The sequence below is a fragment of the Aureibaculum flavum genome (assembly GCF_016406085.1).
Lineage (GTDB): Bacteria > Bacteroidota > Bacteroidia > Flavobacteriales > Flavobacteriaceae > Aureibaculum > Aureibaculum flavum.
The window spans coordinates 57672-173014 of the sequence record NZ_JAEHFJ010000002.1; the positions used below are offsets into that span (position 1 = coordinate 57672).

Here is a 115343-nt window from a genome sequence, read left to right on the forward strand (position 1 = left end):
CTCTTAACGTACCTTCATCATTTAAAGGGAGTTCTACTTCAACTTCTCCTACAATATTGTTCTGTTGTGTGTTTGTACTCACTGGCACCCCAACTTTACCATTAACAATAAGTCTATCTGCAATTGTACTTGAAAAAGAAACTCCTAATTCATCGCTCAAATCATAGGTATTAACATCTTCTTTACTTGCAATATCATAAGTAACACCTAATTCAAATTTATCTCCTTTTGATTTTAAAATACCTGAAAGAACTTTAGCTATTTTTTCTGATAAATTTCCGGTTAACGCAGCATTAGTATCAAAATTAAAACTTCCGTCATCTATAGGCATAAAGGAATTGGCCATTAATAATGAAAAAAACTGAGTCATTTTAGCATCTTCATTACTCAATTTAAATTCCAATTCTGAATTTATCGATGAATTTTGATTGACAAGCTCAACATCAAAATCAATTTCAGAATTCAATAATTGACCCGTAATTTTAGCAATTAGATTTACATCTATTTTACGATTAGAACTTTGATCTATATTATCTAACAAAACAGAAGGATTTGCTTTAGTTTTATATATTGCGTTTATATTTAAAAATGCATCAAATGGATTACCATTCCAAATTACTTGTCCACCCGGTTGTACTATAAAATCTTTATTTACAATATTTCTAAATTCATAAATACCATTAGAAATTACATAAACTCCATTGATAACAAATTTACCATTTGTATTTATTTCAATACCCATATACCCATTACCACTACCCCTTAGAATACTCCCTGTATTTTTATCAATAACAATTTCAGCAATAGCATTATCTCTAACTTCTAAATCAAAATTCAGATTTAATCCTTTTAGTTTGTCAAAAATTACCTCGTCGCGTTTGTTTTTATCAACACCATTTTCGGCTAAGGTTACAAAATTAATTAAACCCGAGTCTCCAATAGTAGAAACATCACTTAGCGGAACAATAAACTCTGTACCCGGCATTGTTGCTCCTTCAACATTAATAGTTAATTGATCTGTATATCCTTTAATACTGGCTGTTCCATCCATAAAGGCCGTTCCATAATATTGTACATCTTCGTCTTCAACAGTATTTAAAACCAATAAATTATCAGTATCAATATTTAAATTTAAATACCATTTTTTAAACTTATAATGAATAATACTTCCAAACAAACTACCTGTAGTATTCTTATCTATATCAGTAATTGTTGTCGGTAAAAATTTAAATGTTCTGTTACTTAATTCTACTTTAGAATTATTAGCAATATCAAAATCAACATTTAAGTATGGAATTTTAAGTCCTGCGTTATCTAAGGTTAACGTACCATTAAAATCGGGATTTTCAAGTAAACCAGACACAGTCCCATTTCCTTTTATCTTACCTCTTATATTGGTAAGTACATCTTTCCCTAAATCGCTAAAAGAATTTATGTTAAACTCGTAAAAATTATAATTGGCAAGAATTGTAGGCTGCTCTACTGAAAAGTCAATTTCACCATCAGCAACAAATGTATCAAATCGCTCATTCGTTAATCTTGCGGCTATTTGATATTGATCAATTGAATTGTCTCCTTGTGCTGTTACAAAAAGATTACCTTGTTTTATATCATTTATATAAAAATCATTAATGGAAACATTTGCTAACGGAAAAGACTCTCCATTCATTTGTTTGTAATTAACTTTTCCATTTACTAAACCCTTCATAACAAAACCATCGATATATGGGGTTATGCCATTTAGATCTACATTTTTTAAATTTAATGTAAGATCTTTATTGCTTTTACCATTAATAATACCGGCCATATCAATTACCTGATCTTCATGAGAAACCGTAAATTTATCAAAAGCAAAAGTGTTAAATCCTTTGTCAAATACAATTTTATTCTGATTGTTATTGGTCGGATTTATAGACCAATTGTTCTCTTTAAAAACAATATTGGATTTTTTTAAACCTACAACTGATTTATTATTCTCGTTAATTGTATGATAAAAACTTAAATCATATTTTTCTTTTAAACCTTTGCCTCCAATAAAATCAGTTCTGAAAAACAGCGTGTCATTCAGAGTTACATTTACTAAGTTAAGGTCAGCAACATTATAATACTTGGTATTTATTTCATCTACACTTAAAAGGGTATTATAAATTGGATTTTTATTATCAATCTGTAATCTAATATTCTCAATTAGGTTGTCATAGGCATCAATGTGTGGCGATTTCACCGTCAGTTCAAATTGGTCTGAATCAGAACTAATTACTCCTTTAATAGTAGAATTAGCACCAATTTTTACATCTGGAAAAAATACATCAACAATCTTATTATAAATTTTAAAATTGAAATCGACAAATTGCCCTTTCGTTACAACAGCAGGTGTATAATTAGCATAAATACCAGCAAAGGAATTTGTGGCTAGTTTTCCTATTTCATTATACTTAAAGATCCCTTTTATTTTACCTTCTATTATATCCGTTGAGTTAATAGTTACAACCCTTATACTATCTTGAAATTCTGACGCGACTTTAAAATCAGTAAAAAAGTAATTATCATTTTGATTGGTATACGAAGCATTAGAAAAGTTTATTTCACCTGCAATATTATCTAAAGAATTTCCGCGTAACTTTATATCTATTTTTCCTTTTAGAATTGCCATTGAATCTCTTTTAAAGAGATTGAGCTTATTAAAATCAGAATATTCAACGTCTGCAACAAAATCAAAATCATATACTTCTTGAGACAAATCAGCCAAGCCTGTAAAGCTCATTTGCAAGTTTTCATCTTTTGAGACTACACTTCCATTAAAATGTTTGTTTTTAAATACACCATTAATGTCTATATCGTTATACGTATAACCTTTATATTGATGTTTAAATATATTACCATTTATGGAAGTATTAATATGATCTAATGTAAATCCTTTACCTTTTATATCAGCAATTAATGATAATTTACCAACAAGACTGTCTTGTATAATTTTCCCAAACTCTAAATCTACAAATTCAATTTCTCCGACATATTTGGCATTATTGATATCATTGATATCTGTCATTTTTAAATTGGTAATAATTTTACCCAAATCTGTTTTAACAATAACATCCGCATTCATTAAACGCGTCGTTATGAATGATTGTCCAGTTACACTAAACCGACCCAATTTACCCACTGCTGGAGGCAAATTTTCACCTAACAGATTAGGCAATATTATCTTTAAATTTTCGTAATTAGATGTTAGTTCATTAATATTTGCTGTTAATGAAAATCCATTTTCTTTATTTATCGCATTTTTAAAATGAAAATGCCCATTAATTATAGACTTTCTATTTGATTCTAATTCAAAGTTAGTTAGCTTAAAGTCATTTAACGTTCCGTTTAAATTTGTAGTAAAATTAACTTTATCATTTAATCCAAGTTCATTATAAAACTTATTCAAATCAATTAGTGATACTTCCGCTTTAGTAACAGCTGCATCGATTTGTACCTTATTATTAAAATCTGCTAAATCTTCCCGTTTATAATTAAAAGTAAAATCAGCATTAACGCTAGAGTTCTTTGTTTCCAAATAGGTGGCGTCAAACGTCATTTTTGTTTTAGTATAAATAAAATTTGAAGTCAATTGTGTTACTTCAATACCATGATTTTCTATCAGAGAAACCCTTCTCACGTTTGCATAAACTTTGGGTCCTTCAATTTTAAAATCATCTACAATGCCAATAATATTCTTATAATACACAATTGCATCTTCTTGCTTATTTTTATCAAATAAATAAAAATTAGCATTGTCAATATTTAACTTGGAAGAAGTTAATAAAAAGGGGGTTGTTGATGGTTTTGAATCCTTACTATCAAACTTATCAATAAAAACAGATAAGTTATCTTGTTCTTCACCATTATAGGTCTTCATATGCATATAAAGGCCTGAAACATCAACTTCACCAAATTCAAGTTTATTATCTAAAATATTTTTATAACTAAAAACTGATGTAGAAATTTCATTTACGTAAATTAAAGTATCATTATGATGATCGTCAATTTGAACTCCTTTTAATTTAACATTGCCCAAATATGATAAATCCACTTTTTGAACAACAATATTGGTGTTATAGGTTTTATTTAAACTGTTTGTAACAATTTTGGCAAGTTTCGTTTGTACTATGGGTAGTGAAAGAAGAACAACAGATACGACCACTAATAATAATAAAATTAATAGTGTTCTTACAATTATTTTTTTTGCTCTTTTGATAGTTTTAAATGTTATAAATTTGCCGTGCTAAAATTACACAATTTACAGGTACAAATTTTATGCCTTAAATACATAAATTTACCTTAATTATTCATATTATGTATTTAGTTACAAAACCCATTAGGTTCAGAGGTAAAATAGCATGCTCTCTTACTATAATTAAGGAGTATAAATAAAATAATAAGGTTAAACTTGAAAACAAATAATTCAACATATATTTTAGCTATAGAATCATCTTGCGATGACACAGGGGTAGCTATCTTACACAACGACAAAGTATTGTGTAATGTTGTGGCTAATCAAGAAATTCATTCACAATATGGTGGTGTGGTTCCTGAATTGGCCTCAAGAGCACATCAGCAAAATATTGTTCCTGTTGTTGCTCAAGCACTTAAGCAAGCTGGAATTGATAAAAAACAATTGAATGCTATCGCATTTACAAAAGGCCCAGGTTTAATGGGGTCTTTATTAGTGGGTAGTTCTTTTGCTAAATCCATGGCATTAGCTTTAGACATACCACTTATAGGAGTCAACCATATGCAAGCTCATATCTTGGCTCATTTTATAAATGATGATAGTCAACAAAAACCATCTTTCCCATTTTTATGCTTAACGATTAGTGGTGGACACACACAGATTGTAAAAATAACAGATCATTTTACGATGGAAGTTATTGGAGAAACCATTGATGATGCCGTTGGTGAAGCTTTCGATAAATCTGCCAAAATTTTAGGCCTGCCTTATCCTGGCGGTCCATTGGTAGATAAACATGCTCAATTAGGAAATCCGAATGCTTATATTTTCACAAAACCAAAAACTAAAAATCCACTCGATTTTAGTTTTAGTGGATTAAAAACTGCTATTCTTTATTTTATTCAAAAACAAGTTAAAGAAAACCCTAATTTCATTGAAGAAAACCTAAATGATATCTGTGCTTCTATACAATTTACGATTTCGACTATACTAATGGATAAATTGAAAAAAGCCGTAAAACAGACGGGCATTAAACATATCGCCATTGCTGGAGGAGTTTCTGCAAATTCTGAAATACGAAAAGTCTTAAAGGAAGCTGAAAACAAATTCGATTGGACAACGTATATACCTAAATTTGAATACACGATGGATAACGCCGCAATGATTGGAATTGTAGGGTATTATAAATATTTAGATGAACAGTTTGATGATTTGGGAATTACCGCAAGTGCCAGAATGAAATTTTAGATCTTAAGGTAAAGAAATCCTACATACTATTTCTTCATTTTATTAATCTCCAATGCTTTATCAATCCAATATTCTAAATCAACATCCAGATCAAAACCATTTGGAGTTATAAAAATATACCCTTTCATTGGTCTTCCCGTAAAGTCCATTGGTAGACAGACCTCTTTTTTAATTTCTTCTTCATAAGCTTCCATACCAATTTTAGCCATCAACAAACTATCTCCATATTTCTTATCTATATGGATACCGCATGTCATTTTTTCGTTGACCATAAAAATTAAGCCACCCATCATTTTTTTACTATTAATTGAAACGTTTTTAGTTTTCAATATTTCATTGATTCGTTCACCTAAATGTTCATCGTAGGCCATAGTTAAATCTCTTTGAATTTTAAAGGTTCAATTTATAAAGAAAATACTCATAAACAAAAATCCCAAACTCTAAGAATTAGAATTTGGGATTTTATATTTTATAAAAAGTTTATTATTATCCGAGCATTGCTTCGGCAATTTTCTTGTAAACACCTTGTTTTAGTTTATCTCTAATCTCAGAAAATGCAATTATTGTCGCTTTTACATCGTCTAACGTATGAGCTGCAGTTGGAATCATTCTTAATAAAATCATTCCTTTAGGAATTACAGGGTATACTACAATTGAACAGAAAATACCATGATTTTCTCTCAAATCATTTACCATAGCCATTGCTTCTGGTATATCACCTTCTAAAAATACGGGTGTTACACACGTATTTGTATTCCCAATATCAAATCCATTTTCTTTTAAACCTGATTGTAATGCATTTACATTTTCCCACAGTTTTTCTTTCAACTCAGGCATGGTACGTAACATATCCAAACGTTTTAATGCTCCTTTAACCATAACCATAGGTAATGATTTTGCAAACATTTGCGAACGCATATTGTATTTTAAGTACTGAATAATATCTTTATCAGCAGCGAAAAATGCTCCAATACCAGCCATAGATTTTGCGAAAGTGGCAAAATAGACATCAATACCATCTTGAACACCTTGCTCTACACCCGCTCCTCTTCCACCTTCACCTAAGGTTCCGAATCCGTGAGCATCATCTACTAAAAATCTAAAATTATATTTTTCCTTAAGAGCAACAATTTCTTTTAATTTACCTTGTTCGCCCCGCATACCAAAAACACCTTCTGATATTACTAAAATTCCACCACCGTTTTCAGTAGCCATTTTAGTTGCTCTTTTTAAGTTTTTTTCTAAACTCTCTACATCATTATGTTTGTAAACAAAACGCTTACCTGCATGTAAACGCACACCATCAATAATACAGGCATGTGTATCCATGTCATAAACAATAACATCATGTTTTGTAACTAAAGCATCTATCGCAGATACCATTCCTTGATACCCAAAATTAACTAAATATGCAGCTTCCTTATGAACAAACTTCGCACACTCTTGTTCTAATTGCTCATGAAATTGTGTATGCCCAGACATCATTCTGGCACCCATTGGGTATGCCATACCATGTTCTGCAGCAGCTGCAGCATCGGCTTTTATAACTTCTGGATGATTAGCTAAACCTAAGTAATCGTTTATACTCCAAGTGATCACTTTTTTACCGTTAAAACCCATTCTATTTGAAATAGGTCCTTCTAACTTTGGAAACACATAATATCCTTCCGCTTGCTCGGCCCATTTACCTAAAGGCCCTTTATCGTTAATTATTCTTTCAAATAAATCTTTCATCTCGAATCTCTAATTTAATTTTGCAAAGTAACGTATTTTTTAACGTATTTTGAACTACCTCACCACTCTTTTTTAACAAGTTACTAATTTTAAATGAATTATATAAAAAAAAGGCTTCACGAACGAAGCCTTTTGAAACTTTAAATCATTTATTTTATAAATTCAATTTCTGAATGTGCAAATTTTTCTGTATCGAAAAAACCTTGTTCTTGCATCCAATCATCACTATAAATTTTACTCATATATCTTGAACCGTGATCGGGAAAGATCACAACTACCTTACTATTTTCATCAAATTCACCTTTTTTCGCTAATTGAAATACAGCTTGCATAGCGGCTCCACTTGTATAACCAGCAAAAACACCTTCTGATAATGCAATTTCTCTAGCTCTATGGGCACTATCTTCATCACTTACTTTTTCAAATTTATCAATAACATCAAAATCTGTTGCAGTTGGTATCAAATTTTTACCTAAGCCTTCAATACGATATGGATAACTCTCTTTAGTGTCTAATTCTCCCGTTTCATGGAATTTTTTCAATACTGAACCATATGCATCTACACCAATAATTTTTATATTAGGGTTTTGCTCTTTTAAATATCTTGAAGTTCCAGAAATTGTACCACCAGTACCACTAGCAGCAACTAAATGAGTTATTTCACCATCCGTTTGTTCCCATATTTCAGGTCCAGTAGAGTTATAATGTGCCTCAGTATTTAACTGATTAAAATATTGGTTGATATAAACTGAATCTGCTATTTCTGAATGTAACTTTTTTGCAACATTATAATAAGAACGAGGATCGTCAGCACTTACATGAGCTGGGCAAACATATACCTTTGCTCCCATGGCCTTTAACATGTCAATTTTATCACTTGACGACTTTGACGTTACTGCTAAAATACAATCGTAGCCTTTTATTCTACTAACCATTGCAATACTAAAACCAGTATTACCTGATGTAGTCTCAATTATTGTTGTGCCTTTTTTAATTAAACCTTCTTTTTCAGCTTGTTCAATAATATGATGGGCAATTCTATCTTTTGTTGAATGACCTGGGTTATAACCTTCAAACTTTGTATAGAACTCACCTTCTAATTCGTCGGTAATTTTATTTAATTTAATCATTGGTGTATTACCAATAAGCTCTAAAATGTTCTGGTTAATACCTAATTTATGACTCATAAAAAATCAATTCTAATTACTATTAACTAACGGGCAAATTTAGTCCTTTTTTTTAAATCACTTTTAAAATATGGTTAAAAAACGCCATTTTAACATATAAAAAGCTGATAATTAATTTTTTACATTCTCATTTTCACTATTAAAATATACAATTAGAACGGATTTATTTCATTAGTAAACTCTAAATTTAACATCAACCTAATTGGATATGTTACCTAAAACACCCTCTGTTTAATATAACAAATATGAATACAATGTTACTTTGGACGTTGATAATCCAATCTTTTTTTTAATTGAGGTATTGCATAGCCGTCTAAACCGTTTATGGCTGCCACTTTACCTAAGGTTAGGTTAATAAAACCATCCTTATCCAACATATCATCTTTTATATGTAAATCAATGATTTCACCAATCACTAAAATAACACCATTGCTCTTTATTTCATATTCTTCAACAAACTTCATGGCCAATTTTACAGGAGCACCTTTAACAAAGGGAGCTGTAAAAGCATTTAGGTACTCTGGTTTTAAATCTGTCTTTTCAAACTCTGAGATGAGCTTGTCATATTTTGCAGAAGTATGGTGAGCATCTTCTATAATCTCTTCATTAATGTGATTGATGGTATACACTCCGGTCTCCTTAATATTTTCATATGTATTTCTAGCAACTGTTGTTGGTCTAAAAAACACACCTAACAATGGCGGATGAGACCCCATGTGGGTTACCGAACTAAACACAGCTAGGTTTTCAAAATTATCTGCCGATTTAGTACCTATTAAATTAGCCGATTTATAACCCGTACAACTATTTATTAGATTAATTCTATACAGATGATGCAAATTATCAAGATCGGCTTTACTAAAATAGGCCATTACAACTTCTTAAAATTATTTATTTTCACTCCTTGCGATTTTAAATCAAACATTAAATTATACAAACCAAAAAAAGTTCTGTTTATATAAATAAAATGCTTAGACCCTCTATTTCCATTCATTTTTCTCAATTCGGTACTCTTAGAATAGCGTTCGCCCAATTGTCCTATTTTTTCGAAAAATTCAGGATTTGAAAAATCAAAAACTTCTTGATGTAGTGGCTGCGTAAATAAGCTCAACATTTCATGAAACATTTTGGTAAAAAATTCAACCTCCTCTTTAGAATCATCTTCTCTTAAGATTTCTAGTTCATATAGCTTCTCCTTAAAAACGGCGGGATTATTAATATTATCTTCTTCAGCCAGTTCGAAATAAGGAATATAAAATTCTTCTGGAATTTCTTTTATACATCCAAAATCAATGACAATTAGCTTACCTTCTTTATTAATTAAAAAGTTACCAGGATGTGGATCTGCATGTACTTTTTTCAATTTATGAATTTGGAACATGTAAAAATCCCAAAGAGCTTGGCCTAACTGATTTGCCATTTCTTGATTGTCATTATGAGCTACAAATTCAGATAAATGCTCTCCGTGCATCCAATCCATGGTAATAATTCTCTCCGAAGAAAGTTCTTTATAATATCTAGGGAAAAGCAAATTAGGAATGTGCTTAGCGGCATTTACCATAGCTATACTTTGTTTCACCTCTAAAATATAATCGGTTTCTTCAATCAACTTATCTTCTACTTCCTTAAAATATTTACCAGAATCTTTACCTTTTATATTAAACATGCTCATAGCTATCGGTTTAACCATAGCTAAATCTGAACTAATACTCTGAGCAACTCCGGGATATTGTATTTTTACCGCCAACTCTTTATTGTCTTTTTCTGCTTTATGCACTTGACCAATACTTGCCGCATTGACTGAAGTTGAATTAAAAACATCAAAGATTTCATTAGGATGTTTACCAAAATACTGCTTAAATGTTTTGATGACTAATGGAGGTGATAAGGGCGGTACAGAAAATTGAGCCAACGAAAATTTTTCCACATAGGCATTGGGCAAAATATTCTTTTCCATACTCAACATTTGAGCCACCTTTAAGGCACTACCTTTTAACTGTTTTAGGCCATCATATATATCGTTGGCATTATTTTCATTTAATCTTTCTTTCGCTTTTTCTTCTGTATTAATAATTTTATCTCCATAATACTTCAGGTAGTTAACACCAACCTTAGCTCCAGTCTTTACTAGTTTTGAGGCACGTTGTATTTTTGAAGTTGGAATACTGTCGATCGTTTTCATATGTTAACTTTAAGTTTTATTAAATCACTGAGAGCATTATTTACCATAATTGATTTTAAACAATTACAGTTTCATCTTTTCTTTGTATAAAAATTTACCTAAATCAATAATACTTTTGATTGGTTGTGTATCTATTAAATCAAAACTTGTATTAACTGCTTTTTCAATAAACACATCTGTTTTTTCGAAGTTTTTCGAAGTGTCATCCATCCAAAATTTTAGGGTAACTATTAATTGTAACCAAGCCGATTCTTTTAACGTCTTTTGTTGAAATTTCACCAACCTAGCTTCTTTCATATCGACCATTTCGATATCCAAACTATCAATGTAATCTGTAAATGCTTTTTTTAATTCTGAAAGTTTAGTTATACTTTTCAATTTATTTCCATCAACTTTCAAAGCTTGTAAAACATAACTTCTATTTGCCGTAAGGTTTTCGAAAAATGTGAAATAAAAACTCAATAATTTGTCTCTCGATTCATATGAGGCATACTCTTCGCTTTTATGCAATGTAATAAGCGTATTCTCAAAAAACGTTTTAAAAACACTTTTTTCTAAGGCTTCAAAAGTACCGTAGAAATTGTAAAAAAGAGCTTCATCAAAATTGTTATGTTTTGCAAAAGCATAAACGGTCTTTGGTTGTTCGTTGTGTTCTAATACATAGTCCATATAAAAAGACATCAGATCATTTTCGGTAATATTTTTCTTTTTTGCCATGACGTTTAATTTAGAATGTAAAGATACTAATTGTTTAACTTTAATAACAATTAATTAAACAAAATATTTTGTTAAATAAAAAAAGTGCTCAATTAAGGCACTTTTTTTTATATATACTTTCAAAGTGATTATTCGCTAATCCCTTCCATTTCAAGAATAAATCCATAATCTCTTGCAGTGTCTTTTAATGCATTAAATCGGCCTGAAGCTCCTCCGTGACCAGACTCCATATCGGTATGCATAACTAGTAAATTATCATCTGTTTTATTGGCTCTTAATTTAGCCAACCATTTTGCAGGTTCATAATACTGAACTTGACTATCATGTAAACCGGTAGTGATTAACATATTTGGATATGCTTTTTTCTCAACATTATCATAAGGCGAATAAGACAACATATAATCGTAATATTCTTTTTCATTCGGGTTTCCCCATTCGTCATACTCAAATGTTGTTAGTGGAATAGTTTCATCTAACATGGTAGTAACAACATCCACAAAAGGTACTGCTGCAACTATTCCATTGTACAATTCTGGATTCATATTAATAATACCACCCATTAATAATCCTCCCGCTGATCCACCCATTGCATATAAATGATCTGCTGACGTATACTTCTCTTCAATCAAATATTTTGAGCAATCTATAAAATCAGTAAACGTATTCATTTTATTAAATAGTTTACCATCTTCATACCATTGCCTTCCTAAATATTGGCTTCCACGAATGTGAGCCAATGCAAAAACAAATCCTCTATCTAGTAAACTTAAACGTGTCGTGCTAAAGCCATCTGGAATCGTTGCTCCATAAGAACCGTAAGCATATAAAAGTAACGGTGAATCTTTATTAAGCTCGGTATCTTTTCTATACACCATGGAAACGGCCACTTTCTTGCCATCTCTAGCAGTAACCCAAACTCTTTTACTTGTGTAATTATTCTTATCAAACTTACCACCCAATACCTCTTGTTCTTTCTTAATCTCTTTAGACTTATCTTTCATGTTATAATCTATAACAGAAGCCGGAGTTGTAAAAGAATTATAACTATAACGAAGTGTATCCGTATCAAATTCTGGATTACTACTAACATTTACTGAATACGTTTCTTCGTTAAAAGGTAAATATTCATCAGCTGTTCCATCCCATCGTTTGATACGAATCTTATTCAATCCATTAGAACGCTCTTCCAAAACTAGATAATCTTTAAAAATTGAAATGTCTTCTAACAAAACATCGTCTCTATGTGGAATAACATCTACCCAATTATCAGAACTTGTCTTGTCAATTGGCGTTTTCATCAGTTTAAAATTAGTTGCCTTGTCCTTATTCGTATAGATATAAAAATAATTTTGATAATGAGAAATATGATATTCCAACCCTTTTACTCTTGGCTGCACCATTTTGAATTTATCATTAGGAGTATCTGCAGACAAAACCTGATATTCAGTGGTTAATGTACTACTTGACCCAATGGCTATAAATTGATTTGATTTACTTTTAAAAACATAAGTACTGTACGTATCATCAGCCTCAAAAAATATTTCAATATCTGTTGATGCATCTGTACCTAAAACGTGCTTAAAAATTCGTTCTGCTCTTAAAGTAGTTGGGTTTTTCTTCGTATAAAAAACAGTTTTATTATCATTGGCCCAAACTGAAGACCCTGATGTACTTTCTATCTTTTCAGGATAAATTTCACCAGTTTCTAAATTTTTAAACTGTAAAACATATTGGCGACGACTAATGGTGTCAACAGCAAAAGCTGCTAATTTATTATTTGGACTCACATTTAATCCGCCTAAACTATAATATTCATGACCTTCTGCAAGTTTATTAACATCAAACAACAACTCTTCTTCAGCATCTAACGTTGCTTTTTTACGAGCATATATTGGGTATTGACCATCTTTAATATAACGTGTAATGTAGAAATAACCATTATCTTTATAAGGTACAGACTCATCATCCTCTTTAATTCTAGATTTCATTTCTTGAAATAAATCTTCTGTAAATTTCTCAGTATGACCCATTTTTTTATCAAAATAGTCATTTTCCGCATTTAAATAATCTAAAACCTTCTGCGTATGCTCATCAGGTGTTTTTGAATTTTTCTGCTCATCAGATAATCGCATCCAATAATAATTATCTATTCTAGTATCACCATGAGTCTCCATTTCTTTCGGAACAACATCTGCAATAGGTGGTTTTATATCTTCTGTTTGCATCTTATCTTTTTTGCATGAAGTGGCAAAAGTAAGTGAAAGTATCGTTAAAAGAAAGGCTATTTTTTTCATTTTATGTCTTTTATTATTTTGGTCTAAATTAGTAAATTTGCAATTAACAAGTTAAATAAAGAATATGTTTGGAGATTTACAAGGAATGATGGGAAAACTTAAAGAAACCCAACAAAAAATTGAGGAAACTAAAAAGCGATTAGACACTGTTTTTGTTGAGGGCTCAGCGAATCAAGGAAAAATTAAAATAACAGTGTCTGCCAATAGAGTGGTAAAAAATATTGTTATTGACAGTGTTGTGTTAGAGGATAAAGAAGAATTAGAAGATTATTTGATCATTGCCATGAATGATGCTCTTAAAAAAGCGAATGCAATTAATGATGCGGAATTGGCTGCCGCTGCAAAAGACGGGATGCCTAATATTCCTGGATTAGACATGTTTAAATAAACAAGAATTAGGAAATTAAGCATCGTCAATACTATTTTAGTTTCATTTTGAGTATATTATTTTTTTGTAAACGAAGCGGTAAATGCTACTTTTTAAATTGGAATCTACTCAATTATTTAAATTTAATTGTTAAGCATAGACACTCTATGTTATATTGTTTGTCATTTTTAATTCGGATAAGTTTGTCCGAATTAAAAATCTACCGTACATTTGTATCAAATACATAACGATATGTTTTCTAAAGCCTGTGAATACGGTATTAAAGCCTCGACATACATTGCCTTACAATCGTTGCAAGACAAACGTGTGAGCCTTAAAGAAATTGCAGAAGAAATTAATTCTCCTGTTGCCTTTACGGCGAAAATACTGCACCAATTGGCGAAAAACAATATTTTAGATTCCGTTAAAGGTCCCGCTGGTGGATTTCAAATTGAAAAAGAAAATGTTGAGAAATTGAAATTAAGTCATGTAGTTTTTGCAATTGACGGAGATTCTATCTATTCGGGTTGTGGTTTAGGTTTAGAAAAATGTAATGAACAGCAGCCCTGCCCTTTACACGACAAGTTTGTAATCATACGCAACGAACTTAAACAAATGCTAGAAGAAACGAGTCTGCTTGACTTAACTTCAGGTTTAGATTTAGGGATCACATTTTTAAAACGATAAAAAAAATTACAATTAATTAAGATAAAAAGGTAATAATATCATATTAAATAATAATTATGGATAAAACAATAGAAAAAACAATTGGTCAAATAGTAGCAGAAGATTATAGAATTGCACAAGTATTCAAAAATCATGGTATTGACTTTTGTTGTAAAGGAGATAGAAGTGTTGAAGAAGTTGCACAAAAAAATAATGTAGATGCTTCCCTACTTTATAAAGAAATAGAAACCATACAAAATCAAAATACAAATGAAAGTATCGATTTTAAATCATGGTCTTTAGACTTATTGGCTGATTATATTGAGAAAAAACATCACCGTTATGTAGAAGCAAAAATACCTGTTTTAAAACAGTACTTAAACAAATTATGTAAAGTACATGGCAGCCGCCATCCTGAGTTGTTTGAAATTACTGAACATTTTAATGCATCAGCTGGTGAGCTGACTGCACATATGAAAAAGGAGGAGTTGATTCTTTTCCCTATCATCCGGAAAATGATAGACGCAAAACTTAAAGGTTTAGAAATGTCTAAACCTCATTTCGGAACCGTCGAAAACCCAATAGAAATGATGATGAATGAACATGAAAATGAAGGAGACCGATTTAGAGAAATTGATCGTTTAAGCAACAGCTATACCCCACCTGCCGATGCATGTAATACCTATCAGGTGACATTTTCCTTATTAAAAGAATTTGAAGATGATTTACATCAACATATCCATCTTGAAAATAACATACTTTTCCCAAAAGCTATTATTTTAGAAAAAGAAATAGCCTTTCAAAACTAGCTAAAATCTAGTTTTATAAGAAAGTGTACTAACACTATTAAAATAGAAGAATCGAGATGAATAAACTCATACATCTCGATTCTTTATCTTAAAATAATAAAAATGGAATCGAAAAAACCATTACGAAGAGTAAAAGAACTACAATTTTTAAGTAGAGAGCATCATCATACGCTTTTATTATCATGGAAAATTAGAACAGGTTTCCAAAAAGGTGTTGATATTTCAGTAATTAAAGAATATGTAGATTGGTTTTACAATCATCATATCAAACAACATTTCGACATGGAAGAACTCCATATTTTTCCAATTCTTGGTAATCAACATGAATTAATTAAGAAAGCAAATTCCGAACATAAAAGATTAATTAAATTGTTTACCACACAAGTAGATATTGAAAAATCACTTAGCTTACTTGAAGAAGAGCTTGAGCAACACGTTCGATTTGAAGAACGCATTTTATTCAAAGAAATACAAGAAATTGCAACAGACCAACAATTAAAAATGATTGAGGCAATACATACCGAAGAAGATTTTATAGATAATACTTCAAACGAATTTTGGAAATAAGTCGATTGCCATCGCGTTATTCTGCCCTATTTTTTATAACCTCAACAATATCTATATTTTTATATTTAGGTACGAGTGCAAGATAGTCAATAGCCAATCGAGCCTTCTGCCTATCTAACCTACCTTTTAAAAAAGAACGTTGTAAAATATCTTCAATTAAAAAATCTATTGCTTTACTTTCCGGATGATATTCGTTTTTTAATGATAATTTAAATAAGCTCGCCGTTGTATTATACCAAAAAGCTTTCCAACCACTTCTATATTCTTTTATCAATTCGAAAGTAGTTAAACCTGTTTGCCTATGAATTAATTTTATAAGAATTCGGCCCTCTGTACGGGTCATTTTTTTTAGTTTATCCGTAAACTCTTCTTCCATAAACTTCTGCATCTTTTTAATATGCTTTCTACGTTTTGAGTTCGATTTTATTTTTTTCAATTGTTCATTGAGCTGGAGTAATCTTTCCGCTGCTAATTTTGCAAAGGGATACGCATTATTTACTTTTTTCCAATACCAATAATAATAGCGTTGTTCTTTTGTTGAATTAAATTTTAATTTACTTAACACCATCACATCATCTAAAGTAAACATGATAGAGTCTCCTTCAATCAATATTTTATCATCAATTATAGTATCTCTACTTACATTTTGAGCCGATGCTAAAAAAGTGGAACTTAAAAACAATAGGATACAAATATGTTTCATCTCAATAAAGTTTAACTAACCAATTTTAAACTAGTTAGTATCAGTCTGTTTTAAATAAATACCCATCAAAGGCATTCATTGTGAAAATAGCAATAAAATCCTTACAAAATTACTAGTTTCAAACGATAGGATTTAAAATATAAACGTTAATTTTGAGATAAATTATTTAAAAAGTATAAACAAAATAAAGATTATGGCGAAAAAGAGTATCCTCACAAAAAACTCAATGACTTTCTTAGAAAAGTATTTAAATAATGCAGCTCCAACAGGTTATGAATGGGATGGGCAAAAAATATGGATGGAATATTTAAAGCCTTATGTTGATGAATTTATTACTGATACTTATGGTACGGCCGTTGGTGTTATCAATCCAAAAGCAAAATATAAAGTAGTTATTGAAGGACATGCCGATGAAATTTCATGGTATGTAAATTACATCTCAGACAATGGTTTAATATATGTTGTAAGAAATGGCGGATCTGACCATCAGATTGCACCGAGTAAAATTGTAAACATTCATACGAAAAAAGGTATTGTAAAAGGTGTTTTTGGATGGCCTGCAATTCATACACGTAGCAAGGCTAAAGAAGAAGCTCCTAAACCTAGTAATATTTTTATTGATTGTGGTTGTAAAACCAAAGAAGAAGTTGAAAAGCTAGGTGTACATATTGGTTGTGTAATAACGTATCCTGACCAGTTTCACATTCTAAATAAAGATAATTTTGTTTGTAGAGCTTTAGACAACAGAATGGGTGGTTTTATGATTGCAGAAGTTGCAAGATTATTAAAAGAAAATAAAAAGGAATTACCTTTTGGTTTGTACATTGTAAACTCTGTTCAAGAAGAGATTGGCTTACGTGGTGCTCAAATGATTGCAGAAAGAATTCAACCGAATGCCGCAATTGTAACTGACGTTACGCATGATACTACAACGCCAATGATTGAGCAAAAAGTACAAGGTCATTGCGAAACGGGTAAAGGACCTGTTATTGCTTACGCACCTGCGGTACAGCAAAAATTACGCGATTTAATTACAGAAACGGCTGAAAATAATAAGATACCTTTTCAACGTGCTGCCCTTTCTCGTGCTACAGGAACAGATACCGATGCTTTTGCATATAGCAATAGTGGCGTAGCCAGTGCTCTTATTTCACTACCTTTACGTTACATGCATACCACTGTTGAAATGGTTCATAGAGATGATGTTGAAAATGTAATCAAATTAATATACGAATCGTTATTGCAAATAAAAGATGGAGAAACCTTCAGTTATTTTGACTAGATAAATCGAGTATTTAATTAACATATAACAAAGGCTACATCTTACTATTTTGATGTAGCCTTTATAGATAACACAAATAAGTAAATGAAAAATTCCATTGCAGAAAGAGTTTTCGATTTTATAAAAGTATTTCCACCGTTTAGTTTACTGAGTAATGAAAAGTTAAAATTTATTTCGGAAGAAGTTAAAATCATTTACCTCGAAAAAGGGAAAACTGTTTTTAAGGAAAATGATAAGTATCACGATTGTTTTTATATTGTGAGAAATGGTGCTGTTGGTTTATTTAGAACCAAACAAAACCAAAAAGAAATGATTGACATTTGCGATGGTGGAGATATCTTTGGGCTAAGAGCTCTTTTAGCTCAAGAAAATTACACCCTTGAAGCTTCTGCCAATGAAGAAGCAATTATTTATGGAATTCCAATTGATGTATTTCAAAGTGCGTCTGAAAACAGTAAAAAAATAAATAAGTATTTAATTACAACATTTGCTTCAAATGCCTTTGCCCCTTATACAAGAGAACAAAGTGATGAGATTTTCGATGATTATATACCTAAAGATAATTATGATATCGAAAACTTACAAGCGGCTAAATACACAAAAAAAACGATTTCGTGCTCTCCAGAAACCTCAGTAAAAAATGCTGCACTCAAAATGAGCAAACATGGAATTGGATGTATTGTCATCGTAAATAAAGAAAATTTTCCTATAGGTATAATTACAAATAGTGATTTAAAAAATAACATCGCAACGGGAAAATTTCCCATTGACATCCCAGTTAAAGAGATTATGTCTAGTCCCGTAAAATCATGTAAAAAAAATATTACGGTTACCGAGGCCCAACTTCAATTTATAAAGTTTAATATAGAACACTTGTGTGTTACCAAAGACGGTACCAATCATTCTCCATTAATAGGTATTTTAACACATCATGATATCGTCTTATCTATAGGGAATAATCCATCCGTGTTATTAAAAGAAATAAAAAGAGCTAAAAGAACTAAAAATTTAAGAAGTGTTAGGGCAAAAGCTCATAAGTTATTGCAGTCTTATTTAGATCAAAACATCCCGCTAAGACATATCGTAAAAATAATATCAGAAATAAATGATGCTATTACTTATCGCGTCATAGAAAACGCTATCAATAAAATGCACAGTGCTCCACCTGTTGCATTTGCATGGATGGCATTGGGTAGTCAAGGAAGAAAGGAACAATTGTTATATTCAGATCAGGATAGTGCTTTAATTTTTGATGATGTGCCAGAAAACCTTTCTGAAGAAACAAAAGCTTATTTTTTAAAATTATCGGGACATATAACCAAAGCATTGCATAAGATTGGTTACGAATATTGCCCTGCAGAAATGATGGCTAGCAATCCGGAATGGTGCTTATCTCGTTCGGAATGGAAAGAACAATTTAAAAGTTGGATATTACATCCTGATGAAAAAGCCATTCTATTGTCTTCCATATTTTTCGATTACAATAGAATTTATGGTGATCAATCTATGATTGATGATTTATCTAATAGCATATTCGAATCTTTAGACCAATCTTCAATGTTATTATCATTATTGGCCAAAGACATATTACTAAGCCCACCTCCTCTTGGTTTTTTCAAACAATTAGTTTTAGAAAAAAACGGAGAATATGAAGATTTTTTCAATGTAAAAAGAAGGGCATTAATGCCGCTTATAGATGCAGCCCGTTTATTAATTTTAACCCATAATGTGAAAGACATCAACAATACCGCGTTGCGTTATGAAAAGCTCAGTGAATTAGAACCCGAAAACAAAGAACTTTATGATTCATGCTCATATGCTTTTAAAGCGTTATTAAAATTTAAAACTAAACAAGGATTGATTAATAATGATTCTGGAAAATTTATTAATTTAGAAACGTTGAGTAAAGATGAAAAGTTAAAACTAAAACGATGTTTTAAACCTATTAGAGAAATTCAAGAGTTGTTAAAGTTTCGTTTTAAAGTTATCAGTTAATTTGATCCAATGTTTAATAATATATTTAAAAGTAAAAAGAATTATCCTGAGTTTTTTAGAACCTATTTAGATAGTTTTAAGAAAAGTAAAAATCTACCCTTATCGGAAACTAGATTTATTGTTTTTGACACGGAAACGACAGGGTTTGATAAACATGAAGATAGAATTCTATCGATTGGAGCTGTTTCAGTGGTAAACAATATGATAAATGTTGTTGATAATTTTGAATTGTATATCCATCAAGAAATTTTTAAATCAGAATCTGTAAAAATCCATGGTTTACTAAAAGAAGGACATATAGAAAAAGTAACCGAAGTTGAAGCCATAGAACTTTTTATAAAATTTATAAAAAATGATGTTTTAGTAGGGCATCATGTTGGTTTTGACATAAACATGGTTGACCAAATGCTTCTAAGAAATAACTTAGGAAAACTAAAAAATGAATGTTTAGACACAGGGCTACTTTTTAAACAATCAAAACATATTGTCTATCAACAAAATTTAAAAAATTACACGTTAGATGATTTGTGTGATGAATTAAAAATTGAAAAGGTTGATCGGCATACAGCCACTGGAGATGCCCTAATTACTGCTATCGCTTTCCAAAAAATAGTAGCGAGACTTGATAAAAAAAACAATTTAAAATTAAAAGATTTACTTTAGTTGTATTATTTATCTCAAAAAAACACTAATTATCTTCATTTATATGAACACAATCTATAATACTAAAGTCAACGAATCAATCGAAATTGATATTAACGCCAATGAAATTGCTTCTCTAGATGTTATTGAAATTGACAAGGATAAATATCATGTACTTCAATCTAATAAATCATATGAAATAGAAGTTATAACTTCTGATTTTGTAAAAAAACAATATGTTATTAAGGTAAATAACAACAAATTTATTGTCGATATTAACGACCATTTAAATCAATTAATAGACAACATGGGACTTGCCTTAAGCTCTTCTAAAAATGTTGATTCCATTAAAGCACCGATGCCCGGTTTAATTTTAGATGTTCACGTAAAAGAAGGACAAGAAGTAAAAGAAGATGAAGCTTTACTTGTACTAGAAGCCATGAAAATGGAAAATGTAATCACCTCACCACATAATGGTATTATTAAATCAGTTAATGCAATTAAAGGGAATACGGTTGAAAAAGGCTTTCTATTAATTGAATTTGACTCATAATGGGCATTTATTGCAAAAGCCATATTTTTTATATACATAACAATTAAACACCTAATGGTAAGCGAAAACTTTTATAAATGAACAAAATACTGATAGCAAATAGAGGTGAAATTGCATTAAGGGTAATGAAAACCGCAAAAAAGATGGGTATCAAAACCGTTGCCGTATTTTCTACTGCCGACAGAAACGCACCACACGTTCAATTTGCAGATGAGGCAATTTGTGTAGGTGAACCTCCATCAAATAAATCGTATTTAAGAGCTGATAATATTATTGAGGTAGCGAAATCTCTAAATGTAGATGCCATACATCCTGGTTACGGTTTTTTAAGTGAGAATGCGGACTTTGCAGAAATGTGCGAAGCAAATAACATCATTTTTATCGGTCCAAAATCTAATTCAATTAAAATGATGGGCGATAAATTGGCTGCAAAAGATGCCGTTAAAAATTATGACATTCCAATGGTACCTGGCGTAGACCATGCCATAACAGATCCAGAAGAAGCTATAAAAATTTCCAAAGAAATTGGATTTCCTATACTTATAAAAGCGGCCGCTGGCGGTGGTGGCAAAGGAATGCGTGTTGTTGAAAAGGAAAAGGATTTAAAAGAACAAATGATAAGAGCAATTAGCGAAGCCACTTCCGCTTTTGGTAATGGATCCGTTTTTATTGAAAAATATATTAGCTCACCTAGACATATAGAAATACAAATCATGTCTGACAGTCATGGAAATAACATTCATCTTTTTGAGCGTGAATGTAGTATTCAACGTCGTCACCAAAAAGTAATTGAAGAGGCTCCATCTACCGTTTTATCCAGTGAACTTAGAGGCATTATGGGGCAAGCAGCAATTAATGTAGCTAAAGCTTGCGATTATTTAGGTGCTGGTACGGTTGAGTTTTTATTAGATGACAATCATAATTTCTACTTTCTGGAAATGAATACCAGATTGCAAGTAGAACATCCGGTTACTGAATTAATTACAGGCTTAGATTTGGTTGAATTACAAATACGTATTGCTCGCGGTGAAGAATTACCCGTTAAACAATTTGACCTAAACATTAAAGGGCATGCCTTAGAACTGAGAGTATACGCCGAAGATCCTTTAAATAATTTTTTACCTAGTGTAGGTAAGTTAGAAACTTATAAAATACCTGTAGGTAAAAATATTAGAGTGGATAATGGCTTTGTAGAAGGTATGGAAATACCTATTTATTACGACCCCATGTTGGCCAAATTAATCACTTATGGCAACACTCGTGAAGAAGCCATTGCATTGATGATTGAAGCTATCGACAACTACCATGTTGAAGGTGTTGATACTACGCTATCATTTGGAAAATTTGTTTTTGAACATGAAACCTTCCAATCCGGAAAGTTTGACACACATTTTGTTAAAAAATATTATTCGCCTGAGGCGATAAAAGATGAAATTGAACAAGAAGCTAAAATCGCTTCATTGTTAGCTTTAAAAATTTATTTAGAAGATAAAAAAACGTTAAGATTACCAAATAAATAACTATGGATCCGAAAGCAAAAAAATTAGAAGAAAAAATTGCCCAAGCTCATTTAGGTGGTGGTCAAAAACGCATTGACAAACAACATAACAAGAAAAAATTAACTGCCAGAGAGCGTATCAATTATTTGTTAGACGAAAGTTCTTTTGAAGAAATGGGCATGCTTGTAACTCACAGAACCACTGATTTCGACATGGAAAAACAGCAGTTTTTAGGTGATGGTGTAATAACTGGCTATGGCACCATTGACGGAAGGTTAGTTTATCTTTTCGCTCAAGATTTTACGGTTTTTGGAGGTTCTTTATCAGAAACTCATGCTGAAAAAATTTGTAAAGTAATGGAAGCCGCCTTAAAAGTTGGAGTTCCATGTATTGGATTAAATGATTCTGGTGGTGCCAGAATTCAAGAAGGTGTACGTTCATTAGGTGGTTATGCCGATATTTTCTATAGAAATGTACAAGCATCTGGCGTAATTCCTCAAATCTCGGCAATTATGGGACCATGTGCAGGTGGAGCTGTTTATTCACCTGCTATGACCGATTTTACCTTGATGGTAGAAAACACGAGTTATATGTTTGTAACCGGACCTAATGTTGTAAAAACAGTGACCAATGAAGAAGTTACAGCCGAAGAATTGGGTGGAGCTAAGGCTCACGCTACAAAATCTGGTGTTACGCATATCACCTCTGCAAATGATGTATCTTGCTTAGAAGATGTTAAAAAATTATTGAGTTATATACCACAAAATAATAAAGAAAAGCCTAAAAAACTACCTTATACACTACAGGATGAAATTAGAGAAGAGTTAGAAAGTATTGTACCAAAAAATGCTAGTAAACCTTATGACATGCACCACGTTATTTCGGGTATAATTGATACCGATTCCTTTTTTGAAATTCATAAAGATTATGCTGAAAATATTATTGTTGGCTTTGCACGCTTGGGTGGAAAAAGTGTTGGTATTGTGGCCAATCAACCCCTGTTTTTAGCTGGTGTATTAGATGTAAATAGTTCTAAAAAAGCAGCACGGTTTACTCGTTTTTGCGATTGCTTTAACATTCCTTTATTAGTATTGGTCGATGTACCCGGATTTTTACCCGGTACAGATCAAGAATGGAATGGAATAATTACAAATGGTGCCAAACTATTATATGCATTAAGTGAAGCTACCGTACCAAGAGTTACGTTGATAACAAGAAAAGCATATGGAGGAGCTTACGATGTGATGAATTCGAAACACATAGGTGCAGATATGAATTTTGCCTGGCCAAGTGCTGAAATTGCGGTTATGGGAGCCAAAGGTGCCAGCGAAATAATATTTAAGAGAGAAATTCAAGCAGCTGAAAACCCAGCTGAAAAATTAGCTGAGAAAGAATCTGAATATGCAGAAAAATTTGCCAATCCGTACCGAGCCGCCGAACGCGGTTTTATAGATGAGGTGATACAACCCAAAACAACACGTAGAAAATTATTGAAAGCATTTAGTATGCTCGAAGATAAAGAAGTTATTAAACCATCTAGAAAGCATGGAAATATACCGTTGTAATTTTAGTTTTTCATCAATATTGATATAATGAATAATTCCTGTCACATCGTTCCAACTAATAAAAAAGAATATATAACTGAACTTGGTAAAGTCTTAGTACAAGATTATGGCAAAAAGAAATATTACAAACCAAAAGAAGTAGAAAAGGCGAATAGAAAATTAAAATGGTATGACTTTCTCGACTTTCATTGCTGGGGAATGAGTATTTTCTCAAGCCACAACGACTTTGACAGCTATCACCAAGAATCTGGTGAAATTTGTGATTATGTAGCTATGAAAACCGAAATGCTAAATGGTCTTTCTATCTCATCGGTCGCAAATTGGACAGAAATACCAAATATAGATATTGATGGGTCTTGGTTAGATTTTGAAGATATTTTCGATGGACTTTTAGAAGGTATAGGTGATTTTATTGGTGGAATATTTGATGGTATTTAAAAGGTGATTTTTTCACTTCAATGATATGATAAAACTATAGTCGGTTCATATGATGCTCCATAAACGTTATTTTATGAATTGAAACGTTGTGCATCGTATCGAGAACATTTTAAAAACGTAATGGTTCTCGATACACCACGCCCAAAAGCGTGGCACTCGAACTGACATAGATCTTCAAATCAAACACTACCCTTCCAATACTCCATGCAAATTTTCCCAATCTTGCATTAAGGTATTTATTTTATCTTTTTTAGCTTGATATTTTTTAAAAAAATCAGGTTGACCAGTAACTTTTTCATATTGAGCTTCGTCGGCTAATTTTTTATCTATTTGAGCCACTTCTCTTTCTAAATCTGCAATTTCAGTCTCAATTTTAGATAGTTTATTTAAAGTTTTTTTTACCTCTTTCTCTTTTTCATAATCATCTTTTGAGTCATTGGCTGAAGTTTTAGCAACTTTAGCAACCTTAGTTCTCTTTTCAACTTCACGTAAATTCTCTAGGTTGTGTTCCTCTAAATAATAATCAATATCACCTAAGTATTCTCTAATTTTACTGTCTTTAAACTCAAAAACTGTTTTGGTTAACCCTTGCAAGAAATCTCTATCGTGAGATACAATTATCAAGGTACCTTCAAAATTATGAAGTGCTTGTTTCAATACATTTTTTGAGGCAATATCTAAGTGATTGGTAGGTTCATCCATCACCAAAACATTAAATGGAGAAAGTAACATTTTACATAAAGCCAAACGGTTACGCTCACCACCAGAAAGCACTTTTACTTTCTTTTCTACATCATCACCTCCAAACAAAAAGCCTCCCAACATATCTCGCACTTTCACACGATTACCATCATTAGAAGCATCTTCCATGGTTTGCAATACTGTTTTTTCACCATCAAGATATTCTGCTTGGTTTTGAGCGAAATAACCTATCTGAACATTATGACCTAATTTTAAATCGCCTTCATAAGGTATTTCACCAACAATCATTTTTGCCAACGTAGATTTTCCTTGACCGTTTTGACCTACGTAAGCAATCTTACTATTCCGTTCTATTAACAGATTAACATTATTCAACACTTGGTTATCTCCGTAATTCTTAGCTACATTTTTAGCTTCGACTACTATTTTCCCTGGTTGAACAGACATCGGAAAACGTACTTTCATTACCGAATTATCATCCGCATCAACTTCAATTCGTTCAACTTTATTTAGTTTTTTAATTAAAGATTGAGCCATAGTCGCTTTACTGGCTTTTGCTCTAAATTTTTCAATCAGTTGTTCTGTACGTTGTATTTCTTTTTCTTGATTCTTTTGTGTCTGTAATTGCTTTTCTTTTAACTCTTTACGCTGAACCAAATATTTAGAATATGGATATTTATAATCGTAAATTTTACCCATTGAAATTTCAATGGTACGATTGGTTACATTGTCCAAAAACATCTTATCATGCGATACTAACATAATAGCACCTGCATAGCTGCTTAAAAACTCTTCTAACCAAATAATCGATTCAATATCTAAGTGGTTGGTAGGCTCATCCAGTAATAAGATATCATTATTTTGTAATAATAACTTCGCCAATTCAATACGCATACGCCATCCACCAGAAAAAGTATCGGTTAACTTATTAAAATCTTCACGTTTAAAACCTAAACCTTGTAAAATTTTCTCGGTTTCTCCTTGATAATTATATCCTCCAATCAATTCAAAACGATGCGTTAAATCACTTAAATCGACCATTATTTGATGATAACCCTCACTTTCATAATCGGTTCTTTCTACCAAAGCGACATTTACTTCTTCAAGCTTTTTTTCAACTTCTTTAATTTCGGTAAATGCCTGATATGCCTCTTCTAAGACTGATCTACCTTGTACAAAGTCAATATCCTGCTTTAGAAAACCAATCCGTAGATTCTTTTCCAACGCCAATGTGCCTTTATCAAATTCTTGTTCTTTCGAAATAATTTTCAACAATGTAGATTTTCCTGCTCCGTTTTTACCAACTAGTCCCACTCTATCTCCACCTACTAACTTAAAAGTTATACCTGAAAACAAATCTTCTCCTGCAAAGGAAACAGTAATATTATGTGCGTTAAGCATCTTTTTTTACAATTATGAATTTATATTATTTTACATTTGCAAAAGTATCATTTATTTTCACAATACATATGTTTAAAAAAGGAACAAAAATTTATAGCATTTTTAATAATAAATGTCCTAAATGTAATGAAGGTGCATTTTTTGAAGATAATAACCCTTTACATTTAAAAAAGGTACTAAAAATGAATGAGCATTGCCCAAATTGTAATTTTAAATACGAAATTGAGCCCTCTTTTTTCTTTGGTGCAATGTATGTCTCTTATGGACTTACCGTAGCGTGTGCCATCATTACTTTTATTATTCTACACCTTACTGGTCTTGATTTAATGACCATATTTATAACTATTTTTGTGTTACTCGTGCTGTTTACACCTTTTACTTTACGATTTGCAAGATTAATTTATGCAAATATTTTTATTCATTATGATAAGAATTATAAAACAATAAAAAAACCTAAGTAAAATTACTTAGGCTTTTTGCTCTTTTAATATATTTTTATAGCATTAAACTGCTGCTTATAGTTATCTAAATGTTCAAAAGAATCAAGAACATCAAGTGATTCATTGTTTACGACCCAATTTCTTAATTTATCAGATCCATTAATAATATCTATCGGCTTACGTGTATAGTCATACTCGTAAGGTGGTTGTTTCCATTCAAAATTATCCCCTAAATAATGATATAGTTCTCGCATTAAGAATTGCCCCACACGCCATGGTTGAAAGCTCTTTTTGTCTGTGATGTGAATTTGAAACCCACCACAAACTTTATCCGCTTGCTTTTGAAAAGTTGGTAAAAAAGTAATAGGTCTTAAAGCTACTCCTTTTAATTTTGATTCTTTTAAACTATTTGACAAGTGATTTTTATAAAAAGAATACGGTTCAATTTTCGGATGTCCAACAATCTCCAAAGACTGTGTCGTTCCGCGACCTTCACTAAGCATTGTTCCTTCAAAAAGAACTGTTGCTGGAAAAGTAAAAGCACTTGTTGCACGTGGCAAATTAGGAGATGGTAAAAGCCATGGCAATTGTGTATCTTCAAAAAACATTTCTCGCTCCCAATTATTCATTTTTATTACAGAAACATTGGCTTTCATTTTCACCCAAAATTCCTGATGCATTAGAGCTACTTCACCAATTGTCATTCCGTGTCTTACAGGAATTGGATGTCTACCAATAAAAGATTCATATTCCATATCTAGTATATTTCCTTCAATATCAACCCCGTTAATTGGATTGGGTCTATCTAGAATAATAATTTCGATATCTTTACCTGCACATTTTTCCAAAAGATAGGTTAATGTATAAATGTAGGTGTACATTCTACAACCAACATCTTGTAAATCAACAAACAAATGATCAACCCCTTCCAACATTTCATCAGAAGGTATTCTCGTTTCTGAATACAATGAGTATACAGGAATATTGAAATAGGAATGAATAAAGTGATCGGTTTCAATCATATTATCTTGAACATCTGTAGAAAAACCATGCTGTGGACCAAATAACTTTATAAACCTTGAATCAAAAATTTCTTTAAAAGCAACTGCGGCTGGTGTATATTCTGAATCTATTGAAGCATTATGGCATAATAGAGCCACATTACCTTTATATTTTTGCTGAAGGGTTTTATCCTTGATTAAAACATCAAGACCTGTTTGTACTTTCATTATAATTGGGGGTTAAGTTTTATTTTCTCTTAAAATAAGCGTATTTATAGTTATCTAAGATACTCTTTAAATACGCATGCATCTATTTAATTATTCATTTTAAATAGCCGGATCAGCTGGCGTATTTGGGTTATTTTCTCTTTCCGTAAAAGGATAAGGATAAAAATTCCTATTACGCTCGTTCGTTGTATTAGTCTCTGTTGGCACTACAAAATTTGGATGAAACCTTCTACTATCTTCAAATCGCATACCACTCAAAAATAGCTCAATACTTCTATTTTTATAAATTTCTTCTAATATATCCGATTGACTTGCTGAATTACCAGACCATGCTGCAAGATTTGCATTTACACCAATAGGATCATTGCTTTTTTGTCTAACCAAGTTTAACTGGGTAACTGCATCTGTTAAAAGGTTTTGACGTGCATAAGCTTCCGCTTTATTCAACATCATTTCTCCTGGAAGATAAACTGGGATAGGAGATGTGCTAGAGGCAAAAAAGCCTAACATTTCACTCAATGGTTGTCCGCCCGCATCAGCGTTTGCATTACCTGCATCAACCCCTAAATAAAAATTAGTACGATCATCACCAGCTTCTGGAGTATATGCTCCTAGTAATCCGAAATTTGATTGTGGATTTAAATCATTAGAATTCACTGTTCTATTCCAAATTGGATTTTGATTATTCGCATCATAAACCCACATAGAACTTATAGAACTACTTGAATTTATTACGGCGTCAGCTGCCGCTATTGCTTCTGTATAGTTTCCCGCAATTAATTGATATCTCGACAAAAATGCATTGACTGTTTTTTCTAAATCCATATCAGCCCAAAGCACACTCGATTTAAAATCATCTGACAACGGTGCCGCTGACATAACATCACGTGCTTCTTTTAATAAGGAAATACATTCTGCTAACACTGTAGCTCTATCACTAAACGGAGCAGCTCCATCAGCTTGATTATTTATTGGAACTTGTTCAAACATTTGAATCAAATTACCTAAACACATCGCCTTAAACAAATTACCATAGGCAATTAGCCCACTTCTTGTACCATTTGCCAACTCAACGTCATTAGCTCCTTCAATTAAAGATTCTGCCATACCTTTAGCTCTAAGTAAACTTACCCAAGGATTTGTAATACCTCCGCTTTCACTAGGTAATTCGGCACCACCTTTCGCTAATTCATTTATGTTTAAAAAAGTATTGGTCACACCAAGCTCTCTAGTCGTTATTCCAGGGGCTTCAATTACCTGTCTTAAAGCGGTTGTAGAATAATATTGTCTTATTCCAATACTCAAAGCAAAAAGCCCTTCTTTTGTACCCAAAACCACTTCTTCAGTCGGATTATTTGGATTTTCAAATTCAGTTTCACAACCAGTAAATAAACAACTGGAAATAAGCAAAACAATTATAAACTTATATATATTTAAATTTTTCATCTTTTTATTTTTTTAGCTTAAAATGTTGCAGTTAGACCCAATTTAATTACTCTAGGTATAGGTGTTAATCCCATAATTCCTCCTCTAGATCCATTACTTTGACCATCCATATTCACTTCAGGATCAAAACTTGAAAAATTATCAAATGATAATAAATTACGCCCTGTTAATGTAAATTTAATATTATCAACTCCTTTTAAGGGTTTCTTTAATGAATATCCTGCCGATAGTTCTCTTAATTTTATATAAGAACCGTCTTCTATATAAGATTCCGCGATACCAAACTTAGCAGCTCCTGTTCCTCTAACGCTCTCTCCATTTAACTCACTTGCCGCAGCGGGACCGCCGCCAAAACGATAGTACATTCTAGTATCCCAACTTAACACATCTACACCCTGAACTGCATCCAGTTGCATTCTAAAAGAAAAGTTTTTATAGGTAACTTCATTAATCAAAGAAGCTATAAAATCAGGATTCGGATCGCCGATTACCTTGCTTAAACTTGCTCCAGTAGGTTGCCCTGATGCATCTCGTTCTGCAATTGGGTTTCCGTTAGTGTCATAAGACCCTTTTTCTCTTTGAGGAAGACCTCCTGACGTTAACAACAAACTACCATCATCATTTCTCGCATAATACCCTTGATAAAAAACACCGAGAGGTTGTCCGTTTTTAGCTACAGAAAATCCAAAATTTCCAATAGAAAACTGTTCACCTTCAATATTATTTACTTCATTTTTATTGGTTGAAAAAGTACCCGTAACCGACCATGTAAAATCAGATGTTTGTACTGGAGTACCCGTGATTAAAGCTTCGAATCCTTTATTTTTCATTGTTCCAATATTTTCAATACGAGAACCTGCACCTGTAGAAGGTGACAATGTTCTAGCCAACAATAAATCTTCAATATCTTGAGAATAATAAGTTAGTTCAATACCCAATCTGTTTTTAAACAAACTCATATCCACTCCAAATTCCAATTCTGTTTGTCTTTCAGGACTCAAATCTGGGTTACCTAATTGACTCGGCGAAATTAAACCAGAACTTCCATCAATACTCACTGCTCCATAATTTGTAAGTCGATCAAAAGGACCAATTGCTGTTAAGTTTCCTGCTTGACCCCATGCGGCTCTAATTTTAAAACTATTAAAAGTACTTCCTAAACTCTCTTTCCAAAACTCTTCTTGTGATAAAAGATAAGACATACTTGCTTTTGGATAGAATTGATTTCTTTCATCAGCACCAAATACCGAAGATCCATCCAATCTAATTGCTCCTGTCACAAAAAGTTTATTGTCAAAACCAAAGGTTTGTTGTACAAAACCTCCCCAAAATGTTCTTTCACTTCTAAATTCATTTGTTGTAACTGAGGCAGCTCCATTGGTTGTTGTAACCCCTAAAGCAAGTCCAGTAGCAGAAATAGATCTTATATCAGTATCATCAGCCTGCCATGAAAATCCAGCTGTAGTTGTAGATTCGAACCTATCACTAATATCTGTCATAAATGTAGCGTTCAAATCACTATTGAGTTGCTTCGTACTTATGGTAGAGGTACTAGCACTACCCAAGGCTACCGTATTGGTTCCGATAGGTATATACGTTGACCCTACTGATTCTGCATTGTCATAACCTAACGTATAATTTATATTGAGCCCCTCAATAGGTTTTAAATTAAGTTGTAAATCACTAATTATCCTGTTGTTCTTTTGTCTAAAATCAAACGTATCTATATATTCAAATATATTTGGGTAAAAAGTCATGTTCGGATAGTTGCCATCTGCATCTTTAGAAGGATCAATTTTATTGTCAGAAAATAAAATGGTAGGCAATATTCCAGCCCCATAACCTCCACTTGGGGTATCATTACTATTACTTGTTGAAAAATAGGTTCCTATAGAAGCTGAAGCCCAATCGTTGAGTTCTTGATTGATTCTTATTCTTCCGCCTGTCCTCTCAAAGTCTGTACCTTTCATTATTCCTTCATTTTTCAAATAAGAAAGTGATGCAAAATAATTGGTTTTTTCCATTCCCCCTGCAACAGAAACGTAGTTGTCTGTTCCAACTGAATTTTGAAATACCATATCTTGATAATCATACCTTGTAACTGGAACCGTTGTTAAATCAGTAATATCACCAGAAGCCCAATCTAAAGGTGCTTCGTTAAAATCACGTTTTTTTCGCAAAGAATTGAAATTAACACTTGTTGATAAGGTAATAACAGGCTCACCAGTCTTTCCTCTTTTAGTAAAAATTTGCACAACACCATTACTAGCTCGTGACCCATATATTGCAGCCGCAGCGGCCCCTTTAATCACTTCAATTCTATCAATATCTTGTGGGTTAATATCTGATAATCGGTTTTGCACAACACCACTTACCCCCAAAACATTGGTTGAATTGTTGTTAACAATGACTCCATCTATAATATAAAGAGGATCAGAACTCCCGTTTACCGTACTTGCACTTCTTAATCTCACACTTATACCTCCGGCAGGGTCACCTGAATTTTGTGAAACCTGAATACCTGCTAATTTACCAGATAATGCACCTGTAATATCTAACGAAGCGGATTCAGCTATTTCTAAACCACTAACGCTAGAAATAACATTACCAATTTGTTTTTTAGCGGTTAATGCACCAACCCCGGTAATCACTACCTCATCCAAACCTAAAATATCTGCACTCATTGCTGCATCTATTGTAATTTCTGATTGCGATTCGTACGTAAATGGCACTTCTTTAGTTGAAAATCCGATAGACCTAAAAACAAGAATATTATTTCCTGATTTTACATTAGCCTCTAAGGTATAATTACCCGAAAAATCTGTAACAGCCCCTTTGCTTGTGTTTTTAATTTGAACTGTAACTCCTGGTATTGTTTCACCAAAATCATCTGTTACTGTTCCTGATATACTTACAGATTGTGCAACCATCATTTGCACAAAAAGCAGCATCAGAATTGTCGAAAATAAATAATTCTTTTTTTTCATTTTGAGTTAGTATTTTATATTAGTTAGACCAAATATATAAAACAATACGCGAACACCATTTATATTAACGCAAAAAAAACCTGAGTATATTTACTCAGGTTTTAAACGTATTAAACTCTAAATTAATTCTTTTATAAGCCAATAACTAACGTAGCTGTTAACTTTCCGTTATCGATGTCTAACTCAGCTGGATTTGAAAATTGTGTAAATCCATAGACACCTGTATTCGTAGATTTTTGATATGCTAAATCTAATTTAACATTCCCTCTAAATTTAAATCCTGTACCTAAAGAAAAACCTCTTACATTATCTGTATCAATAGCATCAGCATAAGGACTTTGTTTATAAAAATAACCACCTCTTAAACTCATTATTTTACCAACACGCCACTCACCACCTATTCTTAATTCTGAAGTATTTTGTAAATCATTTCTAAAACTTTCATTTACATCTATAAATTCATTGTTTGGTTTCAATTTCGTTTTTGAATAATTTTTAAACGTATAATCTAAACTTATCAATCCTTCTTTTCCGAAAAGGTAAGCAATACTTCCCGTAGCTTTCGCTGGAGTCACTAAATCATATTCAAAAACATTAACATCAGAATATTCCCTATATAACCTGGAATCATTACTTACCTGAATTTCCAAATCATCACTATATTCTTCAGTTAAATTATACCAAGTTGGAGTTTGAAAAGCAAAACCTAATCTTAACTCTTGAACAGGTTTTGCAATAAAACCAAAGTTTAAACCAATACCTTGTCCATACGTATACAACTCTTGTAACAGTGAAGCGTCCAATCTATTACCACTACCATCATTATTCGACTCCTCAAATAAACCATTTTGATAATGTTCCAATTTATGAGATACTATTGATAGACCTATACTAAATTTATCATTGAACTCAGCCGCCATAGAAAGGGTAAATTTTTCATTTTGCCCTGAATTACTATTTCCAAAAAATTGACCATCTACATTTTCATAATACATATCATTGGCGGGATTGGTGTCTTCATTTAAATAAGGATCTCCATTATATTCTGAAATATTACTAGCTCCATTTATGTTATACCCATTTTCAAAATCTTTGACTAAGGAATAATTAAATCCAAGAGCAAATTTTGTCCAATTGGAACGTCCTGATGTATCAAAAACCAATACGGCACCCGCTTGAGACATGTTAAAATAACTATCAGAATTATCAGTAGAAGTACCATAATAACTACTTAATACATCCGTATTTCTTAAACCTAACGTAATTGATCCTTGAGACCTAGTAAAAACAGTTAAACCTGCTGGGTTAATATCTCCAGCTGACATATCTCCACCTAAACTTCCAAATGCCCCACTCATCGCATTAAACCTCGCCGTACCATTAATATCTTCATCAGAAAACAGTACTGCTCCATCAAAATTACTTATTACTTGAGCGTTAATTACTAAGGAGGATAGCAATCCTCCTATTAAAAATAGAATTTTTTTCATAATAATTTTATTGATTTTTTATTGACGTCTTGAGCTACTTCTTGATGATGAACTTCTTGAAGAAGAAGATGAAGACCTAGAAGTTGAACTACTTCTTGATGCACTACTACTTCTTGAAGGTGAACTACTTCTTGAAACACTAGAACTTCTTGACGGACTACTACTTCTTGTTACGCTACTTGGAGAAGAAGTTCTCGACCTTGTAACTGTTCTAGGTGAACTTGAACTCCTATTCACTGTACTTCTATTTACAGTTCTAACTCGTCTCGGAGCTGTTACACTTCTATTTGTAGGACTAACTGTTCTTCTATTTACTTGAGATGAACTTCTTCTTATTGTTGAACTTTGACTTCTTACTGCCGAAGACCTTGGTGTATTACTACGTCTAACCGTACTAGAGCGATTAGTACTTCCTGAACTTCTTTGAACACCTGAATTGTTTCTAGGTGTAGTTGTTCTCCTAATTGTAGAACTATTGTTTCTTGGCGAAGTAGAAGTATTACGTCTAACACTAGAGTTTGTTCTAGGATTAGTCGATGTACTTCTTCTAACGGTTGAATTGCTTCTAGAATTTACGGAACTTCTTCGACTCACTCCCTCGGTACTTCTTGTTGCTACAGTTCTTCTTGTAGTTGCCCCATTAATACGTCTGGTTGCATCGCTAGCAACAGAAGATCTTCTACTATAAGCACTCCTATTACTTAGTCTGCTTGTATTATTAGCATATCTTCTTCCATAAGTGTAGTTATTTCCGTAGTTACCATTTCTATTTCCATAATATGAATTATAGTAGCCATTTCCGTAACCATATCCATAATAAGGTCTGTATCTGTAAGGATTATAAAAAGGAGAATAAAACCCACCATAACCATAATATTGATTATAATAACCTCCATAGCCCCCATTACCATAGTAAAAGTTGTTATAACCTCCGTAATAGCCTTCATTACCATAACCATAACCACCGTAATAGCCATATCTGTAAGGATTATAAAAACCATTCCATCCATAACCAGTATTGATAGTTACTGATACGTTATCTGAATATTCCCAAGGAGAACCTCCTTCATTATAATCACCGTCCTCATAATATTCAATATCATCTTCGTACCCATAATCATCAATATCTGTTATGATGTCATCTTGCGATATTTCATCATACCTTTCTGCTTCTCTTCTAAAGTAGTCTTGATATTTATTACTTTCTGGACGGGCCTCCTCAACTACAACACGAGTTTCAGTATTACCAGTCGCATATATTCCGTCATCGTCATAAGTAGTACCTTGATAAGTACCACACGATGTTAAGCCCATTAATATCAATCCTGTTAAAGAAAGATATGTAACTTTTCTGCTGATGTTATTATTTATTTTCATATTGAGTAAATTTAATGGTATTAAATTACAAAATATATTTAGTTTTGTACTAATTAATTTTGTGTTAACTATATCACAATATTTATGCCAAAACACAATACATGAGTAAAAACTTAACGAAACGTAGCGAAGATTATTCTAAATGGTACAATGAATTAGTTGTAAATGCTGATTTAGCGGAAATGTCTGGAGTTAGAGGTTGCATGGTTATAAAACCATATGGCTATGCTATTTGGGAAAAAATGCAAGCCGAATTAGATAGAATGTTTAAGGAAACAGGCCATGAAAATGCTTATTTTCCACTTTTTATACCCAAATCTTATTTTAGTAAAGAAGCCAGCCATGTTGATGGTTTTGCCAAAGAATGTGCCGTTGTAACACATTATAGATTAAAAAATGCAGAAGATGGCAGTGGTATTGTAGTTGACGAAGATGCTAAATTAGAAGAAGAATTAATAGTAAGACCTACTTCAGAAACTATTATTTGGGATACCTATAGAAAATGGGTGCAATCGTACAGAGATTTACCAATTTTAGTGAATCAATGGGCCAACGTTGTCCGTTGGGAAATGAGAACACGTCTATTTTTACGTACGGCTGAATTTTTATGGCAAGAAGGTCATACCGCACATGCTACAAAGCAAGAAGCTTTGGTTGAAGCGAAACTGATGCAAGGCGTTTATGCTGATTTTGCAGAAAATTTTATGGCAATGCCTGTTATAAAAGGCACAAAAACTGAAAGCGAACGGTTTGCTGGTGCCTTAGAAACCTATACTATAGAAGCTTTAATGCAGGATGGTAAAGCATTACAAGCCGGAACATCTCATTTTTTAGGTCAGAATTTTGCTAAAGCATTTGATGTGAAATTTACTTCAAAAGAAGGAAAGCTAGAATATGTTTGGGCAACTTCCTGGGGGGTATCTACTCGTTTGATGGGAGCTTTAGTAATGACACATTCTGACGATAAAGGATTGGTATTGCCACCTAACTTAGCTCCTATACAAGTTGTTATAGTACCTATATACAAAGGAGAAGAACAACTTGAGATGATTTCAGTTAAAGCTAAAGAAATTATGGCTGAACTCAAATCAAAGGGCATTTCTGTTAAATTTGATGATAGAGACACCTATAAGCCAGGATGGAAATTTGCACAATATGAACTGAAAGGAGTACCGCTTCGTATTGCAATGGGACCAAGAGATATGGAAAATGGCACTGTTGAATTGGCCAGAAGAGATACGCTGACCAAAGAAACTGTAAATCAAGATGTTTTGGTTGCTACTATTGAAGCTTTATTGGTTGAAATTCAAGAAAGTTTATTCGATAAAGCGAAAAACTACAGAAATAGTCATATCACTGAAGTTGACAATTTTGAAGATTTTAAAACAACATTAAATGGTAAAGGAGGTTTTATATCTGCTCATTGGGATGGGACTTCTGAGACTGAAAATAAGATAAAGGACTTAACAAAAGCTACAATTCGTTGTATTCCGAATGAAGCTATCGAAGAAGAAGGAGTTTGTGTGTTTAGTGGTAAGCCTTCAACAAAAAGAGTCCTTTTTGCGAAAGCCTATTAATTCAAGTCCTAATAAACAGAATTTATAATACAACACTGAATTTGTTCGCGTTTGTTATTTCAACCCAAATTCAGTGTGTTTTTATTTTTTTTTAAAAAAAATACTACTTTTTTTAAAAAAGACTTGCAGAGTTCAAAAATTGTATTATTTTTGCACTCGCTTTGCAAGATAACAAAGCACTATGGTCCGTTCGTCTAGGGGTTAGGACGCCAGGTTTTCATCCTGGTAACAGGGGTTCGATTCCCCTACGGACTACAAAATGTTTAATCATGAATATAATGATTGATTATACAACTTATCAAGTATTGATGAGATAACAATTAAAAAAAAGTCAAATGGCAAATCACAAGTCAGCGTTAAAGAGAATTAGAAATAGTGAGACTAAACGCTTAAGAAATAAGTTTCAGCATAAAACCACAAGAAATGCTATAAAAGCTTTACGTGAGATTGAAAAGAAAGCTGATGCTGAAAAGCAATTGAATTCAGTTCTTGCTATGGTAGATAAATTAGCTAAAAAAAGCATTATTCATAACAATAAAGCTGCTAATTTAAAATCTAAACTTACTAAGCACGTAGCTGCTTTATAATTTTCTTACAAATTAACACACATAAAGACTGTCTTACTAGACGGTCTTTTTTGTTTTAAAAGGTTTTATCTTTTAAAAATAAAGAAAATTGTCACACTCCTCAATTTAAATTACCTCCACCTATTATATTCATTAGATAGGTTCCTATATTATTTCAGAGGCAATATACCCTCCATTTATCAATATTTTTCATCTTCTAATAAATTAACTATTCAGTTCTTAACACATCGTAAAACATCCTAATTAATAACATTAAGTTCTAAAAACAGTACAGAGATGACTATTTTAGTAATAAATAGTACTTAAAAAATAGGAGTTTTTAATTCTTAGTTGTTCTATACTAAAAGGAACAAAAATGGAAAAGAACAACGAAGAAGAATTAACTTATGTCTTATTTGGTGCAGAAGCTATTCAAATCTATACTATTTCTTTAAGCATGTTATTATCATCAGTGCATTTGGTATACAAGGTAGCTGCTTATAATGATGTAAAGAGTTTTGTAGCTGAGAGTAAACGGTGGGATAACTTTATAGAAATAACTAAGGATGATTATATCACTCTAAAAAAAAAATTAGTTGAAAAACCTTCAACGGGTAACAAGCATAAAAAGACTAAAAATAAAGGTAAACCTTCTTTTTTTAACTTTTTCAAATAAACACTTACCATTCATAGGTTCTATCAGCATCTAGTCTAATAAAAATAAAGAGTAAAATAGTAAACCCCCATAAAGAGGAACCTCCATAACTAAAAAACGGCAACGGAATACCAATTGTAGGTACCAATCCTATAACCATTCCGACATTTATCATAAAGTGAAAAAAGAATATGGTTGCTATAGAATAACCAAATACCCTACTAAACTTTAGTTTTTGCCTTTCAGCAACTCGTATTATTCGTAATATAAAGGCTATAAATATAATTATTACCGCACTTGTACCAATAAAACCCCATTCCTCACCGACAGTACTGAAAATATAATCTGTATGTTGCTCAGGCACAAAATTACCTTGAGTTCTATCTCCTTCTAAAAAACCTTTACCTGTTAAGCCTCCAGAACCAATTGTAATCATTGATTGATTCGTATTATACCCAATACCTCTTGGATCAACTTCTTTACCTAAAACAATACTAAATCGATCTCTATGGCGTTGTCCAAATACATTATTAAAAATGTAATCAACACTAAACATAAATAGCCCTACAATTAGAAATAAAACAATAACCTTAGGCCACTCTCTATTTAACTGAAATTTATTTATGTTAATCAAGTATAATATCATCAACGTTAGCAATGCAATTATAATTATAAGAGCTGTTATAAATCCAAAATATAATGTAGATAAAAACAAAATCATTAACATAAAACCAATTCCTAAATAAATACCAGGAAGTCCTTCTCGATACATTACAAAAAACAATGTAAAATAAATTATCCCTGACCCTGGGTCTGGCTGTAACGCAATTAAGACCGCTGGTATGGATAGAATTAAAAAGGCTCTAATTTGAGTTTTAAAATTACTGAGATCCCTATTGGGCTCATTCAAAAAATTTGCTAACGCTAGTATCGTAGCAACCTTTGCAAACTCAGATGGCTGCAAACTAACCCCTCCAAAATTATACCAAGAAGTAGCACCGTTAATAGTATTTCCAAATAGGAATAACCCCGCTAAGCTCAGCATTGAAATAACATAAAAAACACCGGCAAAACGTTCATAAAATTTGGCATCAATGGATATTATTATCACAATTAGCACACCGCTTAAGCCAATCCACCGCAACTGTTTTCCATATAACGTAGTACTATCAAAAACACTTTGACTAGTATCTGTAACAGAGGCCGCATAAATATTTATCCAACCCAAAAACACGAGCACTATAAAAAATAATACCAATACCCAGTCTACACCAGCAAATATGTTATTCTGCCTTTTCCTCAAGTTCTTTTTTTAATTTTTCTTTAATTTCTTTTTCTAATTGTTCTGTTAAAAGCTGCTTATCATATTCTTCTCTAAGACTACCTTCAAACATACGTTTTTCCTCTCTTGGTCTAGACACATCTCCTCTAATATATTTTTCTATCATTAGAGACGCCATAGGTCCAGCCCACCTAGACCCCCAATAACCATTTTCAACAAAAACCGCAATGGCTATTTTAGGATTATCTTTAGGAGCAAAAGCAATAAAAATGGAATGATCTTGACCATGTGGGTTTTCCGCTGTACCTGTTTTTCCGCAAATCTCTATACCCTCAACCCGAGACCATCTTGCCGTACCTTTTTCAACAGTATTATACATACCTTCAATTACAGGAGTAAAATGTTCTTTATCTATTGAAGTTTTATTAGGTGTTATAAATTTATCGATTTGAATTGGTTTATTATCAATTTTTTTTATGATATGCGGTGTAAAATAATATCCTTTGTTTGCAATTGCAGCAGTCATATTTGCCAATTGAATGGGGGTTGTTAAAATTTCACCTTGCCCAATGGCGTTAGAAATAGTAGTTGAAGCTCCCCATTTAAATGTAGGATAATACCTATCATACAATTTCTCATCAGGTACAACACCCCGTCGCCCAGTTGAAAGGTCATTATGCAAAAAATCACCTAAACCGAAACTTTTAACGTGATTACTCCAAACTTTCATGCCTTCGGTTGCTGTAGGATATTTTTCAATTATCTTTTTATAGGTATTTGCAAAATAAGAATTACATGATCTATAAATCCCCATATCTAACTTTATCGGGGCACCATGTACACCGCAATGACAAGCCATAAATGCCTTTGAACTTCTTCCATATCTGAATCCTCCATAACAGTAAAAATGGGTCTCCGGCGTTATTACCCCTTCCTGTAGACCAATTAATGCATTTAACACTTTAAAGGGCGATCCTGGTGGATATTGAGCTAACAATGATCTATCGAACATTGGTTTTTCATGACTATCACTATCTAATTTATTATAATTCTTAGATCGTTCTCTACCTACCAATAGATTAGGATCATAGGTAGGTGCAGATACCAAAGCTAAAATTTCTCCTGTTGCAGGTTCTATCGCAACAATCCCACCTCTTTTATTTGCCATAAGGTCTTCGGCATATTTTTGGAGTTTGATATCAATGGTAATATTAACATCTTTACCTACTATCGATAATGTATCATACTCACCTCCTTTGTAAGGACCGATTACTTTATTAAAACGATCTTTTTGAATAAATTTCACCCCTTTAACACCTCTTAACGCTTCCTCGTATTCTTTTTCAACGCCATTTTTACCAATTAGCTCTCCTTGTTGATAGTTTATATTGTCTTTTAAATCAGCGGTTGTCACTTCAGAGATATAACCCAAAACATTAGCTGCTGACTTTATAGGATATTGTCTTAAGGATCGTTTTTGAATGTAAAAACCTTTGTATTTGTACATTTTTTCTTGGAGGTAAGCATAATCGCTTTTTGACAGTTGTGCCACAAACACTGATGGTATACGTGGGGAGTAATTTCTAGCTTTTTTATACTTCTTTAGAAAAGCTTTTTTATCAATTTTTAATAGATTACAAAACTCTAGGGTATCCAATGGTTTAACATCACGAGGAACAATCATAACATCATACGATGGTTGGTTGGCAACAATTAACACGCCGTTTCTATCATAAATAAAGCCTCTTTCGGGATAGTCGTATTTCGGCGTTACGGCAGAATTATTAAGTGGCGAGCCCGTATACTTAGAATCTAGTACCTGAATATAGAATAATCTGAGAATGAATAATAACCCCACCAATAATATAGAAAAATATGCAATATATTTTTTCTCCATTACTATTTGTTTTTATTTAATAATAATAAACTAAATATTATTAAGATAATTGTAAAAATACTTGTTAAAATTGTTCTGGAAAGAATGGTTAGTATTTCTGCAAATTTAAAATATTCTAAACTAAAGAGTACTAAATGATGTGTTAAAGTTATTATCGCAATAAAGCTTAACAATTTTAAAAATGGAAGTTTAATAATTTTAAATACAGGAAAATCTATTTCAGATTTCCGCGTTAACGCTTTTATTAATGGTAATCTTATATAAGCAATACAAACCGTTGCAGCAGCATTTACACCACCCGAATCTAGAAAAAAATCAATACTTAAGCCTAAGAGAAAGCTTAAAATGAGTAATAAACCTCTATCTTTTCTTAATGGGAAAACAATCACAAATAAGATATATAAAAATGGATTTATATACCCTAAAAAATTAATGTTGTTTAGTATGATAACTTGAACAAGTATCAAAACAATAAATAATAAACTATTTTTAACTATTTCGTTCATTAATTTAATCCTTGTTCTAAGTTTTCTATCTCCTCTTTGTCATAACTTGTTATAATATTTACGGGGCCAATAGCACTCATATCATTAAACAACTTGACATTAACTTCCTTATACGTATTGTTCTCTTTATTAAAGTTTAAAATTGTACCCACTGGAATTCCTTCAGGAAAAATAGTAGATTTACCTCCAGTAATAATAGTGTCTCCAACTTTAATATTTGCCTGAATGGCTATATCCTTTATTTGAAGTACATTATAATCTTTTCCATTCCAAGCTAAAGATCCATAATGAAAACTATTTAATAATTTTACATTGATATTAGAAGCTTCATTTAAAATAGACAATACAGTAGTATATTTTTTTGATGTAGAATTAGTTATTCCAATAACTCCTCTGCTGTTTACGACGCCCTGATCAGGTTTAATACCCTGATCCAAACCAGCATCAATCATAAGAAAATTAAATTTCCTGTTATACTGATTTCTGATTACTTTAGCTGAAGTATAGCTGTATTTTTGAAAATATTTAACTGAATCTACCACAGAAACTGCTTTTGAAGAAGAATCTCTCGGGATTTTTGACAATAGATTTTTCAATCTAACATTTTCTTCTTGAAGTTGCTCGTTATACTCCTTTAAGCTTGTATACTCTTTAAAAGCATTAACTTTCTTGTAAACACCTCCAGTAATAGCATTCGCTGAATTTACAAATTTACTATTATGATAAGAATGACTTTGCATTGTAAATGTAAAAGCTATAATTTCTAGCAACAAGAAGAGTAAAAAGTACTTGTTTTTTAGTATAAAACTAATTATTTGTTGCATATTATAACATAGTGTCAAGTAAAAGCCAAAACCTACGTACAATACAATACGTCTTTTGCACCATCCCTTTGTTAAAAAATAATTTCGTAGCTAAGGCTCTGCAATAAATTTTTGCCTGTGTGTAGCATAAAAACTGCGGTTCCATATGTGTCATTTCAGCTATAACTTGACACTAAACATTTCTATTTCATTAATACCATTTGGTATTTTTCTAAGTCCTTCAAAGCAATACCAGTACCTCTAACTACGGCTCTTAAGGGATCTTCTGCAACATACACAGGTAAATCTGTTTTACGTGAAAGCCTTTTATCTAAGCCTCTTAGCATCGATCCACCACCTGCTAAATAAATACCAGTATTATAAATATCAGCTGCCAATTCTGGTGGCGTCTGAGATAGCGTTTCCATTACAGCATCTTCAATTCTAAGAATTGATTTATCTAATGCTTTAGCAATTTCTCTATATGATATTTTTATTTGTTTTGGTTTTCCACTCAATAAATCTCTACCCTGAACTAAAATATCTTCTGGTGGATTATCTAATTCTTCTGTAGCAGCTCCAACAACAATTTTTATATTTTCAGCAGTAGCTTCACCGACATACAAATTATGTTGTGTACGCATATAATATGCTATATCATTGGTAAATACATCACCCGCAACTTTTATTGATTTATCACAAACAATACCTCCTAAAGCAATTACTGCAATTTCAGTAGTACCACCACCTATATCTATAATCATATTTCCTTTCGGCTGCATAATATCTATCCCAATACCAACAGCTGCTGCCATTGGTTCATGAATTAGATAAATATCTTTGGCGTTCATATGTTCGGCAGAATCTCTTACCGCCCTCTTTTCAACTTCTGTTATACCTGAAGGAATACAAATTACCATTCGTAAAGACGGAGGAAAGAAAAAACGTTTTTTAATTGAAGGAATTTGCTTTATAAATTCCTTTATCATTTGTTCTGAAGCCTCAAAATCGGCTATTACACCATCTTTTAAGGGGCGGATAGTTTTAATATTCTCATGCGTTTTACCTTGCATAAGATTGGCTCTTTTACCAATAGCAATAATTTTGCCAGTTGTTCTATCCTTTGCTACAATTGACGGACTATCAATAACTACTTTACCATTGTGAATGATCAGTGTATTGGCAGTTCCTAAATCAATCGCAACGTCTTCAGTCAGGAAGTCAAAAAATCCCATAGAGTTATTTAGTTTGGGTTATTTAATTTTTGCGAATTGCCAAAGTTAATAAAATTAAAGTAATGTTAACGAAAGTTCGTCCCAAATTTAAATAAAAACTTTTGTCGAAGCCTCAAAGCTTAAAATGAGGATACAATAGGAGTGCATTGCATTTAAATAAAAATTGGATCAAATCTTAATTATTTATTTTACACATAACTAAATTCACTTAATTTACAGAATTAAAAAACCTATTTTACTGATAATTAAAAGTTTAATTATCAGTAAAATAAGCAATTTATCAATCCAAAGAATTCAACTAACTAAATTTGCTCGCTTAATGCTTAAAATGTCTAGTTCCTGTAAATACCATAGGCATATTTTGACTATTACAATAATCGATAGATAATTTATCTTTTATTGATCCTCCTGGTTGAATAACAGCATTTATTCCAGCATTTTTGGCTATTTCTACACAATCAGGGAAAGGAAAAAAGGCATCACTTGCCATTACCGCGTTATTCAAATCAAATTCAAAATGTTTTGCTTTTACAATCGCTTGATTCAAAGCATCAACTCTAGAGGTTTGCCCTGTACCACTCGCAAAAAGCTGTTTATTTTTTACTAAAACTATCGTATTTGATTTGGTGTTTTTACAAATTTTAGAAGCGAAGATTAAATCATCAATTTCCTCATCAGATGGTTTAGCATTCGTTACAACTTCTAAATCTTTAACTGAATCCGTCTTGTTATCTCTATCTTGAACTAAAACTCCATTTAAGCAAGTTCTTACCGAAGTTTTAGAAAGTTCAACTTCTTTTAAAATAAGAAGAATTCTATTTTTTTTACCTTTTAAAATTTCCAAAGCCTCATCACTAAAAGAAGGTGCAATTACTACTTCACAAAACAAATTATGAATTTGTTCCGCTGTTGCTTTGTCAATTTCCATATTTGCAATTAGAACTCCACCAAAAGCAGAAACAGGATCGCCTGCCAAGGCATCTCTATAAGCTTCTGAAAGGGTATCGCGTTGAGCAAAACCACACGCATTATTATGCTTTAATATAGCAAAAGTTGGAGCTTCATTTTTGAATTCATTCATTAAATTAACAGCTGCATCAACATCTAATAAGTTATTATAACTCAACTCTTTTCCATGTAGTTTGGTGAACATAGCATCAAAATCTCCAAAGAAAAACCCTTTTTGATGCGGATTTTCTCCATAACGCAACACCTGACCATTGGTTTCACTAATCTTAAGAACAACCTCCTCTTCATTTGTATTAAAATAGTTGAAAATAGCAGTATCGTAATGTGAAGAAACATTAAATGACTTGCCAGCAAAACTCTTACGTTGCTCAATCGTTGTTTCTCCATTTTGAGAAGAAATGATTTCTAAAAACTCGTCATATTGCTCCATTGAAGAAACACAAATAACATCTTTAAAGTTCTTGGCTGCAGCTCTTATCAAAGAAATACCGCCTATATCAATTTTTTCTATAATTTCTTGTTCAGGAGCCCCGGAAGCAACTGTTTTTTCAAATGGGTATAAATCTACAATTACAATATCTAATTCAGGAATTTCAAACTCTGCTAATTGAGTAACATCACTCTCATTTTCACGTCTAGACAATATCCCTCCAAATACTTTGGGGTGTAATGTTTTAACTCGACCACCTAAAATGGAAGGATAAGAAGTTAAATCCTCTACGGGTTCTACTTGAATACCCAATTCGTTGATGAATTTCTCAGTACCGCCTGTTGAATAAATAGTTACACCTAATTCATTTAACTTCTGAACTATAGGCCCTAAACCATCTTTATGAAATACTGATATTAATGCTGATTTTGCTTTTTTTGAAGAACTCATTTTTTCCTGTTATAATTTTCACCAAAGCTACTAAAACACAATTGCTTCTGCACCAAAAAATTTTGGTGATTTATTAACAGGTGTTAATAGTTTTTTATGAAGTATAGCAATGCATTGATTTTGATGATTTCAAATTATCAATTAATCACTAAAAATAGAAGTATACAAACACAAAATATTATCAATACTGAATTAGTTCTATTGATATGAATACCTATTCATTTTACACCATTACATCGATAAAAATTATAATTTACTTACACAGTCACACACAAACTCCAACAACTCCTCATCATCTTTAGTAAACGGATTTACAATATGTGAGTCAATATCAATTTGACCAATATTTTCACCATTTATAAAAATTGGAATTACAATTTCAGATTTTACTTTAAATCCACAAGAGATGTAATTATCTTGTTCAACAACATCTTGTACCACAAAATTTTTATTGCTTACTGCAACTTGCCCACAAATCCCTTTTCCAAAAGGAATAATGGTATGCTCCGTTGGTTCACCAGCATACTGAGCTAATTTCAATTCCTCTTTATCACCATTCTTAAAATAGAATCCAACCCAATCGTAATAACTAATAGTTTCCTTTAAAAAATCACAAATTCTCTGTAGCTTATCTCCGTATGCCAGATTGCTATTTGCAATAGCAACAATATTCTGTTTCAAAGTTTCTATATCCATAAGATTAATTATATTTGACTGACGCAAAAATAACCCACTTTAGTTTGAAAAAGAGAAAAACAATTATAAGATTTTTAATAAAGTTTTTTGTTACTTATTTTTTGTTGGTAGGTATTTATTCTATTTATCTAAAACAAACGCAACAAAAAGGTGATGTATTCTCTTGCTCACCTATAACAAAAACGGTTGCTAAACATTCGCAACAATTTGGTGAGTTTTTCGGCTATCCAGTTCATGTAGAACAACATGAGTCAGAATTATCAATGAAATTCTTTGTTGGAGATGCCTATATTGCTAGAGTTGTAGAAGGTTGTAATGCCATAAGTGTAATTATACTCTTCTTAACTTTTATTATCGCATTTTCAGGAAGCTTAAAAGCTACAATTATTTACGCCATTGTTGGAACTTTCTTTTTATATATAGTTAATGTAGCTCGAGTTTTCATCTTAAGTATGTTAATGTATAAATACCCTGAGTATCAAGATATATTGCACAACTTATTGTTTCCTGCTATTATTTATGGTGCTGTATTTTTACTATGGATCATTTGGGTAAAACGTTTTTCCTATTTAAAAAAGCCTAAGAATGAGTAGAGCTGTTAAATACATTCTTGTTTTTTTACTTTTTACAATGCTCGTTTTAGTAAGGGCATTTCAAAAGCATTTGTTTTACGATCCATTTATTCATTATTTTGCAAGTGACTTCTTAGCAAAACCAATACCAGAATACAACACTTTTAAGTTATTTGCAAGTCTATTTATGAGGTACCTCATAAATACAATAATTTCTCTAGCAATTATCTATGTTATTTTTCGCAAAAAAGGATTAGTCAAATTTTCTATAAAATTTTTTACAGCCGCATTTATTTTCTTAGGAATTTTTTATTTTATTCTTCTTCAAATGGAAATGTTAGATGGCTATTTACTCACGTTTTATATCAGGCGTTTTTTAGTTCACCCTATTTTTGTTTTGATTCTTGTACCTGCATTTTATTATCAGCAAAAACTCGTTAAACAATCCAAAAAAATGTAATTTTAACGTTTAGTTTCCGACTAACCAAATTCATTAAATTTATTCTAAAATGACGGAATCAAAAGCGGTTTATATCCCTCCTTGTAAACATCCTAGAATTGTAATAATTGGTGCTGGCTTCGCGGGTATTCATTTAGCAAAAGCACTGAAAAACAAACCTTTCCAAATAGTACTTATCGATAAAAACAACTTTCATCAGTTTCAACCTTTGTTGTATCAAGTAGCAACTAGTGGTTTGGAGCCAGATTCAATTGTTTTTCCTATTCGTAAAATTTTTAGAAATTATAAGCACTTTGTTTTTAGAATGACTGATGTGCTCAGCATAAATTCCAAAAATAAAAGTATAACTACTGATATCGGGATTATAAATTATGATCATTTAGTATTAGCTTCAGGAAGTACTAATAATTTTTATGGTTTAAAAGATGTAGAGTCCAACAGCATCGGACTTAAAACCATACAAGAATCGTTGGATATTCGAAGTAACATTTTACAAAATATTGAAAAAGCTAATCAATCGGATGATGATGCTACTAGAAGACTTAATACAGCTATAGTTATAATAGGAGCTGGTCCAGCTGGTGTGGAAACCGCAGGTGCTTTTGCCGAATTTAAAAAATTTATATACCCTAAAGATTATCCTGAATTACGTAATTTTCCGCTGCAGATTCATGTTGTAGAGGCTGGCAAAAGGGTACTTTCTGCAATGAGTGACAAATCTTCTAAAGACTCTTTAAAAGATTTAGAAAAAATGCAAGTGATTGTGCATTTAGACACGGCTATTAAATCATATGATGGTAAGACTGTTGAATTATCTTCTGGTGAGACCATACTATCATCCAATTTAATTTGGACGGCAGGTGTAAAAGGACAATTCCCAGATGGTATTGAATCTAAAAACATTACTCCTGGTAACCGTATTGAAGTGGACTTATTCAATAAAGTTAAAGGTCATGATTCTATTTTTGCAATTGGTGATGTTGCCGCAATGCAAACGGAAGATTATCCTAGAGGACATCCTATGGTTGCTCCTACTGCCATTCAACAAGGTCAACATTTGGCTAAGAATTTACAATTAGAAGAGGTGAATTGGAAACCTTTTAAGTATTTAGACAAAGGATCTTTAGCTACCATTGGAAAAAGAAAAGCCGTAGCCGATTTTGGAAAATTACACTTTCGTGGAAAATTTGCTTGGTTTATATGGTCAACTGTCCATTTAATTTCTATTAGTGGATTTAAAAATAAACTACGTGTAGGTTTAAATTGGGTAAATAATTATGTGTCTTATGATAAAGGAAATCGCTTGATTATAAGAAAATATAAGCCAAAATCTTAAATTGAAGTTACAATTATTACGCTATAAATCCGTTGTTTAATATTAACAATTATTTTAAACATTAACTGTTTAGATTTTATACTTTTGCATTTCAACTGTCAAGCATGGGCATTTGTTAAAAAATGGCAAGTACCAATCTATTTGAAATATTTTAATTCTTAGATTTGGTTCTAAATTACTCAAATGAAGAAAAGTATTCTTAAAATATCATCATTGTTTATGGCAGTTATTTTGCTGTTTTCAACGCTTTCTTTCACCGTTCAAAAACATATTTGTGCCGGCGAAGTAGCTGATATTGCCCTTTTCGGTAATTTAGAAAGTTGCAACATGCATGACGCTAAGAAGGATATTAACCTTTCTTCTTTTGAAAAAGAATCCTGTTGTCATGACAATTCTCAATTTATTAAAGGTTCAAATGCTGAATTAAAATCCTCTAAAGCTTCGCAGGGTGATTTTACCGTTTTAACAGCAGTATTTTTATATACGTACTTCAATTCTTATGAGCCATTAGAAAAGAATTTAACCGATTTCAAAAATTACTCCCCTCCTATTGTCATAAAGGACATACCCGTACTTTATGAATCTTTCCTTATCTGATTTAATTAAACGCTTGTTTAGATGCTGTTAAAGACAACATCTTAATTACAATTAATTTAATTAAATGAAAATTTCAAATGAAAATTATACTTAAAATAGTATTCATTCTAATTCCTATTATGTTGCAATCACAAACAACTATTAAGGGAATGGCAATGATAAAAAATAGCCAAGGTAAAACAGAAGGTTTACCAGGAGCAACCATTTATTGGCTAGATACCGAAATTGGTACAACCACAAATGATAAGGGGTGGTTTACCTTAAAGTACAAACCAGAATACACAAAGCTCGTCTTTAGTTTTGTTGGTTATAAAACAGATACCATTACCATAAACGAGCTTAAAGAAATCCATCATTTTATGATTGAAGAAAATGGTTTGGATGAAATTGTAATACAAGCTGAAAAAGAAAGCACTTCAGTTTCTTATTTACAATCGGCTAACATTGTCACTATTAATGAAGGTGAGTTACTAAAAGCAGCCTGTTGTAATCTATCAGAAAGTTTTGAAACCAACCCTTCCATTGATGTTAATTTTTCGGATGCCTTAACGGGTACCAAACAAATTAGGATGTTAGGTTTAACAAGCCCATATATTTTAATTGCTCAAGAAAATATTCCATCTGTTAGAGGGGCATCACAAGCATATGGACTAACCTTTACGCCCGGAACTTGGATAGAAAGTATTCAAATTACCAAAGGTGCAGGCTCAGTAGTAAATGGTTATGAGAGTATTGCTGGTCAAATAAACACTGAATTAAGAAAACCATTAAACGACGACAAGTTATTTGTAAATGCTTATGGTTCGTTAGATGGACGATTAGAATTAAACACGCATTTCAGTCAAAAAGTTTCCAATAAATGGAATACAAGTTTATTTGTTCACGGCAACCTACGTGATAAGAAAATGGATGTAAATGATGATAATTTTCTTGACTCACCACTTGCTAATCAGATAAATGTGATGAACCGATGGCAATATACGGATGCTGTAAACGGCTTTGTTAGCTTTATTAATTTCAGGTATTTAAAGGATGATAAACAAACGGGGGAAATTGATTTTAACCCTGACACTCATAAATTAACTACTATTAAGTATGGTTCAGAAATAAACACAGAACGTTTCGATGCTTCTGCCAAGTTAGGATATGTTTTTCCTGAAACGCCATACAACAGTATGGGTTTTCAAGTTGCCTATAGCCAACATCAACAAGATTCATATTTTGGTCTGAATCAATACGACATCAATCATAAAAGTGTTTATTCTAATTTACTTTTTAATTCAATTTTAGGAAGTACATTACATAAATATAAAACCGGAATCAGTTTTACACATGATTCTTATGACGAGTATGTTAATACAACTGATTTTGGGAGAACTGAGAATTCAGTTGGTGGCTTTTTTGAATATAGCTATGATAATTTAGATGATTTCAGCTTAATTGCCGGTTTACGTTTAGATTTCCATAATCTGTTGGGTACATTTGTTACTCCAAGATTACATATAAGATATGCACCATGGGAAAAAGGTGTTTTACGAGCATCGGTTGGTCGCGGTAAAAGAAGTGCCAACATCTTTGCAGAAAATCAACAACTTTTTGGATCGTCTAGAGTCATGAGTATTTTGAATTCAAACGGTAAAATTTATGGTTTAAATCCTGAAATTGCTTGGAATTATGGGGTTAGTTTTTTACAAGGATTTAATTTGCTTGATAAAAAAGGAACCATAACAGTTGACTATTACAGTACACAATTTCAGAATCAAGTAGTTGTTGATGTAGATGAAAGTCCACAAGAAGCATTGTTTTATAATCTTGATGGTAACTCACATGCCAATAATTTACAAATAGAATTTAATTATGAATTAGCAACGCATTTAAATTTACGCTTAGCGTATAAATACTATGATGTAAAAACAGATTATCTTAAAGGAAGTTTAGAAAGTCCGTTACAAGCTAAAAATAGATTTTTTGCCAATATTGGCTATGAAACTCAACTTAATGCAAAAGGTGGAAACTGGCGATTCGATTATACCTTCAATTGGATTGGTCAACAACGACTACCTTACACTGCTAGTAACCCAGTTCAGTATCAATTGGCTGAAAATTCACCAAGCTATAGTTTAATGAATGCTCAAATAGCTAAAGTATTTACTCCAAATTTTGAAGTCTATGTGGGTGGAGAGAATTTAGCAAATTATAGACAAGAAAATCCTATATTAGCATCTGACAATCCTTTTGGTGCTTACTTTGATAGTAGTATCATATATGCTCCAATTTCAAGAGGAATGTATTATGCTGGATTACGTTATACCTTAAATTAAAAAAATAATATCATTATAAAAAATTTATAATATGAAAAAAACAATTTTAATATTAATAGCAATAGTGGCAATTTCAGTTTCTGCTGAGGCTCAATCTAAAACTTCAAAAGTAACTTTTGAAGTTGATGGTGTTTGTGAAATGTGTAAAGAGCGTATTGAAAAAGCAGCAACTTTAACAAAAGGTGTTAAGTTTGCGACTTGGAACATTCAAAAAAAAGAGTTGTATTGTATTTATAACAATAAGAAAACAACCCTTACAAAGATTAAACAAGCTATTGCGGATGTTGGCCATGACACAAAAGAGATAAAAGCTACTGACGAAGTTTACAACGGTATTGACGAATGTTGTAAATACAGAACTCTAGAAACACATTAGGCCTCACCCGAAACCATAAAAAAATGTGGTTTTGACCTCTTTGAAGGAGAGATATAACGGAGGATACAATTAACTATTAGAAACGGTATTCAAAGGGAAGGTAAAAAAAAGAATTATTAACTTTAACTAAAATAATAACAATGAAGAAACTAATTTTAATGTTAGCCGTTGTAACGGTAGTAAGTATTGCGTTTACATCTTGTAAAAGTGATAAAAAAGATGATGTAAAAACGGAAGAAAAAGTTGATGTTGCTTCCAACGAAGTGTACCAATGCCCAATGAATTGCGAAGACGGTAAAAGCTATACAGAAGCCGGAAGTTGTCCTGTTTGCAAAATGGATTTAAAAGCTAAAACTGTAGATATGGATGATGGCGAGAGCCATGAAGAACACGCTGATGAGGATGGAGATGATCACCATGACAGTGAAGAAGATGGAGATAAGGAAGCTTAAAATTTAAGTATAACTACTAAGTAACATAAAAAACGCCACAAATTGTGGCGTTTTTTTAGTTTACCATTTTTACGGAATTAATATTTCCATATTCATCATGTTCCTGGACTGGATTATTTGGGTCAACGACCCATTTACCATCCACAATATATTTATAATGGTATTTACCGCCTTTTAACATTAATGTACATTTCCATATACCATCATCCATTTTTTTCATTGACACTTCTTTCTTATTCCAATCGTTAAAAGACCCCGTTAAAAAAATATTTATTGCGTTTTTATAGCCTTTTAATTCAAATGTAACTTCTTTTTTGATTGTTACTATAGAATTGAAAGTATGGTGTTCATTATATTCTTTATGTGCATTCTTAGGATCTTCCATCCAATTTCCATCTACAATAAATTTATATTGATAGGTATCTGGTTTTAATTGCAACGAGATTTTCCAACCCCCTTTTACTTTCTTCATTTTTAAAAGGTTCTCATCCCATCGGTTAAAGGTGCCTGATACTATAACTTTTTCAGCATTTTCGTATCCTTCTAGGTAAAAATGAACGTTACCTCCGTCTCCGGAAGGAAATGAATACATTGTCAAATTGTGCACTTTACGCCATATATAGCTTTTTTCAGATTCTGTAATATTTTCAAATGTCTTATCTGGTTCTGCCCAATATTCATTATTTATTAAATATTTGAATTCCCAAAAATACTTTTCATCAAAATCTTTTATACTTTTTCTTAATTGAAATGTATAAACTCCTGTTTTGTTCATCTTCCACTCCTCTCTTGACCAATCATTAAATTGACCTGACACGGCTACTTTAAATATATCTAAATTGGACGCATCTACACGTTTTGAAGTATTGTCTTTAGTAAACTTTTTATAATCTCTAACGTCAAAATTAAAAATAACACTATCATTTTCAATGCTGTACGTTGGCGTATGTTGCCCCATAACAGTAGCTGAAAAGCACATAAAAATTATGATTATGTAGTGTTTAATGTTCATTCTACTTATAAAAAACGGTCTTAACAAAGTACAATTGTTTCTTTTTATAATTTAATATCATCCTACGTGTTACTATAAATTCATATCCCAAAATACCATCTAATTCCGTTCCGTAGGCAACATTCATGTTTTTAAGATTAGTGATAATAGTTTTCATTGGGCCACAATAGATAGTACTTGACAACTTTACTTTATGCAATTTACCTGCCAAAACATTCCTTTTTTGTTTACCCGCTCCGACAATAACGATTTGCCTAGGTGTTTTAAAATTTTTCATTACTTTTTTAGAAACTGATTTATCGAGCAAATTCATTTCAGCACCTGTATCTAAACCAAATCTCAATTTTTGGTTATTCACATAAGAATCTAAAACTATGGTATGTTTTCTTAAAGAGAAATTAAGAGTATCCGTTATCTTTTCTAAATAAGGTAAGTTATCTACTTTATTGCCATCGTTATTAATTTTAGATAACGTAATCTGTTTTAAATAAAAATCTATAAAAATTTCGTAATCTCTAAGTACATCATAACCGATTACACCAAAAAGTTGCATTTTTTTTGTTTTCTCAATATGAGATAAATCCATTATATTAGACTTAACATTATCAATACTAAAATCTTTGACCAATATTTTTTTTAACCATTTAATTTTCACTTCGTCAATTTCACTGCTAACACCCGAGTGCATTAATTCGGAAGGTTTACTGTTAGTACCATCAAAATGAACATTATTAAGTAATAATTGCTCTGCCCCTGTATCAATAATAAAATTTCCTTTTTTATTAAATATTTCAGCTTCAATTACTATTAACCGATCATATAGCTTAAATGGAATACGAACTGTATTTTCTCCGATATACTCAGCCTTAGGAAATTGTAATGTAGTTGTACCTTTTTCTTTGTCGTCAGCAAATAAAATTGTTGAACAACATAAAAATATACAGATACAAAGTCGAAAAGCTCTCATTGGAATATAAATTTACGTAATATAAATAAGACGCCACATTTTATATAATGTTACACTTTAACAAACTTCTAATTCTTGTCCATAGATAGCAACCTATAGACTTTAGATACCTAGACAAAAAGTTAAATAGTATTTACAAATGCTACTCAATTAACATCAATTACAACGTAAAAAAAACACCTACAAGAAATAATATCTTGTAGGTGTTTTTAAAATTATTTATATACGAAGCTCTCGACTACATCATGCCTGGCATACCACCACCCATTGGAGGCATACCTCCAGCTGGGCCTTCTTCTTTAATATCAACTAAAGCACATTCAGTAGTTAATATCATACCTGCAACTGATGCTGCATTTTCTAAGGCAACACGTGTTACTTTAGTAGGATCTATAATTCCTGCTTTAAGCAAATCAACATATTCACCAGTTTTTGCATTAAAACCAAAATCTTTCTTACCTTCTAATACTTTTGCAACAACAACAGAACCTTCGCTACCTGCGTTTTCAACAATAATACGCAATGGTTCTTCTATTGCTCTAGCAATAATTTGAACTCCAGTAGTTTCGTCTAAATTCTCGGTAGTCAACTTTTCAAGTACTTTTTTACTTCTTAACAAAGCAACTCCACCACCAGTTACAATACCTTCTTCAACAGCTGCTCTCGTAGCGTGTAATGCATCATCTACTCTATCTTTTTTCTCTTTCATTTCTACTTCAGAAGCAGCACCAACATACAATACAGCAACACCTCCAGCTAACTTAGCCAAACGCTCTTGTAGCTTTTCTTTATCGTAATCAGAAGTTGTAGTTTCTATTTGTGATTTAATTTGATTTACTCTAGCTGTAATATCTTTTTTAGCACCAGCACCATTAACAACAGTAGTATTGTCTTTGTCAATAGTAACTCTCTCTGCAGTACCTAACATATCTAATGTTGCATTTTCTAAGGTAAACCCTCTTTCTTCTGCTATTACAGTACCTCCTGTAAGAATCGCTAAATCTTCCAACATTGCTTTACGTCTATCTCCAAATCCGGGAGCTTTAACTGCAGCAATTTTTAATGATCCACGTAATTTATTAACCACTAAAGTAGCTAACGCTTCGCCTTCTACGTCTTCAGCAATTATTAATAATGGTTTACCAGATTGAGCAACTGGCTCTAAAACTGGTAATAAATCTTTCATTGAAGATATTTTCTTATCATATAATAAGATATAAGGATTCTCCAAATCAGTGATCATTTTCTCTGAATCAGTAACAAAATAAGGTGATAAATAACCTCTATCAAACTGCATACCTTCTACAGTATCTACATAAGTATCTGTTCCTTTGGCCTCTTCTACAGTAATTACACCTTCTTTACCAACTTTTTGAAAAGCTTCTGCAATTAAATCACCAATAGTTTCGTCATTATTTGCTGAAATAGACGCTACTTGTTTAATCTTATCAATATTATTACCAACTACTTGAGATTGTTTTTGTAAATCTTTAACAATAGCTTGAACGGCTTTGTCTATTCCTTTTTTCAAATCTAAAGGATTAGCACCTGCTGCTACATTCTTTAAGCCTTCTTTTACTATAGCTTGAGCCAAAACAGTTGCAGTTGTTGTACCATCACCGGCTTGATCGTTAGTTTTAGAAGCAACTTCTTTAACCATTTGAGCTCCCATATTCTCAAGAGGATCTGATAACTCAATTTCTTTTGCAACAGTTACACCATCTTTTGTTATTTGTGGTCCACCAAAAGCTTTACCAATTACTACGTTACGTCCTTTAGGACCCAATGTTACTTTTACTGCATTTGCTAATGCATCTACACCACGTTTTAACCCGTCGCGAGATTCGATGTCAAATTTTATGTCTTTTGCCATTTTATTTTTGATTTTAAGCCCCTCTGTCCTTACGGACACTTCCCTTCAAAGGAAATTTACTGGAACTATATATTATTAATATTTTATTTTTATTGCACCAACAATAGTTAGTTATAGAATTGCGAAAATATCGCTCTCTCTCATAATTAAGTAATCACCACCATCTAATTTTAACTCTGTACCAGCATATTTACCATATAGTACAGTATCTCCAACTTTAACTGTAGTAGGCTCATCTTTAGTTCCTTTACCAACAGCTAAAACTTTACCTTGTTGTGGTTTTTCTTTGGCTGAATCTGGAATATAAAGTCCAGAAGCTGTTTTAGTTTCAGCAGCCATTGGCTCAATTACTACTCTGTCCGCAAGAGGTTTGATTTTTATTTTACTCATTTCTTTAAAATTTTTTAGTTAATTCAATCGAATGTTATTATGGCTAAAAATATGCCAATTATTAAAATATGACAGATAGTCATTATCCTTTATTATTGATAACTTAAGAGGTAATATGATGAAACAAAAAAATGCCAACGTGACACTTACGTTGGCATTTTATATGTAAAAATTAAAAATTTCTTAATTTGAAGTCGAATCTTGTAAAGTTGCTGGTTGCTCTGTAGGTACAGGAGCTGTTTGCTCAACAGGATTTCTATCATTTAAGGTTTCTTCAATTTGCGATTTTGTATCAATTGTATTTCTTGGAATAGCAAAGTTTGATAATAAAATCAATGCAAATAAAGCTATGGCCAATGTCCATGTACTTTTATCTAAAAAGTTAGTTGTGTTTTGAACACCACCTAACGTTTGTGTTCCTTGTCCACCTAATGAAGAAGATAACCCTCCACCTTTAGGATTTTGAACCATAATAATAAGTATCAGTAAGACTGCTACAATAACAATCAGAACTAGAAATAGTGTATAAGTCATTTTTTATGAATTATTTTTTTGTAAAAATTTTATTGCTTTAATTCGGTCTGCAAAGAAACTACTTTTTTCTGGATATTTCAAACTTAATATTTTAAAAGCTTGTATCGCATTATCATACTTTTTTTGTTCGAGATATACGCGTGCTAAAGTTTCGGTCATTAAAGTACCATCTTCAACAACACTTTCAAAAGAAACGTCAATGTTTTCAACGTTTTTGACTGCTTCCATTTTAGGTTTAGTCGCAATAAATTGCTCAATAATATCGAATTTATCTTGATTTATGGAAACTTCTTTTGGTTTTATATCTTCAATAATTTCTTGTCTATCTATGGGTTTTATATTGGTGAGTTGCATCCATTCACCAAAAGAATGCATTTCTGAAAGGTCAAATACTAATGGTTTACCAATATTTAATTTTTCTTCTACCTTTTCAATTATTGTCTCTTCTTCAATAATTTCAGCAACCGGTTCTTCCGGCTCCAACTCTTCAATTATTTCAAAATCAACAACCTCATTCGTCTCTATTTTTTCCTTTTTTTTCTCAATTATATTTGAATTATCTAAAGTGTCTGCAGTAATAAAATCGAACAATACTGTTCTGTTGGTGGTATATGCTGCAGTTGATTTAAGTGCTGAATTATATTTAAAACTATGCTGATTCTTTAGGCCTTTAAGATGAATCATTCTTGCTGCTTGGAAATAGGGATAGTTTTCCAAAATATCTTCAATTGCATTCGTTTGCTCGATGGTTATCGACCTTTTGGTATCTAATAATGATGTAAATTCTGAAATGTTCATATTACCATTTTGCTACTGAAGCGTTATAAATATCTTGAGTTAATCGTTCAAAAATTTCTTCCAAGGCCGTTTCTAAAACACCTCCTATTAGTTGCGAATTTGCATCAAAATCTGAGTAAAAAGAGAATGTCTTCTCAAAATCATCTTCTTCTACTAATTTATTATAAAACCGTACTCTTACTGCAATAGTCAACCTATTTTGTGCAGCTGCCTGATCTGCTGTTGCCGTAATAGGAATTACCTTATAATCAGTTATTTCTCCTTCAAAGTACAAATCGCCACCCGCTGTCGTTAAACTCAAATTTGTTTGGCGTGTAAATAAATCGCGTAAAGCATCTGTGAATTTTTGACTCAATGTAGGTTCAACGAGTATTGCATTATTTGGAAAATAATCTATCTGTATCGTTTTTGCATCACCTGTACTACCTCCTGTGAAGGAATAGATATTACAACTTTGGGTGATTAGTAATAGTAATGTAATTGCTATAATTATTTTTTTCATTATTTTAATCTATCCTCTAAGAAACTACCTTAAATTTATTAAATACTACATTCTTGATAACACCAACACCCCTATAGTCCCCTCAAGGGGACAATCGTTACGTTCAAACTTTGTATAATTCATTATAATTTGTAAATATAATAATCTCTCCCGATACATCGGGACAAAATCTATTATCTCCTATCTAAAATCAACTATAAATCGTATTGTTTAATTTTTCTATAGAGTGTTCTTTCTGAAATACCTAACTCCTTGGCTGCTAACTTTCTCTTATTCTGATTTCTCTCCAAGGACTTTTTTATCATTTCATATTCTTTATCCTGTAAAGACAAAGATTCTTCCACCGTTTCCGCATCTTGATAGTTGTCATTATATTCACGAGATTCTTCTTGATAGCTGTCTCTCTTTTGAGGAGATATTATTTCAACTAAATTTTCTTCATCCTCAGGTGAATCTCCATAAATTTTCTGAATGAGTCGCTGTGTATTTTCAATATTATCATGATCCACTTTTCCTCCCTGCATCAATTCCATCGTCAACTTTTTCAAGTCCGTAATATCATTACGCATATCGAATAGCACTTTGTATAAAATTTCACGTTCATTGGCAAAATCACTCCCTTTAGACCCTTCTTTAATTAATGCAGGAAAATTTGAACTATAATCAGGTAAATAGCTTCTCAAGGTTTGAGCTGAAATTTCTCTATTTTGTTCTATTACAGATATTTGTTCTGTTACATTTCGCAATTGACGAATGTTCCCCTTCCAAGCATAATCCTTTAAAACAATAATAGCTTCGTCAGTTAATCTGATAGTCGGCATATTGTATTTTTGAGCAAAGTCTGAAGCAAACTTTCTAAACAATAAATGAATATCATCTCTTCGTTTTCGTAAGGCCGGTAAATTAATTTCTACGGTGCTTAATCTGTAGTATAAATCTTCACGGAATTTACCTTTTTGAATGCCTTCTATCATATTTAAATTAGTAGCGGCAACAATCCTTACATTAGTTTTCATCACTTGTGACGAACCTACTTTTATAAATTCACCATTCTCCAACACACGTAATAAACGAACTTGTGTTGTTAACGGCAACTCCCCTACCTCATCTAAAAAAATAGTACCTCCATCGGCAACTTCAAAATAGCCATTTCTTGATTGTGTTGCACCTGTAAATGAGCCTTTTTCATGCCCAAACAATTCACTATCAATAGTTCCTTCCGGTATGGCACCACAGTTTACTGCAATGTATTTTGCATGTTTTCTATGCGATAATTGATGAATGATTTTAGGTATAAATTCTTTCCCCACTCCACTCTCTCCAGTAACTAAGACTGAAATATCTGTTGGAGCAACGCGAATCGCTTTTTCTAACGCTCGATTTAGGTTAATATCGTTTCCAATAATACCAAATCGCTGTTTTATGGTTTGTAAATTTTCCATTATTTTGAGCTACAAGACTTTTTTAACACAAAATTTAAGGCAATTACCGTCAAATCAAGGAAAAATCTTGAATTATAAATTATTAAGCTATCAATTATTCTCTGAATACCCAACGGCTGTTCCAATTAAGGTTGCAGAGGTACAAGAATCTATTTTTACGTTTACAAAATCACCCATTTTGTAGTGTTCTTTTGGAAAAACTACAATAGTATTTTGTGTGTTTCTACCTTTCCATTCATTTTCATTCTTTTTCGAAGTACCTTCAATGAGCACTTCTTCCACTTTACCTACATGTTTTTTAGTCCAATAATGTGAATGTTTTAATTGCAATGCAATAACTTCTGCCAAACGTCTTTTTTTCACTACTAGTGGAATGTCATCTTCAAACTTTTTAGCTGCCAGTGTACCCGGTCTTTCAGAATAGGCAAACATAAATCCAAAATCGTATTTTACATATTCTAATAATGATAAAGTATCTTGATGATCTTCTTCTGTTTCACCACAAAATCCGGTAATCATATCTTGCGATATTGAGCAATCAGGTAATATTCTTCGGACATTATCTACCAACTCCATATATTCTTCTCGCGTATGCTGGCGATTCATTCTTTCTAAAATTCTAGTACTACCAGACTGAACAGGCAAGTGAATGTATTTACAAATATTATTATGTTTCGCCATAACATGTAAAACATCTAAATGCATGTCTTGCGGATTAGATGTAGAAAACCTTAAACGTATTTTCGGAAACTCTTCAGCACATAAGTCCAATAATTGAGCAAAATCAACTGCTGTACTTTGAGCAATCTCAGAAGCTTTAACAAAATCCTTTTTCAATCCACCACCATACCATAAATAACTATCTACATTTTGACCAAGCAAGGTAACTTCCTTAAAATTCTTTTGTTTTAGGTCTCTTATTTCTTCAATAATACTTTTAGGATCACGACTGCGTTCCCTTCCTCTTGTAAAAGGGACAACACAGAATGTACACATATTATCACACCCTCTAGTTATCGATACAAATGCAGAAACACCATTAGATTGCAACCGAACTGGAGAAACATCTCCATAGGTCTCTTCCTTAGACAAAATAACATTTATAGCATCGCGTCCTGCTTCTACCTCTTCAACTAAATTAGGCAAATCTCTGTATGCATCTGGACCAACAACTAAATCGACAATTTTTTCTTCTTCTAAAAATTTCGATTTTAAACGTTCAGCCATACAACCTAACACGCCCACTTTCATGGATGGATTTTTTTTACGCTTAACCGAGTTATAATATTGTAATCTTTTTCTTATGGTTTGCTCTGCGTTATCTCGGATAGAACAGGTGTTTACCAACACTAAATCAGCTTCTTCTAATTTTTGTGTGGTATTAAATCCTTCCTTAACCAATATAGAAGCTACAATCTCACTGTCGCTCATATTCATTTGACAACCGTAACTCTCTATAAATAACTTTTTGTCATTACCAGTTACCTTTTCGGCAACTAAAGTTTGACCTTGTTTATTTTCTTCTATGATTTTCTCTGTATGCATTATCTAAAAAATGGAATGCAAATATACAATCTATAACATAAAATTATGCCATTTTGGCAGAAATTTAACACCCTCTAAAAAAGACCAAATAGCGGATAAGTGTATTAAAAAAAATAATATTAAAAAATTCTATATACTTTTGCACTTTCAAAAGAGTATTCAATTTATCAATTCTAATCAATATTGAATCTCTAAAAGTTAACTATCAATCGACGTATATGGCAAAAAATTTAGTAATTGTTGAGTCACCTGCAAAAGCAAAAACCATTGAAAAATTTTTAGGTAAAGATTTTCAGGTTGAATCGAGTTATGGTCATATTGCCGATCTACCCTCAAGGGAATTAGGTGTAAATGTAGAAGGAGATTTTACTCCTGAATACATTGTTTCTGATGATAAGAAGGCTGTAGTAAAAAAATTAAAAAGTCTTGCTAAAAAAGCAGATACCGTATGGTTAGCTAGTGATGAGGATCGAGAGGGTGAAGCAATTGCATGGCATTTATTTGAGCAATTAAAATTAGATTTAGAGAATACTAAACGAATTGTTTTTCATGAGATTACAAAAACAGCTATTCTAAAAGCTGTTGAAAATCCAAGAAGCATCAATTATAATTTAGTTAATGCACAACAAGCCCGTAGAGTTTTAGATAGGTTGGTAGGTTATGAACTTTCACCTGTTTTATGGCGGAAAGTAAAAGGAGGATTATCAGCCGGTAGGGTACAATCAGTTGCTGTACGTTTAATTGTAGAGCGTGAACGTGAAATTGAAAGTTTTAATCCTATTGCTTCATATAGAATAGATGCTGAATTTAGCAATGAAGATGGTAAAACTTTTAAAGCTAAACTTCCAAAGAATTTTGAGACAAGAGAAGCCGCTGAAAAGTTTTTAAAATCATGTACAGGTGCAGCTTTCAAAGTGGCTGATTTACAGACAAAACCAGCAAAGAAATCACCAGCAGCACCATTTACAACCTCAACTTTACAACAAGAAGCCTCTCGTAAATTATATTTTCCAGTTGCCAAAACAATGATTATGGCACAACGCTTATACGAAGCGGGACTTATAACTTATATGAGAACAGATAGTGTAAATTTATCTGAAGATGCTAAAAACGCTGCCGCTGAAGAAATCACATCTTCATACGGTTCAGAATATAGTAACCCGAGAAATTTCAAGTCTAAATCTAAAAATGCTCAAGAAGCTCACGAAGCGATTCGACCTACCGACATGAGCTTACATGAGTCTTCAATCGGTAAAGATGAAGATAGATTATATAGTCTAATTTGGAAAAGAACCTTAGCCTCTCAAATGAGTGATGCTAAGTTAGAACGTACCAACGTAAAAATTAGCAACACAAAAAACAAACAAATTTTAACTGCTAACGGAGAAGTTATCACTTTTGAAGGCTTTTTAAAAGTTTATTTAGAAGGTACAGATAATGAAGATGAAGAACAAGAAGGTATGTTGCCTAAACTTGCTGTAAACGAAACGTTAAAAAATAATTACATTACCGCAACCGAACGTTATACAAGAGCTCCTGGTAGATTTACGGAAGCCTCTTTAGTAAAACAATTGGAAGAATTGGGTATTGGTCGTCCGTCAACATATGCACCTACTATCTCTACAATTCAACGTAGAGAGTATGTAGACAAAGGCTCAATTGATGGTGTAGAACGAAAATATACGGAGTTAAAACTTAAATCTGATAAATTTTCTGAAAAAGAACTTTCTGAAAAAGTAGGGTCTGATAAAGGCAAGTTAGTACCTACCGATATCGGTAAAATTGTAAATGACTTTTTAGTTGAGCATTTTAAAACAGTATTAGATTTCGGTTTTACAGCGAAAGTTGAAGAAGAATTTGATGATATTGCTAGAGGTAAAGAAGATTGGACCTCTATGATAAAAGATTTTTATGAAAAATTTCATCCAAGAGTTGAAGATGTTTCCGAAAATGCCGAAAGAGCTAAAGGTGAACGTTTATTAGGGATAGACCCTGAATCTGGCAAAAATGTGTATTCACGTTTGGGTAGATTTGGTGCTATGGTACAAATTGGTGAAGTTACAGATGAAGAAAAACCTAAGTTTGCTAGTTTACAATTGGGCCAAACGTTAGAAACAGTAACTTATGAAGAGGCTATGGATCTTTTTAAATTACCTAAAACAATAGGTGAATATGAAGGTGAAGAAATTATTGTAAATAATGGTAGGTTTGGACCTTATGTGAAATTTGGAGCTAAATTCATTTCTTTAGATAAAGGTGAAAATCCTATGGATGTTGATATGGAAAGAGCCACTGTCCTTATTAAAGCCAAACAAGAGGCTGATGCACCAATTGCTCATTATAAAGAATTACCTGTGCAAAAAGGTGTGGGTAGATTTGGCCCCTTCATTAAATATGATGGCATGTTTATCAACGTAAACAAAAAATACGATTTTGATAACTTAACTCAAGCTAACATTGAAGAGTTGATTGAAGTTAAAATCCAAAAAGAAATAGATAAACTAATTCACCATTGGGAAGAAGAAGGAATTAGAGTAGAAAAAGCACGATGGGGTAGGTTTAATATTATTAAAGGCAAACTTAAAATTGAAATGCCTAAAACGACTGATGCAGAAAAATTAACCTTGGAAGAAGTGCTAGAAATTATTGAAAAGAAAACTCCTAAGAAGAAACCAAGAAAAAAGGCTGCTAAAAAAACAGCTAAAAAACCAGCTAAAAAGAAGAAATAATAGTTTTTCGATGTAACATCTTAAAGATTCTTACTGGAGCTTATCCAGCGTTTAGATAAAGGGTAAGAATACCAAGATCGTTATAAATAGATATACGGACAAAATATTTTTGCCCACAATAAAGAACCTAATAATATAATAACCATTACCAAATAAAATGAGTTTTGAATTCTTAAATCCTGTTGAAGATGTTGTTGTGGCACATTCGGCTTTATTACCTAATCAATCATTAGGTCAAAGGATTGCTATTCATTCAAAACAAAATGGAATTCCTGAATTAAAAGGGGTACATATTGCTATTATAGGTGTTGAAGAAGGAAGAAGAGCCGAAGATAATTATGGTGCGGGTAATAATTTTGGTGTCATACGAAAATATCTATATCAATTATTTCCTGGCAATTGGTTTTCTAAAATTGTCGATTTAGGTAATATCCCTCAAGGTGAAACGGAAGAAGATTCTTATTTTGCACTCCAAGAAATAATCGTTTATTTAGTTAAAAATAACATCATCCCTATTATTATAGGTGGCGGTCAAGACTTAACCTATGCCAATTATAGAGCATATGATAAATTAGAACAAACCGTTAATTTAACAACAGTTGATACAAAGTTTGATTTAGGTACTATTGAAGAAGAAATATCTTCAACCTCTTTTTTGAGTAAAGTAATTATGGAACAACCAAGCAATCTATTTAATTATAGTAATATTGGTTATCAGACATATTTTAATTCGCAGGAAGAAATTGATTTATTAGAAAAATTATACTTTGACACCTACAGGTTAGGTGAAATTACCAATGATATAAAAATAGTAGAACCTGTTTTACGAGATACAGATGTTGTAAGTATTGATATCGGTTCTGTAAGACGAGCTGAGGCACCTGCAAACAACAATGCGGTACCTAACGGATTTTATGGTGAGACTATATGTGCCATTTCCAGATATGCGGGTATCAGCGATAAAGTTTCTTCTTTTGGAATTTACGAATACAATGCGAAATTAGATGAAAAAGACCAAACTGCACATTTAATTGCCCAAATGATATGGTATTTTATTGAAGGTTTTAATTTTAGAACCAATGAATACCCTTTTACATCAAAAAAAGATTATACAAAATATATAGTACCTATTGAAGACACTACAATCAACTTCTTCAAAAGTAATAAAAGTGACAGATGGTGGATGGAAGTTGAACATTCAAATAATAAAACTACAAAGCAGACGTTAATACCTTGTACGTATCAAGATTATTTACGAGCAGGAAATCAAGTTATTCCAGAAAGATGGTGGAAAACTTTTAGAAAATTAAATTAGTTATACACTAAATATAATATTTCTGCGTTCTTAAAGTGATTCTACGAAATCAAAATTGTTTTTTATCGAAATAGTTTTAATATAACAAATAGTATTGTCCCCCTATAATAGGGATACTAAATTTACATTTATGAGAAAAGTAACCGTTTATTTTTTACTTGCTGTATTTGCTTTAGCAACCAGTTGTGGATCTAGCGACCGAGGAGAGTTAACAGGTGTTAGGTCTAAAAAGAAATTTTTCCCTGAGAAACCATTAGGAATGACATTAATTCCAGGTGGTGCTTTTACAATGGGTAAAACAGATGAGGATATTGCAGGTGCCTTAAACACACCATCCAGAACTGTAACTGTAAGACCATTTTATATGGACGAAACAGAAATTACAAACGCTGAATATAGAGAGTTTGTAGTATGGGTAAGAGATTCTATTGTAAGAACTCAATTAGCCATTCTTGCAGAAGAACAAGGTTTTGGTGCAGCTAGTGCCGATTTAGATGCTGGTGCATCTTCTGGTAATGAGGATGGCATTCAAAAATACAAATTTGCAGAACCCGATACTACTGCCAATGTATATTATAAATATATGATGGATAACTACGGTAGCTTAGGTGATTTAAATTCGCCAACTGAAGGTAAAGCGTTAAATTGGGACCCTGAATTGGTTTGGAATATAGCAGAATATCCTGATGCAAGTTATGCTGAAGCTATGGACAGTTTATACTTACCAATTACTGAGGTTTTTGATGGTAGAAGAATTATTGATACCAAAAAATTATCTTACTTATATTACACTTTCGATCCAGAAGGTGCTGCACGGAAAAGCAGTAACAGAAAAGATTTCATAAAGAAAAATACAGTAGAAATATATCCTGATACAACGGTTTGGGTAAAAGATTTTAATTACTCTTACAACGACCCAATGCACCAAGATTATTTCTGGCATCAAGCATACAATGACTACCCTGTAGTTGGTGTATCATGGCCACAAGCCAAAGCTTTTTGTGACTTTAGAACTCAAAAGAAAAACAGATTTTTAGCTAATAAAGGTGGTGGTAAAGTACCTAACTTTAGATTACCAACTGAAACTGAGTGGGAATTTGCTGCTCGTGGAGGCTTAGAATATGCTAAATATCCTTGGGGTGGTCCTTATACGGTAACTGATAGAGGTTGTTTTATGGCAAACTTTAAACCACAAAGGGGAGATTATGCTGCTGATGGAGCTTTATATACCATGGAAGCAAAGTCTTTTACACCTAATGACTACGGTTTATATAATATGGCAGGTAATGTTTCAGAATGGACAGATACTGCTTATGACCCAGCTTCTTATTACTTAGGTTCTACAATGAACCCTAATGTAAATGATAGCGGTAATCAAAGAAAAGTAATTCGTGGAGGATCTTGGAAAGATGTAGCTTATTTCTTAGAAGTAAGTACGAGAGATTATGAATATGGAGATTCTGCAAGAAGTTATGTAGGCTTTAGAACAGTACAAGATTATATGGGTGTTAAATAACATTCAATAAAAGACAATTTTCAATAAAAATTTAGTAGTAATTATCATTAAGTAATAATAAATAGTAATAACGAACGTTTTAAAATAAACCAACTAGAATTAATAATTAAAATTAAAATTAACCCGAAAAAAGAAAAATTATGGCAGGATCACTTAAACAGAAAAAAATCATGAACTTCGTTTATGGTATGGGAGCATCAGTAGTATTAGTAGGAGCATTATTCAAAATCTTACACTTTAGCATAGGACCTTTAACAGGTGGGGTTATGTTAACTATTGGATTATTAACAGAAGCAGTAATTTTTGCATTCTCTGCATTTGAACCTGTTGAAGAAGACTTAGACTGGTCTCTAGTATATCCTGAATTAGCAGGAGGACAAGGACAAGGCTTAGACAGATTATCTGGTGATGTAGATGCTGAAAGCATGTTATCTTCTAAATTAGATACGATGTTAGCTGAAGCAAATCTTGATTCTGAAAAAATGGATAGATTATCTACAAGCATCCAAAATTTTGCAGGTGCCGCTGAAAATATTGCACCAGCTGCAAATTCAGTTGCCGCAACTAGTAAATATAGTGAGCAATTAACATTAGCTGCTTCTAATATGGAATCTTTAAATAGTTTGTATAAAGTACAGTATGATAGTGCATCTAGACAATCTGAATTGAGCGAAGCTGTTGCTGAAAACACAGTAAAACTTAAAGATCAAATGGAATCTTTAGCAACAAACTTATCATCATTGAATGGTGTTTATGGAGGTATGCTATCTGCTATGTCAAATAGAAACTAATTAGTAGAATAAAATATTTTAACCCAACTATTAACTAAAACTAATTAGAAAAAAATGGCAGGAGGCAAACTATCACCAAGGCAGAAAATGATTAACTTAATGTATTTGGTATTTATTGCGATGTTAGCAATGAATATGTCAAAACAAGTTTTATCTGCTTTTGGTTTCATGAACGAAAAACTGGCAGCATCTAACGTGTCAGCGGAACAACAGAATGCAGCTACTTATGCGAGTCTGGCTACGAAAGCAGCCGATCAACCAGAGAAGTATGCAGAACACAATACCAATGCTCAGAAAGTACAGGCTTTATCTTTAGACTTTAATGCTCATCTTGAAAAAATGAAAGAAGAGTTAACCAAAGATGTTGAAGACCCTACAAATTATGAGTCTATGGACGGAACAGATGCAGGAGATTCTTTCTTCTTTGCAGGAGAAAAAAATACTCCAGCTGGTGAAGAGTTTTTAAGTAAACTGAATAACTACCGTACGGAAGTAACATCACTTTTAGGAGATGATTATAAAGACATAACGTCTAAAGTAAATGCACGTTTTGATACTTCTGAACAAAAAGTAAAAGATAGTGAAGTAACGCAACCATGGTTAAAAAATCGTTATGAAGGTTTTCCTTTAATTACAACGATTACTAACTTATCTCAACTTCAAGCTGATATTAAATCAACAGAAAATGAGATGTTAATGGCAATGGTTCAAGGTCAATTAGAAAGTGACGTTTCAATGAGAAACTACACGACTATTTTAGTACCTGACAACCCAGCTACGTTACAAGGTGCAAACTTTAAAGGTAAAATAGTATTAGGTAAATATGATGCTACTTTAAAACCAACCAAAGTAATTATTAATGGTAAAGAGATCACTAATATTGAAGGTGGTGGTGCAATTTTGGATTTCCCTTCAGGTAATGTAGGTGAGAATGAAATTAAAGGTGAGTTTGTATTTAAAGAAGGTGACTCTTTAGTTAGATTACCAATTAATACTAAATATGCCGTAGTTGCAAAACCTAACAGTGCTGTGATTTCAGCTGATAAAATGAATGTGGTTTATAGAGGTGTACAAAACCCTATTACAATTTCAATGCCAGGTGTACCTGACAATTCAATTTCAGCAAACGCACCAGGTTTACGTAAATCAACAGGTTTAGGTAAGTATATGATGAGTCCTGGTAAAGGTAAAACAGTTAAAATTAATGTAACTGGTAAATTACCTGATGGATCTTCTGTAACTTCTGGACAAACGTTTAGAATTAAAGATATCCCTGCTCCTTCTGCAGCAGTAAGAGGTAGCCAATATGGTGTTATTAAAATGCCTAGAAGTTCTTTACAAAAAATGACTATTGGAGCTATTATACCAGATTTTGAGTTTGACTTAAAACTTGGAGTATCAGGCTTTAGTATTAAAGTTCCTGGATCACCAACAGTGATTGTTAAAGGTACAAAATTCAATGCCGCAGCAATTAGAGCTTTAAGTAAAGCAAGAAAAGGCGACATGGTTACAATATTTGATGTAAGAGCATCGTTATCTGGCAATAGTGGTTATTACTTAAAGAAAGTAAATCCATTAAATGTAGAATTAACAAATTAAAAAATAAATATTATGAATTGGAGAGGTTTTTTAGTAGTGTGTGGTGTTGTAGCGTTGACTACAAGCTCTATAAACGCACAAGCTAATTTGTTGAATGCAAAGATTCCTGAAGAAATTGGAATGAAAACAGCAGAACAATTAGCAGCTGATAATGACGGACCATTACCTTACGGTTACATAGATGATAGAGATATCCTCTGGTCTAAAGTGGTGTGGGAGTATGTGGATTTGAATGAGAAAATTAATTTACCATTCTACTATCCAATAGATACGAATAACATTAGCTCTAGTAGAAGATCTCTTTATGACACAATGTTGAGAGGTATTAAGAGCGGTGAGATTGCAGATATTTATGACGATTCTTATTTTGAAAATAAATTAACTTTCAAAGAGATTCAAGGTCGTTTATCTAGAATTGACACTAGTGATGCCGGTTATGAGTTATTAAATCAAGGTGAAGCTATTACTGATGAATATGTTGATAGAACAGATTTAACTTCTGGAGATATTGCTGGACTTAAAATAAAAGGAGTTTGGTATTTCGATAAAAGACAAGGTGAGTTAAAATACCGTTTATTAGGTATTGCACCAGTTGCACCAGATGTTAACTTCTTGAATCAAGGTTCAGGTGGTGGTATGGATGAACTAATACCTTTATTTTGGGTATGGTATCCAGGAGCTAGAGAAGTAACGCATGCAATGAAAGTGTTTAACAATAAAAACTCAGCGTTCCCTTTATCTTATGATCATTTATTAAATGCACGCCGTTTTGTGGCAAGTATTTATAGAGAAGAGAATATATACGGTAACAGAGATGTTGCAGAGTATATAAAAGGAAATGCTTTATTCCAAGTTCTAGAGGCTGATAAACTTAAAGAAGATATCAGAAACAAAGAACTAGACATGTGGAATTATTAATAAATTCACTGTAGTATATCTGAAAAACTTCTGCTCTTTATTGAGTAGGAGTTTTTTTTATGCCTTTATTTTACCTTTATAACTACATTTGTAAGATGCAAGTAGATTATATTATTGTTGGTTTAGGATTGGCTGGTTTAGCCATTGCTGAAGAACTAGAACGAAATGATAAGTCCTATATCATTTACGAAGATTATTCTCAAAATTCATCTCGAGTGGCAGGTGGAGTTTACAATCCCGTTATTTTAAAACGTTTTACTCCTGTTTGGGATGCTTTTGACCAATTAAACATAGCCATTCCATTCTATGTAGCATTAGAACAGAAATTAAATATCCAAATTGACTACCCCTTAGATATATCTAGAATATTCACCTCAGTTGAAGAACAAAACAATTGGTTTAATGCGTGCGACAAACCTTTTTTTGAGAATTATTTGATTCCGAAAATCGGTAAAAACAACAATCAAAGTATCAATGCCCCTTTTGGATTAGGAAGCGTTACAAATACAGGGAAAATTGACACCAAGGCCTTATTAGATGCCTATATTGATTACCTTAAGAAAAGAGGTTTAATTGTGAACGAAGGTTTTGAGTATTCAAAAGTTACTCTTACTGAAGACGCTGTACAATACAAAACGATTACTGCCAAAAAGGTGATTTTTTGTGAAGGATATGGAGTTGTAAAAAACCCATTCTTTAAAGATATCCCTTTAAAGGAAGCCAAAGGTGAATTATTGACCATCCACTCCCCTAACCTCAACATCAAATATATTATAAAATCTTCTATATTTATCATGCCCTTAGGAAATGATACTTATAAAATAGGGGCAACTTTCAATTGGACGGACAAAACTTTAAAGCCCACCCAAGAAGCTAAAGATGAATTGGAAAACAAGTTGAAAAAAATTATTAATGTTCCCTATACAGTCATCGATCAAAAGGCAGGTATTAGACCTACTGTAAAAGATAGGCGACCCATAATAGGAACACACCCTAATCACTCTCAATTAGCCATTTTAAACGGACTAGGAACCAGAGGCGTTATGTTGGCTCCTAAAATGGCTAAACAGCTCTATAATCATCTAGAAAACGATGAGCAACTTAGCGAAGAAGTTGATATCTCAAGATTTTAGTTTTGAATATTTACAACTTTTATTACAGGGCAAATTCCGAGAGATCGTAAAACATAAAAACCCGAAATTCAAATGAATTTCGGGTTTTTATTATATCATTAATGAACTACATTTCTAATGCTTTCTTAGCATTTCCGTCCATTAGTAATTCTTCAGGATTTTCAAGAGCCTCTTTAACTGCTACTAAAAATCCAACAGATTCTTTACCGTCAATAATTCTATGATCGTAAGACAATGCAACATACATAATTGGTCTTATGGTAACGGCTCCATTTATAGCAACAGGTCTTTCTACAATATTATGCATTCCTAAAATTGCACTTTGTGGTGGATTGATAATTGGCGTAGACAACATAGAACCGAATACACCACCATTGGTAATGGTAAAAGTACCACCTGTCATTTCATCTATCGTAATATCACCATCTCTAGCACGAATAGCCAAACGTTTTACCTCTGCTTCAACACCTCTAAAAGTTAAATTTTCAGCATTTCTAATTACAGGAACCATTAATCCTTTAGGACCAGAAACCGCGATAGAAATATCTTGAAAATCATAAGCTACTTTATAATCTCCGTCAATCATTGAATTTACATCCGGATACAATTGCAAAGCTCTTACCACTGCTTTCGTAAAGAAACTCATAAAACCTAAACCAACTCCATGTCTTGCTTTAAAGGCTTCCTTATATTCGTTACGTAAATCAAATATAGGCTTCATGTCTACTTCGTTAAACGTAGTAAGCATTGCCGTTTCATTTTTAACAGCAACCAAACGTTCCGCCACTTTACGACGCAACATAGATAATTTTTTACGTTCTGAACCTCTTACACCACCTGTTATTGGTGACCCCATACTTGGTGTAGCATTTACGGCATCATCTTTTGTAATTCTACCGTCTTTACCCGTTCCTTTAATGGCACTTGCAGTCATACCTTTTTCTGCTAAAATCTTTTTAGCAGCAGGTGAAGCTGTTCCACTTGCGTAAGTTTCTTGTTTTTTAATTTCAGCAGGTTTCTCTTCTTTTTTGACTGATTCTTCCTTTATTGCTTCTTTTGTTGAACTGGCACCTTCTGGCTTTTTAGCACTCGTATCAATATGACATACCACAGCACCTACAGCAACAGCATCTCCTTCTTCTGCTTTTAACGTTATAATACCGCTATCTTCAGCTGGTAATTCAAGTGTAGCTTTATCAGAGTCTACCTCTGCAATAGCCTGATCTTTTTCCACATAATCACCATCTTCAACCAACCAAGTGGCTATTTCTACTTCAGTAATCGATTCGCCCGGAGAAGGGACTTTCATTTCTAAAATCATAATTGTTTAAATTATCTATATTCAAGTTACAAATTCCAATCAAAAATAACGGAATTTATTAATTATTATACACTTTTATTTATCAAAAACTAAATCTAACACACGTTGTTGCCTTCTTTTAAATCTTGCACTAGAACCAGCGGCTGGCACGGCATAAAAAGGTCTTGAAGCTACTTCTAGCTTTACTAAGTTAAAACGTTGCAGCATAAAACTCCATGCACCCATATTTTGTGGCTCTTCTTGTGCCCAAACATAACTTTCAACATTTTTATAAAGATCTATAATGCTTTGAATTTTATCTAAATCTAATGGAAACAATTGCTCAATTCTTACTAAAGCAACATCGTCTCTCTTTAACATTTCACGTTCTGCCAATAAATCATAATAGAATTTACCAGTACAAAGCACCAATTTTTTAACTTTATCCTTATTAATAGTATCGTCAATTACGGTTTGGAATTCTCCTTTTGCTAAATCATTTAATGTAGATACCGCTTTTGGATGACGTAATAAACTTTTAGGTGTAAAGACTATTAATGGTTTTCTATAATTTCTTTTCATTTGTCTACGTAACAAATGATAGAAATTACCTGGGGTTGTACAATCAGCTACCGTCATATTATGATTAGCACATAATTGTAAATAACGTTCCATTCTTGCTGAAGAATGCTCAGAACCTTGACCTTCATAACCATGTGGCAGTAATACCACAATTCCATTTTGCAGCTTCCATTTATCCTCTGCCGCTGACATATATTGATCAAATATAATCTGGGCTCCATTACTAAAATCTCCAAACTGGGCTTCCCAAATGGTTAGCGTATTTGGATTTGCCATCGCATATCCATAATCAAAACCTAACACACCATATTCCGATAACAAAGAGTTGTAAATTGTCATTACCCCTTTGTTGTTCGGGTTACTATTTAATAAATTTATTCGTTCTTCTGTAACTTCATCACGCAAAATTGCATGTCTATGGCTAAACGTACCACGCTCTACATCTTGCCCTGAAATTCTAATATTATAACCTTCTTCTAACAATGAACCATATGCCAATGTTTCTCCTAAGCCCCAATCTAGATTATCGGCATCAATCATTTTCGCTCTATCATTCAGAATTCGCTCTGCTTTTCTAACAAAATTAGCACCCTCTGGTACTGACGAAATAACCTTTGCGATACCTTTTAATTTTTTTTCTGCATACTTCGTATCGAATGACTTCAGCATTTCCGCTAAATCGGCACGTTCAAAACCTTCCCACGTACTTTCCATAAACGGCTTTACTACCGAAGTTTTATCTTCTTTAGATTTATTATACTCCGTTTCAAGCATCGACTTATAATCGTCCCTTAATTTCTCAACATAAGCCTCATCAACTACTTTTTCGCGTAATAATTTATCAACATAAATATCTTTTGGATTTTCATGCTTAGAAATTGCCTTATAAAGTTTAGGTTGGGTAAAACGAGGTTCGTCACCTTCATTATGACCATATTTTCTATATCCCAATAAATCTATAAAAACATCGCGTTGAAATCTCATTCTAAACTCCAATGCCATTTCTGTAGCGTGCACTACTGCCTCAACATCATCAGCATTAACGTGCAATACTGGAGATAATGTAACCTTACCAACATCTGTACAATACGTACTTGAACGGGCATCTAAATAATTTGTAGTAAACCCTATTTGATTATTAACAACGATGTGAATTGTACCGCCTGTTTTATAACCATTTAATTTAGCCATCTGTATTACCTCATAAACAATTCCTTGTCCAGCAATAGCTGCGTCACCATGAATTAGTATCGGTAAAATTTTAGACGAATCTCCGTTGTATTTTCTATCAATTTTAGCCCTAGTAATACCTTCTGCAACAGCATCAACAGTCTCCAAGTGAGAAGGATTAGGCACTAAATTCATTCGTATCTCTTTACCATTTTGATAGGTTTTATTCAATGTTAAACCCATATGGTATTTTACATCACCATCAATAGTATCATCTTCAAAGTCTTTACCTTCAAATTCGCTAAATAACTCTCTAACTGGTTTTCTAAAAATATTGGTTAGCGTGTTCAGACGACCTCTATGAGCCATACCCACTACGCATTCTTCCAATTGGTGCTTATTTACAGCTTGATACAGTAAATTACTAATAGCAGGAATAAGAGCTTCACCTCCTTCAAGAGAAAAACGTTTTTGACCAACATATTTGGTCTGTAAAAATTGCTCAAAAGTTACGGCCTGGTTTAGCTTAGAAAGAATATACTTTTTCTTTTCAACATTATTTTCTAGATGATTATCATTTTTATTTAATGCATCTTGCCACCATTTTATTTCTTCTGGCTTTCGGATATACATATATTCTATACCAATAGAGTCGCAATAAATAGATTCTAAATGCTTTACAATGTCTTTTAGCGATTTGCTTCCAATACCGATAACTTCACCAGCATCAAAAACAGTATCTAAATCACTATCGGATAATCCAAAATTTTCTAGAGCCAACGTTGGTTCGTATTTTCTACGCTCCCTAACTGGATTTGTTCTAGTGAATAAATGCCCTCTAGAACGATAGCCATTTATTAATTCTATTACTTTAAATTCATTAAATACATGCTCTGGAACTCTAATTGCACTTTCATTATCTTCTCCTGTTAAACTATAATCTGTATTTGCAAGATCATAGCCTTGAAAAAAACTTCTCCAACTCGGTTCAACAGCATCAGGATTTGACAAATATTTGTCATACAAATCTTCAATAAAACCTGTGTGAACTGCATTTAAAAAAGAAAACCTATCCATTAATCAAAAATTTCTTAATATGAAAAACAAAAGTACAATTTTTAACGAGATAAAATAAATTATGACGTCTGATAAGTTTGCGAAAAATAATTTTATTTTTTTTCATTTTTTTGTTGTTCAAATTAGAAAAACATTTATATTTGCAACCTGAAAAATTAGAGAAATCTAAAATATTCCTCCTTAGCTCAGTTGGTTAGAGCATCTGACTGTTAATCAGAGGGTCCAAGGTTCGAGTCCTTGAGGGGGAGCTTCAGAGAAACAAAGCCTTTACAGAAATGTAGAGGCTTTTGTGTTTTTACACATTAACCTTCCATATACGTATTGATTTACAGTTCATTAAATAAACGATTCAGGCACTCAATTATCGGTTCAATCAAAAAATTAGAAGCGTAAAAAAAATAATATTTCTTGTTTTTAAAAATCTAATGGGTCTAAATTTCAAGAGAATAATAAAAAAGCTGTTCATAATATTATTTATTAGAGCTACTTGAGACTCTATTTTGTTTATTTGTTACAACATAAAAATAAGACCTACGATTTAATTGATGTTCATCTTTACTACATTTTGTTTGATTGACATCATTACAATCATTTAACAACATATCTTCACCATAACCTATGGCACTTTGAATTCTAGTGCGTGATATCCCTTGACTGATAATATAATTACGCGTTGCTTTTGCTCTTTTATCAGATAATTTCTTGTTATATTCTTTAGACCCTCTACTATCTGTATGAGATTCTATTTTTATAACCATTTCTGGATTGTTTTTCATTACCTCAATTACTTTTTCCAATTCAGGCTTTGCATCTTCACGGATGGAATACTTATTTAGATTAAAATAAATAGGATCAGTTACTATTTGATTTTTTACTGCGGAAAGTTCATCCCCGTCAACTACCACATCTTTCAATTTATCTGTAGAAGCTTTCATAACATCGTTATTGACAATAGTTTCTTGCACATTATCATTTACCTCTATTCCATTAGTGTTCAATAAATAAACATAAGAACGTCGATTTTTTTGATGAATTTCTTCACTACATTTTTGATCATTAGAATCGGAACATGAGTACAATAATTTTTCCTCTCCAAAACCAATTACACTTTTTATTCTATCTACGGCTATACCTTTTGAAAGCATATAATTACGTGTTGCTTTTGCTCTTTTTTCAGACAACTTTTTATTATAATCTTCAGATCCTCTGCTATCCGTATGTGACTCAATTTTTATTGCAACCGTTGGGTTTTCTTCTAGAATTTTTACAATATTATCTAAGTATGATTCAACATCTTTTTTAATGTTAAAACTATCAAAATCAAAATAAATAGGATTGACTATAGATTCATTATCAACAATTAAAGACTTTACTTCTTCTTTATTTAAAATCTCATTTTCCTTTTTATCAACACTCTTGGTTGGTATACTATTTCTAATACTATCTTTTAAACGAGCTATCGGGAAAGGTTTTTCTGGTGCCTTTTTAACTTCCAAAATAGATGATTTATCAATTGAAAAACTATAAATATCATCATCGCCTTTACCTCCTGCTCTATTTGAAGAGAAAAATCCTTTTTGAATATTTGCATCCACTACAAAGCCGAAATCATCTAAATTACTATTAAACGGGGCTTTAATATTTTTTACTGGACCAATGTTGCCATTTTCTTCAATTTGTGTCTCATAAATATCGAGACCACCAAGTCCTTTGTAACCATCTGAAGAGAAATACAACATATTCTTTGCCCCTATATAAGGAAACATTTCTCTTCCAGTCGTGTTTACTTTATTCCCTAAATTTACAGGTTTACCAAATTTATTCTTGTTTTTTATTGCAACTTTGTAAAGATCTGTATTTCCATAACCTCCAGCCATATCAGATATAAAATACAATGTTTTTTCATCAGCACTTAATGCAGGATGCCCAACAGAGTATGTATTACTATTAAAAGGCAGTGCTTTACTGTTTTTCCATTCACCGTTTATCAAATTAGCTTTATAAATTTTTAACCTTGCAATAGATTCTTTTTTATTTAGAGCTCTTCTTTTACTATAATTAGATCTTGTAAAATACATTGTTTTACCATCTTTAGTAATAACCAATGAAGCTTCATGGTGTTTTGTATTAATTTTTTTTGAAAACACTTCTTTATTCTTTAAGTCATCAATAGCAATATTGGTGGTAGCAACACTAGAAAGGGTATCATTTACGGATGCTTCATATAAATTTAAATAGGGCTGATTATTCCATTTATATTTTTTAGATTTTCTCTTATTTTTTGAAGCGGTACTTGCGAAATAGAATTTATTATGATGTAAAAAACCTCCAAAATCTGAATAGGGCGTGTTTATGGCTACATTATGTATTGTTATATGATTTTTAATATTTTTTGAAGCTATTAGCGAGAGGTAATTCTCACTCAACATTTCATTACTAGTTTCCGTATTTATAGGTGAGTCGTAAAAATATTCTTTAAATACAGCATCTGATGATTTGTAATTACCATTACTTCTCAGTGCCTGGGCATAACGTAAAAAATGTTTTTTTGAAACTTCTTTACCAAAATTAGCAACCAACTTTTCGTACCACACTTCTGCTTTTTCCATTTCGGAATTGGCATAATAAGAATCGGCCAACCTGCTTATTACAAGGTAGTCCTTATTTTCACCTTTTTTATAGATTTTCTCGTACAATTCAGCAGATTTTTTATAGGCCAAATCATTAAAATATTGATCTGCAATATATTTGTTTTGAGCGTATCCTAACAGCGATAAGCAAAGCGTTATTAATAGTATTACTTTATTTTTCATTTTAAAAAATATTTTTAGTTGCCTTTAACTTTTAAAAGAATCTTGGAGATATTTCGGGTCCTTTTGAAAATATCTCATAACGTAACATAAATTCATGCGTACCCGTATTATAAACACCATAATTGGAGGTTGTTAAGTCATAGGCATATCCAACATTTAAGTTATCTGTTACTTGAAAACCTATCAATGCACTTATAGCATCATTCCATCTATAAGAAACACTGCCACGAAACTTGTCTAGGTATAAAAAATTAGCAGAAACATCTAAAGATGAAGGAGCATTCATAACCGCTTTAAAAAGTAATGCTGGTTTAAATTTCAAATCTCTATTTATATCAAAAACATAACCAGCAATTAAGAACATATGTTCTTTTTCTAAAGCTACATTTTCTTTACTTGCACTGTAATTATTTGTTTTTAAAACATTTGGAATTGAAGCCCCGATATAAAATTTATTATTATAAAAGAATGCACCCAATCCTACGGTTGGCGAAAATTCATTATCCACATTCGTATCAAAGACTCGATCCGGATTTTTATAAATTCCTTTACTCCAATCTACGTTAAACAACCTTCCACCTAGCTTTAAACCTAAGGCTAAGAAAGACGCATCAGTTACCTGTAAAGAATAAGACACATTTGCATCTATACTTGTTTTTTGTGCTGGTCCAATTTTGTCATTCGTAACATTAAAACCAATACCCACACCCGAATATTTTAAAGAGGTATCATAACTTAAGGTTTGAGTTTCTGGTGCTCCATCTATTCCCGCCCATTGACTTCTGGCTAAAATATTAATAACGGTATGCTTTTTTGACCCTGCATATGCTGGATTTACACTCATTGTATTATACATATATTGCGTAAAACCTGGATCTTGTTGTGCTTGTACTTTTTCTGATAACATAATAATTAGTACAACAATAAATCCGCTAAGGTTTCTATATCGCTTTAGATTCTTCATTTTCTTTTCTATTTACTATAATTATCTGTTGATGAACAACCAACCTGTTTTATCTTTACTACCATCACCAAGCTTAAGAACATAATAATAGGTACCTGAAGTTAGTGCTTTACCTGAATTATTTATACCGCCCCATGAGTTATCATAATTGGTTTTTTTATACACAATATTCCCCCAACGATTAAACACAGCTAATGAATTGTTTTTATAATTTTGAATACAATCAATTTCGAAAGTGTCATTAGCTCCATCATTGTTGGGACTAAATTCATTATAAATAATAAGGCACGTTGGAGATGCTTCTGCGGTAGCTTCGTTATTTGATTCGTCACTATCAGCAATACCTTCATAGCTAATAATACGAGCCGTATTTAAGTAATCACCTTCTTGTAAAACTTTGACGGTAATAGCTAACGATGATTCTTCTTCAAAATTTAAGATTGGTATGGACCATTCACCATCGTAATAAGAATAAGCTCCTGACGTAGCCGAGTGAGACAAATACTCATAGCCATTTGGAATTACCTCATCCACTAGAATATTTTTAACGGTTATATTTCCTTTATTCAAAACTTTAATAGTGAAAATCACTTCTTCATCTATAACAGGTTTTGGATTATTAACCTCCTTGGTTATGCTCAAATCTAAATCACTTGGTAATTGTATGATTATTGGATCGTTTGTTGGGTTATTATCAAAACTTCCGTCGGCATTAGGACTTTCTATTGCATTGGGGTTTTCTATAGGTTCTCCAAAAGAATCCGTTCCGGCATCACTTACATCCTCAATGCTATTAATTACACTACTATCATCTAACAAAGGCAATTCTGCTCTTGCTATAGCCGATCTTTCTATAAAACCTCTATCAATATCTTGCTGAAAAATTGTATCAGTTAATGACCACTGTCCCATTTCTGAGGGTTGTAATATCTCAGAAACAACAACGCTTTTTGTTTTTCCAAGCCTAGTATAATCAATAGAAACATTTGACAATGTTACATTACCTGTATTAAAAACAGTATAATGAACGATAATTTCATCTTTTAAATTACCTACAACACCATCTAAATTTGTATCTTGAATTGAAAAGGTTTTAATCAATGATAATGCATCTAATTGGGGTAATATTACCATAGAGCAACCTTTACAATTACTATCTAAAGGCTCTAAATTATTTATATCTTGAGCTGTACTTTTAATTTGCTTATTCTTTATATCATAAGCAATTACCTCCGCCTTATTATAAAATTCTTTTGCATTAATATCTTCTTGTGTTATAAAATAAACAGCTGAAAAAGTATCCGTATCACTTGTGTTTGAAGTTAAATTAGCAATGGCTACACCCGAAACATTAAGTTTAGGATCTGACACCAAAATGTTGCTTAACACTGTATTGCCTATATTATTAACCGTAAACTTATACGATATTGTCTCACCTACTTGAGCATAACCGTCTTTATTTTCATCATTAAATACACTTTCTTGTGCTAAGCTTATTTTGGGCGTAATTGGAGAAACAATAATAGTACTTTGGTTATTTGCTGAAATTTCATCATTTCCTCCGCTATAATCAGCCAAGGTGGCCGTATTTTCATAAGTTCCAGTCTCGAGAATTTTCACCCTTACTTTAAGTGTCTTTTTTGTACCTGCAATTAAACTACTTAATTTCCATTCTCCTTTTACGGAATCAAAATTATCTTCGGTTTCTGAAGAAACATACTCATATCCATCTTGCAACAAGTCAGTAACAACAATATTCTCAGCAATTACATCACTATTATTTATTATTGATGTAGTGAGTATTACTTCATCTCCAATGTAAGGGTTTAGATCATTTACTTCCTTCTCAACTCCTAAATCAAACGGCACACAGCTATTCGTTTTTATTGTATTTACACCACTTAACCATTCTACTTTACAGGTGCTGCAATCTTCACAAACATAGTTCCATACCCAATCAACATTAATAGTTGAATTACTATAACATTCTGCCTGAAGACCATTAACTTTAAAGTGTGTCAGATCTTGATTTTCGCCATTTAAAAGTGGTAGCTTAATCCTTAAAACCGTGTTATTACCTTCTACAACATGACTAATTGTTCTATTATGTACATCCGAAAAAGTTACCTTAGAAAAGTCAAGCTTTTTAGAAAAGGATAAAACTAACTCTGTATATTGATTTTTGCAACCTGTATAAGCTCTAGGGTCAAATAACCCAGTTGCATTGGCCTCTATACCGAAAGGAACATCATAATCTATAGCATTTGGAAATGTAAGTGTATTATTATTTCCTTCAATTTTATTTGCTAAAACATACCCATCTTTTTCTGCATGTACTTTTAGATTTGTTCCGTTTTTATTATTAAACAAGACTCTAGCCGCATTATATCCCTTTTCGTTACTAGCACAATTGACTGACGTAATAGTGGTTACTTTAAAAGAACCACCTTCTTCTAAGTCATCATAAACACCATCATTATCTAAGTCTTTAAAACCTAATATCCCAGCAATTTCTTCATCTGAAATATTTGCTATTTTCACACGGAATCGACCATTATTAATCTCAATCCTTCTATTGGAAATTAACATGCCATTGATATACAATTTCGTTAAATTAGCACTGCTATTCAACGCTTCTTCTAAAGTTGCATTTGCATCATCAAAACCTGCTTCATTGAAAGAGGCACCTAAGTCAACAATAATATCTGATGCAAAATTTTCACCATTATCTGTTTTATCAGCAACATTTGTAAACGTATAATTATTTGTACCAACTATGGCAGAACAGCCATAAGCAGTTTTATAATCTGATACAATTTTTATATCAAATTCTGGAGAACCATTAATTGATTTTGTTTTCTTGGAAACCGATTGCTTTCCATTTACATACACTTTTGATCTTTTACTGTTTTCAAACAATTGAACACGGTTAACCTGTGCTGTTTCATGAGCGATTAATTTAGTGGTAACCATTAGGCAACATAAGGCCATAGTTATCCTACTAAAGTTTATAAGGGAGATAAACATTACTTAGGGGGTTCTTAATTAAATTATATTGTAAATTTTAAAAAACTAGGATTAGCTTTTTAAAATTAAATTTCCACTATTTCCTAAAACGCATGTTGGTATTAAAAATTGTTAAAGAATGTTAAATTGGTTAACCAGTTTTAAAAAAATAATCATAACTAATTAAAATTTAGCTACTTAAATTTAGATAAAAAATTACAAAAGAATATTTAATTATCTCAAAACTCATGAATAATGAGATGATTTTACGAAATAAAATGAATATTAAAATATGATTTCGATGTGATTTTGATTCAATTTAATTTCAACATGATGACAAATACCCCTCTTTTTCTCTTTTTAAAACTAATTACAGATGTCTAATTTTAATTCATAATAATTGTAAAAATTTCTTCTCAAAAACGGAAGGAATCTTTTATATATTTATTAATATTGTTCTACTAATTTTTAATAAAAGATTATGATTCATAGACTAAATAAAAGTATCGCAGTTAAGATTATTTCATTTTTGATTTTGACCCTATTTGTTAACGCCTGTAGTTCACAAAAAGTAGCCAGTACAAATGACATAAAATCAGTCCAAGAAGATAAACCCTTAAATATTATACTAATGATTGGTGACGGCATGGGGGTATCGCAAGTTTCGAGTAGTTACTTTTCAAAGGAAACGGAACCCAACTTTAGTCGTTTTAATACTATTGGACTCATAAAAACGTCTTCAGGTAGTCATTTAATTACTGATTCAGCTGCTGGTGCAACCGCATTTTCTGCAGGAAAAAAAACATATAATGGTGCTATAGGTGTAGATATAGACACCCTGTCTGCTGAAAACATTGTAGAATATCTTTCTAATAAAGAATATGCAACAGGTTTAATTGCTACTTCTTCAATAACACATGCAACTCCTGCTAGCTTTTTTGCTCATGTTAAATCTAGAGGTATGGCCGAAGAAATAGCTAGTGAATTACCAAGCTCTCAAGTAGATTTTTTTGCGGGTGGCGGTAAACAATTTTTCTTTAATCGTAAAGATGACAAATCACTTTATAATGAGTTTGTAACTAATGAATTTACTATAGACACATTGAGTCTTGAAAAGAGTCAACCGCTATCAAAATCTAAAAAATATGGTTTCTTATTGTCGAAAGATGCTATGCCGAGAATGGATCAAGGAAGAGGAGATTTTTTATTAAACGCAACCGAATTAGCTCTTTCTTATCTTAATAAAAATGAAGTAAAAGGTAAAAATGGGTTTTTCCTAATGGTTGAAGGTTCACAAATAGACTGGGGTGGACACAATAATGATTCTGAATATCTTAAAAAAGAAGTCTTAGATTTTGATAAAACTATTGGACGTGTTTTAGATTTTGCTGAAGCCGATGGAAATACGCTCGTTATTATAACTGCCGATCATGAAACAGGTGGGTACACCTTAGCGTCTGATAATGGAGACTATAATAAGATTAAAGGTTCTTTTTCTACAGGAGGGCATTCTGCCACTTTAATTCCGGTATTTGCATATGGACCAGGTGAGGCAAATTTTTCTGGTATTTATGAAAACACCGAAATATTTGAAAAAATAATCGAAATGGTTAATCAACAAAAATAGTATCATTTTTTAATTCAAATGACTATTTTCATCTTTTAAAGCTTTTACATCTGTAACTAACTGAGCTAATGACGCTCTATTTAATCCATTGTAAATGCCTCTAATATGTTTATTTTTATCAATTAAGAGAAAATTTTCTGAATGTAAAAAATCATCTATGTTTTTAGGGACTCCTAAATCATTTTCAACAAAATATTGATTTCTACCGAGGTTATAAATAGCTGTTTTATCGCCGGTCACTAAGTGCCATTTATTATCAATGACACCATGTTTTTCTGCATAAGTTTTTAGCTCAGCTACAGAATCAATAGTTGGTGTAACTGAATGCGATAAAAATAATATTTCTTCATCTTCTTTAAATTCTTCTTGTAGTTTAACCATATTGCCTGTCATTTTTGGACAAATACCTGGACAACTTGTAAAAAAGAAATCTGCAATGTATATTTTATTATCAAAGTTTTTTTGTGTAACGGTATCTCCCAATTGATTGATTAATTCAAAATCGGGTATTTTATGAAATGCTTGCTCTTCATCTGTATTAGGTGTTAACCAATTCGGTGTAAATGATTCCTCATTATAATAAGGTAAATAGGCTACCCTACTCGTTTCAGTTACTTTTATGTTTTCTTTTTTCTCCTCGTCTTTACAACCAATCGTTATAACAAGAAAAAAAATCATTAAATATTTCATGTATGCATATATTATATTGAATAATCTAACCTTGCCTTATTCTTTCTTTTTAGCATCTCCAAAAACGGACTCGCTTCTGGCATCTTTTATGATAACCTCATCTTCTAATTGGTAGCATAAATTTGCTTTTTTCATGCCAAAAATTCGCCCATTTTTAGCTTCATAATTGACATATATTTTACCGTTTTTAAGCCAAGCTTGTTGCATTCCTGCTTCATTTCCATTGGTATAGTGCATTTGCTTTGCCAATTGACCAGAATCATACCAACGCTTTTCGACACCGTGCAATTTTCCATTTTCATAATTTGATTCTGAAGCCAATACCCCATTTTTCCACCAAGCCTTATAACTACCTACCAATTTATTTTTATGGTAATTAGATGCTACCTTTAATTGACCGCTAGGAAACCAAATTTTAGCAATACCTTCTTTTTTTCCATTCAAAAATCCAACCTTTTGTTCTAAATTTCCATTCGAACCATAGCTTACTAAAAAACCATTAAAAAGATTATTATTGTAATACCAGTTACCTTCATTACCATTTAGGACCAGTTTATTTTTAGTCACTTCAATGTCTGAAATCGTTTCAACTTTAACTAGTGCACTGACTTTTTCTTCTGAAGTGCTTTTACAACCCAAAATAAATATTGAAAAAAGTACTAATAATAAACTAGTGCTTTTCATATTAATATCCCTGATAAGGTCCTGCAAATAAGATATAAGACCCCGTATTTGAATAGGTTTCATTTATGATATGATAATGATATTCCTCCACGCCTTCTGAATACTGAGTTGTAGTGGTATGACCTCCTGAACTATCTAAATCTGTTGGGTAGGTACCCGTAGAATTACATTTTCTTCCGTAAATAAATACACCATCTAACAAGATACCATTCAGCTTATCATCGTCATTACTAAATGCTATCGGTTCTAGATGATAATGATAAACACCTGGCCCGATATGTGCACCCGTCCAATCTAAACTGGCTGCGGCTTGACTTAAAGGTCCATTTCCTTCTGAATCATTAAAAATTGAAGCTCCACTTACAGCAATTCCGACAGTATTCAATTGTGTTGCAACTGTATTTCCAGTTAAATTCGGAGTGGCATCTACCGTTATGGTCGTAGCATTATTATTACTTGACATTATTGATGGTGTAACTTCTACACCTTCCTCTTCCATATAAAGTGAATTACCCTCACCCCAATAAACCGTTTTATGATTTGGTAATCCCGTTGTTTCAATGGTAACAGTTGTACCTCCATCAGATAAATAAGCACTAACCGCATCTGAATTAAAAGCATCAAATTCAGCTGGTAATTCAGTTAAAGATATATCTGAAGATTCCCCATTGATATCATCGTCGCTATTGCAAGCAATAAAAGTGATAGATCCTATTAAAATTATAAATATTATGCTATTCTTAAAAAATTTTCTCATTTGTTATATTTTAGTTTTCTTTTTAGATGCGTTTTCTGAAATAAACTTGCGGTTAGGATAAAATTAATTTTGATTAACTGGTAATCTTCTATTCCCCAGCCCTTGTTTATCATCTTTTTTAGCACTTTCAAGTTCCTCTTTTGTTATAAAACCATCTTTATCGGAATCAACCTGATTAAATTGATCCAACAATGGTCCTTTAACCTCTTCTTTCGAAAGTTTTCCATCATTGTTGGCATCCATTTGTTTAAGTATTTGCGTAGCACTTGGACGCTGCCCTTGCCCACCTAGTTGTTGGCCTCTTGGTGGTCCTTGACGTTCTTCTTCCGTTATCTCTCCCATTAAACAACGACTCACATAAGGAAAATCAGTAGTAACCATATACATATAATTTCCATTTATGGTAATACCATTACATTCATCTAAATCACCAACACCTTCAGCATATTCAAAATCGGAAGTATAAGTTCCATCATGCTTATCTACAACAGAAACATCTATTGAATTCATAGGGCTTGTGTAGCTACAATCTTCACCTTCACGCTCTCCAACTAACAGTTTATAACTTGGCTTATAAGCATTTGTTTTAGAAAAGTAAATAGGAAACCCATCTTTTGCAAAACCAACATGTACTAAATCTTCACCAGTATCAAAATCTTCGATAACGGATGTTGGGGCACCATGATAATGATAGGCACCTGTTGGCTGTACATGTGCATGGTTAAAGTCAAGACCTAAATTAATTAAATCTTGAAAAGCCTCTACACGATAACTTTCTCCAGTGTCACAAACTACTACCTCTGCAGTTCCCGGTTCAAATTTTACACCATTTAAAGCAATCCCCGGTTCCCTAACCCATGTAGGTTCACCAATATATTTGGGAATTAAAGGAAAAGTATAGGTTTTGTTTTGTGCTGCAATTGTATTTGGATTCCCTTTATTGGGAAACTGGCCCGTTTTATGATTCGGCAAAGAATTGGTTACCATTTTACGTTCATCGGTGGTAACCGTAACTTTAGTTTTGGTACCAAAAATTTCATCTTCTAAATCATATGATCCAAAATAATCATTATGAATATGAGGTACCTTTCCTACAGAAACAGTTTCAGTTGTAGCTGAAAGAGTGTTTTTCTGAGAACTGCAACTTACCATAATACCTGCAAGAATAATAGTAACTACACTATAAATTTTTCCCATTTGTATAATTATGTATTATTGTTTCTTTCTTTTTTTAGACTTCTTTTTATCTGATTTAGATAAAAAATATTTTAATTCTTCCAAATCAATTTCATTATCGTCATTCGTATCGATTTCTTCAAAATTATTAGTTAGCAAAAGTTTTTCTTTGGCAGCAATTTCAATTGCATTTAATTTACCATCAGCATTATCATCAACTTCTTTCATTATCTTTTCAGCTGATTCTCCTTTAGGTCCTTTACCATTTAAAGACGCTTCTAATTCTGATAAATCAATATATTTATCATCATTCGTATCTATTAAATCAAAATCTTGAGAAATTTCACCTCTTTGATCCTTTGATGCTTCATCAACATCTATCTTATCATCATTGTTTGTATCCAATTTTGATAGAATTTGAGATGCATCAGGTTTACCTCCATTATTCTACCCACCTCGTTTACCTCTTTGTCCACCTGGGCCTTGAGCAAAAATACTGGCACAAAACAGCATAGAAAAAATGGCGATTGTCATTTTTAAATTATAATTTTTCATAGTCTTATATTCGTTAGTTTATTTATTTAGATGTGTTTCATCAAAAATACTTGTGCTAAATTACCTTTTTCTTCAAATGGATTAATAGCTCCGTTAATTTTCTAATTCCCTAACTAAATTAATAGCTATAGTTTTAGTTTTATCCTTTAAACTTTTAGCGATTGCTAATTGGACTTCAGTTTGCAAAAGTCTATCAATTAAAGTATTTTGAAATTCTCTATTATTTAATAACTTATCATAATTAGATTGTTTTGAAAGCGTCTGAATTTTATTGTGTTTAGAATATCGCCCTGAAAGAATTTCAATTAATGATATATGTGCCTCTATCAGTGGTTGTAAACGATTAATAACAATATTTTGAATTTTTGTTTCCTGATTTTCAAAATTATCTAGTTCACTCGGATAGGCGGCAATTAATTCCTTCAACAAACCACTTTCAATAAACTCAAATTTGTTTGTGCTATTCACTGAGTTTATGGAAACATTATGCAACTTTGTTATTTTATAATCGACGCTAATAATACCTTCTTTTACGTCATCCGTAAGTTCTTGATATTGCAGCCCCATATAACTCATCGTGTTTTTAATTACTTTGACATTTTCCTTATATCGCGTTATTGATGAATCTAAAAGTATTAAGTTTGAATTAAGCTCTTCGTTTAAGCTTTCATATATTTTTAATTCTAAAATCCTATTATTTTTAATTTCATTTAGGTTATTTATCTTCCAAGCAATCAATATCCCAATAACAATCAGCAAAATTTCTCCTAAAGCATAGACAAAATAATTTTTAATCTTTCTTGAAATCAATAACTTTTTTCTAATTTTTTTAAATAACATCATCGCTAAAATTCTTTATATCATTTAATAATATTGTTTTTATAAAAAAACTTCGTGATTACTCACGAAGCTTTTAGCAAAAACTAACTCAAAATGAAATTTTATATCAATTATTTAAATAACTACTAACCGCTGATGCTCTTTGTGAAACATGTGAATTTAACTGGTTAACGGCTGTTTGAAAATCTGAACTATTATTAAGGAAGGTATAACCTGATACTTCAGTAGTGGCATAAGGCTCTACCAAAGCTGAGTAAGTTGAATACAACGATTGCATTGAATCTACATTAAACGCCCCATCAACGACCTCTTGTACATAGGTATCATATTTCTCTTTATACACATCATCTGCATATAAGTAACCAATTAAGGGCCACTCTGATGAATTAAGACCAGAAAAATTCAATGGCAAGGAACCTCCCATATTTCCAGTTTCTAGAGCTTCATTATTATCCCAAGGAATCCATGTTAATTTTTCAGTATCTGGATTATTGTATAGGTAATAATTATGAGTCATACGTCCATAAGTATCCCAATTTTGAATTACGGTATTTACAGCAAGGTATTTCAAAAACACATCTGTATCAAAAACTGCCTCCAAATCTGATCTCCATGTCGCTGCATCAGTAGTTCTTGAAGCATCATTCACTAAAGTCAATAAACTACTGACATCTGAAAAATCAGCATCATCTTCATTGGTTTTCTTTACATATTCATCTTCATCAAAAGTACCGGCTGCAAAAGTTGCTGCATCACCATCTGGTTTGTATAGATTTCCGTCATCATCAGAAAATTGGGTATCTAGAACTGTATCATCAACCTCTTCAACCATCGTGTAAAGTCCAAAATACTGAGGACCATCTCCATAATCTACATAAACTGTATAAAAAGCCGTATGAGACCCAACTAAACCTGCATTTCTAAACACATCACCTGCAACTTTTTCGCGTAACATTGATTTATCATTATAATTATTTTTAAGACTTAATTTTTTAAATCCATAGAAACGTTGGTTATCAATTTGTGGATACTCATCTTCATATTCGTCAAAATCAAGTTTAAAAGCCAATTTTAAAATACCTGATTTCCAACTACTTTCCAAACTAGAATTCCCCTTAAAACGTACACCTACTCTGTACCATTCTTTATCATTATAAAATACTTCAGCTGGAACAAACATTGGGTCCTCGTCAGCATCTGACGTTACACCTCCTGGTTTATTTCCTGCACCAAAAGTACCATAGAGACTTGTCATATCATCTAACATACTTTGCCATCGTGTTTCAGTAATAACAATATCTAATCTTTTTACAGCTTCATCTTCAAAAACTTCATCAAAATTTGGATCAGCAGATTTGCTATGCGTAGCCTCCGTCCAATCAGTAGCTTCAAAATCAGTATCGTCAAATTCAACTTCTATTTCGACATCATTATCTTCTTCAGAAACAGCATCATCATCACTACAAGAATTTAATGTTGAAAATGACATTGTAAAAATTACTGCTATAAAAAGGAAGCGTATACTCTTTTCTATTTTTTTCATCTTTAATATTTAAATTATAATTTGTTTTAAAGAATCTTTATAAAACACAATAAAGCTTCTTGTACAACTATTGTTATTACCTATTTATAAATAGGTTACTTTAATTTCTTTCTCTTCTTTTTGGTTTTGGTGCTTTTTCAAATTCTTTTTCTGAAATAAAACCATCCTCATCAGTATCTATAGTCGAAAATTCATCTTTTAAAGGTCCTTTAACTTCATCTTTAGAAAGTTTACCATCTTCGTTGGCATCCATCTGTTTAATGAGTTCAGCAAATGTTGGCGGCTTCTTTCTTTCCTGTTTGTTACCAGATTGCCCAAACGAGCTCGTAGAAATAAATATTATTAATCCGAAAACTATTACTAATGTTTTAATTGTGTTACTTTTCATATGTATTATTTTTAAATGTTATATAACTTTAGATGTATAATTCAAAAATAACTTGTGGACTCAAATGTTAAAAAAATGCAAAAAAAAAGACCCTCTGCGTTTTGAGGGTCTTTGAAACTATTTTGTAAAAGAATTACATTACTACTAATGATTTTTAGCTGGAGGAGGAGGCATTTGATTTTGATTACCACCTCCATGGCGTGCATTTTTAATAATATCATTAAATCGTATTTTTTGATCCTCATTACATAATTCATGGATGGCTCTTAAATTGTAAAATACCTCCGTTTCTAATTGATGCTGTTTCATTCCTATAAGCGTTGTAACAGAATCAATTTCCTGCTTATTTAATAACTCTGTTGAAATTTTACTAAATAGAACGTCTTTTTGTTTTTTAATGTCACCAGAAATAGTGTTCATTTTTTTACGATGTGCATCGCTTATCGTTTTAAACTGATCCATTTGAGATTGATCAAATTTTAATTGTTTCACTATAAAATCTTCTGGCCCTTTTGGTCCTTTTGCACCAGGTCTTCCTAAATAATTGAATAAAAAGAATCCATTGACTACAATTAAAAATACGAGTAGAATGTATAATAGTAAATTTTTCTTCATGATTAGTTTAATAACGAGGTTGTAGTATTCGATGATAATCCGTAAGTCTCAGCAAATTGACTCACATTCTCATCATATTTTGTTTCTTTTAACTTCGTAAAAGCAACAATATTTAAAACAATTATGCAAACCAATGTAGCCAATTGTATTTTAGGTGTAAACCAAGACCAAACAGTTTGCTGTTCTTCCTTTTCAGCAAACAATCGATTCATGGTTTTACCTTTAAAAAAAGGAGACACATTAACCGTTTCAATAGTGTCCATCGCCGCTAGCGTACGCTCTATATTATGTTGTATGTTCTTATTTGTTTCCATGACTTTTAATTCTACTCATTTAGATGCTATAATTTATAAAAACTTGCGTCATTTATTGTTTTTATAATAAATTTCTAATATTTCTTGTAATTTTTTCTTTGCTCGAAAGAGTAAAGACTCTACAGAGGATACACTTTTTTCTGTAATATCGCTAATTTCTTGATAACTCATCCCATCCACCTTACTCAGTGTAAACACCACCTTCTGAGCTTCTGGTAATTGATTTATAGCTTTGAAGAGGGTTTCACTTTTCTCCTTGTTTTCCAACAACACTCCTGGATGGTTCATTTCCGTAAAATATTTAGTACTATCCGCAGGAATATCATTCCCTATAATAGATTGCAAAAATGCAAAACGTTTTTTGGTACTTTTTTTTCTAATGAATTCCAAAGATTTATTGGTTGCTATTCGGTATATCCAAGTGGATAATTTAGAATTCCCTTTAAATCTACTTATGGAATTAAAAACCTCAACAAAAACCTCTTGTGCAATATCTTCAGCATCTTCTTTATTAGGCACAAACGAGATACAAGTTGAAAACACCTTTTGCTGATAGTCATCAATTAATTGACTAAAAGCATGCTGTTTGCCTTGCCGTAACTCTTCTATAAACTGCTCCTCTTGCAATACGTAAATGTTAAAAAATATGTCTTAATTAATAAATTTTGACTGTAGTTTACTTCTTTTTATTCCGTTTATTATAATTTTTATCACCTCTGGTTTTTGGCTTTTTGTATTTTGCTGCAATCTTATATTGATAAGAACCACCTTGATTGGTTTTTTTATTTTTCTCTGACTTTTCATGAAAACCAGACCCTAATGTTTCATCTCTTTTTTTTAGCTGATTTTTAGGCTCGTCCGTTTTTGGTTGTTCTGCGGGTATTAACCGTTTGGAGATCTCTATGCTTTCAGGAAATGGAATTTCTTCAATCTTCATCTGCATTAAATCTTCAATAGCGTTTTTATATTCCTGTTCTCTTTCCGTATAAAATAAAATACTTTCTCCCTTCTTTTCTGCACGCCCAGTTCTACCAATACGATGCATATAATTTTCAGGAAAATTAGGTGTATCAAAATTGATTACATGAGAAATTTCATTTAAATCAAGTCCACGTGCCATTACATCTGTTGTGACTAATATTCTATTGACACCTTGATCAAACTGTTTCATAGACCGTAATCTATAATTTTGAGTTTTATTAGAATGGATGATACACAGATCGTTATTGTATGTTTCGTCCAACGCTTCAAATAACCGATCTGCATTTCTTTTATTAGAAACAAAGACCAGTACTTTTTTAAAAGTTGTGGCGTCTTTTAATAAATCAATTAACAAATTTGCTTTGGTATAAAAATTTGGAACCAGATAGCAACTCTGTGTAATATTTTCTAGTGGAGTTCCACTTAACGCCACCGTTATTTTTACTGGGGCAACAAAAAAGTCAGTAATTAACTGGTCAACATCATCTGTCATTGTTGCAGAAAACATGATGTTCTGGCGATTAACTGGTAATAAATCAAACAAATTAGTCAACTGAAATCGGAAACCCAAATCAAGCATAACATCAACCTCATCTATCACTAATTTTTTAATAGATTTTAATTGTAATGCTCTACTCAATACCAAATCATATAAGCGTCCAGGTGTAGCGACAATAATGTCATACCCTTGATCTAACATTGCTTTTTGCGTATTGATATTGCTTCCTCCATAAAGACCTATAACTCTATTGTTAAGGTATTTTCCAAACTTATTAATCTCCTCAACAACTTGAACCACCAATTCTCGCGTAGGCACTAACACCAATACTCTTGGATGTTTTTCTTCAGAAAATTTAAGCTGTTGCAAAATAGGTAGCATGTAAGCCAACGTCTTACCCGTACCTGTTTGAGCAATTCCTATAACATTTTTACCTGAAGCGATAACAGGAAATGCCTCTGATTGAATAGGAGTTGGCGTTGTAAACCCCAAATCATCAATAGCATACCCTAACTGTTTAGAAATCTTAAAATCATCAAAAGTTTCCATCATTATAAAATTTTATGCAAAAGTAAGGTATTGAGACCATCTTGACTACTTTCTTTTTTTAAGATAAGTTTCTTGTTAAAACACTTCATACAATGGCCTACCTAAAGATATGGTAACAAACATGGTCTGGTCTATAAATTTTCACCTTTGCAAATTAAAAAAGCCATCCCAATAATTGAGATGGCTTTTTAAGATTATTTATTAGTTTATTTATTCGATTACAGTTTCTTCTATTTCTGTTTCCTCTATCTCTTCTTTTTGAACTGTAAAATTAGTACGTCTATTTAATTGATGCTCTGCACTAGAACATCTAACTCCATCAGCACATTTATTAGTCAATTGAGATTCACCTAAGCCTTCGTAAGTAAGTCTACTTGGATCAATTCCTTTAGCTATCATATACTCAACTGTAGATTTCGCTCTACGTTCAGATAGTTTTTGGTTGTATCCTTTTGGACCTCTAGAATCCGTATGAGAAGCTGAATGAATTCTTAAATCTGGGTATTTATTTAATACCTCAACAACTTTATCTAATTCTTCTGCTGCATCTGGACGAATGTTATGCTTATCAAAGTCGAAATAAATTACATTGATATTCACTAACACTTCATCACCTACTAATTTAAATTCAGGCTCTAAATCAACATTCTGTACTATTGCTGGAGCATTTAAATCATTAACAGTACTTACTTCTAGGTCTAATTTTAAATAGCCATCATTCACAGTGACTATGGTATACTCACTATCACAAGGTACATCAAAAGTATACTCGGCAGTATCTTCAGTGGCTGCTGTCATTTGTAACTGGTTGCCGTCACTATCTAAAATAGATACTAAAGCACCTGGTAATAACTCTTGCGTTACTTTATCTCTCACAACACCTTTAACCGTTTGTAAACATTCTATAAAAAGTTTTTCATCAACTTTAAAAGAATAAATATCATCATCTCCTTTACCTTCTTTTCTATTTGAAGAAAAATAACCTTGCGTTTCATCTCTTAAGATATAGGCAAAATCATCTTTAGGACTATTCAATGGCTCTCCTAAATTAATGGGTTCAGATATCGTATGGTCATAGATTTTACTAGCAAACAAATCTAAGTTACCGAAACCTGCATGTCCATTTGAAGAGAAGTATAAAACATTATCTCCATCTATATGAGGAAACATTTCACGTTCTTCTGTATTCACTTCTGAACCTAAATTTTCAGGTTCGCTATAGGTGCCATCTTCATTAACATCAACAACCCAAATATCTGTTTTACCAATTGAACCTGGCCGGTCAGACACAAAATATAATTTTTTCTCATCTACAGTTAAACTAGGCAAACCCGTTTGAAACTCATCAGAATTAAAATCTAATTTTTTAACATCTGTCCAAGCCCCATCAACACCAACTGATGCCTTGTAGAGTTGAATATTATCAATTCCTTTTGAACTTTTTACAGATTTTCCTTTTGCGTCATAATTATTTGCAGAAAAATATACTGTTTTTAAATCTTTCGTAAATGTAACAGAAGCTTCATGTTGCTTTCTATTTACATCTCCACGTAAACTCTTTTTGTTAATAATTTGACCTGTACTGTCAATATCTCCAACAAATAAGTCTAAATAAGGTTGGTCATTTCCATCCCAATTTCTTCGAATAATTGCAACTTTCTCAGTAGGAGAAGCAAAAACCACACGGTCATTACCATAAAAATTAAGTCCAAAATCTGAATTTTTTGTATTCACTTTTAATAACCTAATACTATGTTTTCCAGGCGTTGATTGTGCCATCATTAAAAAGGAGCAAAGCAATAAACTTAACGTAAATATTTTTTTCATATCTTTTTTTTTCTTGTAAGTATATTTTATAATTCCACCATTATAAGTTCTGAATTTTTAGGGGATAAATTCTAAAAAAGAGTCAGATTTCAAAAAACAAATTTAACAAATAAAATTTAACACATATTATATCATGGTTACCTTTTGTTAAATTATAACCAAAACTATCATAAAACACTGACAACATACTATTTAAGTAATATTATTTTTCTTAAAAATTTCTATAATTTTTCTTCAATTTTAGCTTTTTCTCTAAATTCTAGTCCATTATAATCCAATTTCCAACCAAAAGTACTTACCATTTGCTCTATAATTTTAACAGTTTCTAGAGCTTTTGAAGTTGCCGATACTAGCAATTCACTTTCTGGTATTTTATTCTCAATATTGATTTTTACTTTTTTATTAAGGTCACTTAAATCTTTTGCTGCAAACTTATTAAAATAACCATGCTTTACATCGTAATATTGTATATCTGTTTCAATACTCAAAATTTCCGGCTCAGGAAAATGTTCAAGAATTAACTTTTTCTTTTCAGGCTTTGATTGTAACCGAATTTTTTTCATATCAAACCCTATTAACACCTTTGCATTGGCAAGTACAATGGCCTTCTTTTTACTGTTTACCAAATTCAACAGCACCCCTTTGACATCTTCAAAATGCATAATTTCAGAAAAATCACCTTCTACCGTAATCATTTTAGATACATTTCTTATTTTTTCTAATAGCACAACGGATTGCTCTTCCGATTTATTTTTAAAAAATCGTTTACTAAATAGCAACACAACTATTCCTAAAAATAGTATTCCAATAAGTACTCCTAATATAAAATCCATACACTATTTTATTTTTTTCTACAGTATTTAACTGCATCGAATATTGAAAATCGGCTTATTTTTTAATAGCTCTCAACATTTCTCTTTTACCTGGAGGGCCAGGCAATCTTTCTACCACAAAACCAACTTCTTGCATTGCTCTTCTAACACTTCCTTTAGCAGCATACGTTACCAATATTCCATTCTTTTTTAGAGCATTATACATTTTCTGAAACATTATCGCCGTCCAATGCTCAGGTTGTACTCTTGCACCAAATGCATCGTAATAGATTAAATTAAAACGATTTTCATCGTCAATAGCATCAAAAAACTGCTCTCTTTTCGTTAAACTAAATTTACTTGATAGCTGATGTTCTTTTTCCCATGGGATGGTATGCATTTCATCAAAAATGTTTTTTTCATTTTCAACTTTTAATTCAGAAACATAATTTAGCTTAATAATATCTTCATTTTCAACAGGATACGCTTCTACTCCAACATAATCTATGTTGCGTACCGATTTTTTCGATTCTAAATAGGTAATAAAAGCGTTTAAACCTGTGCCAAAGCCAATTTCTAAAATGGAAATACTATCTGTTAAAGCAACTTCATTATACCCTTTATCAATAAATACGTGATAGGCTTCCTGAATAGCACCGTGTTTTGAATGGTACTGCTCATTCCAATCTGGCAAATGGATTGTAGTAGACCCATCTGAGGTAATCATTATTTCTCTCTTCAAACTAATTGATTATAAGTTTCTTTATCTTAGGAATGGGACCTGTACAACGTGTTTGATGACAAGCAATACAACTATTTACCGATTGATTAAAGTAATACGCCGTAGAATCAGATTTTGTTGTATATGTTGCTTTTTGAAATTTCACAAATTGAACTGCCAAACTATCAAATTCAGAATCGCGTTCATCTGGATCAGTCATTATAGCATTGTGAATTTTCACAAACTCTTCTGGAAACGCTGATAACGTTTCTCTATTTATTATTTGAGCCTTTGTCAATTTATTAAACTCATACATTTGTCGCATTAACAAGGCCATTTCAGATGGCTGATACATTTTCATTTCAGGCTCTACTTTATCTTCCTTTAAGGGATTATTACATGCTGCCAATAACAAAATAGAAAGTACAATAAAGAATGATTTATGCATTATAAATTTGAACATTGAAATAAGAATAAGTAGTTAAACCTATATACTTAATTAGGGTTTTAACAAAACACCATCAGCTTCGAAAGCATAAGTGAATTTTGGCTCCGTAATTTTTGCAATTTCTTCTTCTGTTTTACCAGCATCTTTCGCAAAATGTTGTAATTCTTCTACTGAAGTCTCTGTAACATAAGCCCTACCATTTACAATAACATCTTTTTTATCTGCATCTAAAGGTACAAAAAAGCCATAGTCTTTAAAACGAACCATAGATTCTTTAGCATCACCTAAATCCAATTTCATCCAACACCCTTTTGCTTTACAAACTTCATTAATATTTGATGCAAATTTTACAGCAACGGTATCTCCCGCCTTCAAGTTTTCAAACTTTGTTGCCATTTCTTCTTTTGAAATAACATTTTCGTCCGTAATTTTTTCTCCAAAAGAAGCGTATTCAATCTTTGCTTGTACCTTATCTTCACCTTCTTTTTTCTCCTCTTTACAGGCTACCATAGCCAAAAAACATGTCAACAATACTAATTTTCGCATAATGTGTATAATTTTTATACAAAAATATAGTTTTAAACTTAATTTTAGGCAAGAATCGCTACTTTTGTTACCTAAATAGAGCGTTATGAGTACAGCAACTACTTTAAATATGAACATAGAAAAAACTAAAAAATCTAAACTTCCACAAGTTGATTTTAACAATTTACCATTTGGTCAAACTTTTTCAGATCATATGTTTGTTTGCGATTATAAAGACGGAAAATGGCAAACACCTCAAATTATACCTTATCAGAATATTAGCTTAGACCCTGCTGCAAAAATTTTCCATTACGGACAATCAGTGTTTGAAGGTATGAAAGCCTATAAGGACGAGAAAGATCAGATCTGGTTATTTAGACCTTTAGAAAATCAAAAACGTATTAATATCTCTTCTGAACGTTTGGCAATGCCTGCATTTCCTGAAAATTATTTTATGGAAGGGCTAGAGACCTTATTAAAAATTGAAAAAGACTGGATTCCTCAAACACCAGGAAGCTCATTATATATTAGACCCTTTATTTTTGCTACTGGTGCCGGATTGCATGCTTCACCATCAACTGAATACAAGTTTATGATAGCTTGTGCACCTTCTGGAGCTTATTTTGCAGGAAATGTAAAAGTATTAATTGAAGAAAAGTATTCTCGTTCTGCAAATGGCGGCGTGGGTTTTGCCAAAGCTGGAGGAAATTATGCGGGTCAGTTTTACCCTACACAATTAGCCGTTGAAAAAGGTTACCATCAGGTAATTTGGACCGATGACAATACACATGAGTTTATTGAAGAAGCTGGTGCCATGAACATTTTTGTTAGAATTGGAGATACTTTAATTACGAGCCCAACTAGCGACAGAATCTTAGATGGTATTACTAGAAAAAGTATCTTAAAAATAGCAGAAGACGAAGGTATACCTGTTGAAGTACGAAAATTTACCGTTTCTGAATTAACGGAAGCTTCCAAAAATGGAACGTTAAAAGAAATGTTTGGAGCAGGAACAGCTGCTGTTATTTCGCCAATTTCATTATTTGGTCATAGAGGAAAAGACTATGAATTACCAGAAATTGAAAACAGCTATGCGGCACGGTTTAAAAAACGCATTACGGACATTCAATACAATAGAGCTGAAGACAAATTTGGCTGGAGACATCTTGTCAAATAGACATTAGAATAAAATAAAAAAAAGGGTGAAATTTCTGTTCAATAGAAATTTTACCCTTTTTTATTTACATGTTAGATTAAAATCCGTTTTACTTTTTATCTAAAATCTCTGCGATATTTGGTTTAAAATAATTGGGACCTTTTAAAACCTTGCCATCTTCACGATAAATAGGCTTTCCATCTTCACCCAATTTACTCATATTACTGCGTTGTATTTCATTAAATACTTCTTCAATTTTATGTTGCATACCATGTTCTATAATGGTGCCACATAATATATACAACATATCGCCCAAAGCATCTGCAACTTCCACTAAATCGTTACTTTCAGCAGCTTCTAAATACTCATTATTCTCTTCGTCCATTAAGTTAAAACGCAGTTTTATTTTATCTGGCGATAAGTTGGCTATAGGTTTATGTTCAACCCCCAAACCAAAGGCTTCGTGAAATTCTTTGACAGCTTTTATTTTATCTTGCATTATTGTTCTATTTTTGTAGGGATAAATATAAGAGAAAAATGTTTAGTAAAGGACAAGCTGTTTTTGGGATATTATTTGCAATAGCTTTTATCATTTTTATAGCATGGAGCTATAGAAAAGACTTAAAACTGCATAAACTCTATTATAAAAATGTTTGGGTTGTGGGATTTGCAATAATTGCTGTAATTGCTATTTTTGGTGTATTAACTTTTATGTTACACGGTAATTAGATCTAAATCTCCTTTACCGAAATAATTTTAACCGGACAGGCTTCTTTTGCCTTTATATTACTTTCAAAAATAGAATGGTCTGGCGACTTTAACGTAAAAAAGCCCTTTTTCTCAACACCTTGAAGCAATACTGATTTCCCATCTTTTTTTGACATCTGAAACTGACTGGGAGCAAGCTCCACACAATAATTACATCCTATACATTTAGCCCTTTGAAGTGTTACAATTACCATAACCTATTAAGCTTGAGCAAATTCAGTTGCTACAATTTTATATAATTTATCTGAGGGTCTAATCCTAAACGCTAAAGGTATAGTAACAGAATCTCCTTTAGTAGCCGTAGTTCCATTTTGATCATTGATAAACATTTCATCAATTTTCATTTCTTGAGCTCCGGTTGTTGGCCCGGTAATTAAAATAGTATCTCCAACAGAAATGTCATACGCTTCTACCTTAAACTCTCCAATGTTAGCTTTAGGAAAATAGTGCATCCCTTTACCTACATATACTTTTTTCTGTGTAGCATGAGACCCAGAACCCGTACTCCATTCCCCCAATTTTTGACCCAAATAATAACCATTCCAAAACCCACGGTTATACACTTTTTCCAATGCCTGCATCCAACCTATTACTTTATCTTTGTCATAGGTGTCATTAGCCAAACTATCAATAGCGTCTCTATAACATTTTATTACATTAGCTACATATTCAGGTGCTCTACCTCTACCTTCAATCTTTAGCACTTTAATACCCGCATCTGCTACTTGATCTAAAAAATCAATGGTACATAAATCTTTAGGAGACATAATGTATTCGTTATCCAACTCCATTTCAAAGCCTGTTTCTTGATCAATAACCGTATACTTTTTTCTGCAATTTTGCTTGCAAGCTCCTCTATTAGCACTTGAATTGTACGAATGCAAACTCATATAACATTTACCAGAAACTGCCATACATAAAGCTCCATGTCCGAAAATTTCTATTTCAATCAACCTCCCTGAAGGACCTTTTATTTGCTCTTTTTCAATTTGTTCTGTAATCTTTTTTACTTGACGTAAACTTAGCTCTCTACTCAATACAATGGTATCAGCGAATAAAGCATAAAACTTAACTGTTTCTATATTGGTTACATTTATTTGCGTAGAAATGTGCACTTCCATACCAATAGTTCTCGCTACTGAAATCACGGCCTGATCCATCGCTATAACGGCAGTAATATTTGCCTCTTTCGCTTTGGTTATTAAGGTTTTTACAATCGATAAATCGTGATCGTAAATAATTGTATTTAAGGTCAAATAGGTACGAATTCCTTTTTTACTACATCGGCTAGAAATTTCTTCTAAATCATCTAATGTAAAATTAATAGAGGCTCTAGCTCTCATGTTCAACTGCTCCACGCCAAAATAAACGGAATCAGCACCATTATCAATGGCAGCTTGCAACGATTCAAAATTTCCGGCAGGAGCCATTAATTCAATTTTCTGCATGGCTTTATTTTTTAAACTTTAATACTTCAGACCTTCCTTTTTTAAAGATTTTATTGCTGTTATGTGTTCCTTTACGCAATGCTTTTTGCTCTTCGAAAGGTAAATTATGTACCTCTTGACATGCTACAGAACAGCAACCTTGCATTTTTTCGTTACAAGCATCACATTGTATAAATAACAAGTGACACGCTTCATTTTCGCAGTTTACATGGGTGTCGCATGGGGTACCACATTGATGGCAATTGGCAATAACATCTTCAGAAATTTTTTCTGCCCTACGGTGGTCAAAAACAAAGTTTTTACCGACAAATTTATTCTCTAACTTCTCTTCATTTACCTGTCGTACATACTCAATGATTCCACCTTCCAATTGAAACACATTTTTAAACCCTTTGTGTTTATAATAGGCACTGGCTTTTTCGCAACGGATTCCTCCGGTGCAGTACATTAACAAATTTTTATCTTCTTTGTGTTCTTTTAAATCTTCTTCAATAATATCTAAAGAATCTCTAAACGTATCTACATCAGGGGTAACGGCTCCATCAAAATGACCAATTTCACTTTCGTAATGGTTTCGCATATCTACACAAACCGTATTTGGATCTGCCAACAATTCATTAAACTCCTTGGCTTTTAAATGCACACCTATATTGGTAACATCAAACGTATCGTCGTTTAATCCATCAGCTACAATTTTATCTCGTACTTTTACTTTTAGCTTTAAAAAGGATTTGTTGTCTTGCTCTACAGCAATATTTAAACGGACATTTTCTAAAAACGGAATGGCGTCTAACTTTGTTTTAAATTCATTAAAATTATCGGCGGGTACCGAAAGCTGAGCATTTATACCTTCATTTGCTACATAAATACGACCAAGAACATCTTGTTCGTTCCATAACACAAATAAATGGTTTCTAAATAAAGTGGGATTACCAATTTTGGAATATGCGTAGAAAGACAATGTTAATCGCTGCTTACCTGCTTGCTCAATTAACGTTGCTCTTTCTTTAGCACTTAATGTATTGTACAGTTGCATGCTATACTAATTTTTTAACTGTTAAAGAAAATTCAAAATGAATACCATTTTTGTATTGAAATGATATATGCTGCAAAAGTAAAGGTTTTAGCTCTTTTCTGAAGTAAAATTCAACATTTTAATCTAATTTGATAAAAATTGAACTTTTACAACATTAATTTTTAATAGTGATAAACTTTTTATGACCTTTGCATTATAATAATAAAATTATAGAATATGAGAATTGCAGTTGTAGGTGCTACCGGAATGGTAGGTAATGTAATGCTAAAGTCATTAGAAGAACGGAACTTTCCGTTAACGGAGTTGATTCCTGTTGCTTCTGAAAGATCAGTGGGTAAAAAGGTAACCTTTAAAGATAAGGAATATACCATTGTAAGTTTACAAGATGCCGTTGATATGCAACCTGACATCGCCTTATTTTCTGCTGGTGGAGATACTTCATTAGAATGGGCTCCAAAATTTGCTGCTGTAGGTACCACTGTAGTTGACAATTCTTCAGCTTGGCGGATGGATGCTACTAAAAAATTAATTGTACCAGAAATTAATGCAGATACTTTAACTGAAGACGATAAAATTATTGCAAACCCCAATTGTTCTACCATACAAATGGTAGTAGCCTTGGCTCCGTTGCATAAAAAATATGGAATTAAACGTTTGGTAATTTCTACCTACCAATCAATTACAGGTACTGGTGTAAAAGCGGTACAACAATTGGAAAATGAATATAAGGGTGAAAAAGGCGACATGGCGTACCACTACCCTATTCATAGAAATGCAATACCCCATTGTGATGTTTTTGAAGATAATGGCTACACCAAAGAAGAAATGAAGTTGGTACGCGAAACTCAAAAAATATTAAATGACAATACTATCGCTGTTACTGCAACAGCTGTAAGAATACCTGTTGTTGGGGGCCATAGCGAATGTGTAAATATTGAATTTGAAAATGAATTTGATGTTTCTGAATTACGTAAATTATTAAGCCAATCGCCAGGAGTTACGGTACAAGACAATTTAGACACTAACACGTACCCAATGCCTATTTACGCACATGGTAAAGATGATGTTTTTGTAGGTAGAATTAGAAGAGATTTATCGCAACCTAAGACTTTAAATATGTGGATTGTTTCTGACAATTTACGTAAAGGTGCGGCGACAAATACCATACAAATTGCGGAGTACTTAATGGAACATAATTTAGTAAACACGAAAGTAGTTTCTTAATTTCTTTTTACTCAAACTACACTTAAAACCGTCTAAACTTAATTTAGACGGTTTTTTATTTTACAGTGGCATAGTCGTTTTTAACGGTTAACAAACGTTTAATAATGTTTGATTAAATGAAAATACCAATAACAGCAATACCTACAGCCTATTTAATTTAATATTATTACATTTACGGACATAACTGATATATAGGTAATGGTACATATATACTCTTGTTGGGCTACATTAACACCAACCGTTAACCAATGATAAAATTCTTTAGGAAAATTAGACAGAAACTGCTTAGTGAAAATAAATTCAGTAAATATCTGATTTATGCAATCGGAGAAATTATTCTGGTAGTTATTGGGATTTTAATTGCTCTAGGTATAAATAATTTGAACCAAAACAGGATTGCTGAAAATGAAGAAGTCGCAATTCTAAAAGCGATGAAAACAGATTTTTCGGAAACCCAAAACAGAACTAAAGCGACAATCAAAAATCAAGAAACCGTCGTGAAATTTTGCTACAAATTACAAATGACAATGAATGAACAAAAAGATATTGATTCTATTGGAGAATATATTTATCGTGGAGCAATATCATACTGGAGAGTAGAACCAGTTAATGGAACTTATGATGGATTGATTGGCTCTGGTAAAACTGACATTATCAAAGACCAAAAATTAAAAAGTTTACTTGCAGAGTTTTCTGCAGAAATCAAATATGGTTTTGAAGATGAAGATTTTTGTTTAGATTTGACATCTTCATTGGTAGATAAATCGAGTAGTTATGCTGCATACTTGGAACCTGAAAGAGATAGAAAACGTAATGGTTTAAACAAACCAATAACTGAAGAGGAAAGAAATAGTGCAATTATTAGACATCTCAAAAATGATTCGTTTTTAGGTGTTTTGGTAACAAAATCTGATTTAGAAAAGAATAGATTGGAATATCAAAAAAATATTTTAAAGTTTGTTGAAAATATTATAGTACAAATTGAATCCGAATTAATAAAGAAAGAATAACAAAGAACTGAGTTAAAAAAGAAGTAAATTCTCCTTATTTTTAAATATTAAAATTCTGAGCCTATAAAAGTATATTTAATGTTTTGATAGGCTTTTTTGTTGCTATTTACGTTTGAATTATTTTAAATTGAACACAAAATTAGCATCATATGGTAACCCTGATTTAGCTATGGAAAAAGCATGTTTTAATAATTTATTATTCACGGCAATTAATGCTAGTTTTTTACTCTTATCTATGGCTACTACGCTACTTAATTATCTGTTTATAGCCTACTTGCAAAAATATTAGAGGATTTTCTATTTGTTATTTATTTACTAAATTAGGTGCTTAAACACAGAACAAAGCATATTCAAACTCGTTGCCAATAATTTAAAAAAATGTTTTCAATAGAATTTATAGAAGCAAAATATTTTATGGAAAATTATAATGTTTCCTTATATTCCATTATTCTATTGGATGATGAGTCAAATTTTTCTGTCAATTTTGTAAAATATAAAACGAAACAAAAGTCTATTTTATTCCTTTCTCCTTATCAAAATTTAAAATGGCACGGTTCTACTTCTTCAAAAGTTAAATTACTACAATTTCACGGAGATTTTTATTGTATTGAATATCACAAAAAAGAAGTTGCTTGTAATGGATTATTATTTAATAATATTTATTTACAACCTTATATTTCCCTCAATAATATTAAATTTCAAGAAATACTCCAACTAATAGATAAAATGGAAAAAGAAGTCGAAGCCAATAAACGGTTTTCAAAATCTATTCTAAAGTCTTACTTACAGCTTATATTAGCAATTTGTAGCAGTGAAAAAGATGATCAACTAGGGAACAGACTTACACAACAAACTAGTAGCAATGCGTTATTTATATTTCAAGAATTATTAGAACTACATTTTCATAAAGAGCGAAATTCTTCATTCTATGCCAATAAATTATCTATGTCCCTTTCTTCATTTAGCAAAAAAATAAAATTCCAATTTGGAAAAACACCAACGCAAATCATTCAGGAGCGTGTTATTTTAGAAGCTAAAAAATTATTACACTTAACTTTCAAAACCGTGAAAGAAGTTGCGATAGAACTAAATTTTGATGACGAATTTTATTTTAGTCGCTATTTTAAAAAAGAAGTTGGATTATCTCCCACTCATTTCCGTGAGAAAGTAGGTATTTCGGTAGTGGCAAAATAATCCATTGTTCATCCGCTTAAATCCATTCTTTAGCTTATTCTTAATTTATAGTTTTGTTTTCAAACAATTATAATTATGAATAACTTACTTATTTTTTTAATAAACAGTCAAACTAATTTTATTAACTTTATTCGTTTTTCCATTTTCATAGTGATGATTTGGATTGGAGGTCTTAAGGCTTATCAATACGAAGCAGATGGAATCGTTCCTTTCGTAACAAATAGTCCTTTTATGAGCTTCTTTTATAAAAACGCTGACAAAACAGTCATCAACGAAGAGGGTAAAGTCGTTAAAGAATACGTATTACACAAAAACTCAGAGGGTAAAATGGTAGAGAAAAATATAGAATGGCATAAATTAAATAATACATATACCTTCTCTTATGGATTAGGAAGTGTTATTGTTATTATAGGGTTTTTAACATTTTTGGGAATTTGGTTTCCAAAAATCGGGATCTGGGGTGGATTGTTAACATTTGGAATGTCTATTGTTACATTAACCTTCCTAATGAGCACACCAGAAGTATATGTTCCAAATTTAGGAGGTGATATTCCTACTCCTCAATATGGATTTCCATATCTATCTGGGGCAGGAAGACTGGTTTTAAAAGATATTATTATGATGGCAGCTGGATTAATAATTGCATCTGACTGTGCAAAAAAAATAAAAAATACTGGCCATAATACTGACAACTAACTTTAAAGCTTATTTTAATAAAACAAATATATCCAAATAGACCTTGATAATTTATAATTGATAGTACTTAATAGAAATGACATCACACAAATAATGGCGAAAACACTTAAAGGCGACAAATCAATAAAATACCAAAATACCACAAGACTTGTTATCATTTGTGCTACAGCAAGTGCATAACTCACAAACATAGCTCCAACAAAGAAACCAGTTTCTCTTTCAAACTTATAATCACACTCAGGACATCTATCGTTCATTTTCGGAATTTTCAACAATAAAAGGTTCCCGCCATTTATAAAAATTTTTCCTTTTTTACAATTCGGACACTTACAATTCAATGCATCAATAACTTTACTCATCACAAAATGTTTTATAACGCAAAATTAAGACAGTAAATAGCTTTTATTTATATAAAATGTTCGCCATTTTTTGTACTTTTAGGACATACAATATGAAAATACCAGTTCTAAATATTAGTCAATTTAATGAATCTACACCTCTCAATGATGTGTATATAAATTCTTTTTCGAATCACATACAGCGTAATAAGGATTTAATTAATAAACCACATAGTCATAATTTCTATCTATGTGTGCTATTTACCGAAGGTACAGGTACACACGAAATTGATTTTAATTCTTATAGTATAAACCCTGGAAAGGTGTTTTTTTTAAAACCAGGACAAACACATTTTTGGAAATTTGAGACACAACCCCAAGGGTTTATCTTTTTTCATTCTCAAGAATTTTATGAACTAAAGTTTTTAGAACATAAGCTCCATTCATTTCCTTTTTTTTATTCGAATCAAAACCCTCCTTTTTTAGAATTAGCACCTAATAAGCTTAACGAATTAAATCTTAAATTTCAGGAAGTTTATACTGAATATTTACAAACGAATCTGTTAAGAAAGTTAAAAATAGTAAATTCACTAAATTACATTTATATAGAATTAACAAGGGCGTATACAGTTGATATCAATTTAGAAAAGCTTAATTCTCCAAACTATTCTAATATACTTGAAACTTTAGAGAATTTAATTGACACCCATTTTTATAAACAAAAATTACCCAAATTTTATGCGGATAAATTAAGCATAACCACCAAGCATTTGAATAGAGTAGTAAAAAAAACAATAAATAAAACGACAAGCCAATTAATTTCTGAAAGAATTATTCTAGAAGCAAAAAGATTGATTGTACATTCTCACGACAATTTAGCCAATATTGCATATACCCTCGAATTCTCGGACTATGCCTATTTTTCTAAGTTTTTTAAATTAAAAACAGGTATGACGCCTTTGGATTTTAGGAAAAAGTATTTTTGATGAAATTTTGATTATTTAAAAGTATTATACACAACAAAGTACTGTAGTAAAAAACAAGTAGAAATCACTTAATTTTTCACTAAGATATTACTACGTCCTTCATTGTATATGAACCCTAATTTTACGAGATAGCAAATGCCTGTTTTAATAGTTTATTACAAACTGCAAATAATGCTAGTTTTTTACTCTTTCTTTTGGCTACTACTCTACTTATCTTAATTATTTGTTTATAGCCTACTTTCAAAAATATTAGCGGATTTCTATTCAGTTATTATTTGTTAAATTAGTTGCATCGAACACGCAACGAAACATATACAAGATATTAGGTAACATTTTGACAAAACGGCTAATAAATGATAAAATTTTTCAGACACATTAGACTAAATTTACTTTCCGAAGGAAAAACTGGAAAGTATTTAAAATATGCCATTGGAGAAATTGTGCTTGTAGTTATCGGAATTTTAATTGCATTACAGATTAATAATTGGAATGAACAACGAAAAATTGAAAATTCTGAAATAGAGATTCTTAAAAATTTAGAAACTGAATTAAAGCACAACCTTGTAGAACTCAAAGAGATTAATAATCGTCATAAGAAAGGATTCGATGATGGTATTTATCTTTTAAATCTCTTTGGAACTAATATTTCTAATATTTCAGAATTTAATTTGGATTCTCTGGTGTCAAATGTCTTGAGCGGATATTCATTCGAAGCTAAAGATGGATACGTCAAATCATTGATTTCATCAAACAAAATAGACTACATACAAAATTCTGAATTGAAATCGTACATCTCATCTTTTGAATCTATGATTATAGATGCGAATCAAGAAGATGGATTTATAAGAAGACTATTAAACGAGCGTTTTTGGCCAGCAACAGATGGTAAAATAAACTGTCTGAATGGTTTAGCCACTACTGGCACATATGAAGAATTCCCAAAAGGTACCTACTCATCAGATTATGAATGGTTCTTCAGTAATCGTGAAATGGAGGATTTGTTTGCAAATATACTCGCTTGGAGAAAAGAGAATGTAGTAGATGAACAGCTTTTTATTGATAAAATGGAAAGAATGATTCAAATTATAAATAACAAATTAAAAGAAAAATAACGAAAGTAAACATAAGCCGTGTAAAAATAATTGCTTGGTTTTAAACATTTCACAAAAGGCCTCCCATGCCCAAAAGCGTGGCAGGTCGGATTTTCTCACGAAGCGTCGGGACGGTTGTTATTTACTAAATTAGAAGGTTCATATTCGCCACAAACCATAAACCAAATGATAGCAACAATTAAAACACAAATATGAAAAGAATATTTTTTATATTAATGATTGTTATTTTCTCTTCATCAATTTATGGTCAACTAGAGCAACCAACTGAAAAGAAATTGGATTCTTTGAAAACTAAACTCGAAACACTTTTTATGGAAGACCAACTTTTTAGAAGATTGTATCAAGATGCTGAAAAGAAATTTGGAAAAGATTCGGATGAAATGGAATACTTCTGGAAAGTTGTTGAAGAACAGGATAAAAGAATTGAAATAGAGTTTATTAAAATTCTTGAAAAATATGGATGGCTTGGTAGCAATCAAGTTGGTAGATTAGCAAATGGTGCTCTATTTAGTATAATCCAACACAGTTCAATAGAGACCAAAGAAAAGTATGCACCATTAATGAAAGAATCTGTTTTAAGAAAGGAATCACAACCAATGCACTATGCAAGATTGATGGACAGAATGCTTGTCAACGACAATAAACCTCAAATCTATGGTTCACAGACTACCAATGATAAAAATGGAAATGCAATTTTTTTCGAAATAGAAAAACCCGAATTTGTGAACAAGAGAAGAAAGGAAATTAACCTGGATGGAATTGAAAGTTTTGCAAAAGAAAGAAGTATCGAATGGAATATTACTCAAAAGGAAAAATAACTACTGCCGACAAGGACGTAGGTGCAACGCAAGTAAAATTAGTTACCTAGTTTTACACATTTACATACATTGCTAACACCAGTTCGCTACATTCGTGTCTCACGGATTACCCTCTAGTCTATTTTTGTTAAGCTAGGAACCTAGAATACGCAACAATCCAAATACATGACCGTTATACTTTACTATTACCCGTCCTGAAATAGGTATACACTAAAACCAATGTATATGTGTAAAAATGACAACGTAACTAGACGACGGTGCAATGAACCTTTTACATTAAAAAATTAGTCAAGAAATATGCCAGATAAAAAAGCAATAGAACGTCTAGAGAATGCAAACTTTAAAGAAAACGCACCTTACAGTAATAGTTTTCGTCTCAATGATAAAGGACAGATTGTCGATCTGAATATTTCAGGCGAAGACCTTTCTGAATTTTATTTCATCAACGAATTAACAAATTTGCAGACTTTAAGGTTACATCGCATTAAAACAAGCGATTTAAAAACTTTAGCAAATTTACCGAATTTAGCATGCATTGATTTTTCATATTGCAAGATTAAAGATTTTAAGATTTTGACAAGTCTACCAAATCTTTCCACATTGAAATTCATTGAAAATAAAATAATAAGTTTCACTTTTTTGGAAAAGCTCCCTAAATTGAAATCGCTGTCCATTCGTTATGAAGATAAGCTGAAGGATTTTGATTTTTTAGAAAAACTTAATCTTGAGTCGTTAACACTCGAAGGAGTATATATCAAAGATTTTGGCTTTTTAGAGCATCAAAAAGAGCTACAACACCTCGATTTGCCGATGAACAAAATTACGGAAGTGAATTTTTTAGATAATGTACCTCAATTAAAGCAACTGAACTTGTCGAGGAACAGCATCACTCAGGTGAAAATTTCAGACAGCTTACCACTTCTGAAAGAGCTCAATTTGTCAAGGAACAATTTCGAGGATGTGAGCTTTTTAGATCATTTACCCCAACTAACGACACTAGATCTATCTTATACCCCAATCTCTGATTCAAAACCATTCGAAGCCTTAACAAAACTGACCTCTTTAAACTTGGGAGTAACAAGTATTTCAGATTTTAATTTTTTGGGTAAACTGCATCTTGAATCCTTAATACTTAATGATGTTCATATTGAGACTTTTGAAGTTTATGAAAGTCTAAAAGGGCTTAAGCACCTCGATTTGTCGAGAAACGAAATCGAGGATATGACGTTTTTAGATTCCTTACCCGAGCTAACAACGCTTAATCTATCCCGGACTAAAATCACCAATTCATCACCATTAGCAGCCTTAACAAAGCTGACCACTTTGAACTTGGAAAGAACGCGAATTTCCGACTTTAGTTTTTTTGGGCAACTTCAGCTTGAATCCCTAATTCTCAAAAACACCAAAATTAAGACCTTTGAAGTTTTTGACAGTCTAAAAGGATTAAAACACTTAGATTTATCGGACAATAAAATCACAGACATAGAATTTTTAGAGGACTTGCCTCTTCTAATAACACTCGATCTTTCTTCGAATTCATTGAGCGATTCTCAACCATTAGCATCCTTAACAAGACTCACTTCTTTAATTTTAGAATCCACAGACATTGAAGACTTTAGTTTTATCAACAGCTTATTAAATCTCAGAAAGTTAGATCTTTCTTGTAATGACATAGAGGATATTAGGTTTTTAGAACCTTTAAACGAATTGCTGTTCTTAAATTTAAGCGACAATGAAATTACAGATTTGGCTCCATTGGCGAAGCTCACTTTGTTGAACAATTTAAATCTTGAAACCAATGAAATAACAAGCGTAAAAGCCTTAAAAGATTTAAGTCGTCTTACCGAATTGGATTTATCATCGAATGAGATCTCAGACGGTACAGGATTAGAAGATAAAACACATTTAATTGATTTAAATTTGAGCTATAATGAGATTGAGGATATTTCCTTTCTTCAACATTCTATAGATCTAACCTATCTTAATTTAAATAAAAATAAAATCTCAAATTTGGAGCCGATCGAAAATATGGATGGGCTCTATTCACTTCGTCTAAATGACAACGAAATTAAAAACATTGACGCTTTAGGAAAATTGGTAGAACTAGAAATTCTTACGCTTAATAATAACAAAATCGTAGACATTAAGCCACTTGAAAACCTCCCAAAATTGCGTGATTTAGAATACGAGGGGAATAATATTCCAATTAAAAAAGAGATAATAACTGATACTGATCTTTCTAGATACAAGGAATGTTATCTAAAATTCCAAGCATTAGAAGAAAAACCACAAGGGATGACTTGTGAAATTGGCGATCCATTAGAATTTGGCGACATGACTTTTCGTTTAGATGAATTTGATTCTTTTTACGATATGCTAGAGATGCTTGAAATGAAGAATTTTGATGAAGAATTATTGGTAAAATTCCCACAATACGTCGCCTTAGCTGCTGTTGATTTAGAACGGGTTAAATTTATCGATTCCATCTGTGAATATGTATTGTTTGTGGATACAAGTTCCCCTAAATATCCCGTTGTAATTTTCGATTATACGACCCAGTTTGATGTTGTTTATGAAACCTTTGAAGAATTTTACAATGAGTTAAGAATTTACGAATAAAGCAAAAGATGTGTATTGGTTTTCAGTTATAAAAAACGTCATTCAAGCACATTCGTCATGCGTTTTTAAGATTTATTCTTGTGACTCATTTACTCTGATACAAAGGAGGTATTATTCAACAAAACTAAAGTCATCTACAGAATAAATGTTATACCCAAAGACTTCTCAAAGAAAGTGTAACATGAGATAAATGTAACCTAAGTTACATTTATTTAAAATACTAATCGTACATTTACGATAGTAAATGTTAAATGAGCCCTATTGGATGAGTTGGTATTAAAAGTATTGTTTATTGATAACTAATTTTAACCGATAAAACCAATAAACAGAATCAGATGAAAAGAAGTTTAGAACCTATAGAATACAAAGAAAACACAGAAGCTTTAGCCAGATTTGCTAAAGCTTTGGGACATCCAACACGTATTGCTATTTTAAAACATCTTGAAAGCCAATCTTGTTGTTTCACTGGAGATTTGGTTGAAGTATTTCCTTTGGCACAATCTACAATTTCTCAACATCTCAAAGAATTAAAAAATGCGGGTCTAATTCAAGGAGAATTAAAACCGCCCAAAATAAAGTACTGTATCGATCAAGAAAATTGGAAGATTGCAAAAACATTATTCCAACAATTTTTTGATTGATATTTTTTTAATAATCACATCGCTTATTTGCGATAAACAAATTTAAATATTATGAGTAAAGTAATTAAGGTTTTAGGTACGGGTTGTCCAAAATGTCAATCAATGACACGTGTTGTTAAAGATGTTATTTCAGAAAACAATATTGATGCTACTCTAGAAAAAGTTGAAGATATCATGGAAATCATGAAATACAGCGTAATGAGTACACCCGCATTAGTAATTGATGATGTTATTACAATAAAAGGTAGAATACCCTCTAAAGATGAAGTATTGGAGCTATTAAAATCATAAATTTTATGTTATGAATTATCAAATCAAAGCGTCTTCTATCTCAAATGAAGATGCTGTTATTCATATAAAAGAATCAAATATAGATTTCGGCACCACGTTAAAAACTGCTGAAACCTTGCCAAATCCTGCTGAATTATTCTTGGGTTCATTTGCCGCTTGTATGCTTAAAAACGTGGAACGATTTTCAGCTATGATGAAATTCTCCTATTCAAAAGCAACACTTAAGGTAAACGCTACACGTCTTGAACATCCGCCAAGAATGGACCATATCATTTACCATTTAACAATCTACAGTAACGATAAAAAGTTGAACACCGAATTGTTAAAAAAGAACATTGAAAAATTCGGTACCATCTACAACACCGTAAAATTATCTTGTACCATTTCGGGGACTATCAATACAATTGAAAATGTTTGATTGGATACAACATATAGCAGATTGGTTTGTTTATGATATTTTGAACTTGAATAAAGGACAACATTTAGCAGAAGCTCTCAATTTCTTTATTTACGACACCACCAAAATTTTAATTTTACTTTTTGTTATAATTTTTTTTATGGGAATAGTCAATAGTTACTTTCCTATAGACAAGGTTAAAAATTATCTCTCAAGAAATAAATTATACGGATTAGAATATCTTATGGCGAGTCTTTTTGGTGTAGTTACACCTTTTTGTTCATGCTCATCAGTCCCTTTATTTATAGGTTTTGTTAGAGGAGGAATACCACTGGGTGTTACTTTTGCATTTCTTATTACTTCACCCTTAGTGAACGAAGTTGCAATAGGACTTTTTGTTGGGTTATTCGGACTTAAAACCACTATTATTTATGTGGTCAGTGGTATTTTGTTAGGAACCATTTCTGGAGTAATTCTTCAAAAATTAAAATTGGAATCCTATTTAACACCTTGGGTAAAAGAAGTATTGGCAAACGCACAAAAAGATCAAGATACTTTTATCGCAGAAAAACAAACCTTAAATCAACGATTGCCCGTTATTTGGGATGAAGTATTGAAAATCCTTAAAGGTGTTATTCCCTATGTCATTGTAGGAATAGCTATTGGTGGTTTAATGCACGGCTATATTCCTGAAGGATTTTTTGAACAGTACATGGCCAAGGACAATCTATTGGCTGTACCAATTGCTACCCTATTAGCCGTACCCATGTACTCTAACGCCTCAGGTATATTACCAGTTGCCCAGGTTTTAGTAGCTAAAGGAATTCCTTTAGGCACTGCCATTGCTTTTATGATGGGTGTTGTTGGGCTATCATTACCAGAAGCGATGCTTTTAAAGAAAGTAATGACCTTCAAACTCATTGCCATCTTTTTTGGTGTTGTAACACTTTGCATTATCATTTCAGGATATTTATTCAACATATTATTATAAACCATAAATCAATAAAAATGAAAATCATCAAAATTTTAACCATTTTCACTATCGGATTAATGCTAACCGCCTGTAATGGACAAAGCAAAAACACCGATCAATCATTAGACCAATCCATTTCCAAAATAGAAGTGTTAGACTTCCACTCTACTCATAGATGTATGACCTGTAAAGCCAT

General features: G+C 32.0%; 104 protein-coding genes, 2 tRNA genes and 2 pseudogenes (2 of these 108 cut by a window edge). 48 read left to right on the forward strand and 60 right to left on the reverse strand.

All coding sequences use genetic code 11. The features are described 5' to 3' along the window. On the reverse strand, nucleotides 1-4075 hold the 5' portion of the coding sequence (locus JBL43_RS20380; RefSeq protein ID WP_198840132.1) for a translocation/assembly module TamB domain-containing protein. Its footprint begins 251 nt before the window's first position; the window shows 4075 of its 4326 coding nt (coding positions 1-4075); its start codon is at nucleotides 4073-4075; the stop codon falls past the left edge of the window. A gap of 357 nt (nucleotides 4076-4432) precedes the next feature. On the opposite strand from JBL43_RS20380, the gene tsaD reads away from it, so the two are divergent. Next, entirely contained in the window at nucleotides 4433-5461 is a 1029-nt protein-coding gene (gene tsaD, locus JBL43_RS03675) for a tRNA (adenosine(37)-N6)-threonylcarbamoyltransferase complex transferase subunit TsaD (protein ID WP_198840133.1), read from the forward strand. A gap of 26 nt (nucleotides 5462-5487) precedes the next feature. Here tsaD and JBL43_RS03680 read toward each other — a convergent pair whose 3' ends face one another. The 7 genes from JBL43_RS03680 to JBL43_RS03710 all read right to left on the reverse strand — a co-directional run bounded on the left by JBL43_RS03680 (nucleotide 5488) and on the right by JBL43_RS03710 (nucleotide 13575). Continuing rightward, the gene (locus JBL43_RS03680; protein WP_198840134.1) at nucleotides 5488-5832 is read right to left on the reverse strand and encodes a TfoX/Sxy family protein; all 345 of its coding nucleotides are present in this window, start codon (nucleotides 5830-5832) and stop codon (nucleotides 5488-5490) included. A gap of 115 nt (nucleotides 5833-5947) precedes the next feature. Next, nucleotides 5948-7195, reverse strand: a complete 1248-nt coding sequence (gene capB, locus JBL43_RS03685; protein ID WP_138948787.1) for a cysteate-C-fatty acyltransferase — start codon at nucleotides 7193-7195, stop codon at nucleotides 5948-5950. Between the two features lie 149 nt (nucleotides 7196-7344). Then, nucleotides 7345-8382 carry a cysteate synthase gene (capA, locus tag JBL43_RS03690; RefSeq protein ID WP_198840135.1) on the reverse strand — a complete coding sequence of 346 codons (1038 nt, stop codon included), beginning with the start codon at nucleotides 8380-8382 and terminating at the stop codon, nucleotides 7345-7347. A gap of 257 nt (nucleotides 8383-8639) precedes the next feature. Then, nucleotides 8640-9254 carry a flavin reductase family protein gene (locus JBL43_RS03695; protein ID WP_198840136.1) on the reverse strand — a complete coding sequence of 205 codons (615 nt, stop codon included), beginning with the start codon at nucleotides 9252-9254 and terminating at the stop codon, nucleotides 8640-8642. After that, nucleotides 9254-10564 carry an ABC1 kinase family protein gene (locus tag JBL43_RS03700; protein WP_198840137.1) on the reverse strand — a complete coding sequence of 437 codons (1311 nt, stop codon included), beginning with the start codon at nucleotides 10562-10564 and terminating at the stop codon, nucleotides 9254-9256. The genes JBL43_RS03695 and JBL43_RS03700 overlap by 1 nt, the downstream gene beginning before the upstream one ends. A 63-nt stretch (nucleotides 10565-10627) precedes the next feature. Continuing rightward, complete coding sequence (locus JBL43_RS03705) at nucleotides 10628-11281, reverse strand: TetR family transcriptional regulator C-terminal domain-containing protein (protein ID WP_198840138.1); 654 nt, start codon at nucleotides 11279-11281, stop codon at nucleotides 10628-10630. A gap of 128 nt (nucleotides 11282-11409) precedes the next feature. Beyond that, complete coding sequence (locus JBL43_RS03710) at nucleotides 11410-13575, reverse strand: S9 family peptidase (protein ID WP_198840139.1); 2166 nt, start codon at nucleotides 13573-13575, stop codon at nucleotides 11410-11412. A gap of 64 nt (nucleotides 13576-13639) precedes the next feature. Here JBL43_RS03710 and JBL43_RS03715 point away from each other — a divergent pair, with 64 nt between their 5' ends. The 4 genes from JBL43_RS03715 (at nucleotide 13640) to JBL43_RS03730 (ending at nucleotide 15984) form a co-directional block, all read left to right on the forward strand. Continuing rightward, nucleotides 13640-13963, forward strand: a complete 324-nt coding sequence (locus tag JBL43_RS03715) for a YbaB/EbfC family nucleoid-associated protein (RefSeq protein WP_198840140.1) — start codon at nucleotides 13640-13642, stop codon at nucleotides 13961-13963. A 231-nt stretch (nucleotides 13964-14194) separates the two neighbouring features. Next, nucleotides 14195-14629 (forward strand): RrF2 family transcriptional regulator, encoded by a 435-nt coding sequence (locus tag JBL43_RS03720; RefSeq protein WP_198840141.1) that lies wholly within the window; start codon nucleotides 14195-14197, stop codon nucleotides 14627-14629. A 56-nt stretch (nucleotides 14630-14685) separates the two neighbouring features. Beyond that, on the forward strand, nucleotides 14686-15417 hold the full coding sequence (ric, locus tag JBL43_RS03725) for an iron-sulfur cluster repair di-iron protein (protein ID WP_198840142.1): 732 nt from the start codon (nucleotides 14686-14688) through the stop codon (nucleotides 15415-15417). A gap of 102 nt (nucleotides 15418-15519) precedes the next feature. Further along, complete coding sequence (locus JBL43_RS03730) at nucleotides 15520-15984, forward strand: hemerythrin domain-containing protein (RefSeq protein WP_198840143.1); 465 nt, start codon at nucleotides 15520-15522, stop codon at nucleotides 15982-15984. A 16-nt stretch (nucleotides 15985-16000) separates the two neighbouring features. Here JBL43_RS03730 and JBL43_RS03735 read toward each other — a convergent pair whose 3' ends face one another. Then, nucleotides 16001-16687, reverse strand: a complete 687-nt coding sequence (locus JBL43_RS03735; protein ID WP_198840144.1) for a DUF4294 domain-containing protein — start codon at nucleotides 16685-16687, stop codon at nucleotides 16001-16003. 193 nt (nucleotides 16688-16880) lie between these two features. Between JBL43_RS03735 and JBL43_RS03740 the strand changes: the two genes are divergently transcribed. The 7 genes from JBL43_RS03740 to JBL43_RS03770 all read left to right on the forward strand — a co-directional run bounded on the left by JBL43_RS03740 (nucleotide 16881) and on the right by JBL43_RS03770 (nucleotide 24661). Beyond that, nucleotides 16881-17969: a M42 family metallopeptidase gene (locus JBL43_RS03740; RefSeq protein ID WP_138948777.1), complete on the forward strand. Its 1089-nt coding sequence runs from the start codon at nucleotides 16881-16883 to the stop codon at nucleotides 17967-17969. 84 nt (nucleotides 17970-18053) lie between these two features. Further along, entirely contained in the window at nucleotides 18054-19964 is a 1911-nt protein-coding gene (locus tag JBL43_RS03745; protein ID WP_198840145.1) for a DUF294 nucleotidyltransferase-like domain-containing protein, read from the forward strand. Nucleotides 19965-19973: 9 nt separating this feature from the next. After that, nucleotides 19974-20627, forward strand: coding sequence for a 3'-5' exonuclease (locus tag JBL43_RS03750; RefSeq protein WP_198840146.1), 654 nt, complete (start codon nucleotides 19974-19976; stop codon nucleotides 20625-20627). Between the two features lie 43 nt (nucleotides 20628-20670). After that, nucleotides 20671-21159: an acyl-CoA carboxylase biotin carboxyl carrier protein subunit gene (locus tag JBL43_RS03755; protein WP_198840147.1), complete on the forward strand. Its 489-nt coding sequence runs from the start codon at nucleotides 20671-20673 to the stop codon at nucleotides 21157-21159. Nucleotides 21160-21236: 77 nt separating this feature from the next. Next, the gene (gene accC, locus JBL43_RS03760) at nucleotides 21237-22679 is read left to right on the forward strand and encodes an acetyl-CoA carboxylase biotin carboxylase subunit (RefSeq protein WP_198840148.1); all 1443 of its coding nucleotides are present in this window, start codon (nucleotides 21237-21239) and stop codon (nucleotides 22677-22679) included. Nucleotides 22680-22681: 2 nt separating this feature from the next. Beyond that, the gene (locus JBL43_RS03765; protein WP_198840149.1) at nucleotides 22682-24223 is read left to right on the forward strand and encodes an acyl-CoA carboxylase subunit beta; all 1542 of its coding nucleotides are present in this window, start codon (nucleotides 22682-22684) and stop codon (nucleotides 24221-24223) included. A 27-nt stretch (nucleotides 24224-24250) separates the two neighbouring features. Continuing rightward, on the forward strand, nucleotides 24251-24661 hold the full coding sequence (locus tag JBL43_RS03770) for a DUF6559 family protein (protein ID WP_198840150.1): 411 nt from the start codon (nucleotides 24251-24253) through the stop codon (nucleotides 24659-24661). A 186-nt stretch (nucleotides 24662-24847) separates the two neighbouring features. Here JBL43_RS03770 and JBL43_RS03775 read toward each other — a convergent pair whose 3' ends face one another. Next, nucleotides 24848-26764: an ABC-F family ATP-binding cassette domain-containing protein gene (locus JBL43_RS03775; RefSeq protein ID WP_198840151.1), complete on the reverse strand. Its 1917-nt coding sequence runs from the start codon at nucleotides 26762-26764 to the stop codon at nucleotides 24848-24850. A 14-nt stretch (nucleotides 26765-26778) separates the two neighbouring features. Here JBL43_RS03775 and JBL43_RS03780 point away from each other — a divergent pair, with 14 nt between their 5' ends. Continuing rightward, nucleotides 26779-27225 carry a DUF983 domain-containing protein gene (locus JBL43_RS03780; protein ID WP_232829246.1) on the forward strand — a complete coding sequence of 149 codons (447 nt, stop codon included), beginning with the start codon at nucleotides 26779-26781 and terminating at the stop codon, nucleotides 27223-27225. A gap of 23 nt (nucleotides 27226-27248) precedes the next feature. Here the strand turns inward: JBL43_RS03780 and JBL43_RS03785 are convergent, their stop codons facing one another. From JBL43_RS03785 to JBL43_RS03805, 5 genes are all read right to left on the reverse strand, one after another. Further along, nucleotides 27249-28433 carry a DUF1343 domain-containing protein gene (locus tag JBL43_RS03785; protein WP_198840152.1) on the reverse strand — a complete coding sequence of 395 codons (1185 nt, stop codon included), beginning with the start codon at nucleotides 28431-28433 and terminating at the stop codon, nucleotides 27249-27251. A 99-nt stretch (nucleotides 28434-28532) separates the two neighbouring features. Then, nucleotides 28533-29879, reverse strand: a complete 1347-nt coding sequence (locus JBL43_RS03790) for a RagB/SusD family nutrient uptake outer membrane protein (RefSeq protein WP_198840153.1) — start codon at nucleotides 29877-29879, stop codon at nucleotides 28533-28535. Between the two features lie 17 nt (nucleotides 29880-29896). Continuing rightward, on the reverse strand, nucleotides 29897-32866 hold the full coding sequence (locus JBL43_RS03795) for a SusC/RagA family TonB-linked outer membrane protein (RefSeq protein WP_198840154.1): 2970 nt from the start codon (nucleotides 32864-32866) through the stop codon (nucleotides 29897-29899). Nucleotides 32867-32997: 131 nt separating this feature from the next. After that, the gene (locus JBL43_RS03800) at nucleotides 32998-34356 is read right to left on the reverse strand and encodes an OmpP1/FadL family transporter (protein WP_198840155.1); all 1359 of its coding nucleotides are present in this window, start codon (nucleotides 34354-34356) and stop codon (nucleotides 32998-33000) included. Nucleotides 34357-34374: 18 nt separating this feature from the next. Further along, nucleotides 34375-35733 carry a hypothetical protein gene (locus tag JBL43_RS03805; protein ID WP_198840156.1) on the reverse strand — a complete coding sequence of 453 codons (1359 nt, stop codon included), beginning with the start codon at nucleotides 35731-35733 and terminating at the stop codon, nucleotides 34375-34377. A gap of 101 nt (nucleotides 35734-35834) precedes the next feature. Between JBL43_RS03805 and proS the strand changes: the two genes are divergently transcribed. From proS to JBL43_RS03825, 4 genes are all read left to right on the forward strand, one after another. Continuing rightward, nucleotides 35835-37310: a proline--tRNA ligase gene (gene proS / locus JBL43_RS03810; RefSeq protein WP_198840157.1), complete on the forward strand. Its 1476-nt coding sequence runs from the start codon at nucleotides 35835-35837 to the stop codon at nucleotides 37308-37310. 183 nt (nucleotides 37311-37493) lie between these two features. Next, nucleotides 37494-37565: transfer RNA gene (locus JBL43_RS03815), tRNA-Glu, on the forward strand. 80 nt (nucleotides 37566-37645) lie between these two features. Continuing rightward, complete coding sequence (gene rpsT, locus JBL43_RS03820; RefSeq protein ID WP_138948764.1) at nucleotides 37646-37897, forward strand: 30S ribosomal protein S20; 252 nt, start codon at nucleotides 37646-37648, stop codon at nucleotides 37895-37897. 355 nt (nucleotides 37898-38252) lie between these two features. After that, on the forward strand, nucleotides 38253-38552 hold the full coding sequence (locus JBL43_RS03825; protein WP_198840158.1) for a hypothetical protein: 300 nt from the start codon (nucleotides 38253-38255) through the stop codon (nucleotides 38550-38552). Between the two features lie 4 nt (nucleotides 38553-38556). Here JBL43_RS03825 and rodA read toward each other — a convergent pair whose 3' ends face one another. The 7 genes from rodA to JBL43_RS03860 all read right to left on the reverse strand — a co-directional run bounded on the left by rodA (nucleotide 38557) and on the right by JBL43_RS03860 (nucleotide 46799). After that, nucleotides 38557-39834, reverse strand: coding sequence for a rod shape-determining protein RodA (rodA, locus tag JBL43_RS03830; RefSeq protein ID WP_198840159.1), 1278 nt, complete (start codon nucleotides 39832-39834; stop codon nucleotides 38557-38559). After that, nucleotides 39815-41710 carry a penicillin-binding protein 2 gene (mrdA, locus tag JBL43_RS03835; RefSeq protein WP_198840160.1) on the reverse strand — a complete coding sequence of 632 codons (1896 nt, stop codon included), beginning with the start codon at nucleotides 41708-41710 and terminating at the stop codon, nucleotides 39815-39817. Before mrdA ends, rodA begins: the two co-directional genes overlap by 20 nt. Before the next feature lie 2 nt (nucleotides 41711-41712). Continuing rightward, complete coding sequence (mreD, locus tag JBL43_RS03840) at nucleotides 41713-42216, reverse strand: rod shape-determining protein MreD (protein ID WP_198840161.1); 504 nt, start codon at nucleotides 42214-42216, stop codon at nucleotides 41713-41715. After that, a complete protein-coding gene (gene mreC / locus JBL43_RS03845) occupies nucleotides 42216-43040 on the reverse strand; it encodes a rod shape-determining protein MreC (protein ID WP_198840162.1) in 825 nt (274 codons plus the stop codon). The genes mreD and mreC overlap by 1 nt, the downstream gene beginning before the upstream one ends. A 182-nt stretch (nucleotides 43041-43222) precedes the next feature. Beyond that, nucleotides 43223-44254: a rod shape-determining protein gene (locus JBL43_RS03850; RefSeq protein WP_138948758.1), complete on the reverse strand. Its 1032-nt coding sequence runs from the start codon at nucleotides 44252-44254 to the stop codon at nucleotides 43223-43225. Nucleotides 44255-44570: 316 nt separating this feature from the next. Beyond that, nucleotides 44571-46103, reverse strand: a complete 1533-nt coding sequence (purH, locus tag JBL43_RS03855; RefSeq protein ID WP_198840163.1) for a bifunctional phosphoribosylaminoimidazolecarboxamide formyltransferase/IMP cyclohydrolase — start codon at nucleotides 46101-46103, stop codon at nucleotides 44571-44573. Nucleotides 46104-46349: 246 nt separating this feature from the next. Further along, a complete protein-coding gene (locus tag JBL43_RS03860) occupies nucleotides 46350-46799 on the reverse strand; it encodes an XrtF-associated fRMsr-like GAF protein (RefSeq protein WP_198840164.1) in 450 nt (149 codons plus the stop codon). 44 nt (nucleotides 46800-46843) lie between these two features. Between JBL43_RS03860 and xrtF the strand changes: the two genes are divergently transcribed. From xrtF to JBL43_RS03895, 7 genes are all read left to right on the forward strand, one after another. Beyond that, a complete protein-coding gene (xrtF, locus tag JBL43_RS03865) occupies nucleotides 46844-47392 on the forward strand; it encodes an exosortase family protein XrtF (protein ID WP_198840165.1) in 549 nt (182 codons plus the stop codon). After that, nucleotides 47385-47831 (forward strand): exosortase F system-associated membrane protein, encoded by a 447-nt coding sequence (locus JBL43_RS03870; protein WP_198840166.1) that lies wholly within the window; start codon nucleotides 47385-47387, stop codon nucleotides 47829-47831. The genes xrtF and JBL43_RS03870 overlap by 8 nt, the downstream gene beginning before the upstream one ends. Nucleotides 47832-47880: 49 nt before the next feature. Beyond that, a complete protein-coding gene (locus tag JBL43_RS03875) occupies nucleotides 47881-49167 on the forward strand; it encodes an NAD(P)/FAD-dependent oxidoreductase (protein ID WP_198840167.1) in 1287 nt (428 codons plus the stop codon). A gap of 183 nt (nucleotides 49168-49350) precedes the next feature. Further along, nucleotides 49351-49764, forward strand: a complete 414-nt coding sequence (locus JBL43_RS03880) for an HYC_CC_PP family protein (RefSeq protein WP_198840168.1) — start codon at nucleotides 49351-49353, stop codon at nucleotides 49762-49764. 77 nt (nucleotides 49765-49841) lie between these two features. After that, nucleotides 49842-52085: a TonB-dependent receptor gene (locus tag JBL43_RS03885; RefSeq protein WP_198840169.1), complete on the forward strand. Its 2244-nt coding sequence runs from the start codon at nucleotides 49842-49844 to the stop codon at nucleotides 52083-52085. A 31-nt stretch (nucleotides 52086-52116) separates the two neighbouring features. Beyond that, nucleotides 52117-52461: a heavy-metal-associated domain-containing protein gene (locus JBL43_RS03890; protein WP_198840170.1), complete on the forward strand. Its 345-nt coding sequence runs from the start codon at nucleotides 52117-52119 to the stop codon at nucleotides 52459-52461. 140 nt (nucleotides 52462-52601) lie between these two features. Further along, the gene (locus JBL43_RS03895) at nucleotides 52602-52913 is read left to right on the forward strand and encodes a heavy metal-binding domain-containing protein (protein WP_198840171.1); all 312 of its coding nucleotides are present in this window, start codon (nucleotides 52602-52604) and stop codon (nucleotides 52911-52913) included. 55 nt (nucleotides 52914-52968) lie between these two features. Here the strand turns inward: JBL43_RS03895 and JBL43_RS03900 are convergent, their stop codons facing one another. The 9 genes from JBL43_RS03900 to miaB form a co-directional block, all read right to left on the reverse strand. Beyond that, entirely contained in the window at nucleotides 52969-53892 is a 924-nt protein-coding gene (locus JBL43_RS03900; RefSeq protein WP_198840172.1) for an early set domain-containing protein, read from the reverse strand. A 34-nt stretch (nucleotides 53893-53926) separates the two neighbouring features. Next, nucleotides 53927-54892 carry a pepsin/retropepsin-like aspartic protease family protein gene (locus tag JBL43_RS03905; RefSeq protein ID WP_198840173.1) on the reverse strand — a complete coding sequence of 322 codons (966 nt, stop codon included), beginning with the start codon at nucleotides 54890-54892 and terminating at the stop codon, nucleotides 53927-53929. A 238-nt stretch (nucleotides 54893-55130) separates the two neighbouring features. Next, nucleotides 55131-56765, reverse strand: coding sequence for a chaperonin GroEL (groL, locus tag JBL43_RS03910; protein ID WP_198840174.1), 1635 nt, complete (start codon nucleotides 56763-56765; stop codon nucleotides 55131-55133). A 111-nt stretch (nucleotides 56766-56876) separates the two neighbouring features. After that, the gene (locus tag JBL43_RS03915) at nucleotides 56877-57155 is read right to left on the reverse strand and encodes a co-chaperone GroES (RefSeq protein WP_117884765.1); all 279 of its coding nucleotides are present in this window, start codon (nucleotides 57153-57155) and stop codon (nucleotides 56877-56879) included. Between the two features lie 183 nt (nucleotides 57156-57338). Next, entirely contained in the window at nucleotides 57339-57689 is a 351-nt protein-coding gene (gene secG / locus JBL43_RS03920) for a preprotein translocase subunit SecG (RefSeq protein ID WP_198840175.1), read from the reverse strand. 3 nt (nucleotides 57690-57692) lie between these two features. Further along, entirely contained in the window at nucleotides 57693-58487 is a 795-nt protein-coding gene (locus JBL43_RS03925) for a DUF8458 domain-containing protein (protein ID WP_198840176.1), read from the reverse strand. A 1-nt stretch (nucleotide 58488) separates the two neighbouring features. Next, nucleotides 58489-58989 carry an LptE family protein gene (locus JBL43_RS03930; protein WP_198840177.1) on the reverse strand — a complete coding sequence of 167 codons (501 nt, stop codon included), beginning with the start codon at nucleotides 58987-58989 and terminating at the stop codon, nucleotides 58489-58491. Nucleotides 58990-59183: 194 nt separating this feature from the next. Beyond that, on the reverse strand, nucleotides 59184-60431 hold the full coding sequence (locus JBL43_RS03935; RefSeq protein WP_198840178.1) for a sigma 54-interacting transcriptional regulator: 1248 nt from the start codon (nucleotides 60429-60431) through the stop codon (nucleotides 59184-59186). A 90-nt stretch (nucleotides 60432-60521) separates the two neighbouring features. After that, nucleotides 60522-61976, reverse strand: coding sequence for a tRNA (N6-isopentenyl adenosine(37)-C2)-methylthiotransferase MiaB (gene miaB / locus JBL43_RS03940; RefSeq protein ID WP_198840179.1), 1455 nt, complete (start codon nucleotides 61974-61976; stop codon nucleotides 60522-60524). Nucleotides 61977-62194: 218 nt separating this feature from the next. On the opposite strand from miaB, the gene topA reads away from it, so the two are divergent. The 7 genes from topA (at nucleotide 62195) to JBL43_RS03975 (ending at nucleotide 71977) form a co-directional block, all read left to right on the forward strand. Next, the gene (gene topA, locus JBL43_RS03945) at nucleotides 62195-64705 is read left to right on the forward strand and encodes a type I DNA topoisomerase (protein ID WP_198840180.1); all 2511 of its coding nucleotides are present in this window, start codon (nucleotides 62195-62197) and stop codon (nucleotides 64703-64705) included. A gap of 157 nt (nucleotides 64706-64862) precedes the next feature. Beyond that, complete coding sequence (locus tag JBL43_RS03950; RefSeq protein WP_198840181.1) at nucleotides 64863-66020, forward strand: formimidoylglutamase; 1158 nt, start codon at nucleotides 64863-64865, stop codon at nucleotides 66018-66020. A 130-nt stretch (nucleotides 66021-66150) separates the two neighbouring features. Next, nucleotides 66151-67536, forward strand: coding sequence for a T9SS ring complex lipoprotein PorK/GldK (gene porK, locus JBL43_RS03955; RefSeq protein WP_198840182.1), 1386 nt, complete (start codon nucleotides 66151-66153; stop codon nucleotides 67534-67536). A 140-nt stretch (nucleotides 67537-67676) separates the two neighbouring features. Continuing rightward, complete coding sequence (gene porL, locus JBL43_RS03960; protein ID WP_138948737.1) at nucleotides 67677-68327, forward strand: type IX secretion system motor protein PorL/GldL; 651 nt, start codon at nucleotides 67677-67679, stop codon at nucleotides 68325-68327. A gap of 54 nt (nucleotides 68328-68381) precedes the next feature. Next, nucleotides 68382-69926, forward strand: a complete 1545-nt coding sequence (gene porM, locus JBL43_RS03965) for a type IX secretion system motor protein PorM/GldM (protein WP_198840183.1) — start codon at nucleotides 68382-68384, stop codon at nucleotides 69924-69926. A 12-nt stretch (nucleotides 69927-69938) separates the two neighbouring features. Beyond that, nucleotides 69939-70844, forward strand: coding sequence for a type IX secretion system ring subunit PorN/GldN (gene porN / locus JBL43_RS03970; protein WP_198840184.1), 906 nt, complete (start codon nucleotides 69939-69941; stop codon nucleotides 70842-70844). Nucleotides 70845-70939: 95 nt separating this feature from the next. After that, a complete protein-coding gene (locus tag JBL43_RS03975) occupies nucleotides 70940-71977 on the forward strand; it encodes an NAD(P)/FAD-dependent oxidoreductase (RefSeq protein WP_198840185.1) in 1038 nt (345 codons plus the stop codon). 106 nt (nucleotides 71978-72083) lie between these two features. On the opposite strand, the gene odhB is transcribed toward JBL43_RS03975, so the two are convergent. After that, nucleotides 72084-73298 (reverse strand): 2-oxoglutarate dehydrogenase complex dihydrolipoyllysine-residue succinyltransferase, encoded by a 1215-nt coding sequence (odhB, locus tag JBL43_RS03980; RefSeq protein ID WP_198840186.1) that lies wholly within the window; start codon nucleotides 73296-73298, stop codon nucleotides 72084-72086. A gap of 75 nt (nucleotides 73299-73373) precedes the next feature. Then, nucleotides 73374-76106 (reverse strand): 2-oxoglutarate dehydrogenase E1 component, encoded by a 2733-nt coding sequence (locus tag JBL43_RS03985; RefSeq protein WP_198840187.1) that lies wholly within the window; start codon nucleotides 76104-76106, stop codon nucleotides 73374-73376. A 174-nt stretch (nucleotides 76107-76280) separates the two neighbouring features. On the opposite strand from JBL43_RS03985, the gene JBL43_RS03990 reads away from it, so the two are divergent. Then, nucleotides 76281-76354, forward strand: a tRNA-Asn gene (locus JBL43_RS03990). Nucleotides 76355-76576: 222 nt separating this feature from the next. Here the strand turns inward: JBL43_RS03990 and JBL43_RS03995 are convergent. Genes JBL43_RS03995 through JBL43_RS04005 form a run of 3 tightly spaced genes read right to left on the reverse strand, consistent with a single transcriptional unit; the run spans nucleotide 76577 to nucleotide 82856 of the window. Further along, on the reverse strand, nucleotides 76577-78919 hold the full coding sequence (locus tag JBL43_RS03995; RefSeq protein ID WP_198840188.1) for an OmpA family protein: 2343 nt from the start codon (nucleotides 78917-78919) through the stop codon (nucleotides 76577-76579). A gap of 31 nt (nucleotides 78920-78950) precedes the next feature. Next, nucleotides 78951-79883 (reverse strand): PorP/SprF family type IX secretion system membrane protein, encoded by a 933-nt coding sequence (locus JBL43_RS04000; protein ID WP_198840189.1) that lies wholly within the window; start codon nucleotides 79881-79883, stop codon nucleotides 78951-78953. A gap of 21 nt (nucleotides 79884-79904) precedes the next feature. Continuing rightward, nucleotides 79905-82856: a T9SS type B sorting domain-containing protein gene (locus JBL43_RS04005; protein ID WP_198840190.1), complete on the reverse strand. Its 2952-nt coding sequence runs from the start codon at nucleotides 82854-82856 to the stop codon at nucleotides 79905-79907. Between the two features lie 514 nt (nucleotides 82857-83370). Here JBL43_RS04005 and JBL43_RS04010 point away from each other — a divergent pair. Continuing rightward, a complete protein-coding gene (locus tag JBL43_RS04010) occupies nucleotides 83371-84516 on the forward strand; it encodes an alkaline phosphatase (protein ID WP_198840191.1) in 1146 nt (381 codons plus the stop codon). A gap of 9 nt (nucleotides 84517-84525) precedes the next feature. On the opposite strand, the gene JBL43_RS04015 is transcribed toward JBL43_RS04010, so the two are convergent. From JBL43_RS04015 to JBL43_RS04095, 17 genes are all read right to left on the reverse strand, one after another. Continuing rightward, nucleotides 84526-85194 carry an SCO family protein gene (locus JBL43_RS04015; RefSeq protein ID WP_233098685.1) on the reverse strand — a complete coding sequence of 223 codons (669 nt, stop codon included), beginning with the start codon at nucleotides 85192-85194 and terminating at the stop codon, nucleotides 84526-84528. A gap of 48 nt (nucleotides 85195-85242) precedes the next feature. Then, nucleotides 85243-85890, reverse strand: coding sequence for a toxin-antitoxin system YwqK family antitoxin (locus tag JBL43_RS04020; protein ID WP_198840193.1), 648 nt, complete (start codon nucleotides 85888-85890; stop codon nucleotides 85243-85245). Between the two features lies 1 nt (nucleotide 85891). After that, entirely contained in the window at nucleotides 85892-86647 is a 756-nt protein-coding gene (locus tag JBL43_RS04025) for a YHYH protein (RefSeq protein WP_198840194.1), read from the reverse strand. A gap of 63 nt (nucleotides 86648-86710) precedes the next feature. After that, nucleotides 86711-87844, reverse strand: coding sequence for a YHYH protein (locus JBL43_RS04030; RefSeq protein WP_198840195.1), 1134 nt, complete (start codon nucleotides 87842-87844; stop codon nucleotides 86711-86713). 15 nt (nucleotides 87845-87859) lie between these two features. Continuing rightward, complete coding sequence (locus JBL43_RS04035) at nucleotides 87860-88228, reverse strand: EF-hand domain-containing protein (protein WP_198840196.1); 369 nt, start codon at nucleotides 88226-88228, stop codon at nucleotides 87860-87862. Nucleotides 88229-88471: 243 nt separating this feature from the next. Beyond that, nucleotides 88472-89221 carry a hypothetical protein gene (locus JBL43_RS04040; RefSeq protein WP_198840197.1) on the reverse strand — a complete coding sequence of 250 codons (750 nt, stop codon included), beginning with the start codon at nucleotides 89219-89221 and terminating at the stop codon, nucleotides 88472-88474. 103 nt (nucleotides 89222-89324) lie between these two features. Continuing rightward, nucleotides 89325-90761, reverse strand: coding sequence for a CotH kinase family protein (locus JBL43_RS04045; RefSeq protein ID WP_198840198.1), 1437 nt, complete (start codon nucleotides 90759-90761; stop codon nucleotides 89325-89327). A 100-nt stretch (nucleotides 90762-90861) separates the two neighbouring features. Beyond that, entirely contained in the window at nucleotides 90862-91149 is a 288-nt protein-coding gene (locus JBL43_RS04050; RefSeq protein ID WP_198840199.1) for an EF-hand domain-containing protein, read from the reverse strand. Between the two features lie 144 nt (nucleotides 91150-91293). Continuing rightward, nucleotides 91294-91764, reverse strand: coding sequence for a hypothetical protein (locus JBL43_RS04055; RefSeq protein ID WP_198840200.1), 471 nt, complete (start codon nucleotides 91762-91764; stop codon nucleotides 91294-91296). Between the two features lie 2 nt (nucleotides 91765-91766). Further along, nucleotides 91767-92078 (reverse strand): hypothetical protein, encoded by a 312-nt coding sequence (locus JBL43_RS04060; RefSeq protein WP_198840201.1) that lies wholly within the window; start codon nucleotides 92076-92078, stop codon nucleotides 91767-91769. 48 nt (nucleotides 92079-92126) lie between these two features. Then, the gene (locus JBL43_RS04065) at nucleotides 92127-92705 is read right to left on the reverse strand and encodes an RNA polymerase sigma factor (protein ID WP_198840202.1); all 579 of its coding nucleotides are present in this window, start codon (nucleotides 92703-92705) and stop codon (nucleotides 92127-92129) included. A 49-nt stretch (nucleotides 92706-92754) separates the two neighbouring features. Beyond that, a complete protein-coding gene (locus tag JBL43_RS04070) occupies nucleotides 92755-94107 on the reverse strand; it encodes a DEAD/DEAH box helicase (protein ID WP_198840540.1) in 1353 nt (450 codons plus the stop codon). 210 nt (nucleotides 94108-94317) lie between these two features. After that, complete coding sequence (locus tag JBL43_RS04075) at nucleotides 94318-95934, reverse strand: OmpA family protein (RefSeq protein ID WP_198840203.1); 1617 nt, start codon at nucleotides 95932-95934, stop codon at nucleotides 94318-94320. 221 nt (nucleotides 95935-96155) lie between these two features. Next, complete coding sequence (locus JBL43_RS04080; RefSeq protein ID WP_198840204.1) at nucleotides 96156-96767, reverse strand: DUF4230 domain-containing protein; 612 nt, start codon at nucleotides 96765-96767, stop codon at nucleotides 96156-96158. Nucleotides 96768-96822: 55 nt separating this feature from the next. Next, the gene (mnmC2, locus tag JBL43_RS04085; protein ID WP_198840205.1) at nucleotides 96823-97488 is read right to left on the reverse strand and encodes a tRNA (5-methylaminomethyl-2-thiouridine)(34)-methyltransferase MnmC2; all 666 of its coding nucleotides are present in this window, start codon (nucleotides 97486-97488) and stop codon (nucleotides 96823-96825) included. A gap of 1 nt (nucleotide 97489) precedes the next feature. Further along, nucleotides 97490-97930 carry a hypothetical protein gene (locus JBL43_RS04090; protein ID WP_198840206.1) on the reverse strand — a complete coding sequence of 147 codons (441 nt, stop codon included), beginning with the start codon at nucleotides 97928-97930 and terminating at the stop codon, nucleotides 97490-97492. Between the two features lie 36 nt (nucleotides 97931-97966). Beyond that, entirely contained in the window at nucleotides 97967-98461 is a 495-nt protein-coding gene (locus JBL43_RS04095) for a DUF4920 domain-containing protein (protein ID WP_198840207.1), read from the reverse strand. An 85-nt stretch (nucleotides 98462-98546) separates the two neighbouring features. Between JBL43_RS04095 and JBL43_RS04100 the strand changes: the two genes are divergently transcribed. Then, nucleotides 98547-99617: a branched-chain amino acid aminotransferase gene (locus tag JBL43_RS04100; protein ID WP_198840208.1), complete on the forward strand. Its 1071-nt coding sequence runs from the start codon at nucleotides 98547-98549 to the stop codon at nucleotides 99615-99617. A gap of 88 nt (nucleotides 99618-99705) precedes the next feature. On the opposite strand, the gene JBL43_RS04105 is transcribed toward JBL43_RS04100, so the two are convergent. Then, nucleotides 99706-100095, reverse strand: coding sequence for a pyrophosphohydrolase domain-containing protein (locus tag JBL43_RS04105; protein ID WP_117881338.1), 390 nt, complete (start codon nucleotides 100093-100095; stop codon nucleotides 99706-99708). A 38-nt stretch (nucleotides 100096-100133) separates the two neighbouring features. Here JBL43_RS04105 and JBL43_RS04110 point away from each other — a divergent pair, with 38 nt between their 5' ends. Next, entirely contained in the window at nucleotides 100134-100325 is a 192-nt protein-coding gene (locus JBL43_RS04110; RefSeq protein ID WP_117881340.1) for a hypothetical protein, read from the forward strand. A gap of 2 nt (nucleotides 100326-100327) precedes the next feature. Here JBL43_RS04110 and JBL43_RS04115 read toward each other — a convergent pair whose 3' ends face one another. The 3 genes from JBL43_RS04115 to trhO are packed head-to-tail and all read right to left on the reverse strand — an operon-like array spanning nucleotide 100328 to nucleotide 102848. Then, a complete protein-coding gene (locus tag JBL43_RS04115) occupies nucleotides 100328-100558 on the reverse strand; it encodes a ferredoxin (protein ID WP_198840209.1) in 231 nt (76 codons plus the stop codon). Between the two features lie 6 nt (nucleotides 100559-100564). Beyond that, nucleotides 100565-101812 (reverse strand): peptidase U32 family protein, encoded by a 1248-nt coding sequence (locus JBL43_RS04120; protein WP_198840210.1) that lies wholly within the window; start codon nucleotides 101810-101812, stop codon nucleotides 100565-100567. 4 nt (nucleotides 101813-101816) lie between these two features. Further along, nucleotides 101817-102848 (reverse strand): oxygen-dependent tRNA uridine(34) hydroxylase TrhO, encoded by a 1032-nt coding sequence (trhO, locus tag JBL43_RS04125; protein WP_198840211.1) that lies wholly within the window; start codon nucleotides 102846-102848, stop codon nucleotides 101817-101819. Nucleotides 102849-103064: 216 nt separating this feature from the next. On the opposite strand from trhO, the gene JBL43_RS04130 reads away from it, so the two are divergent. Together JBL43_RS04130 and JBL43_RS04135 are read left to right on the forward strand one after the other, a co-directional pair. Continuing rightward, entirely contained in the window at nucleotides 103065-104072 is a 1008-nt protein-coding gene (locus JBL43_RS04130; protein ID WP_198840212.1) for an aspartate-semialdehyde dehydrogenase, read from the forward strand. A gap of 248 nt (nucleotides 104073-104320) precedes the next feature. Beyond that, on the forward strand, nucleotides 104321-105082 hold the full coding sequence (locus JBL43_RS04135) for a DUF6090 family protein (protein ID WP_198840559.1): 762 nt from the start codon (nucleotides 104321-104323) through the stop codon (nucleotides 105080-105082). A 117-nt stretch (nucleotides 105083-105199) separates the two neighbouring features. Here JBL43_RS04135 and JBL43_RS20215 read toward each other — a convergent pair. Beyond that, nucleotides 105200-105328: pseudogene (locus JBL43_RS20215) on the reverse strand (IS110 family transposase); the annotation flags it as partial. A gap of 132 nt (nucleotides 105329-105460) precedes the next feature. Between JBL43_RS20215 and JBL43_RS04145 the strand changes: the two are divergent. Both JBL43_RS04145 and JBL43_RS04150 read left to right on the forward strand, forming a co-directional pair. Then, nucleotides 105461-106276, forward strand: coding sequence for a helix-turn-helix domain-containing protein (locus JBL43_RS04145; protein WP_233098686.1), 816 nt, complete (start codon nucleotides 105461-105463; stop codon nucleotides 106274-106276). A gap of 75 nt (nucleotides 106277-106351) precedes the next feature. Beyond that, nucleotides 106352-106972, forward strand: coding sequence for a DUF417 family protein (locus JBL43_RS04150; RefSeq protein ID WP_198840214.1), 621 nt, complete (start codon nucleotides 106352-106354; stop codon nucleotides 106970-106972). A gap of 14 nt (nucleotides 106973-106986) precedes the next feature. On the opposite strand, the gene JBL43_RS04155 is transcribed toward JBL43_RS04150, so the two are convergent. Continuing rightward, the gene (locus JBL43_RS04155) at nucleotides 106987-107331 is read right to left on the reverse strand and encodes a DUF983 domain-containing protein (protein ID WP_198840215.1); all 345 of its coding nucleotides are present in this window, start codon (nucleotides 107329-107331) and stop codon (nucleotides 106987-106989) included. 92 nt (nucleotides 107332-107423) lie between these two features. Between JBL43_RS04155 and JBL43_RS04160 the strand changes: the two genes are divergently transcribed. Then, on the forward strand, nucleotides 107424-108296 hold the full coding sequence (locus tag JBL43_RS04160) for an AraC family transcriptional regulator (RefSeq protein ID WP_198840216.1): 873 nt from the start codon (nucleotides 107424-107426) through the stop codon (nucleotides 108294-108296). A 68-nt stretch (nucleotides 108297-108364) separates the two neighbouring features. Here the strand turns inward: JBL43_RS04160 and JBL43_RS20220 are convergent. After that, a pseudogene (locus JBL43_RS20220) lies at nucleotides 108365-108504 on the reverse strand (IS110 family transposase); the annotation flags it as partial. 145 nt (nucleotides 108505-108649) lie between these two features. On the opposite strand from JBL43_RS20220, the gene JBL43_RS04165 reads away from it, so the two are divergent. From JBL43_RS04165 to JBL43_RS04200, 8 genes are all read left to right on the forward strand, one after another. Then, nucleotides 108650-109408 (forward strand): DUF6090 family protein, encoded by a 759-nt coding sequence (locus JBL43_RS04165; RefSeq protein ID WP_198840560.1) that lies wholly within the window; start codon nucleotides 108650-108652, stop codon nucleotides 109406-109408. Nucleotides 109409-109599: 191 nt separating this feature from the next. Next, nucleotides 109600-110226: a DUF6624 domain-containing protein gene (locus JBL43_RS04170; protein WP_198840217.1), complete on the forward strand. Its 627-nt coding sequence runs from the start codon at nucleotides 109600-109602 to the stop codon at nucleotides 110224-110226. 297 nt (nucleotides 110227-110523) lie between these two features. Next, nucleotides 110524-112845 (forward strand): leucine-rich repeat domain-containing protein, encoded by a 2322-nt coding sequence (locus JBL43_RS04175; protein ID WP_198840218.1) that lies wholly within the window; start codon nucleotides 110524-110526, stop codon nucleotides 112843-112845. Between the two features lie 335 nt (nucleotides 112846-113180). Next, nucleotides 113181-113486, forward strand: coding sequence for an ArsR/SmtB family transcription factor (locus tag JBL43_RS04180; RefSeq protein ID WP_198840219.1), 306 nt, complete (start codon nucleotides 113181-113183; stop codon nucleotides 113484-113486). Between the two features lie 51 nt (nucleotides 113487-113537). After that, nucleotides 113538-113777, forward strand: a complete 240-nt coding sequence (locus JBL43_RS04185) for a thioredoxin family protein (RefSeq protein ID WP_198840220.1) — start codon at nucleotides 113538-113540, stop codon at nucleotides 113775-113777. 10 nt (nucleotides 113778-113787) lie between these two features. Further along, on the forward strand, nucleotides 113788-114195 hold the full coding sequence (locus JBL43_RS04190) for an OsmC family protein (RefSeq protein WP_198840221.1): 408 nt from the start codon (nucleotides 113788-113790) through the stop codon (nucleotides 114193-114195). Continuing rightward, the gene (locus JBL43_RS04195) at nucleotides 114188-115165 is read left to right on the forward strand and encodes a permease (RefSeq protein ID WP_198840222.1); all 978 of its coding nucleotides are present in this window, start codon (nucleotides 114188-114190) and stop codon (nucleotides 115163-115165) included. Before JBL43_RS04190 ends, JBL43_RS04195 begins: the two co-directional genes overlap by 8 nt. Before the next feature lie 17 nt (nucleotides 115166-115182). Next, a protein-coding gene (locus JBL43_RS04200) for a nitrophenyl compound nitroreductase subunit ArsF family protein (protein ID WP_198840223.1) crosses the window boundary here: on the forward strand, nucleotides 115183-115343 show its 5' end (the start). The gene runs 277 nt beyond the window's last position; the window shows 161 of its 438 coding nt (coding positions 1-161); the start codon lies at nucleotides 115183-115185; the stop codon falls past the right edge of the window.

What these genes read in the sequence shown, in the direction of transcription:
- JBL43_RS03680 (WP_198840134.1), bottom strand. Translation starts at nt 5,832, where the DNA reads ATGGCCTACGATGAACATTTAGGTGAACGAATCAATGAAATATTGAAA.
- capB (WP_138948787.1), bottom strand. Translation starts at nt 7,195, where the DNA reads ATGAAAGATTTATTTGAAAGAATAATTAACGATAAAGGGCCTTTAGGT.
- capA (WP_198840135.1), bottom strand. Translation starts at nt 8,382, where the DNA reads ATGAGTCATAAATTAGGTATTAACCAGAACATTTTAGAGCTTATTGGT.
- JBL43_RS03695 (WP_198840136.1), bottom strand. Translation starts at nt 9,254, where the DNA reads ATGGCCTATTTTAGTAAAGCCGATCTTGATAATTTGCATCATCTGTAT.
- JBL43_RS03700 (WP_198840137.1), bottom strand. Translation starts at nt 10,564, where the DNA reads ATGAAAACGATCGACAGTATTCCAACTTCAAAAATACAACGTGCCTCA.
- JBL43_RS03705 (WP_198840138.1), bottom strand. Translation starts at nt 11,281, where the DNA reads ATGGCAAAAAAGAAAAATATTACCGAAAATGATCTGATGTCTTTTTAT.
- JBL43_RS03710 (WP_198840139.1), bottom strand. Translation starts at nt 13,575, where the DNA reads ATGAAAAAAATAGCCTTTCTTTTAACGATACTTTCACTTACTTTTGCC.
- JBL43_RS03715 (WP_198840140.1), top strand. Translation starts at nt 13,640, where the DNA reads ATGTTTGGAGATTTACAAGGAATGATGGGAAAACTTAAAGAAACCCAA.
- JBL43_RS03720 (WP_198840141.1), top strand. Translation starts at nt 14,195, where the DNA reads ATGTTTTCTAAAGCCTGTGAATACGGTATTAAAGCCTCGACATACATT.
- ric (WP_198840142.1), top strand. Translation starts at nt 14,686, where the DNA reads ATGGATAAAACAATAGAAAAAACAATTGGTCAAATAGTAGCAGAAGAT.
- JBL43_RS03730 (WP_198840143.1), top strand. Translation starts at nt 15,520, where the DNA reads ATGGAATCGAAAAAACCATTACGAAGAGTAAAAGAACTACAATTTTTA.
- JBL43_RS03735 (WP_198840144.1), bottom strand. Translation starts at nt 16,687, where the DNA reads ATGAAACATATTTGTATCCTATTGTTTTTAAGTTCCACTTTTTTAGCA.
- JBL43_RS03740 (WP_138948777.1), top strand. Translation starts at nt 16,881, where the DNA reads ATGGCGAAAAAGAGTATCCTCACAAAAAACTCAATGACTTTCTTAGAA.
- JBL43_RS03745 (WP_198840145.1), top strand. Translation starts at nt 18,054, where the DNA reads ATGAAAAATTCCATTGCAGAAAGAGTTTTCGATTTTATAAAAGTATTT.
- JBL43_RS03750 (WP_198840146.1), top strand. Translation starts at nt 19,974, where the DNA reads ATGTTTAATAATATATTTAAAAGTAAAAAGAATTATCCTGAGTTTTTT.
- JBL43_RS03755 (WP_198840147.1), top strand. Translation starts at nt 20,671, where the DNA reads ATGAACACAATCTATAATACTAAAGTCAACGAATCAATCGAAATTGAT.
- accC (WP_198840148.1), top strand. Translation starts at nt 21,237, where the DNA reads ATGAACAAAATACTGATAGCAAATAGAGGTGAAATTGCATTAAGGGTA.
- JBL43_RS03765 (WP_198840149.1), top strand. Translation starts at nt 22,682, where the DNA reads ATGGATCCGAAAGCAAAAAAATTAGAAGAAAAAATTGCCCAAGCTCAT.
- JBL43_RS03770 (WP_198840150.1), top strand. Translation starts at nt 24,251, where the DNA reads ATGAATAATTCCTGTCACATCGTTCCAACTAATAAAAAAGAATATATA.
- JBL43_RS03775 (WP_198840151.1), bottom strand. Translation starts at nt 26,764, where the DNA reads ATGCTTAACGCACATAATATTACTGTTTCCTTTGCAGGAGAAGATTTG.
- JBL43_RS03780 (WP_232829246.1), top strand. Translation starts at nt 26,779, where the DNA reads ATGAATTTATATTATTTTACATTTGCAAAAGTATCATTTATTTTCACA.
- JBL43_RS03785 (WP_198840152.1), bottom strand. Translation starts at nt 28,433, where the DNA reads ATGAAAGTACAAACAGGTCTTGATGTTTTAATCAAGGATAAAACCCTT.
- JBL43_RS03790 (WP_198840153.1), bottom strand. Translation starts at nt 29,879, where the DNA reads ATGAAAAATTTAAATATATATAAGTTTATAATTGTTTTGCTTATTTCC.
- JBL43_RS03795 (WP_198840154.1), bottom strand. Translation starts at nt 32,866, where the DNA reads ATGAAAAAAAAGAATTATTTATTTTCGACAATTCTGATGCTGCTTTTT.
- JBL43_RS03800 (WP_198840155.1), bottom strand. Translation starts at nt 34,356, where the DNA reads ATGAAAAAAATTCTATTTTTAATAGGAGGATTGCTATCCTCCTTAGTA.
- JBL43_RS03805 (WP_198840156.1), bottom strand. Translation starts at nt 35,733, where the DNA reads ATGAAAATAAATAATAACATCAGCAGAAAAGTTACATATCTTTCTTTA.
- proS (WP_198840157.1), top strand. Translation starts at nt 35,835, where the DNA reads ATGAGTAAAAACTTAACGAAACGTAGCGAAGATTATTCTAAATGGTAC.
- rpsT (WP_138948764.1), top strand. Translation starts at nt 37,646, where the DNA reads ATGGCAAATCACAAGTCAGCGTTAAAGAGAATTAGAAATAGTGAGACT.
- JBL43_RS03825 (WP_198840158.1), top strand. Translation starts at nt 38,253, where the DNA reads ATGGAAAAGAACAACGAAGAAGAATTAACTTATGTCTTATTTGGTGCA.
- mrdA (WP_198840160.1), bottom strand. Translation starts at nt 41,710, where the DNA reads ATGGAGAAAAAATATATTGCATATTTTTCTATATTATTGGTGGGGTTA.
- mreD (WP_198840161.1), bottom strand. Translation starts at nt 42,216, where the DNA reads ATGAACGAAATAGTTAAAAATAGTTTATTATTTATTGTTTTGATACTT.
- mreC (WP_198840162.1), bottom strand. Translation starts at nt 43,040, where the DNA reads ATGCAACAAATAATTAGTTTTATACTAAAAAACAAGTACTTTTTACTC.
- JBL43_RS03850 (WP_138948758.1), bottom strand. Translation starts at nt 44,254, where the DNA reads ATGGGATTTTTTGACTTCCTGACTGAAGACGTTGCGATTGATTTAGGA.
- purH (WP_198840163.1), bottom strand. Translation starts at nt 46,103, where the DNA reads ATGAGTTCTTCAAAAAAAGCAAAATCAGCATTAATATCAGTATTTCAT.
- JBL43_RS03860 (WP_198840164.1), bottom strand. Translation starts at nt 46,799, where the DNA reads ATGGATATAGAAACTTTGAAACAGAATATTGTTGCTATTGCAAATAGC.
- JBL43_RS03870 (WP_198840166.1), top strand. Translation starts at nt 47,385, where the DNA reads ATGAGTAGAGCTGTTAAATACATTCTTGTTTTTTTACTTTTTACAATG.
- JBL43_RS03875 (WP_198840167.1), top strand. Translation starts at nt 47,881, where the DNA reads ATGACGGAATCAAAAGCGGTTTATATCCCTCCTTGTAAACATCCTAGA.
- JBL43_RS03880 (WP_198840168.1), top strand. Translation starts at nt 49,351, where the DNA reads ATGAAGAAAAGTATTCTTAAAATATCATCATTGTTTATGGCAGTTATT.
- JBL43_RS03885 (WP_198840169.1), top strand. Translation starts at nt 49,842, where the DNA reads ATGAAAATTATACTTAAAATAGTATTCATTCTAATTCCTATTATGTTG.
- JBL43_RS03890 (WP_198840170.1), top strand. Translation starts at nt 52,117, where the DNA reads ATGAAAAAAACAATTTTAATATTAATAGCAATAGTGGCAATTTCAGTT.
- JBL43_RS03895 (WP_198840171.1), top strand. Translation starts at nt 52,602, where the DNA reads ATGAAGAAACTAATTTTAATGTTAGCCGTTGTAACGGTAGTAAGTATT.
- JBL43_RS03900 (WP_198840172.1), bottom strand. Translation starts at nt 53,892, where the DNA reads ATGTGCTTTTCAGCTACTGTTATGGGGCAACATACGCCAACGTACAGC.
- JBL43_RS03905 (WP_198840173.1), bottom strand. Translation starts at nt 54,892, where the DNA reads ATGAGAGCTTTTCGACTTTGTATCTGTATATTTTTATGTTGTTCAACA.
- groL (WP_198840174.1), bottom strand. Translation starts at nt 56,765, where the DNA reads ATGGCAAAAGACATAAAATTTGACATCGAATCTCGCGACGGGTTAAAA.
- JBL43_RS03915 (WP_117884765.1), bottom strand. Translation starts at nt 57,155, where the DNA reads ATGAGTAAAATAAAAATCAAACCTCTTGCGGACAGAGTAGTAATTGAG.
- secG (WP_198840175.1), bottom strand. Translation starts at nt 57,689, where the DNA reads ATGACTTATACACTATTTCTAGTTCTGATTGTTATTGTAGCAGTCTTA.
- JBL43_RS03925 (WP_198840176.1), bottom strand. Translation starts at nt 58,487, where the DNA reads ATGAACATTTCAGAATTTACATCATTATTAGATACCAAAAGGTCGATA.
- JBL43_RS03930 (WP_198840177.1), bottom strand. Translation starts at nt 58,989, where the DNA reads ATGAAAAAAATAATTATAGCAATTACATTACTATTACTAATCACCCAA.
- JBL43_RS03935 (WP_198840178.1), bottom strand. Translation starts at nt 60,431, where the DNA reads ATGGAAAATTTACAAACCATAAAACAGCGATTTGGTATTATTGGAAAC.
- miaB (WP_198840179.1), bottom strand. Translation starts at nt 61,976, where the DNA reads ATGCATACAGAGAAAATCATAGAAGAAAATAAACAAGGTCAAACTTTA.
- topA (WP_198840180.1), top strand. Translation starts at nt 62,195, where the DNA reads ATGGCAAAAAATTTAGTAATTGTTGAGTCACCTGCAAAAGCAAAAACC.
- JBL43_RS03950 (WP_198840181.1), top strand. Translation starts at nt 64,863, where the DNA reads ATGAGTTTTGAATTCTTAAATCCTGTTGAAGATGTTGTTGTGGCACAT.
- porK (WP_198840182.1), top strand. Translation starts at nt 66,151, where the DNA reads ATGAGAAAAGTAACCGTTTATTTTTTACTTGCTGTATTTGCTTTAGCA.
- porL (WP_138948737.1), top strand. Translation starts at nt 67,677, where the DNA reads ATGGCAGGATCACTTAAACAGAAAAAAATCATGAACTTCGTTTATGGT.
- porM (WP_198840183.1), top strand. Translation starts at nt 68,382, where the DNA reads ATGGCAGGAGGCAAACTATCACCAAGGCAGAAAATGATTAACTTAATG.
- porN (WP_198840184.1), top strand. Translation starts at nt 69,939, where the DNA reads ATGAATTGGAGAGGTTTTTTAGTAGTGTGTGGTGTTGTAGCGTTGACT.
- JBL43_RS03975 (WP_198840185.1), top strand. Translation starts at nt 70,940, where the DNA reads ATGCAAGTAGATTATATTATTGTTGGTTTAGGATTGGCTGGTTTAGCC.
- odhB (WP_198840186.1), bottom strand. Translation starts at nt 73,298, where the DNA reads ATGATTTTAGAAATGAAAGTCCCTTCTCCGGGCGAATCGATTACTGAA.
- JBL43_RS03985 (WP_198840187.1), bottom strand. Translation starts at nt 76,106, where the DNA reads ATGGATAGGTTTTCTTTTTTAAATGCAGTTCACACAGGTTTTATTGAA.
- JBL43_RS03995 (WP_198840188.1), bottom strand. Translation starts at nt 78,919, where the DNA reads ATGAAAAATAAAGTAATACTATTAATAACGCTTTGCTTATCGCTGTTA.
- JBL43_RS04000 (WP_198840189.1), bottom strand. Translation starts at nt 79,883, where the DNA reads ATGAAGAATCTAAAGCGATATAGAAACCTTAGCGGATTTATTGTTGTA.
- JBL43_RS04005 (WP_198840190.1), bottom strand. Translation starts at nt 82,856, where the DNA reads ATGGTTACCACTAAATTAATCGCTCATGAAACAGCACAGGTTAACCGT.
- JBL43_RS04010 (WP_198840191.1), top strand. Translation starts at nt 83,371, where the DNA reads ATGATTCATAGACTAAATAAAAGTATCGCAGTTAAGATTATTTCATTT.
- JBL43_RS04015 (WP_233098685.1), bottom strand. Translation starts at nt 85,194, where the DNA reads ATGATTTTTTTTCTTGTTATAACGATTGGTTGTAAAGACGAGGAGAAA.
- JBL43_RS04020 (WP_198840193.1), bottom strand. Translation starts at nt 85,890, where the DNA reads ATGAAAAGCACTAGTTTATTATTAGTACTTTTTTCAATATTTATTTTG.
- JBL43_RS04025 (WP_198840194.1), bottom strand. Translation starts at nt 86,647, where the DNA reads ATGAGAAAATTTTTTAAGAATAGCATAATATTTATAATTTTAATAGGA.
- JBL43_RS04030 (WP_198840195.1), bottom strand. Translation starts at nt 87,844, where the DNA reads ATGGGAAAAATTTATAGTGTAGTTACTATTATTCTTGCAGGTATTATG.
- JBL43_RS04040 (WP_198840197.1), bottom strand. Translation starts at nt 89,221, where the DNA reads ATGATGTTATTTAAAAAAATTAGAAAAAAGTTATTGATTTCAAGAAAG.
- JBL43_RS04045 (WP_198840198.1), bottom strand. Translation starts at nt 90,761, where the DNA reads ATGAAAAAAATAGAAAAGAGTATACGCTTCCTTTTTATAGCAGTAATT.
- JBL43_RS04050 (WP_198840199.1), bottom strand. Translation starts at nt 91,149, where the DNA reads ATGAAAAGTAACACAATTAAAACATTAGTAATAGTTTTCGGATTAATA.
- JBL43_RS04055 (WP_198840200.1), bottom strand. Translation starts at nt 91,764, where the DNA reads ATGAAGAAAAATTTACTATTATACATTCTACTCGTATTTTTAATTGTA.
- JBL43_RS04060 (WP_198840201.1), bottom strand. Translation starts at nt 92,078, where the DNA reads ATGGAAACAAATAAGAACATACAACATAATATAGAGCGTACGCTAGCG.
- JBL43_RS04070 (WP_198840540.1), bottom strand. Translation starts at nt 94,107, where the DNA reads ATGGAAACTTTTGATGATTTTAAGATTTCTAAACAGTTAGGGTATGCT.
- JBL43_RS04075 (WP_198840203.1), bottom strand. Translation starts at nt 95,934, where the DNA reads ATGAAAAAAATATTTACGTTAAGTTTATTGCTTTGCTCCTTTTTAATG.
- JBL43_RS04080 (WP_198840204.1), bottom strand. Translation starts at nt 96,767, where the DNA reads ATGGATTTTATATTAGGAGTACTTATTGGAATACTATTTTTAGGAATA.
- JBL43_RS04090 (WP_198840206.1), bottom strand. Translation starts at nt 97,930, where the DNA reads ATGTTCAAATTTATAATGCATAAATCATTCTTTATTGTACTTTCTATT.
- JBL43_RS04095 (WP_198840207.1), bottom strand. Translation starts at nt 98,461, where the DNA reads ATGCGAAAATTAGTATTGTTGACATGTTTTTTGGCTATGGTAGCCTGT.
- JBL43_RS04100 (WP_198840208.1), top strand. Translation starts at nt 98,547, where the DNA reads ATGAGTACAGCAACTACTTTAAATATGAACATAGAAAAAACTAAAAAA.
- JBL43_RS04105 (WP_117881338.1), bottom strand. Translation starts at nt 100,095, where the DNA reads ATGCAAGATAAAATAAAAGCTGTCAAAGAATTTCACGAAGCCTTTGGT.
- JBL43_RS04110 (WP_117881340.1), top strand. Translation starts at nt 100,134, where the DNA reads ATGTTTAGTAAAGGACAAGCTGTTTTTGGGATATTATTTGCAATAGCT.
- JBL43_RS04115 (WP_198840209.1), bottom strand. Translation starts at nt 100,558, where the DNA reads ATGGTAATTGTAACACTTCAAAGGGCTAAATGTATAGGATGTAATTAT.
- JBL43_RS04120 (WP_198840210.1), bottom strand. Translation starts at nt 101,812, where the DNA reads ATGCAGAAAATTGAATTAATGGCTCCTGCCGGAAATTTTGAATCGTTG.
- trhO (WP_198840211.1), bottom strand. Translation starts at nt 102,848, where the DNA reads ATGCAACTGTACAATACATTAAGTGCTAAAGAAAGAGCAACGTTAATT.
- JBL43_RS04130 (WP_198840212.1), top strand. Translation starts at nt 103,065, where the DNA reads ATGAGAATTGCAGTTGTAGGTGCTACCGGAATGGTAGGTAATGTAATG.
- JBL43_RS04135 (WP_198840559.1), top strand. Translation starts at nt 104,321, where the DNA reads ATGATAAAATTCTTTAGGAAAATTAGACAGAAACTGCTTAGTGAAAAT.
- JBL43_RS04145 (WP_233098686.1), top strand. Translation starts at nt 105,461, where the DNA reads ATGTTTTCAATAGAATTTATAGAAGCAAAATATTTTATGGAAAATTAT.
- JBL43_RS04150 (WP_198840214.1), top strand. Translation starts at nt 106,352, where the DNA reads ATGAATAACTTACTTATTTTTTTAATAAACAGTCAAACTAATTTTATT.
- JBL43_RS04155 (WP_198840215.1), bottom strand. Translation starts at nt 107,331, where the DNA reads ATGAGTAAAGTTATTGATGCATTGAATTGTAAGTGTCCGAATTGTAAA.
- JBL43_RS04160 (WP_198840216.1), top strand. Translation starts at nt 107,424, where the DNA reads ATGAAAATACCAGTTCTAAATATTAGTCAATTTAATGAATCTACACCT.
- JBL43_RS04165 (WP_198840560.1), top strand. Translation starts at nt 108,650, where the DNA reads ATGATAAAATTTTTCAGACACATTAGACTAAATTTACTTTCCGAAGGA.
- JBL43_RS04170 (WP_198840217.1), top strand. Translation starts at nt 109,600, where the DNA reads ATGAAAAGAATATTTTTTATATTAATGATTGTTATTTTCTCTTCATCA.
- JBL43_RS04175 (WP_198840218.1), top strand. Translation starts at nt 110,524, where the DNA reads ATGCCAGATAAAAAAGCAATAGAACGTCTAGAGAATGCAAACTTTAAA.
- JBL43_RS04180 (WP_198840219.1), top strand. Translation starts at nt 113,181, where the DNA reads ATGAAAAGAAGTTTAGAACCTATAGAATACAAAGAAAACACAGAAGCT.
- JBL43_RS04185 (WP_198840220.1), top strand. Translation starts at nt 113,538, where the DNA reads ATGAGTAAAGTAATTAAGGTTTTAGGTACGGGTTGTCCAAAATGTCAA.
- JBL43_RS04190 (WP_198840221.1), top strand. Translation starts at nt 113,788, where the DNA reads ATGAATTATCAAATCAAAGCGTCTTCTATCTCAAATGAAGATGCTGTT.
- JBL43_RS04195 (WP_198840222.1), top strand. Translation starts at nt 114,188, where the DNA reads ATGTTTGATTGGATACAACATATAGCAGATTGGTTTGTTTATGATATT.